Origin of the sequence: Tatumella ptyseos ATCC 33301 (assembly GCF_000735525.1) — a bacterium.
Lineage (GTDB): Bacteria > Pseudomonadota > Gammaproteobacteria > Enterobacterales > Enterobacteriaceae > Tatumella > Tatumella ptyseos.
This window is the reverse complement of record NZ_JMPR01000027.1, coordinates 57,672-154,769: the sequence shown is the minus strand read 5'-3', so window position 1 is coordinate 154,769 and position 97,098 is coordinate 57,672. Positions and strand designations below refer to the sequence as shown.

The window sequence follows — 97,098 nt, the reverse complement described above, 5'->3', positions numbered from 1 at the left end:
AAAAAACCGGAAACCTCAAAAAGTGTCTGGAACTAAAACAGGTCTACTTACACTCCCGCCCCGGGGTCGTATACTGCCACAGGTCACTGCAGGAATAGGACACGGGCAAACCGGTTATTCAGGTTTTAGCCGGATAAAAAAAAGTATACTCTTTACCCTCCGGCCACTGACTGAACAGGATTGATGAGACCAGCACAATGCAGAAATTCTACTTCCGGATCCTGGCTGGCCGTTATCCGGCATTTATAAAAAGGATCGCTTTCCGACTCGCCTTATGGGATGCCTACCGGCGTAAACGCTGATCGTTCACAGTGATATAGCTCCTGAACTTTTATTCAGTAACGAAGCTTGCCAGTAAACAATGACAAAATGGGCGGCACCAAAATCCCCCCTCCCGTGAAGACCGGAGCTGTAGAATGAGAAACCAGACTCGCAGAGTCACCTGCTGCGAAACAGAGTGATCCCTGCCCGCTGACGGGCAGAGATGTCAGGACCATCTTCAGAAACAGATGAGAATAGAAATCTCTGCACACATCCATAACAGGTGCTTCATCAACCCGGCCGTTTTTTCCGCATCTTTTTCCTGACAGACCTGTAGTATTTCCCGATGTTTCATATTTAATTCAATCCGTCCGCTACCGACAGTTATAATCTCAGATAACGTTCTATTTTATCGTGGATAGAGCGGATCATATCTATAATTAATGGCTGCTTATCGGTCTTATGGAATGCGTAATGAACTTCTCCAGGTTTAATTCAGGTGAGCGTTAGAATAATGCCAGGAATTTCTTATTTTAATCTTAACTCAGAAATTATCGGATTCTATCGTTCAACCTGAAATTATTTTATTATTACCGGGCATCATAAAATATATTGATATATGCCTCCTGATAATTATATTTTCAACAGTCGTCATGGAATACCGTTACCTCCTGATATCATTTAATTTTTATTTTTTAAATACAGTAAGTTAAACCAATAACATCAGGGGGTCGGATTAATGAGTCATTCCCGAATGATAGGCGCGTTTTTTATTGGCTTGATTTTGAAAATGCCGGGATAATGAGACTTAAGACAAAAATATTGTTATCGATAAGTTCAGCCTATATTATGGGATTTACTTCGTGAATCTTATCTTTTTTGTGGAGAAGTCATGGCTGACACTCTGGTTGCCAATAACATTAATACCATCGGTAAAAGGATCTCGACCCGGTCAGCTTTTTTTATCGCTGGTTTTGCCATGGGCGCCTGGGCTCCGCTCGTTCCTTATGCTCAGCACCGGCTGGATCTTGACCCTGCCTTACTGGGGTTACTGTTGCTTTGTCTGGGTTGTGGGTCATTGATCACCATGATTTTTTCAGGAAAACTGGCCGGGAAATTTGGGTGCAGAACGATGATCCTTATCGGTGTGGCCAGCATTTGTACCTCACTGCCTCTGCTGGCGACGGTCTCCACATTACCGTTGATGGTCACTGCCTTGTTGTTGTTTGGGGCCGGTGTCGGTCTGACCGATGTCACCGTCAATATTCAGGGCGCATTGGTCGAGCAAAAATCGGATAAACCGCTGATGTCCGGGTTTCATGGACTGTTCAGCGTCGGCGGCATTGCCGGATCAGCGGGCGGGAGTCTGATCTTAAGCTCAGGATTTTCGCCGCTGCAGTTTTCATTGATTTCTATCCTGCTGATTTTGGTCATCATCATAAGCACCGCCAAAGCACTGTTGCCCTTCGCCTCTCACGAAGAACAAACAAATTCACGTTTGAAGGTCAATCTGCGCCTGACCGTCATCGCGGTGATGTGTATGATCTGTTTTCTCGCTGAAGGCTCGATGCTCGACTGGGGAGGGATCTGGCTGACGGCCCACCGGCACGTACAACTGGAACATGCCGGATGGGGCTATGCCGTGTTCGGCACCGCCATGGCCATTATGCGCTTATCCGGTGACTTCATCGTCAAATCGCTGGGCCGGAAAAGAGTACTGATACTGAGCGGCGTATTTGCAATGGCCGGTTTTGCCATTGCCGTTTTTATCCCCGGATGGGTATTTTCGTTGCTTGGCTTTGCATTGATCGGTACCGGTGCGGCGAACGTTGCCCCTGTATTGACCACGCTGGCAGGGAAAGAGACCATTATGCCTTCCAATATGTCAGTCGCTTTTGTTTCCACCGTCGGTTACCTCGGGATCCTGATGGGGCCGGCCCTGATCGGTTTTATGGCCAATTTTACCAGTCTGCAGGTCGCCTTTCTCTGTATGTCCGCCTCGATGCTGTTTATTATCGGCGGTGCGTTCAGGCTCAGATTTTAACACAGGGCGGTATTTTCCCGGCCAGCCACACCGCCCTGAGCACAGAGAAATTCCTGAACAGAATAAGCGCATTGACCGATCCGGTAAGCTGCATAACGATATTGCATCTCAACGCTTTCTGCCACTACAGCGGATCCCGTCCGTAATGTACGCAAATAAAAAAGTGGCTGCCTTAGTCAGGGACCGGAAGCTTTACAACACCATTCTGAAGCCTTTGGTGCATCTTATGAGGAGTGGCGCCGAAGGCAACCACTGCAGTGAAAGTCTTAAAACTCTCACGGCCGCTTATTCACTTTACCGTGCTTACGGATTCACTGAATGGGCAATCGACAAAGATGCCTTGTGTATTGATGGCGTATTTTATGACGAATATCTGATGCAAAAAGACCTGCTCCGGAGAGCTCACTGAGGTGGTTATGCCTCATTGACGGATAACATCAGCGAACAGAATAATCAGCAGGAAGGCCGGTTTCGGGGAGAGGAAGAAAAAAGCCTGCACAGATAACCGGTTATCCGTGCAGGCATGATCGACGATTATTCCAGTATCAGTCGGCTATCTGCTAATACCAGCGGCTGAATCTGATGGGTTACCAGTAAAGTCGTTTTACCCTTCACCAGTGTTTTCAGCGAATTCAGCACCAGCCCGGTATTAGTGGCATCCAGCCCTTCTGTCGGTTCATCTAACAGAATGACAGGTGCCTGAGACAGGAATGCGCGGGCAATAGCAATTCTGCGTGCCTGGCCGCCGGACAGCCTTGCACCCAGTTCACCTACCAGAGTGTCCAGACCGTGCGGGAACGCGCGGATCTCATCTTCCAGTGATGCTTTCGCCAGTGCCTGCCATAACGCATCGTCATCGGCATCCGGAGCCACCAGACGCAGGTTGTCACGAATAGAGGCATTAAACAGATACGTTTTTTGACCCACGACCGAAATCACCTGGCGCAGCACTTCATCAGACAATGCTCTGACTTCATGACCACCAATGGTCACACTGCCTTCACAATCCCAGAACCCCTGAATCAGGTTCAGGATAGTCGTCTTACCGGCGCCACTCGGCCCGAGCAGAGCAAGACAATGCCCTTCAGGGACAGAGAAACTCAGTGAATCCAGTACCGCAGGTTTGTCCGGCCCGTAACGCATTGTGACGCCGGAAAATGCCAGATCAAAGTGCTCAGGGGTGGCACTGGTCTCCGGTAACGTAATTGCCGGTTTGAGTTCTGCCATCGAAAAAATACGGCGGGCAGCTTCACGAGTCACTCCCAGCGCCGCAAAAGCCGCAGGCAACGCGGCTACCGCTTCGGTACTGGCAAGCACGGCGAAAACCAGCATCACAAAGTCATTGCCGGCAATCTTCCCGGCCTGTCCGGCACTCAACAAAAACAGGAAGGTACAGAACATGCCCAGTTGCCCGGCCAGTGCAGATAAGGCACTGCCTAACGCACTAATCCAGGCCTGATGGCGCTGTGCCGAGATCAGTTGTTGTGAGAGATCAGACAGATGGCGGGTCTGACGGCTCACCGCACCCGCAACCTGTAATTCCCCCAGGCCACGGATAAGATCCGTCGAAGCCACCTGCAATGATGCCCGTAAACCGGCCACGTCATTACCGCTTTTTTTGGTGCATGCCACCACGACGACCGGAATGACTACTCCGGCCAGCAGCAGCATAATGACATCAATACCTGCAACACCCGGCGAGAACCAGAACAGGACACACAGAATAGCGATCGAGGAAATTAACCCTGCAATCGCAGGCGCCAGGATACGCAGATAAAAATTATCCAGGCTATCAATATCCGCCCGTAAACGTGCAAGCAGATCACCGTCACGGAAGTCCTGTAATCGCGCCGGCGCAAGTGGCTCAAGATGTTTATAGAACCAGACGCGCAACACCGACAGCAGGCGCAGGGTCGCATCATGTGTGACCAAACGCTCCAGGTAACGTGCGAAGGTTCTCAGTACGGCCAGGCCACGGATAGCGGCTGCCGGAGTGAAAAACTCCAGAGTCAGCTTACCGACGCCTGCCAGTGCCATTGAGGCAATAAACCAGCCGGAGACTGACAGCAGAGTGACATTAGACAGGATAACCACAACAGACAGCGCTATCCCGGCAGCCATACGCAACCGCCATGGCCGCGCCAGCTTTAACAGATGACGTAAGTCGTTCATTCTGTCGCTCCCTTCTGCAAGCGTTCGAGTTCAGCAAACACACCACCGCTTCGCAACAGGTCATCCGGATGACCTGACTCAATCACCCTGCCCTGTGCCAGTACCAATACCCGATCAGCCATCGCCGCCACCGACGTGTCATGGGTGATCACCAGACGGGCGGAGTCCGGTAAGGTGCTGACCAGCGAGGCCATCATCTGCTGCGCCGTTTTACTGTCCAGTGCCGCGGTAGGCTCATCAAGGATAAGAACAGGCGGAGCCGTCAGTACGGCACGCGCCATGGCCACACGCTGGATCTGCCCACCGGACAACCCCTGCCCCCCATCGCCCACCTGAGTCATATACCCTTCAGGCAGGTTTTCGATAAAGGTCGACGCCTGGGCCAGCGTCGCAGCTGCCTGCACTTCATTATCGCTGGCCTGTGGATGTGCCAGACAGATATTGTCTGCAATGGTACCGGCAAACAGTGTCGGTCGCTGAGGTAACCAGCCAATCTGTTTTTGCCATGCCTGAAGGTCCAGCTCAGACAAATCCTGTCCGTCCAGCAAAATTTTACCGGAGGCCGGGCTGATAAATCTCAGCAGCAGCCGTGCCAGTGTTGTTTTACCGGCACCACTCGACCCCACAATCGCCAGCGTTTCTCCGCGGCGCAATGTAAAGGAGATATCGTCAATCCCCCCGCCTTCCGGATGCTGATATCCCAGCCCTTCCACATGGATTTCCTGAGGAGACTGTTCCGGCAATGGTTTGCTATGCCGTTGTTCAGGCGGTTGTGCATTCAGAATGTCCAGCAGCCCTTCGGTGGCACCGATGGCATCCATACGTGCATGATAATGCGCACCGAGATCCCGCAACGGACGGAAAAACTCAGGGGCCAGCAGCAAAGCAAACAAACCAGGAAGAAACGCCAGATCGCCATAATAGAGACGGAAGCCCACATACACTGCCACCATCGCTGTGCTGATCGTTGCGAAGAACTCCAGCACCAGAGAAGACAGGAAGGCAATGCGCAGTACTTTCATCGTCGTCTGACGATAATTATCAGAAATCGCTTCAATGATTTTTGCCTGCCGACGGGCAGCATTCGCCTGACGTAATGTTGTCAGGCCGGAAATGACATCAAAGAAATGAGCACTCATCAGACTGAGCTTACGCCATTGCCTGAGGTTCACTTTCTCTGCACCTTTCCCTACCAGAATCATAAACAGTGGCACCAACGGGGCGGTGAACAGCATGATAAGTCCGGAAATCCAGTCAGCCGGAAATAATGCGACCAAAATAGCCAGGGGAACAACACCGATGATGATTTTCTGGGGGAGGAAGGCGGAAAAATAAGTTTCGATAGCTTCAACACTTTCGCCCAGCGTGCTGGCAATACTGCCGGTTCGCTGCTGCTGGCTCCAGGAAGGACCCAATGCTGAAATTCGTTCGAGTAACGTCGCGCGTAGTGTCTGACGGATACGGGCGGCGCTTTCAAAAGCAAAGCCCTGACGCAGCATGTCCAACCCTGCGCGTAGGATCATGACGACAGGTAATAACCAAATCGCCGGGAAAAGGTCGGCTAATCCTTTGCCGCCAATGACAACCTTATCTATCAGCCATGCCAAAAGCCAGCACTGGGCAATCATCATGATGGCACTTAGCGTGGCCATAGTGACAGACAGGGAAAAGAGCGCACCAGCCTGGCGGCGTTGACCCGAGAGCCAACGTTCCGCCAGGCGAGCTGCCGCTCCGCTAAGGGGGGGGCGAGACGACATAGTGTGTTTAGTGTCCGTAGCCAACCAGTTTGGAGATACGGCCGCGGAATACCCAAATCTGATACCAGTTATACATCAGCATGACCGGTACAAACCCACCCATAGTCAGGGTGAAGGTGATCAGGGAAACCTGCGGGGTAGCACCATTCCAGATGGTCCAGGTGCCTGGCACCAGCCATGGGAACATGGTGATCAGCATACCAAAGCCCAGGATCAGTGCAGCGCCGTTGAACCACAGAATTGCCGCAAAATCTTTATCTTTCAGGGTATCACGACGTACCATTTCGATGCAGATCAGTGCCAGCAGGGCAAAGATACCCCAAATCCAGAAGTGCGGACCAAACCATTTATCACGTGCCCAGTCAAAGTTCGCTGCGCTCCAGATCCAGGTAATGACCACCGCGATAATCGCTAACCAGAAGACCACTGCGGTCCAGCGTGCAGCAATCTGACGCAGAGGTTCTGTTTTCTCGAAGCGGGCACGAACAAACAGCACACCAGAGAATGTCATCGCGATACAGGAAGCAATACCAGTCCAGATGGAGAAAGGGGTAATAAAGTTAAACGCCCCGCCTGCATAGTGCGGTACACCCTGAGCCGGGTTATCCAGTGCAAAACCTTGCAGAATAGCACCGACACAAACACCACCAAAGAAAGTGACCGTCAGGCTGGCAATACCGAAGACACCGTCAGAGAAACGCTGCCAGAACGGAGACGCCAGGTGACGGAACTCCAGTGCCACGGCGCGGGACATAATGCCCCACAGTACCAGTGCCATCGGCACCATCAGATAGCTGAATGCAGAACCGTAGACGAACGGGAAGGTACCAAACATGATACCCCCTGCCACGATAAGCCAGGTCTCGTTGGCATCCCAGGTCCCGGCCATCGCGGTCATGATAGCGCCGCGTTCGTCGTGATCTCTCACAAACAGTGAGAAGATCCCGGCCCCAAGATCTGCACCATCAAGCGCGATGTACAACAGTACGCTGACACCAAAAGCCAGCCACCAGGCAATGATCAAAAAATGCTGAGTATGTGTAAGCATATCCATGATTATCTTCTCCGTATCAAACCGGTCTTATGTATTCGGGATGGTCAGCATGCTCGCCTTCAGGCAGGTCAAGCTGCCCAAGGTGCTCATGACCTTCACCCGGGATGTTGCTGGTTAAATCAGGACCCTGGCGAACCACTTTCGCAAGGAACCAGATCGTACCGACAACGACCGCTGATTCGAAGATTGCAAAACCAATCAGCCAGAAGATAGCCAGACCGGTGGTCATTGCACTCATTCCGTCTTCTGTACGCATCAGTCCGTAAACAATCCACGGCTGACGACCGATTTCACGTGTCCACCAGCCTGCGATAACCGCAAGGTAAGGCAGAACCACCATCGCCACAGCAATCATCAGGAACAGCTTGTTATCTGAGGCTTTTTCCGCAGTCAGACGACGACGAGCCATCAGCCACACACCCCACAGGCTGATCAGCAGGAGTGCACCACCCGCAGCTGCCATGATACGGAAGGTATAGAACGGGATGACAACCGGCGGCTGCTCATCTTTCGGGAAGCTGTTCAGTCCGCGTACCGGGCCATTCCAGGTTTTGGTTTCAATCAGGCTGAGTGCATGAGGGATAGAAATCGACCATGCCAGGCCTGTACCTTCTTTATTTGGCCAGCCGATGATGTTCCAGGCATTGTTAACATTGCCTTGCGCATCATAAGCATCATACTGACCTTCCATCGCTGCCAGCGCTGCAGGCTTGTTCTCAAGGGTATTTTCACCCAGAACATCCCCCATATATACCTGTGCTGCCGCGACAACTGCCAACGCGACCAGACCATATTTAAACGGTTTCAGGAAGATATCCACATGACGGCGCTTCAGTACGAAGAAGGCACAGACTGAGACCACGAAAGTCAGCGACAGCTCAAAGCTCGCCAGCAGCATGTGCGGGAAAGCAGAACGGACGTTGGTATTAAACAGTGCCGCGATCCAGTCAGTGACCTCGAAGATACCATTCTTGTAGACAACACCGGTTGGCGTCTGCATCCAGGAGTTAGCCACCAGGATCCACATTGCCGACAGTGTTGAAGACAGCGCCACGTTGAAGGTTGCAAACAGGTGCATACCGCGACTGATTTTGCCCCAGCCAAAGATCATCAGACCGATGAACCCGGCTTCATACATAAAGGCGGTAATGGTTTCATACCCTAAGACCTGGCCGAAGAACGGACCGGCGGCCTGAGAGAAGCGACCATAAAGGATACCGAAAGCCATCTCCATCGTAACCCCGGTAGCAACACCTGCACCGAAGTTAACAATGAACAGCTTTTCAAAAAAACGCGTGATACGGTACCACTTATCATCTTTTTTCCTGACCCAAATCAGCTCAGAAATGAACAGAAGTAGAGCCAGACCAATGGTTAGCGGTGGATAAATTATATGAATTGATGAGATTAACGCGAAGTCAATACGCGTAATCAGCGATGTGAGATCATTACTTAACATGACTATCTTCTTTTGTATTAAGTGACCATAGTAGCCCGCGACACCCACGTGCCAATTCCCTTACCAGGCAGGTAAAATGATAAGAGCAGAGACAGGGAGAAGTAGAAACAGATGTCGCACCATCCTTTCCTCTAAACGCCAGAGCACTCCGATAGCACATATCCCTGCAAAAAGCCAAAAACACAGGATAAAACTTGCCCGCTCGCCCTTATCTTTACAAACAGGGACGTAAACAATTCTTGCAACGAAACGTTTACAGGCGAAGCTTATTGGATAAGCGCTATGCGGTACCCGACTATAAACAAATTACTGAACTGACTGACGCTGAATTTGCTTATAAGAGATGTACCCAGATTTTAGAGACGCATATATTGTCATAAGAGCACAATAACTGGTTCTGTGTAGTCCGAATGAGGCCCAGTATATTCCTCCACACCCGGATGTTGTCAAGAAAAATGTGGGAAAAACGACTTTTTGTTGCGGAGTGTATTATATTCATTCACATCTAAAAAATTTATTCCGCATTCAATGAACCAATTGTAACCAAAAGAAAATCAATCGGTAATCTCTGATACGTAAAACAACTTTCTGCGCCGTGCTCTGAAATAATTAAAATATAGGAAGTTACTTTTTACTGATTTAAATCATGAGGTTAAAAAATCATACCCGGGGAGGCTTCCGGAAGGAATTACCTCAAATAATATTACGCAATCCTGAAAGAAATATTAATTGCCAATATTTATAATCACTTTCAGTTAATATAATAATATTGGCAGGCAGAAAATATAAGACATTTAATTCACCAAAGGGCATACATAAAATAAACCTGAACCCATAATTAATAACCAATATAACTTATTTATAACAACACCATTGTTGAGAATAAGAATCTTTCTTATTTAATAGCACATATTACGTCCTGAGGGATAGCAGAAATTACCTGCCCACCTAAAGACCGCAATGAGGTTTGATGGTTCCACGGAAGCGGAGAAATCATTCTTCCTTACCAAGAGCACTACCGTTCTGCAGCAAGACTCCGGACGTCTTGCTTCAGACTCTTAACGGGACACGATACCGATACCGTCAGCGCCCTCTCCCCCGCCTGAGCCGGAACGAGGGCAACAGTGTTGTACCTGTGTCATATTATTCATTGCCGTACAGGCTTATTCGCTGTCGCTAAACACGATTAATGATAGTGCTCCTGCAAAACGGTATGCCGGACGGTCAGTGGTTCTGCAAGCGGAGTACTACGCCAGTCTATAAGCGCCCTGCCCCACCGTCCGAATCGCGTACGGTATCAGCAGCGTGCAACAGACTCATGCCACAGAAGGACGGGGCGCGACCCGTCTGGAAAAAGAACAAGCCAGATCAGACTTGGCGTCTGATGCGTTGTCACTGTCAGGGTGACCAATGAAATATCCCCCTGTGGTCTTCGCCGGAAATAAAGAAAGCGGGCAGGATCCTTTGCATCTATAGCCTTTGCAACGTATCCCTTAGCGGCTATTTTCCATCTCTGCAAGAGAAGGTATAAAATAAAAAACGCAGATGATGAACATAAAAATGTAATTTGTGAGGTTCCGTCATCACTATTACCGGAAGATGACGTCAATACACAGCCGTTGCTGAATACCCGATCTTCGGTCTGATGACGATAACCGCTGGCAGAGCGGAAAAACGCATAAGATCGTAGCAGAGACAGAATGTGTCATTGCAGACAGCCGGGCCCCCAATCTGCAGGGAATGACTTCCGCCACTTCCTGCTCTTCCCCGGCGAAAAAATAACAGTCGTCAGGCTAGCGGGATGATCCCGTAATTGCCGGACAACAGCGGCTTACACAGGATCTTATAACTGTCGATATCATAGCCGCCTGAGATCTGCGTCAGTGCCTTAGCCTGTTCCAGAGTATCTGCCTCTCCAAGCCATGCCCAATGGTCAATTACATGATATTTATCGCCTTCCTGTAACGCTATCCGCCCGGGCCACGGCCAGCAAACGACTTTCAGGGTCTGTAATGCTTCAAGTAATTGTGCATTATGCGCTTCGGCGGTAATAACCCCGCAGCAGGCACCGGAACATTTACGTAATGCATGGCGGAAGCAGGCACGACCCGCGGGGATTTTCTCTATCCCCAGCAGACCATAGCAAAGCTGATGGCGATCGGCGATTTCTTTCAGCGCTTCCTGTGCACTGTAGCGGTTCTTAAAGAGTCCGTAGATATTTTCACTGTAGCCGATCTCCTGCTGGCTCAGTGAAACCACGCTGATACCCGCCTCATCCATTTTCAGAGTATGTAACTGTCTGACTCTGCGTAATTTTTTATTAAATAATGGCTTCAGTTGTTTGATCAGTTGAGCCTCCAGCAGGAGTGCACCTATCTCTCCGGAAGTCTGCTGATAGCGAATATAGCGGGTCTGACGCAGCAGTTTCGCTTCATCAGGGTTACGCAAATGTGACAACAGGCGTGAACGGAGATTGACACTCTTGCCAATATAGAGTGGCATCGTGTCGCTTTCACCATAGAAAAAATAGACGCCGGTGACGGAAGGAACGCTTTCTATATTCTCGCGCAGTGCCACAGGGTAGATAAACGGCACTTTTTCTGGCTGCCAGTGATAACTTTTGGCTCTCATTACGTCAGTATTACCTCTCTTTTAGTGACGTTATTTTAGCCGTTGTGCGGTATTTCTGCATAATCTCTTTGAGACACCCGCACCTTTCCGCAGGCTATCCACAGCAAATTCGGACTTTTCCCCGGCGAGGGATCCGGTTATTCTGATAAAACAGCAGTCATTTGTAACAACGGACACACTATGGACACCATGATCTTTTCCATCGTCCAGCCTGAAATGCAGCAACCCTGCCTGCCGGTGACACAGTTTGATGAACAGCTGGCTCAGGACATCGCAACGCTGCAGGAAGCCATGCAAACTCACCAGGAGTCTGCGCTGGCCGCCATTCAGCTGGGTATTCCGAAACAAATCGTCGCCATTGATATCACCGATGAACAGGCTCGCCGTCAGCAATTTGTACTGATTAACCCGGTGATCGTCGGATATTCTGAGAAAACCGCCATTTTCAGGGAACAATGCCCCTCACTACCCGGCGAAACGATAGAAACACCCCGTGCCGTAGCAGTGAATGTGGAGTATCAGGATCCGCAAGGCCGGCATCAGCAACTGGATGCCGGGGGTTACCTGGCCGTGTTTCTGCAGCATACCCTCGACCATCTGCATGGCCGCTCTCCCGCCAGTTATCTGTCGCCCTTAAAAAAACAGCGTGTACTCACCCGACTGAAAAAACAGATAAAAAAATAGTCTGTTCCATACGCGTAATGATATACGACACACGAGGATCTTCTCCGGGAAAGACTGGTCGTTCTGTGATGGAATACCCTGCCATTTGACCCGGAAATATCTCTGCTGAGATTCAGGATCTGTTTCGCCGTCGTCAGATATTCACTCCGGCGATATAACAGAATAAAAAAACTTAAATAATATTAAATAATTTCCCTATAGCAGAAATAGCGTCTCCGGGCCTCTCTTCCTTCTGTAATTACCCTTTGTCCTGTCGTCAGAGTTAATAATGATAATAATTCTTATTATAAATCTATCAATAACCTTTTATCGTTAGCCGAAAAGTCTTCCCGTCGCCCGGGAAGGATTAAAGTTAACCTTTTGTTAAAAAATAACAGGCACTATGATAGAGACCATGCCGTGACTCCGGGATAGCACCTCAGCGCAGTTAACCGGCCAGGACACAGATGTGATGTGCGGCTCCGGAATGATTCACAACCCACGGCGGCATAAGCAGGTACAGTGAGTTAACACAATCAGTATCAATGGACATTCCGGGTCGCCCGGACTGAAACGAGGTAACGGAACGATGTTAAATAAAAACAGGCGTCATTTCTTATACGCAGTCATTACTGTGGCGGTGATCACCGCCTGTGTGATGAGCAGAGCTATTATCGGGGGAGTCTTTGATGAATATCATCTTCCGCTGAACGAATGGCCTGCGGAGCTTATGCTGACCCAATGTATGATGATAGTCATTTATACTGCAGTGTTTACCGGAATTTTCTCCGTCCCGTTATGGTATTTCTTCCTGGGTGAGAGCGATAAACGCGACTAGCCTTCTTTCCTCTGCCATCTCTCAGGTGCCGTCAGCGGCACCCGCTTTGCCGGTACGCTGACGGGCTCATCCCCGACCAGCGGCGAAAACGATGGCTGAAATGACTCAGTGAATTAAAGCCGCAGCATACTGCAATATCTGTCAGGGGGATGCCCTGATAGCGGAGCAACTCAGCAGCCTTTGCCATGCGTTTTTCCATGACATACTGATGTGGCGGCAGTCCGGTGCTTTGGCGGAACATTCTTGAAAAGTGGTATTCACTTAACGCGGCCTCACCGGCCAGCGTGGACAGGGTCAGTGCCCCGCTAAGATGGTGATCAATAAATTCACATACCCGCCTCAGCGTGGCCGGGGCCAGCCCCCCACGGACGGACGGCAATGCCCAGTTCACCCGGCTGTACTGCTGTACCATACAGGTCAGCAGTAGCGTGCTGGCTGTGCTCAGTAACAGGTGGTTCGCCGGTTGCTGCCAGTCATAATTCAGTAAAAACTGGCGGTAGAGCTGAGTGATTTGGCCATCATCTGCGAAAATTTTTTCATCAGGGATCACATCAGACGGGCTGCGATCCCAAATCTTTTCTGCCAGTGCCGATAAATGTTCCGGCGTGCAATAGAGGTGCACAAAAGAAAGCCGGGCACGAATATCCCAGACGGAACCACTACCGGCGGGCATCAGACAAAAACGGTCCGGTCCGCCACCGTTACGCCAGCCGTGGGGCGTTTTATGCCAGGTGTCATAGCCATCTGCAATATACAGGCTCAGCGTATGGTGATTACTCTGGTGGTGCACTCTGTCACACTGATTAAACCAGGAGGCCAGCTGAACCCCGTTGTCCAGGGCAACGCTATTGAGCAGCCTGGCTTTATGCCGTTGCAGAATTTCTATTGTCTGATAATCAGGCATCCCCTTTTCACCCTCTTCGGCTGTCAGACGCACAGTGTATGCTGCCGCTATCTTCGTTCGCCAGCGTTACCTCACTTCACACAAATAAAAGCGCAGAAATAAGCAAACCGGTAGCAGGATGATACAAACAGTCCCTTTTTGTTCCGTTGATACTGAAGGCCGAAAAATAAGGCTGACCGGAGATCAAATGAATATACTGCTCTATTTCGCTGTCGTCCTCATCTGGGGAACCACCTGGATTGCCATTTTTGTACAACAACATAATGCAGCCATTCCGGTCACTGTTGCTGTGTTCTGGCGCTTTGCGCTGGCATCCGTTGTTTTATTGCTGGCGCTAAAGCTAACCGGACGGCTGACCTCATTATCCCGAAAGACACACCTTTATTGTCTGCTTCAGGGTTGTACTATCTTCGGCTTCAATTTCATCTGTTTTTACCATGCCGCACAGTGGATCAACAGCGGGCTGGAATCCGTTATTTTTTCGATGGCGGTTTGCTATAACGCAATTAATAGCTGGATTTTTTTCCGGCAGAAACCACCTGCACGCTTTCTTCCGGCAGTCGTTATCGGGGTCGGGGGGATCGTTATTTTATTCTGGCCGCAGTTATCAGAAAATCATGTATCCCCCGGGCTGCTCTGCGGTATCGGTTTATCAGCACTGGGCACACTCGGCTTTTCTCTGGGCAATATGATCAGTGTTCGCCACAAACAACAGCAACAGGATACGCTGACGACAACCGGCTATGCCATGCTCTACGGCGCGTTAGTGATGGCTTTAGTGAGTCTTCTTATGGGGTATTCGCTCGTCCCGCCCGCGAATATTCGCTGGCTGGGTGCAGTCTGCTACCTGGCTATTATCGGTTCCGTCTGCGGGTTCGGTGCTTATTTTATCTTACTGGGCCGGATAGGCCCGGCCAAAGCCAGCTGGAGTACCCTGTTATTTCCTCTGGTTGCCCTGGCTTTTTCCGCAGAATATGAAGGTTTCGTCTGGCAACCCCATGCCATTATCGGGCTGGCAGGTATCTCCTGCGCTAATCTTTTAATGTTTATCCGTACGCCTCTGCGATGCCGCTATCGCCGCACCTGAGAACCTGCTGGCGGCCGGTTGTCGCCAGTGCTTCCGTTTATTCCCCGAACAATGTCATTCATTCCCTGAAAACTGCACTTCATGCCATTACCCACACAAGAAAGCAGGCATTCATTATGCTCACTGCAGCAGAACACTCGCATGCGGAGCATGATATGAATACAGAATCACCCTTTTCCCCCCTGACCCGCTGGCTGACCCTGGCCGGCACCATTATTACGCAGTTTGCCCTGGGCTCTGTCTATACCTGGAGTCTGTTTAATCAGCCCCTGTCAGAAAAACTCTCAGCCCCCGTCAGCAAAGTTGCACTTTCTTTCGGCTTACTCAGTCTCGGACTGGCGATTGCCTCTTCTCTGGCCGGTAAACTGCAGGAGCGGTTCGGAGTCAGGAAGGTTACCCTTGGTGCCGGAGGGTTACTGGCTATCGGTTTTTTCCTGACCTCTGCAGCCTCATCACTGCCGATGCTGTATCTCAGTGCCGGGGTACTGGTCGGACTGGCCGATGGGGCCGGTTATCTGATGACATTATCTAACTGTGTAAAATGGTTTCCGGAACGTAAAGGGGTGATTTCTGCCTGTGCCATCGGGGCATACGGTCTGGGCAGTCTGGGCTTTAAGTTTATCTGCAGCTACCTGCTGATCCATCAGGGGCTTGAACGCACGTTTATGCTGTGGGGATGTATTGCACTGGTGATGGTGGCTATGGGTGCATCACTGATGAAAGATGCTCCGCGCAGAGGGTCACAGCCCGGCGTGGCTTCCGGCTATGATTTTTCACTGGCTGAATCAATGAAACAACCGCAATACTGGATGCTGGCACTGATGTTTCTTACCGCCTGTATGAGCGGGTTATATGTGATTGGCGTGGCGAAAGATATCGGCCAAAGCATGGTCCACCTGCCTGCGCTAAGTGCAGCCAACGCAGTAACGGTAATAGCAATAGCCAACCTGAGCGGACGCCTGGTGCTGGGAGTATTATCCGATAAACTGCCCCGTATTCGCGTCATCTCGCTGGCGCAGGTGATTTCCCTGGCAGGGATGAGCCTGCTGATGTTTAGTTCACTGAATGAAACGACGTTCTTTATCGCTGTGGCCAGTATCGCGTTCAGCTTCGGCGGAACCATTACCGTTTTCCCCTCTCTGGTCAGTGATTTTTTTGGGCTGAATAATCTGACTAAAAATTATGGCGTAATTTATCTGGGCTTCGGTATTGGCAGTATCCTCGGGTCGCTGGTCGCCTCGTTGTCCGGTGGCTTTACCGTGACTTTTACCCTGATTATGGTTCTGCTGATAGCATCACTGGCTCTCTCTCTGACCATTCGCCCGCCTGGCGCACGTTTTACCGCCACCGCCCCGGTGCTGAATTCCTGACTGAGGGCATCCCGCGGTTCCCCTGCCTGCTCACCGGAGCAGGCAAACGTATTTCCCCGGTGACCTGCTGCCGTATGAACGCAGGTTATTCAGCACTCAGCACCATCATTCGTAACAAATTCACCGACTGAGCCGGCGGTAAGCTAAGGATCGTCTGATAGAAATCGATCGTCATATCACAGAGCGCCTGATGGTTCGGGGAGGTATCTCCGGGTTCGTTCAGTTGTCTGAGCTGGTCACCCCAGCGCGGATATAACGTGCTGACCACTTCTTTCAGGGTTTCAGTCGCCAGCGTTTTATCCAGAGGCTTATCCGGGCCCTGACTGGTCAGCAGCAGCGTTTCCATCGCTTCTGCATCCTCCGTATTCAGCGCTGGCGGAAGCAATTGCATAAGATTAACTCCGCCCTCGACCTGGGGATACAGGAAACGAAAACAGGCATCGGACGAGATTTTATCCAGCGTTTTCATTTCATCCACTGACATCGAGACATAATGGATCACCGCATCATCACTGGCCCGGCCGATACGCTGATTGATGACATCCACCAGCATACCGCGCAACTGTCCCAGGGCGACAGGAACACTGTTACCCTCGCGAACCGACCGCAAAAAAGCCTGTTGTAGCATTCGCCAGAGTCCGGGCTCCTGAATTTTCAGTACCCGGTAACCTGGCAGTGAGGAAATTTGAGCCAGCGCACGTTGTTCCTGTTTTTGTACATCCAGTTCAGGCTTACAGGCATAAAACCAATAGAGGTTTCCGGCAATGACCGGGAGCACCGTCAGAAGAATACCACCGGCCAGCGATAACCGGCTCTTCCTGACAACCAGTGTCCAGAAAAGCCCCAAAATAACCAGGCCGGAAATTGAAGGGATAAGGGTATCGGTCATACTGAAGACGAAGTCTCTCTGGATACATCGACTAATACGGGACAGTGAGCTCTTTCCAGGACCGCCGCGCTGACTGAACTTTTCAGAATACGATTGAAGGCAGAGAGATGGCGCCGTCCCATGATAATCATCGACACATTAAGCCGGTCAGCCTGGTCAACGATCGTCGTCGCCGGGTCACCGCAGCAAATCATCCCGCGGGCAGGAATACCGGCCTCTGCAAACGGATTCAGCGCATAGCGAACTATCTGTTCGGCAGAATTCCGGGAGTCCAGCGCATCCATTGAAAGCGCATTTTTTTCTGCGGTATCAATTTCCATCGGCTGACTGCAGGCGGCATCATCCGGCGCCACACAACATAAAATAATGACCGACGCCTGATGCGCTTTGGCCTGTTCCAGAGTCACGTTAATCACTTTTTCTGCCATGGTGGCCTGACGATCAATCGCCATCAACAGTGTTTTCATTCTATCAAGCTCACTTCCAGTGAAAGGCTGTCACCCGCTCTGACGTCGCATGTTTCACAGAAAACAGGACTGCCTGCTGCAGGTAACACAGTTTAACGAGCAACTACTGTAGCCTTATTCTCTATATTTGTCAGAGCATTGATGCAATCCGCTATAAAAAAGGACTCAGCCCACCTTTTCATACTCCCTGAAGTGTAAAAGGAAGACGTAGCGACAGAAATTGGCTTTTAATATATTTTCAATCCTGCAAGATTTGATGTGGTGAGGTAACCAGCTATTTCCCGGCACCGCTGGCCTGTCGGCCACGAAAAATTGATCAGAATACCTTTTCCGGTGGAATAACCGGACCCGGCACTGGTGCACAAGGTGAGTTTTTTCTATCATACGCCGCAATCCCTGTCGCAATCTGATCTAAGGCCTGCCACGATGTTCCTGCACTTTGATAAACTACTGGCAGTTTTTGATCGGGCTGCCCTGATGCTGATTTGCCTGTTTTTTCTGACACGGGCCGCCCCGTTCCGTCAGTTACTGCAAAAAGATGACTATACGCCGGCAGAAAAGCTGGCCGTCATCCTCATTTTTTCGTTATTTGCGCTGTTCAGTACCTGGACCGGCATTAATGTGGATGGCTCCTTACTGAACGTCCGTATCATAGCCGTCATGTCCGGCGGGATCCTGTTTGGTCCCTGGGTGGGCATTTCTACCGGTGTGATTGCCGGGCTGCATCGCTACCTGATTGATATCCACGGGGTCAGCTCCGTTCCCTGTCTGATCACCAGTATTCTGGCGGGTGTGATCTCAGGAATGATTTACCAGCATGTCGGGAAATCCCGGCGCTGGAGTGCCGGGATCCTCTGCGGTATGTTATGTGAATCCCTGACCATGCTGCTGATTGTTCTCTTTGCCCGTCCTGCCGCACTGGGCATTGAAATAGTCAGTGAAATTGCACTGCCGATGATCCTCGGGTCGATGAGTATCGGTCTGATTGTCCTGCTGGTGCAAAGCGTGGAGGGTGAAAAAGAGGCACAGGCCGCCCGGCAGGCCAAACTGGCTCTCGATATTGCCAACAAAACGTTACCCCTGTTCCGCCATGTGAACAGCGAGTCGTTACGTCAGGTATGTGAAATAATCCGCCATGATATCAACGCAGATGCCGTTGCCCTGACCAATTGCCAGGAAATTCTGGCTTATGTCGGTTACGGAGAGGAGCACTATCAGACAGGGAATATCAGTCTGAGCCCGACCACTACCCTGGCCATTACCAGTGGTAAAATCATTATCCGCAATAATGATGAAGCCTATCGTACCCGGGATATCCACTCTATCCTGGTGATCCCGTTGCGGGAAAAAGGCGCCGTCGCCGGGACATTAAAAATCTATTATCGCCGGGCACATAAAATAACCGGCTCTCTGAAAGAAATGGCTGTCGGTTTGTCACAAATCATATCGACCCAGTTGGAGGTATCCCGTGCAGAGCAGTTACGGGAAATGGCGAATAAAGCCGAACTCCGTGCGCTGCAGAGTAAAATTAACCCGCACTTCCTGTTTAATGCTCTGAACGCTATTTCGTCTTCTATCCGGATGAACCCGGATACCGCACGACAGCTGGTGATCAACCTTTCCCGCTACCTGCGCTATAACCTGGAACTGAGTGATGACGAACCCATAGATATCAAAAAAGAGCTCTACCAGGTTATGGATTATATTGCCATCGAACAGGCGCGTTTTGGCGACAAACTCTCGGTGATTTACGATATTGATGAAGATATTGCCTGCAAAATTCCCAGCCTGTTGATCCAGCCGTTAGTGGAAAATGCCATTGTGCACGGCATACAACGAAGTCAGGGAAAAGGTGTGGTGACCATCAGTGTCAGAAGGACAGACACCGACGGGGATGTCTCTATTTCGGTACGCGATACCGGTGAAGGGATCAGCGAAGACGTTATCCGCCGCGTGGCCGGTAATGAAATGCCCGGCAATAAGATAGGGCTGTTAAATGTTCATCACCGCGTCCGGCTGCTGTACGGAGAGGGGCTGTGCATCAGGCGGCTCTCCCCTGGTACTGAAATCTCCTTCACGGTAACAAAAAACGTGCCACCCAAAGCTTTCGACCAACGACAATTCAGTCCGGAGACTATTACGTGAAGGCCATTATTGTGGAAGATGAGTACCTGGCACAGCAGGAACTCAGCTGGATGATACAGCATCACAGCCATATCAGCATTGAGGCCTGCTTTACCGACGGTGTTGATGTCCTCAAATATCTGCAAAATCATCAGGCAGACGTGATTTTCCTCGATATTAATATCCCGTCACTGGATGGCATGCTGCTGGCAAAAAATATCAGCATGTTCGCCGTACGTCCGCTGATTGTGTTTATTACGGCCTGGAAAGAGCACGCGGTAGAAGCCTTCGAATTAGAAGCCTTTGACTATATTCTGAAGCCCTATCAGGAATCGCGTATTGTCACGATGCTGAATAAGCTGGAAAGCAACTGGCAGGCGCAGCAAAACCCCGTCGTTCCCCGGGCGGCAGAAAAGATCCAGCAGACCATTAATCTGGTGAAGGACGATCGGATTATCGTGACCGATATCCACGATATCTGTTATGCGGAAGCCCATGAGAAGCTGACCATCGTCTATACCCGCCGTGATCAGTTTATTATGTCGATGAGTATCAGTGAGTTTTGCCAGCGGGTTCCGGAAAGTCAGTTTTTCCGCTGTCACCGCTCTTTCTGCGTGAACCTGAACCGGATCCGCGAAATTGAGCCATGGTTTAACAATACCTATATTCTGAAACTCCATGAGCTGGAGTTTCAGATCCCGGTCAGTCGCAGCAAAGTCAAAGCGTTCCGCCAGCTGATGAAGCTGTAACCGTCCGGTCAGTTGGCACGATCACAGCGAGCTATCACAGGGTGCTGTTACAGCACGACCCCCAGATACTGGCGCATATGGGCACCGGCACCTAATAATCCTGGCTGATCGTGGGTGATCAGGTAGACAGGGATATCCTGGACATAAGCACGGAAGCGGCCTTTATCTTCAAAGGCAGCACGGAAACCGGAAGCTTTGAAAAATTCCAGGAAACGCGGCACGATCCCACCGGCAATATAGACACCGCCGAAGGTACCGAGTGTCAGCGCAAGGTTTCCGCCGAACCGGCCCATAATCACACAGAACAGTGACAGCGCACGACGGCAATCGGTGCACTCACCGGAGAGCGCGCGTTCGGTCACATCCTGAGGCTGTAATTTCTCCGGTTCACGGTTATCTGAAATGACAATCGCACGGTAGATATTCACCAGACCTTTACCGGATAACACACGCTCTGCGGAGACACGACCACGTTCTGCACGCAACACGCTCATGATCATATCTTCTTCTTCGGTGCCACAGGTAAAATCGACATGCCCCCCTTCGCCCGGAAGACTGACCCAGCGTTTATCCACATGCACCAGATGGCTGACACCCAGCCCGGTACCTGCTCCATAGATGGCAATCGGCTTACCGTTAACCGGTTCATTCCCGCCAAACTGAATAACATCGTCATCACTCAGACAAGGAATAGCCATTGAGACTGCCGTAAAATCGTTGATCACTTCCAGATGTTCCAGACCAAGATTCTGCTTCATCTCTTCAATAGAGAATGCCCAGTGATGATTGGTCATTTCGATCCAGTCATCTTTCACCGGGCAGGCTATCGCAATACAGGCAGCCCGTACTTCCGGCTGTTCCGAAAGATAGTGACGGATGACATCCTCCAGGCTCTGAAAATCAGAGGTAGAGAAGGTTTTGGTCTGTGAGATATTACCGTTACTCACTTCACACAATGCAAGGCGGGCGTTCGTTCCGCCAACATCGCCGACCAAGGCATAGTTTGTCATTCTTATGCTACTCCGCTTGGGGGTAATTGATGGTGAAGACACAGTGGCATCTTCAAATTATTTCTTCACCGATAAGTCCGGCGAAATCACGTTATAATTTTTACAGTAATCTACCATACCTTGCAGAATAGCCAATGCACATAGGTAAGATGCTGAATAATACCATAGGAAAATTTTTACCCTTGACAGTGACCGCTGCCACTGAGGAAGTTTCCCGCGCCCTTTAATGAAAGTGCTCCGCCATCCGGCGGACTTCATACCGGAGATTTTCAGATTACTACAATAGTCCCGGGACTTCACCTATCAGCAACCCGAGGTTAAGCATTATCACCAGTACAACGATCACCCCTCCGGTGATACGTGTTTTTTTACTGTTGACCAGCTCGCCCATCAGTTGGGAGTTTCCGGTGAAGACCAGTAACGGGATCAGGGCTAATGCAATACCGAAACTCAGTAGCACCTGGCTCAGAACCAGTACCCGCGTCGGATCCATCCCGGCAATGATCACAATAAATGACGGCAACATCGTCACGAGGCGGCGCACCCATAACGGGATGGTAAAATGAATAAACCCCTGCATGACCACCTGGCCGGCCAATGTCCCTACCACCGTAGAGGACAGACCGGCAGTGACCAGACTCAGGCCAAATACCAGTGCCGCAGCATTCCCCAGCAGGGGTTTCAGTGTGACATACGCCTGGTCCAATTCCGTTATACCGGTATGTCCGTTAAAATGGAATACAGCCGCCGCCGTTGCCATCATGGCCAGATTCACAAAACCGGCAATCGTCATCGCGACAGCCACATCCATTTTTGTGGAGCTGTAACGCTGGCTACGGTTACCGCCGGTATCCCGCTGTGTCAGTGCCGAATGAAGATAAATCACATGCGGCATAATGGTGGCACCCAGTACCCCGGCCGCCAGATAAAGAGCGTCCGTTTCCGGCAGCGTAGGTAATACCATACCACGCAGTAAACCTGCAGGATCCGGTTGAGAAAAGAACAGTTCAATAACGTAGGCTACAGCGACAAATAACAGCATCCCGCCAATCACCCATTCCAGGGGCTTTTGCCCGCGGCTTTGCAACATCAGGATCAGGAATGTGGCAATTCCGGTGACGACCGCGCCTTCCAGTAATGAAATGCCGAACAGCAGTTTAAACCCTAACGCCGCGCCAATAAATTCCGCAAGATCTGTCGCCATCGCGATAATTTCTGCCTGTACCCAGTAGAACCAGACAACGCGGCGGGGAAAACGGTCACGGATATGCTCGGCCAGGTTTTTTCCGGTCGCAATCCCCAGTTTCGCAGAGAGCAACTGGATAAGCATCGCCATGATATTGGCCCAGACAACAACCCAGAGCAACTGATAACCATAACTGGCCCCGGCCTGAATATTGGTGGCAAAATTTCCGGGGTCGATATAACCAATCGCTGCAATAAAGGCAGGCCCCATCAATGCCAGCTTTACTTTTCTCTGTTTGTTTGTGCGTTCAGTAGTCTGACTGTCTGGCATCTGGCTTCCCCGGAGATATGGTTGACCCCTACTCTACCCGCAAAGTATCAGGGACGTTAAATCGGTAATAATTATTGCATCAATAGACGATGCTAAAAAGTATAGCACAGGCTATACCATGGCATTTCAAGGTACCTGATAAGCAAAATTTGAGCAAAGGGTTTGTGAACGACTACGGACAGGTTTAATGAGAAATTAACAAAAAAAGACAGATTATTTAATAGTGCGATACATTCCGGACAAAAAGAGGCACTGTTACCGTCGGTTATTCGAAAAAAACAGCGAGATCTTTTGCTTATATTGGGTTTTGGATCTCGTTTTTATGCGACGTGTTACATAGAATACACCACAAAATAAAACTCCCCTCAGAACCGGAGCCCGCATGGCACACATTTTTCACTTTATTCTGGCAATGGTGGTTGTCGCAGCCCTTGCCTTACTGGCAAGTAAAAACAGAAAACAAATTCGTATCCGCTACGTCATCCAGTTACTGGTGATCGAAGTTCTGCTGGCCTGGTTTTTCCTGAATTCAGAAGCCGGACTGGGTTTTGTCAGAGCTTTCGCAGGATTCTTCGATACTCTGCTGAAATACGCTGCCGAAGGAACCAACTTTGTCTTTGGCGGCATGAACGACAAAGGCATGGCTTTCTTCTTCCTGAATGTCCTTTGCCCTATCGTTTTCATCTCTGCACTGATCGGTATTCTTCAGCACTTCCGTGTTCTGCCACTGGTTATCCGCGCCATCGGTACGGTACTCTCCAAAATTAATGGCATGGGTAAACTGGAATCTTTCAACGCCGTCAGCTCGTTAATTCTGGGGCAGTCTGAAAACTTTATCGCTTATAAAGATATCCTCGGGAAAATGTCTCACAACCGTATGTACACCATGGCAGCTACCGCCATGTCTACGGTGTCCATGTCCATCGTCGGTGCCTATATGACCATGCTGCAGCCTAAATATGTGGTCGCAGCCCTGATCCTTAATATGTTCAGCACCTTTATCGTTCTTTCGATTATTAACCCGTACAAAGTCGAACAGGAAGATGACCTGCAACTGAAAAACACTCATGAAGGACAAAGTTTCTTCGAAATGCTGGGTGAATACATCATTGCCGGTTTCCGCGTTGCTATCATCGTGGCGGCCATGCTGATTGGTTTTATTGCCCTGATCTCTGCCATCAATGCGCTGTTTACTACCATTTTCGGTATCAGCTTCCAGGGTGTCCTGGGTTACCTGTTCTACCCGTTTGCCTGGATCATCGGTGTCCCTGCAGACGAAGCGCTGAAAGTTGGCAGTGTTATGGCGACCAAGCTGGTGTCGAATGAGTTTGTTGCCATGATGGATCTGCAGAAGATGGCCAGCCAGCTGACGCCACGCTCTGAAGGGATCCTGTCTGTTTTCCTGGTCTCTTTTGCTAACTTCTCCTCCATCGGTATCGTCGCAGGCGCTATTCGTGGTCTGAATGAAGAGCAGGGAAATATTGTCTCCCGTTTTGGCCTGAAATTACTCTACGGTTCAACACTGGTCAGCCTGTTATCTGCGGCAGTTGCCGGACTGGTTCTTGCCTGATCCGACACTCAGACTGAACAACGGGGCCATCAGGCCCCGTTTTTTTTATAAAAAAAAGCCAATAACTTAACTGGCACGCTCATGCTGATCGGTGTGTTTAAAACGACAGCCTGGCTAATGACTCCTTTTTTAACGGGGATAATATGCAGAGTCAGTTCAGATAATAAATACATCGTCGTAATATAGAAGGTGGTGGAACATCCGGTTGCGTTTCAGCTCTTCTGCTGGTGAGTCTTTTCCGTATTTGTCCATCTGTTCCCGAAAATCTTCACGGTACATTTTACGGCTCAGCGGCAACGCAGGCCCTGCTGACTCCGGAAGCAGGTTGTTCAGGAACGGTAGATATTCGCTCGCCATCGAATGGCTTGCCCGGACTCGTTGTATGGTCAACATCCGGATGGGTGTTTCGGGGAAATACCCTCCGGATATCTTCTGGCGGAAACTCCCGCACAAGCGCCTCCTGCACTTCTTTTGCCTCTATGTTTTCTGTCGATGCACCCATGCCGATAAACCCTTTTCTTTATATGGGTAATATCGTGCCATCATACCCATCCCCCCGGTTTAAAGAAATTCATGCACCTGAAAACCGCCGTGAGATCACGTTTATAAAATGAGTAAAAATGCCCGAAAAATAGCAATAGGAAGGAAAGCAGAATGGCTTTAGTACGGAAAATATCGGGTAATAAAAAACTGTACCTTACTTCATCGGCGGCCCGACGTTTGGGGTACAGTTTATCACTGCGGGTGTTAAGTGATAAATCGCTTAACGGTCCGGGAGAGCACCGGACTTTCTTTTATAACGTTTATTCAGCTTTATCAGCTTGTGTCCGCTGCGCTTTATGACCTTCATGTCCTTCTGCAATAAAACCATCATCAATTTTATCGGTATTAGACTGGTTGTCGCGACCGGACAATAAATTCCAGCAGGCAATAAACAATGCAGCAACCAGCGGTCCGATAACAAACCCGTTCAGACCGAATAATTCCATTCCGCCCAGGGTTGACATAAGCACCAGATAATCCGGCATACGTGTCTCTTTACCCACCAGTAACGGACGAAGCATGTTATCCACCAGCCCGATAACTAAGATGAAGAAGACAACCAGGAAGACACCTTTCCACAGCGGACCGGCGGCCAGGAAATAGATAGCCACCGGTAACCAGATAATGGCTGATCCGACGGCAGGGACCAGTGAAAGAAACGCCATTAACGCTCCCCATAGCACGCTGCCTTCCACGCCCAGGAACCAGAAAGCCAGGCCCCCCAGAGCCCCCTGGACGATTGCCACGACCACAGTCCCTTTTACCGTCGCTTTGGAAACGGCGGCCAGTTTAGTGAACAGATGATGTTTCATATAACGGCTAAGAGGCAATGCATCCAGTACCAGGCCAATCAGATACGCACCATCCTTCAGGAAGAAGAACAGCAGATATAACATAATGATAAAGCCGACCGTAAAGCTGAAGGTACCCTGCCCTATCACCAGCGCGCTGCTGGCCAGTGTATGGCTACCCTGCATCGCCAGGCCGGAAATCTTTTGCTGAAGCGCATCGACATTAGTCAGGTTATAGCGATTCAGAAATTCCTGCACAAAACCCGGCAGATGATGAACTACCGTACTGATAGATGTGGATAAGAAATGGTTATTCTGCTGGAGATTGTTGTAGACCTCATTGCCTTCATAAGCCAGTGAACTCATCACAATCACACAGGGTATAAAGACGATCAGACAGATGATCAGTAATGTCAGTAATGCCGCCAGACCATTTCTGCCCCCCAGCCACGCCCTGACCCGTGTTTTAAGCGGATAAAACAACAGTGCCAGAATGACTCCCCAAAAAATTGACGAATAATATGACTTGAGTACCATGCAAAATGCCAGGGTGCTCAGCAACAAGAGCAGCACAAAAAATCCTTCATTAATGCCTTTAATTCTCATCAGTTATTCTCATTATCATTGAATAAGTTACTGTTAACTGTAGTAAATAAAGGGAAGAATGCAATATTCAGATAGCACTATGCTGAAGAAATAGCCGCTGAAGCCGCCAGAGGTATGATAAAAATGATATTTATCACTTTACGGGGGCATAATGCCCGCGGCACGGCCCCTGACACAGCAACTCCCGCCCAAAAAGCCAACTCACTGATGCGGGGGAATATCATAAATAACGTTACTTTTTGAAAATAACAGCAACTACAGGATAAACCACAGGAAAGCGGACCTCCTTCTGCTCACACCGACTCTCCGGAACTGAAAGATGTATTTCCGGGCACCTGGTCGCGGAAAAGTCACGAAACGGAGTTAATCGCAACACTGTTCAGCCAGCATGCAAACATCGCAGGCAGCCAATAAGGGGTTATCTGCTGACGACGACGAAAATGATGACCATAAAAGAAGATAACTGCTGCCATTGACTGAGCGGGAGCTGATTACAGAGAAGGATATACAGACTTTGCCGTAATGGCGTCACATAGCGTACAGTGAACAGGCTAACACTCTGATTAAAAAGAAATTAAATGATAGAAACGCGGATCTGAAAGAGATGATAAACAGGATGATAGTGAAGAAATAAAACGGATAAGAAAATAAGAAGTGGTGGAGATAAGCGGGATCGAACCGCTGACCTCTTGCATGCCATGCAAGCGCTCTCCCAGCTGAGCTATACCCCCACATCTGGAACATTTTCGGTGCGTTACTTCTGATGAAGTAATGGTGGAGATAAGCGGGATCGAACCGCTGACCTCTTGCATGCCATGCAAGCGCTCTCCCAGCTGAGCTATACCCCCAGACCGAAAATTGTCAGGGCTGACCTGACGGACGGCATAATATGAAACCGGGGCATGGGTGTCAACGGCAAATTTATGATCTGCGCGCAACTGCTGAAAAAGCCACCATATTCATCGGGTAAGACCACTGTCATCCCCTTTAAAATTCCAGGCTTCGGGTGATAGATCACAATAAAAGGTGAATCCGTGCATAGGGATGATGACGAAATCTTTTCTTTTTTTAACGTACAAGTTACCTTTCATTGTAAAATAAAATCGTTACATCAACCAGGAAAGGAAAACAGTGTGAAAAAGGAATGGATGACTCCGGAAGAACTGGCGCTGGAAACAGGGTATAGCCGCCAGACAATCAATAAATGGATCAAGCGAGAAGGCTGGGCTACCCTGCCGAAACCTGGTGTTCAGGGTGGCAAAGCCCGATTGATACACATCGATGAAGAAGTGAAAACATTCCTTGATTCCATCAGGCATGTGTCTGAGCCAAAAGGGAACTATATTGTCGAGAAAGATCCACTGGCCACCCTGCTACTGAGCAGTATAAGTCAGATGACACGCCATGAAAAAGAACAATTAAGCGGATTGTTACTTCGTGAAGGGATCCGCGGAATGCTGCAACGCCTGGATATCCCTGACGGGGAATAATAAAGACCGGAAACCCACAGGTTTCCGGCACATCGACAATGATTACGCCTGTGCTTCGCGCTCAGCGATAAAGCCCAGGGCTTTATGGATACGGGCGATACTCCGTTGCTGGCCAATAGCTGCAACGGTAACATCCAGTCCCGGAGACTGCCCGGCACCGGTCACCGCAACACGTAATGGCATCCCTACTTTACCCATACCCACTTCCAGTTCATCGGCCGTAGACTGAATGGCCTGATGAACATTCTCAGCCGTCCAGTCAGAGATCGCCGCCAGTTTCTCAGCCACACGCTCTAATGGCTGACGCGCGACCGGACGCAGATGTTTTTTCGCAGCATCTGCATCAAATGCATCAAAATCCTCATAGAAGTAACGGCAGCTTTCCGCCATTTCTTTCAGTGTCTTACAACGGTCACCCAGCAGTTTAACCAGTGCAGGCAATTCCGGCCCGACAGCGGTATTGATGTTCTGCTGTTCAATATGCCATTGCAGTTGGGTCGCCACATATTCTGCCGGCAGCGTATTAATGTAGTGATGGTTCAGCCACAACAGCTTTTCTGTATTGAAAGCACTCGCAGATTTACTGACAGCATCCAGACGGAACAGCTCTGTCATTTCAGCGACAGAGAAAATCTCCTGATCACCGTGCGCCCAGCCCATACGAACCAGATAATTCAGTAACGCTTCCGGTAAAAATCCATCATCACGGTACTGCATCACACCGACGGCACCATGGCGCTTAGACAGTTTCTTACCGTCATCACCCAGGATCATAGAAACGTGTGCATAGAGCGGAACCTGTGCACCGATAGCTTTCAGGATGTTGATCTGGCGCGGGGTATTATTGATATGGTCTTCACCGCGGATCACGTGGGTGATTTCCATATCCCAGTCATCGATCACCACACAGAAGTTATAGGTCGGTGAACCGTCTGTACGGCGAATGATCAGATCATCCAGCTCCTGGTTACTGAATTCAATCGGGCCACGGATCTGATCATCAAAGATCACCGAACCTTCCTGCGGGTTACGGAATCGAACCACACATGGCTCATCATCACTGTGATGCTCATGGCTGTCACGGCAACGCCCGTCATAACGTGGTTTTTCACCGTTTTCCATCTGCGTTTCACGCAGTGCTTCCAGACGTTCCTTAGAGCAGTAGCATTTATACGCGGTTCCGGCAGCCAGCATTTCATCAATGACCTGGTTGTAGCGGTCAAAGCGCTTGGTCTGGTAATAAGGACCTTCATCCCAGTCCAGGTTCAGCCAGTTCATACCATCCATAATGGCTTCGATGGCTTCCGGTGTGGAGCGTTCAAGATCGGTGTCTTCTATACGCAGAACGAACTCACCTTTATTGTGGCGGGCGTATAACCAGGAATAAAGAGCAGTACGGGCACCACCCACATGTAAGTAGCCGGTAGGACTTGGCGCAAAACGAGTCTTAATTTTCATTAAACATTGCCTTAGGACGCGGTTTTATCATCACTGACGACAAAAACCAGAAATAAATGCGGAATTCAGTCGCTTCATTTTAACACCTGGCAGTGAATCCTCAATCATTGCTCGCCCTCTGAAACTGTTTAATCTGCGTTTTGCGATAAAAAAAACACCGTTTTGTTTAAAACCCCCGCAGGGTGGCTATTTTTAAAACGAACGAACATTTTATTCAGAAAAAGCGTTGACTCATATTCAACTATCCCTATAATGCGACTCCACACAGCGGGGGTGATTAGCTCAGTTGGTAGAGCACCTCCCTTACAAGGAGGGGGTCGGCGGTTCGAACCCGTCATCACCCACCACTACTTAGGTAGGTAACCCGCTGGAACAGGTAAAGAATTTGAATTTGGGTGATTAGCTCAGTTGGTAGAGCACCTCCCTTACAAGGAGGGGGTCGGCGGTTCGAACCCGTCATCACCCACCAAATTCAACAAAGCCCTGTAAATTATTTCGGGTGATTAGCTCAGTTGGTAGAGCACCTCCCTTACAAGGAGGGGGTCGGCGGTTCGAACCCGTCATCACCCACCAAACGGGTCGTTAGCTCAGTTGGTAGAGCAGTTGACTTTTAATCAATTGGTCGCAGGTTCGAATCCTGCACGACCCACCAATTCAGAAAAAAGCTCCCTCAGGGAGCTTTTTTCGTTTCTGCTCACTGGTAAGTTTGCGCAGTGTCAGTCCGGTTCCGGAAAGTTTTCATCTGCGCCCGCCCGGGGTTCCGGGGCATTGTCTTTTCTGCTGGCGTTAAAGTGACCCGTAAAGCACCGTTTCTGCCGGGTTACCTGCCGCTTCCCCCGTCATTTCTTAGTGTGCTGCCAGCACCTTAAAGTAATGCGGGTCGTCCTGAATGGTCGCCAGAACCTTCGCGGCCAGTCCGGTCGGATTACGCCGTTTCTGCTCCCAGCTTTTCACCGTATCAAGACTGGTACCCAGAGCAGCCGCCAGCTCGGCCTGCGAAACGTTCAGTTTCGCCCGGATAGCTTTAACATCCGCCACGTTATAACGGGTTACCCGTGCCGGTAACGTGTCACCCTTTTTGATGGCGACGGCTTCTTCGAGAGAGGTTTTCAGTTCGTTAAAAATGTTCACGCTATACCTCACCTTTGAGTTGTCGGGTCAGTTTTTTCAGCACCGCTTTTTCTGCCGCGCTCAGACTGTCCTTAGTGTTTTTCGGATAGGCCATCACCAGCCAGATAACCTCGTCTGTGGCCAGAAAGTAAATGACTCTGGCACTGCCGCTTTTGCCCTGATGACCGGTCGCCATTCTGACTTTTCTCAGTCCGCCGGTTCCCTGAATTAAGTCGCCCTTAGCCGGGGACTCAATCAGTTCACACTGCAATGCTTTCAGTTCATCATCCGTGGCAATCAACCGGATTTGCCGGATAAAAAGCGACGTCCCGATAAATTCAATCGAATGATCCATAAAGGACTCCTTTCCAGGGTGAAATTGTACTCCTTTATCTGTACTTTACCAGTCCGGTGTAATTACTCCTTCCCTGGCATCGGTACGAATGGTGAAGTAGCATTTTTCGGCCCGGGTCCTGTCCCCGGCTTAGGTATTACCGATAGCACAGCTACCCTGTCAGCTTATATTCACGGGTTGTCGTCCCGGCCCCGGCACATATCCCCTTAGCGTTCAGGGATAAAGTCCCGGTGGCTGCTCAGATAATCCGCCTGTTCACAGACCAGTTGCCAGATAGCCTCTGCCGCCGGACTCAGCGACCGGTTTTTTCGCCGGATAAGCATCAGTGTGCGGTGATATTCAGGGTAGATCCGTCTGACAGCCAACTGACTACCGGAGGGCAGTGGCAATGCCAGTGCCGGCAGAATACTAATACCAATCCCGGCTTCTGCCATCGGATAGAGTGTCACAGGGTGGCCGACCTGCTGGATCACGCGGGGCGATATTTTTTGCTCGCGGAAAATGTTATCAATCAGTGCACGACTGCCGGATGCATAATCCTGCAATACCAGCTCACGATCCCGGAGATCCTCCCAACACACCACCGGCGGAACACTTAGCGGATCGTCTGAACGGTACAACAGCAGAAAAGGATCATTCAGAATCGGCTGGATCTCAAATTCATCGCTGTTCAAGGGATCGATGACAATACCGAAATCTACCGTGGCATTCAGTACACTCTGTAAAACTGACTGCTGAACACTGTCCTGTAACAACAGCCGTACCTCCGGATAGCGTTGCCGCGCCTGCGCCAGGCAGGCGGGCATTAGCCGTGCAGATATCGTCTGACTGGCGGCCAGCCTCACCGTGCCGCTGCGCTGACCACCGTAACGTCGTAACTCCAGTAACGTCGTATTCAGCTCTTCCAGCTGTACACTCAGTTTCGATGCCAGTTGCTGGCCGGCATGGGTCAGCTGCACTTCCCGGGTCGTCCGGTCCAGTAATTTGACACCAATCTCAGCTTCCAGCGCTTTAATACTGTGGCTGACCGCAGACTGGCTCAACCCCACCCTCTGCCCTGCCAGACTGAAACTGCCTTCGGTGGCAACTGCCACAAATACTTTCAACTGCCTGAGGGTATAATTCATGTATTTCATTCATATATAGGTTCGATAAATTAATTTTATTTCTAAGCTTTGTTACCGCACAATATTTTTTATTTCAGTTCGGAAAATAACGATGGGATTTCTACGCCTTGACCCGATGATGATCAAACTCATCATTACTGTATTACTGGCCACTTTTCTGCCGGCAAAAGGCGGTTTCGTCCCGTTTTTTGAATGGCTCACCACTGCGGCAATTGCATTACTGTTTTTTATGCATGGGGCAAAGTTATCCCGGGAAAAAATAGTTGCCGGCAGCAGCCATTGGCGGCTCCATCTGTGGATCATGTTCAGTACTTTTATTATGTTCCCGATCCTCGGTCTGCTTTTTGCCTGGTGGCATCCACTGAACATCTCTGCGGATCTCTATAACGGATTCCTCTACCTCTGCATATTACCTGCGACCGTGCAGTCCTCCATTGCCTTTACGTCCCTTGCCGGAGGCAATGTCGCGGCTGCCGTGTGCAGTGCCTCGGCATCCAGCTTACTGGGAATTTTTGTGTCTCCGCTGCTGGTCGGGCTGGTTATGCATGTTCACAGTAATGCACCTGGCAACGGTCTGGAACAGATCGGGAAAATCATGCTGCAATTACTGGTTCCGTTCCTGCTGGGACATTTTTCCCGTCGCTGGATAGGCAGTTGGGTAGAAAAACACCGCTCGCTGATTGGTAAGACGGATCAGACGTCTATTTTACTGGTGGTCTACTCCGCGTTCAGCGAAGCCGTGGTTAACGGTATTTGGCATCAGGTGAGCCTCGCAACCATGCTGTGGATCATCGTCGGTTGTCTGGGATTATTATCCGTCGTGCTGCTTATTAACGTGATTGCAGCCCGCAGCTTCGGGTTTAATCGTCAGGACGAAATCACCATTCTGTTTTGTGGTTCGAAGAAAAGTCTGGCCAACGGTGTGCCGATGGCAAACATCCTGTTTCCTGCCAGTACTATCGGTATCATTGTGTTACCACTGATGATTTTTCATCAGGTTCAGCTGATGGCCTGTTCATTTATTGCCCGTCATTACCGAAAACTTAACGATAAGGCCGCTGAGCAGGAACAAATTCCCGCCGCCTCCTCCGGTAAGTGATCCCGGCACAGCGCAGAAACCATCAGGTCCTGCGCTGCATCTGATAATGTGCGCTGCCCCGGCACCGTTATTTTCGGTTTTTCCCGCTATTGATTTTTCTGTTATCTCTGTCAATGATTAGTGCTGTGCTATTACGGCAAATCAGTCCGTTGAGTCAGCCTCACCACCTCAGTGACAATAATAAACTGAACTAAAAGCGTTTCAGAGCTTCACTTTTCACTTTTTAAAGGCAAAAGCAGATATGAACGAACAGACGCATGATGAGAGCGCGGGAAAGAACGCTGCCACCCCGTCATCTCAGGGTAACCAGCAAAAGAAAGAGAATTCACCGCCTGAGGATGAGCGAAAACGCCCCGGTAAAAAACCCCTGGTCATCCTGGCGATTATTGTGGTTGTGGTGATTATCGCAGCGGTTGTCTACTGGCTGATGAACCGTGGTATCGAAACGACAGATGATGCATTTACCGACGGTAACGCGGTGATCGTTTCTCCGCGGGTCTCCGGCTATGTGACTCAGTTACTGGTGAAAGATAATCAGAAGGTCAATAAAGGGGACTTGCTGGCCGTTATTGACCCGCGTGATGCCATCGCTCAGCGTGACCAGGCTCAGGCTCAACTGGCACTGGCGAATGCACAACTTCAACAGGCCGAAGCTCAGTTAGCTCTTGCCAAAGTTCAGTATCCGGCGCAGAAAGAACAGGCTATCGCAAGCCAGGCCAGAGCCCGTGCTGAACTGAACAATGCCACCGCTGCCTATCGCCGTCAGCACGGTGTTGACCCGAAAGCCACCTCGCAGACTAACATTGACAGTGCCACGGCCCAATGGCGCTCTGCACAGGCGGAATATCAGAATGCCACGGCGCAGGTTGCGGTGGCCTCGCAGGTCGCACTGCAGATCCGCCAACAGGAAACGAATGTTGAAGCCCGCAGACAGCAAGTCACTCAGGCGAAAGCTCAGCTGGAAACCGCTGAACTCAACCTCTCTTATACCCGCGTGACTGCCCCTTATACCGGTTTTGTGACTAAACGTAATGTCGATCAGGGTAGCCTGGTTCAGGCTGGCAGCAGTATGTTCTCACTGGTTTCCCCGGACATCTGGATCACCGCCAACTTCAAAGAAACCCAGCTGCAATCCATGAAACCCGGCGACCATGTCGATATCAGTATCGATGCCTGGCCCTCTCTGAAACTGCAGGGCCATGTTGACAGTATCCAGATGGGTTCCGGTTCGCGGTTTTCTTCCTTCCCGGCTGAAAATGCCACGGGTAACTTCGTGAAAATCGTTCAGCGCGTGCCGGTCAAAATTATTATTGATAAAGGACTGGATCCTAACCATCCGCTACCGCTGGGCTTATCTGCAGAACCTGAGGTAACCGTAAAATGAGTGGTGCCGCGGAGTGGCGTCCGTCTGCTAACCCCTGGCTGGTCGCCTTAACGGTAACGCTGGCGGTATTTATGGAGGTACTGGATACCACCATCGTTAATGTCGCCCTGCCCCATGTGGCAGGGTCGCTCTCATCGAGTTACGATGAATCAACCTGGGTGCTGACGTCATACTTAGTGGCTAACGGTATTGTCCTGCCTATTTCAGCCTTCCTGAGCCGGTACTTCGGCAGAAAACACTACTTCCTGTTATGTATCGTCATGTTTACGCTGTGCTCGTTCCTGTGTGGCATGGCTACCGAACTCTGGCAGTTGATTCTGTTCCGCATCCTGCAGGGGTTCTTCGGGGGCGGTTTACAGCCGGTTCAGCAGTCTGTGTTACTGGACTATTTCAGTAAAAAAGACCGGGGAAAGGCATTCGGTTTATCCTCAATTGCCATCATTGTCGCTCCGGTTATCGGACCGACGCTGGGGGGATGGATCACCGATAACTTCAGCTGGCGCTGGATTTTCTTTATTAATATTCCGGTCGGGGTCATGACTGCACTGGCGATTTATCAGCTGCTGGAAGATCCGCCCTGGGAGAAAAAAGCGGCTAAAGGCACTCTGAGTATCGATTACATCGGTATCGGGCTCATTACCCTTGGACTGGGATGCTTACAGGTTTTTCTCGATCGCGGAGAAGATGAAGACTGGTTTTCATCGAACTTTATTATTCTGTTTGCCACCCTGGCGGTCATCGGGATCACTGGCGCGGTTTACTGGCTGATGTATACCCGCAAACCGGTCGTCGACATTCTGGTGATGCGGGACCGTAATTTCCGGGTTTCTGGCTTACTGATGGCTGGCATGGCGTTTATCCTTTATGGCAGTTCGGTCGTTATCCCGCAACTGGCGCAACAGGAGCTGAGCTACACCGCAACCCTCGCCGGTCTGGTACTCACACCAGGTGCCATTTGTGTCATCCTGACCATCCCTGTTGTGCTGAAACTGATGCCGATAGTGCAGACCCGCTACATTATTATGTTTGGTTTTGCCTGCCTGGCTCTTTCGTTTCTGTACTCGGGAATGATGCTGACGCCTGACCTCGATTTTACCTCACTGGTGATTATGCGTAGCATGCAATCCGTCGGCCTGGGATTCCTGTTTGTACCGTTAACGACCATTGCATTTATCTCGATCCCCCAAAAGCTTAACGGCGATGCCTCGGCGCTGTTCACCATGTTCCGTAACGTGGCAGGCTCTATCGGGATTTCACTGTCCACGGCAGCCATTACCGAACGGTCACAAACGCATTCCGCCTACCTCTCGGCCAATATGACCCCTCTGAACCAGCAATTTAATCAGGCGGTGTCCCAGATGGCACAGGCGATACAGAACTTTTCAAACGCCGTCGGGAATGCGACCTCCCTGGCCACAGGTCAACTCTATCAGCAGATGATAAGTCAGGCCCGTTTTCTCGCCTATGTGGACGTCTTTTTCGGCCTCTGTATTATCGGCCTGATCCTGTTACCGTTTTGTTTATTGCTGGCACCGGTCAAAAGCGAAGGCAGTGCCGGAGGCCATTAAAATGAAGGAAATTACTATGCGATCTGTCAGTTATCGCTTAAGTGCCGTTTTTGTCAGTCTGTTACTGGCAGGATGCAGCGTGGGCCCGGATTTTCATGCCCCGGAAAATCAGTTACCGGCTAACTGGCACAATCTTAGCTCAACTCAGCAATCCCGTCCGGAAACGGCCGATACATCTGTCAGCTGGTGGAAGAACTTTAATGATCCGCAACTGGACAGTCTGATCCGGCGGGCGATTGCCGGTAACCTGACCCTGCAACAGACGGTACTGCGGATCGCCGGCGCCCGTGAACAGGTTAACGAGGCGACCGGAGGCTTTTTCCCGACACTCAGTGCGCAGGCCAGCTATGCCCGCCAGCAGGAAGGTCTGAAAGGGCTGCTTAAATCACACGGTGTCTACGACAATCTGAACGAGGAAAGCAGTCAGCTGGTCAATTCAGCGACCGGCAGTGTGAACTTTTATCAGGGCGGATTTGATACCCGCTGGGAGCTGGATCTCTGGGGAAAAGTGCGCCGACAGAGAGAAATGGCGCAGGCCGAACAGCTGTCAGCTATCGAACAACGTAATGATGCGTTAGTCTCACTGGAAGCCGAAGTCGCCCGTACCTATCTGCAGTTACGTGCGGCTCAGGCAATGACGCAGGTTACCGAAGAGCAGGTCACCATTGCCCGCCAGACACAGCAACTGACCGAAAGTCAGATGCAGAACGGCCTGGCCCCGGCCACCGATCTGCAAAGCGCCACTGCCCAGGTGACGTCACTTGAAGCGCAGCTACCACAATATCAGGCGCAAATCAGTCAGGCCATGAACGGACTGGCGGTGCTGCTGGGCAAAGCCCCGGGCACGCTGGATAACGAACTACAGCAAGTGAAGCCGTTACCTGCCCTGCCCGCGATGATTTCCGTCGGCGTCCCGGCGGAGCTCGCCCGGCGGCGACCGGATATTCAGGAGGCAGAAGCCACACTGCATGCCCGTACCGCAGATATCGGAGTTTCGGTTGCACAGCTCTTTCCGGATATTTCACTGACAGGCCAGTTGGGCGTCAGGAATACTGATGCCAGCTATCTTGATGACTGGAGCAGTCATTTTTATAGCATTGGCCCCGGGATCTCACTGCCTATCTTCCAGGGAGGGCAATTGGTGTCTCAGGTCAGGCTTGCCCGGGCGTCTCAGGCGAGTGCCGCTCTGGACTACAGAAATACCGTGCTAAAAGCCTTACAGGAAGTAGAAAACGGACTGGTGAGTTACCGTGCAGATCAGCAACAACTGACCTCGTTACAAGCCTCTGCGGATGCCCTGCAACAGGCATTTTCATTGGCCAAAGAAAGCTATTCAAAAGGTCTCAGCAGCTATATCAATGCACTGGATGCTCAACGCCAGCTGGCACAAACACAGTTACAGTTGATCAGTGTCCGTGCACAGACAGCCACCGACCTGGTCGCATTGTACAAAGCGCTGGGCGGTGGCTGGGAAAACTATCAGGCCGTATCACTGCCGGATTATCCGGTGTTCGGAGCCACCCCGAAAACCGGCGTCACCGCACAGTAACTGCCAGGCACAGGGTACTCAGTACCCTGTGCCTTTCCGTAGCGGATCCACCAGCCCCTGCAACCCTTCTGTCTTAATCACCAGCGCCAGCTGCATTAATTCCCCAAGATGGCCTGCGGGAAAAACCTCTTTGCGGGCAAACCACAACAGGTACTCTTCAGGCAGGTCAATCAGCAGCCGTCCCTGATATTTTCCGAAGGGCATACGGGTATTGGCCAGTGCAATAAGATCCTGCTTGTCCAGAATCAGCCTCCCAACAGATCAATCATTTGCTGTTCATCAATGACCTGAATGCCCAGTGCATTGGCTTTTTCCAGCTTAGATCCTGCCGCTTCACCGGCAATCACCAAATCGGTTTTCTTCGAGACACTGCCACTCACTTTCGCCCCCAGCGCGATCAGCCGGTCTTTGGCTTCATCACGGGTCATCTGGCTCAGCGAACCGGTCAGCACCACGGTTTTACCGGCAAACGGGTTGTCGTCTGCCGGCGTTGTAGCTCCGCGCCCCGGTGCCGGCCAGCGGATGCCGGTATCTTCCACCAGTTGGCGGATCACTTCACGGTTACTCTCTTCATCCATGAAATGGCGTATGTGGCTGGCCACCACCGGTCCCACATCCGGGACTTCCGTCAGAGCCTCCAGAGGTGCGTCCATCAGTGCCGGTAATTCGCCGAAGTGTAACGCCAGGCTCAGAGCCGTTGCTTCACCAACCTCGCGGATCCCCAATGCAAACAGAAAACGGGGGAGCGTGGTATCCTTCGATTTTTCCAGCGCATCCACGACATTTTGTGCCGAACGTGGTCCCATCCGATCAAGTCCGGTCAGTTTCCCGGCCGTCAGACGGAACAAATCCGCCGGCGTATGAACATATTCTTTCTCGACCAATTGGTCGATGATCTTGTCTCCCATCCCGTCCACATCCATCGCTCTGCGCGAAACAAAATGCTTCAGGGCTTCTTTACGCTGAGCGCCGCAAATCAGGCCGCCGGTACAACGGGTCACGGCTTCACCTTCGGTACGCTCCACGTCCGAACCACACACCGGACAATGGGAAGGGAAGATAATTTCCTGCGTGACATCCGGGCGTTCAGAGAGCACCACATTCACAATCTGCGGAATAACATCCCCGGCACGACGGATAACGACATTATCTCCGATGCGGATCCCCAGACGTTCTATCTCATCAGCGTTATGCAACGTGGCATTACTGACCATGACACCGGCGACCTGCACCGGTTCAAGACGCGCCACCGGCGTAATTGCCCCTGTCCGTCCGACCTGGAATTCCACATCACGAACCGTGGTGACCTGCTCCTGAGCGGGGAATTTAAAGGCAGTCGCCCAGCGCGGGGCCCGGGCAACAAACCCAAGCTGCGTCTGTAATGCCAGAGAATTGACTTTAATGACGACCCCGTCAATATCAAAGCCCAGCTTAGGACGCTGCTCACCGATATGGTGGTAAAACGCCAATACACTTTCCGGTGTATCACAGACCCGGACGTGATTATTGACCGGTAACCCCCAGCTTTTCAGTTGCTGCAGGCGTTGCCAGTGCGTATCTGCCAGCTCTCCCCCTTCGGAGACCCCAATCCCGTAGCAACAAAATGTCAGCGGACGCTTTTCGGTAATTTTCGGATCAAGCTGACGCAGGGAACCGGCAGCCGCATTTCGAGGGTTGGCGAACACTTTTGCACCGCTTTTTCGTGCGCTTTCATTCAGTTTTTCAAACCCTTTCTGGTTCATAAAAACTTCGCCGCGCACTTCCAGTCGCTCGGGAATACCGTCACCGGTTAACCGTAAAGGGATTGCACGGATAGTTCGGACGTTAGTGGTAATATTTTCGCCAGTCGTCCCGTCACCCCGGGTGGCCGCCTGTACCAGTTCCCCCTGTTCATACAACAGGCTGACGGCCAGACCATCAAGTTTCAGTTCGCAGCAATACTCCACGGGGTCCTTACTTTTCAGCCGCTCCGAGACACGCTTATTAAATGCCAGAAAGCTCTGGTCATCGAAGACGTTATCCAGAGACAGCATCGGAACTTCATGGCGGATAGATTCAAACCCCGCCAGCGGAGCTGCCCCGACACGCTGGGTCGGGGAGTCACGGGTGATCAGTTCGGGATGCTGTTCTTCAAGTGCTTTCAGCGCCTGCATCAGTTTATCGTATTCGGCATCAGGGATTTCCGGTGCATCCAGCACATGATAAAGATATTCGTGATGTCGCAACTGTGCGCGCAGCTGGTTCAGCTGTTGGCGGATGTTATTCATACAACCCCATAAGATAAAAAACCCCCGACTAGCGGGGGTTTATTGAGACAAATTAACGATTAAGCGATTTCAGTAACTTCCCGGATACGTGCTTTGTACACTTCCAGTTTCTGTGGAGTGATCATCCTGCGTTCATCATCAAGGACCACCGCGCCCACATCATCCGCAATACGCTGTGCGGACTGTAACATCAGCTTGAAGTTCTGATGTGCATCCCCGTAAGAAGGAACCATCATGAAAATCGAAACGCCCGGCGTGGTAAAGTCACCCATCTGTTCCGGGTCAAAAGAGCCGGGCTTCATCATATTCGCCAGACTGAACAGTACCGGGCCGCTGCCGGACGGATTCAGATGCCGGTGGAAAATGTTCATTTCACCAAACTGGAAACCGGCCTGCAGGATAGCCTGTAATAAAGGCTCGCCATTCAGCTCTCCGCCGGTATGGGCAGAAACATGCAGTACCAGTACCGCTTCTTTGGCCCTTTCCTGGTTTTCCGCCGCGGGTGCGTCGGCACTTTCCGGTACTGAGGGGTCAGCCTCAGAAGGCGTACCTTCCGTTGCAGACTCTTCAGCGACTTCAGCCTCATACTCATACGCAGGTTCAGACTGCGGTGTACGTTTCTCTTCCCGTGGTGCAGAAACACTCTCCTGCGCGGGCGTTTTCGGTACACTGCTGATGCCCGGTGCTGCATAGGCATTATCCGCCACAGACTCCGTATGCTCCGGACTGACTGATGGCTGATGGGTTTCGGCCTTCAACTCCGGTTGCGCGGCTTCATAGTCTGTTCTGGCATCCATCAATGGATCGGCTGAAGGTTCAGGCCGGTCACGCAGTGATTTCTTCAGCGCAGGCTTAACCTCAGGCGCGCGGGTGGCACGTTTCTCAGCCGGAGCCGGCTCCTCCTCATATTCACGACTGGCGCGAAAATCAGAGACACCTTCTTCTTCCTCTAAGCTGAGATCATCATCGTTACGTTGTTTCAGACGTTTGTGCGGGCGATCGCGAAATACAGAAGACCGCTCCTTACGATTGGTCCACAGACCATGCAGGAGAAGTGCAACGATGGCAACCGCACCAACAACGATTAATATCAGACGCAAATCCTGCATCATTGTATTCTCTGTTGTTCCAATACTTTGCCTAAAAAAGGCACCTTTACCTTTAAATGTATTTGCAGGGCCGGACAAGTGCAAGTCTGCATAGTACTTTCTGACAAATAATATGCTATCTGTCGTGCAACCGCTGACTTTTTAACCAATATTTACTTACCCGTCCGCGAAACAACGCTATGATATGCCTCAGTTACATCAGGAGAATAATTGAATGCAGGAAGGAAAAACAAAAATAGCGGTCAATGGTGTTGACTACTTTCGTCAGGGGTGGCACCTGGCGACGCTGCCGGGCATCCGCCGCTATGTTATCGTGCCGTTACTGGTCAATGTGCTGTTAATGGGCTCTGCATTTATCTGGTTATTTAAACGACTGAACGTCTGGATCCCGGAATTATCAGGACACATTCCGCACTGGCTGCAATGGCTGGATTACCTTATCTGGCCACTGGCGGTTGTCTCGCTGCTGCTTGTTTTTGGCTATTTTTTCTCGACCCTTGCCAACTGGATTGCCGCCCCTTTTTGCGGACTGCTGGCTGAACAGCTCGAAAACAAACTCACCGGCAACCCTCTTCCGGAGACAAGCTGGGCCGGACTGATCAAGGATTTGCCCCGCATTATGTGGCGCGAGTGGCTTAAGCTTAAATATTACCTGCCCCGGGCCATAGCCCTGCTACTGGTCCATTTTATCCCGGGTATCGGGCAGACTCTCGCTCCCCTGCTCTGGTTTCTTTTCGGGGCATGGATGATGGCCATTCAATACTGTGACTATCCCTTTGATAACCACCGCGTTCCGTTTCTGACCATGCGCCAGGCGCTGGGCTCTCACCGGAGTGCGCACTTACAATTTGGCGCACTGGTCAGCGTGTTTACCCTGATCCCGGTGATTAATCTGGTCATTATGCCCGTCGCAGTTTGCGGTGCGACAGCCATGTGGGTTGATCAGTACCGGGGCCTGTCGGCAACACTTGCCGCAGAGGGTCGGCGCAACGTGAAAAGCCGGTAAGCAGACCCGTCTTTATTGCCCTCTGAAATAAGGATATACGATTTCTTTCCTTCACTGTCTCAAAAGAAAGCGTATTCTCATGTCGTGCTCCACATTTCAAAGAGTTAAGGACAAGCTATGAGTAAGATTTACGAAGATAATTCTTTAACCATTGGCCATACTCCGTTGGTCAGGCTAAACCGTATTGGTAACGGGCGTATTCTGGCAAAGGTTGAATCGCGTAATCCAAGCTTTAGCGTTAAATGCCGTATCGGCGCCAATATGATTTGGGATGCGGAGAAACGCGGTATCCTGAAACCCGGAGTGGAACTGGTTGAACCCACCAGCGGCAATACCGGTATCGCTCTGGCCTATGTGGCGGCGGCGCGTGGTTATAAACTGACACTGACCATGCCGGAAACCATGTCCGTTGAGCGTCGTAAATTACTCAAGGCCCTCGGTGCCAACCTGGAACTGACGCCAGGGGCCCAGGGGATGAAAGGCGCCATTGCTAAAGCCGAAGAAATCGTCGCCAGTAACCCGGCGAAATATGTTCTGCTGCAGCAATTCAGTAATCCTGCCAACCCGGAGATCCATGAAAAAACCACCGGTCCTGAAATCTGGGAAGATACTGACGGTGATGTGGATGTCTTTATTGCCGGTGTCGGCACCGGAGGAACGCTGACCGGCGTCAGCCGTTACCTGAAAAATACCCGGGGTAAAAAATCACTGGTGAGTGTTGCGGTTGAACCGACAGACTCTCCGGTGATCGCTCAGGCACTGGCAGGTGAAGAAATTAAACCCGGCCCGCACAAAATTCAGGGGATCGGTGCCGGTTTTATCCCGGAAAACCTGGATTTATCACTGGTTGACCGCGTCGTCGCTATCACCAATGAAGAAGCTATCTCCACCGCACGCCAGTTGATGGAATCCGAAGGTATTCTTGCCGGGATCTCCTCCGGGGCAGCCGTTGCCGCGGCGCTGAAGCTGCAACAGGAACCGGAATTCGCCGATAAAAATATTGTCGTCATTCTGCCTTCTTCCGGAGAACGCTACCTCAGTACTGCATTATTTGCTGACCTGTTCACTGAAAAGGAACTTGGCTAATAATCAGCAGCTTACGCTGGCCGATCCTCTGCCTGAAAAAGCACCTACGGGTGCTTTTTTTGTGTCCCCGATCTCATTTTCACCCTAAATCGTATTGCTTTTTGGTACCGGGGTTTGCTATCAACGCTGATATTTATTTAGAAGCCCGAAATAAATAGTCATTGTTATGAAGCGGATCAAAACCCGCACAATAACAGATAGGGCATAATCCGCATTAGCGGCATAATGATCGGGTCCGGTGTGCGGGTTCACTGCAATCCATGAGCACGCAAAACCGCCTCTGCTCACTGAGATTGTCCGTACTGATGAGCCCTGTCGCCGGGATCCATAGGGACGTATTCCGGCTCCGGTGCCAGCAATAAACTCTGATAACGTTGGGGAAATAAAATGTTTCAGCAAGAAGTAACTATCACAGCTCCTAACGGTTTACATACCCGTCCTGCAGCGCAGTTTGTCAAAGAAGCTAAGGCTTTCCAGTCTGAAATTACTGTTACCTCAAATGGCAAGTCCGCCAGCGCCAAAAGTCTGTTCAAATTACAGACGCTGGGTCTGACACAAGGGACGGTCATCACCCTCTCTGCTGAAGGTGAAGATGAGCAGCAGGCTGTTGAACATCTGGTCAGTCTGATGGCTGAACTTGAGTAATGTTGTCATTCAACAGAAACAGTGTAGATTTATTTAAGATTATGCAACTGTCTTGATCGCGGACAACATGTCCGCGTTATTGCTTCCGTAGATTACACTGATTACGGAAAATGGCATACCGTCATTCTTTTTGGCCATCGTACTTAAAGGTAAGGTTATGATTTCAGGCATTCTCGCATCACCCGGTATCGCTTTCGGTAAAGCTCTGCTGCTGAAAGAAGATGAGATCGTCATCAATCAGAAAAAAATTGCCGATGATCAGGTTGAATCAGAAGTTGCTCGTTTCCTTGAAGGCCGCAGTAAAGCCGCTACGCAGCTGGCGGCCATTAAAATAAAGGCTGGCGAGACGTTCGGCCCTGAAAAAGAAGCGATCTTCGAAGGTCATATCATGCTGCTGGAAGATGAAGAGCTTGAGCAGGAAATTATTGACCTTATTAAGAAAGACCATCAGTCAGCCGATGCGGCTGTGCAGGCGGTGATTGAAGACCAGGCCACTGCGCTGGAAGAACTTGATGATGAGTATCTGAAAGAGCGAGCGGCTGATGTGCGTGATATCGGTAAACGGCTGCTGCAAAATATTCTCGGCTTAACGATTGTCGACCTCAGTGCTATCAGTGAAGAATCTATTCTGGTCGCCAAAGACCTGACCCCTTCAGAAACAGCTCAGTTGAACCTGCAAAAAGTGCTCGGTTTTATCACTGACCTGGGCGGACGGACCTCCCATACCTCCATTATGGCTCGCTCTCTGGAGCTTCCTGCCATTGTCGGGACAGGCAGTATCACCCGCGAGGTGAATAACGGCGATTATCTGATCCTGGATGGTGTCAGCAACCAGGTGTATATCAATCCGACGGCTGAAGTTATTGCCGAACTGCGCGATGTACAGGAGCAATATCTCAGTGAAAAAGCCGAAATGGCGAAGCTGAAAGATTTGCCCGCCATTACTCTTGATGGTCATCAGGTGGAAGTTTGTGCCAACATCGGTACGGTGCGGGATGTGGCCGGTGCTGAGCGTAACGGCGCAGAAGGTGTCGGACTTTACCGTACCGAGTTCCTGTTTATGGATCGTGAATCTCTGCCCACAGAAGAGGAACAATTTGCGGCCTATAAAGCCGTCGCGGAAGCGATGGGACAACAAGCTGTGATTGTACGTACCATGGATATCGGTGGTGATAAAGACCTGCCTTATATGAACCTGCCGAAAGAAGATAACCCGTTCCTCGGCTGGCGTGCTATCCGTATTGCGATGGATCGTAAAGAGATATTGCATGCTCAATTACGCGCCATTTTACGTGCATCCGATTTCGGTAAACTGCGTATCATGTTCCCGATGATTATCTCGGTGGAAGAAGTCCGGTTTCTTAAAAACGAAATTGAACTGCTGAAAACACAATTACGTGACGAAGGTAAAAGTTTCGACGAAAATATAGAAATCGGAATTATGGTAGAAACGCCGGCATCTGCCGTGATTGCGCGCCATCTGGCGAAAGAAGTCGACTTCTTCAGTATCGGCACCAACGATCTGACCCAGTATACTCTGGCGGTGGATCGTGGTAATGATAGAATTTCTCACCTGTACAATCCGATGAGCCCTTCTGTTCTGGGCCTTATCAGGCAGGTTATCGATGCATCCCATGCTGAAGGTAAATGGACAGGGATGTGTGGTGAACTGGCCGGTGATGAACGTGCTACACTATTATTACTGGGAATGGGGCTGGACGAATTCAGTATGAGTGCCATTTCAATTCCACGTATCAAAAAAATTATTCGCAATACTAATTTTGAGGATGCGAAAGCATTAGCAGAACAGGCACTGGAACAGCCGACCGCGGACGATTTGATGACACTGGTTGACCAGTTCATCAAAGAAAAGACACTCTGCTAATCAGCCATACGCGGGCCCAAAATTACTGCTCAGGAGAAGATCATGGGATTGTTTTCTAAATTATTCGGCGAGAAATCTGAGAGTACCTCCGGTACTATCGATATAGTCGCTCCACTGTCCGGCGAAATTGTAAACATCGAAGATGTTCCTGATGTGGTGTTTGCAGAGAAAATTGTCGGTGACGGTGTGGCCATTCGGCCGAACGGAAGCACAATTGTTGCCCCGGTAGATGGCACTATCGGTAAAATTTTTGAAACAAACCATGCTTTTTCTATCGAGTCCGATAACGGTATTGAACTGTTTGTCCACTTTGGTATCGACACCGTCGAGCTCAAAGGTGAAGGGTTTACACGCATTGCTTCAGAAGGGCAGAAAGTTAAGAAAGGCGATATCGTGCTCGAATTCGATTTGCCTTTTCTCGAAGAAAAGGCCAAATCAACACTGACTCCGGTGGTGATTTCTAATATGGATGAGATCCGTGAACTGGTGAAACTGTCCGGTCAGGTCGTTGCCGGTGAGACCCCTGTCATCCGTATCAGAAAATAATCTCTCCGGGTCAGTCACAGACGCCAGTCAGGGAGTATCCCTGCTGGCGTTTTTTTTAGTCTGTTACAGAGGGCCTTTACAACCCCACACACTTTCTCAATCTTAATGAAACAATTTTAATTGGAAAGGTATTCCCTCCCCTCCACGGTAATAACGGTAATAGTTAACACTTTGTTTTTTCTGAAGCTCGCCGAAAATACTCTCCGAGAGTTTTTCGTTATTAACTATAATGTAATGATACAACCTGAAATAATTATCAAAAAAGGTCATATAAACCAGTAAAAATAAAAACAGAGTTCATCTCCAGCACGTTTTCATCCCATCGGCAACGCAGCTCTTCTTAGATAACAATAAATTAATTTACTCCTAATCAGTATCCTCAGGGCAAAGGACAGAGCTATTAAAGGCTCAGAAAATTACAGTAACGTCTTTCACTAGCCCTCAGCACTATCACTTTGTGGGTAAGATGACGCATTGCGAAATCATGCATCGTAATAAATTCATCAGCGGCTAACGTAATCTGTATTTTTCTTACTTCACAACGTCCCCGTGCACATTTGAAAAAGAGCAGTCGCTCGCGGCGTATCTTTCGGAATACGCCGCAAGCTTACTGCACATGAGTTAACGGGGTTATGGAGTCCGTCAGATGCCGGTCAGCCCGCACGCCCCCCGGGAAGTATGAGAGTCACCCTCTGTGACTACGGTTAATGGCTTACGAACAGATACAGTTATAAAAAAGTATGAGAAATTATGTCCTCTTTCCCTGAGACTGAAACTATTTCCTTATGCTGCCGGGAATTTGCTAGACCAAAGAATAAAACCTGCAAGTCTTATAATGTGTTTTTTTATCAGTTGTTATCATTCGTTTAATTTCACCTTAAGTTTTTTATGCTTGTTTATGTTTTATTAAACATTCTCCGACCAGACAACTTTAAGAAAATTTAATGATTATACTTTCATGAAATAATTTAAATATATATTCTGTTTAACCGGAACTTTTCCTCTGTATAATTCTCTTAACCTGAGTAAAATACACGGGGAATTACTCTGTATTTCGTTGAACCATCATACATATCTGTTCAGGAACTATTTCTTTCAGGCATGACTGCTCGCTTAGCTTGCTATGTGCCCTTTTATTAAAGAAATACGTCGCCCTGCTGACCGGTTCATATTTTAATACCAGGACACTTTATGACTGATTTTATTCCTTTTTCACGTCCTTCTCTGGATGAACAGGATATCGATGCTATTCGTGAGGTACTCCGGTCCGGATGGATAACTACCGGCCCGAAAAATCAGGAGCTTGAAGCAGAGTTCAGCCGGCTTACGGGAACAAAACATGCTATTGCCGTCAGTTCAGCGACTGGCGGAATGCATATCACTCTGATGGCGGCGAATATTGGTCCGGGTGACGAAGTGATTACACCTTCGCTGACCTGGGTTTCTACTGCCAATATGATCTCATTAGTGGGGGCAACACCGGTGATGGTGGATATCGATCCCGATACCCTCATGGTCACGGCCGCTGCGATAGAAGCCGCTATCACCCCACAGACCCGGGCGATTATCCCGGTTCATTATGCAGGTGCTCCTGTTGACTCTGATGCCATCTATGAAGTGGCGCGCCGGCATGATCTGCTGGTTATCGAAGATGCTGCACATGCCACCGGATGTTACTACAAAGGCCATCATACCGGTCACCATGCTACCGCTATTTTCTCATTCCATGCGATTAAAAATGTGACCTGTGCGGAAGGCGGCATGGTGGTTACCGACGATGATGCACTGGCAGCCCGCATACGAACGCTGAAATTCCATGGCCTGGGCGTCGATGCCTTTGACAGGGAAACCCTGGGGCGCAAACCGCAAGCTGAAGTCATTACCCCGGGTTTTAAATACAACCTGACCGATATTCAGGCCGCAATTGCCCTGAACCAGCTGAGTAAACTTTCCGCTATCAATAACCGCAGGGCGGAAATTGCTGCCTGTTATCGTGAAGCCTTCACAGATGCCCCTGTATTACCTTTGGCCCTGCCCGCCTGGCCTCACCAGCACGCCTGGCATTTATTTGTATTGCGGGTTGATGAAGCCCGCTGCGGAGTGACTCGTGATCAGTTTATGCAACAACTGAAGGACCGGAATATCGGTACCGGTATGCATTTCCGCGCTGTTCACACACAGAAATATTACCGTGAAAAATTCCCTGACCTGCATTTGCCGGCGACCGAATGGAATAGCGATCGTATTTGCTCCATTCCTCTGTTTCCGGACATGACCGATGGTGATTGCCATCGGGTGATTACTGCCATTAAAGAAATTACCGGGATGTAAGATGCGAACACCAACCCCTGTGAATAAAGTTTCTGTCGTGATACCTGTTTATAATGAGCAGGAGAGTCTGCCTGACCTGATTTCCCGGACCACCGCTGCCTGCCGGCAGCTGAACACCGGGTATGAGATCCTGCTTATTGATGACGGTAGCAGCGATAACTCAGCACAACAGATTATTGACGCTGCGGAAGCGGTTGACAGTCACATCGTTGCCATCCTGCTGAATCGTAACTACGGGCAACACTCCGCCATTATGGCAGGCTTCAGCTATGTTACCGGTGACCTGATTGTCACACTGGATGCTGACCTGCAGAATCCGCCGGAAGAGATCCCCGCCCTGGTCGACGCCGCACGGCAGGGCTATGACGTCGTCGGGACAGTTCGGCAAAACCGTCAGGATAGCCCGTTCAGAAAAATTGCCTCACGGATGATCAACCGGCTTATTCAAAGTACCACCGGTAAAGCGATGGGGGATTATGGTTGCATGCTGCGGGCCTACCGGCGTCCTATCGTGGAAGCCATGCTGCATTGTCAGGAGCGCAGTACCTTTATCCCCATTCTGGCTAATACCTTCGCCCGTCACACCACCGAGATCCCGGTTCATCATGCGGAACGTGAACACGGCACCTCAAAATATAGCTTTATGCGCCTGATAAACCTGATGTATGACCTGGTGACCTGTCTTACGACCACGCCACTGCGAATGCTCAGTGTGGTTGGAGCACTTATCGCCTGTTCAGGCTTCCTGTTCGCATTTCTGCTGGTGGTACTGAGACTGATTTTTGGTGCTCACTGGGCCGCTGAAGGGGTTTTCACGCTGTTCGCCGTGTTATTCATTTTTATCGGCGCACAATTTATTGGTATGGGATTGCTGGGTGAATATATCGGCAGGATCTACAGCGATGTCCGTGCCCGCCCGCGTTATTTCGTACAGCGTGTCGTTAATCACGCAACTTCGTCAACTAATGAGGATCAATTATAATGAAAGCTGTCGTCTTTGCTTATCATGACATGGGATGTGTGGGCGTCGAAGCGCTGATTGAAGCCGGGTTCGATATTACAGCCATCTTTACACACCTGGATAATCCGTCCGAAAATCATTTTTACGGTTCTGTTGCACACCTTGCGGCTGAACATAACATCCCTGTGTTCTCACCTGACAACGTGAATCATCCGTTATGGGTGGAAAGGCTTCGCGAAAGCGCCCCGGACATTATCTTTTCTTTCTATTACCGGGATTTGCTCTCAGAGGAGATCCTGAGTATACCTCCGGCAGGTGCCTATAATCTGCATGGCTCCCTGCTGCCCCGTTACCGCGGACGCGCGCCACTGAACTGGGTGCTGGTCAATGGTGAAACAGAAACCGGTGTGACATTACATAAAATGGTGAAACGTGCGGATGCCGGCGGTATTGTCTCTCAGCAAAGGGTCGCGATTGCCGACAGTGATGATGCACTGCGACTGCATAAAAAACTGACACAAGCCGCTCGTGAGCTGCTTCAGGCGACTCTGCCCGCCATCAGCCAGGGGAATGTCACGCTATCCCCCCAGGATGAACACCAGGCAACTTACGTTGGCCGCAGGACACCGGAAGATGGTCGTCTTGACTGGACTCAGCCCGCGACGGTCTTACATAATCTGGTACGAGCCGTCAGTGAGCCCTGGCCGGGGGCGTTCAGTTATGTCGGCAATACTAAATTTATCGTCTGGAAATCACGGGTACATACCGATTTACCTGCGGCGAGGCCGGGCCAGGTGTTGTCCGTCTCTCCGCTGGTGATTGCCTGTGGTCAGGGCGCGCTGGAGATAGTGACCGGTCAGACCGAACAAAGCGTCTATATGCAGGGCCGCGAACTCGTACGTCCATTAGGCCTGACCGAGGGCTCGCTGATCAGTACTCAGCCGGTCGTGGCACAGAAAAAACGCACCCGGGTACTTATCCTGGGTGTTAACGGCTTTATCGGTAATCATCTGACCGAGCGCCTGCTGAAAGATGACAACTATGAAGTCTTTGGCATGGACATCGGCTCAGATGCGGTCAGCCGTTTTCTTGGTAATGAGCGTTTCCATTTTGTCGAAGGTGATATTACGATCCACACCGAATGGATCGACTATCACATCAAAAAATGTGATGTCATTCTGCCACTGGTGGCCATTGCCACGCCGGTCGAATATACGCGTAACCCTTTACGGGTATTTGAACTGGATTTCGAAGAGAACCTCAAAATTATCCGTGGCTGTGTGAAATATAAAAAACGGATCATTTTCCCATCCACTTCCGAAGTCTATGGCATGTGCACGGATGAAACGTTCGACGAAGACAGCTCTAATCTGGTGGTCGGCCCCATCAATAAACAGCGCTGGATTTATTCGGTCTCAAAACAACTGCTGGATCGGGTTATCTGGGCCTATGGCGAAAAAGAAGGACTGCGCTTTACGTTGTTCCGTCCGTTTAACTGGATGGGTCCGCGCCTCGACAGCCTCAACTCAGCAAGGATCGGGAGTTCCCGTGCCATCACTCAGTTGATACTGAATCTGGTGGAAGGCTCACCGATTAAACTGGTTGATGGCGGACGCCAGAAACGCTGCTTCACCGACATCGCTGACGGTATTGAAGCCCTGTTCCGCATTATCGAAAATAAACAGGGTAACTGCGACGGTCAGATCATTAACATCGGTAACCCGGAAAATGAAGCCAGCATCCGCGAACTGGCCGAAATGCTTTACCGCTGCTTTGAACGTCACCCGCTGCGTAAACAATTCCCGCCGTTTGCCGGATACCGTGATATCGAAAGCAGCAGCTACTACGGTAAAGGTTATCAGGACGTTGAGCACAGAAAACCGAATATCCGTAACGCCCAACGGCTGCTTAGCTGGACACCCGCCATCGGAATGGAGAAGACGGTTGAAGAGACGCTCGACTTCTTCCTCAATACGGTCACAACACCGGAAAAGACCCGATGAAAAAAGTCGGTCTGCGCATTGATGTTGACACCTGGCGGGGCACCCGCCAGGGGGTTCCCGCGCTGCTGGATATGCTGGCCGCGGAAGATATCCGTGCATCATTCTTCTTTTCTGTCGGACCGGACAATATGGGGCGCCATCTGTGGCGCCTGATTAAACCGGCTTTTTTCCTGAAAATGCTGCGTTCAGGTGCCCCTTCCCTGTATGGCTGGGATATTTTGCTGGCCGGAACGGCCTGGCCGGGCCGGAAGATAGGCACCGGCAATGCCGGCATTATCCGCAGGGCCGCGGGGGAACATGAAACCGGGCTGCATGCCTGGGATCATCATGCCTGGCAAACCTGGGCTGGCGTCTGGAAAGCGACAGAGCTCACTGAACAGATCCGACGGGGGAAAGAAGCCCTGGAAGCGATTACCGGTACGGAGGTGACCTGTTCTGCCGTCGCCGGGTGGCGGGCTGACCAGCGGGTAGTCAAAGCCAAACAACCTTTCGGCTTTCGCTATAACAGTGATTGCCGGGGGACTGGCCCGTTTCTTCCCGAACTGAACGAAAGTACCCGGGGTACGGTGCAAATCCCGGTCACTTTACCTACCTGGGATGAAGTTGTCGGCCGGGATATCCGTCCTGAGGGGTTCAATCGCTTTATCCTGGATGCGATGCATAACGACGAAGGTACCCCTGTCTATACGATCCATGCCGAAGTCGAAGGAATTGCATACCGGGAAGATTTTGCCCGCCTGCTGGCTGCTGCCCGTAAGGAAGGTATCCGGTTCGTACCGCTCAGTGAATTGCTTCCTGAAACTGATGCATCGCTGCCCGTCGGCAAAATAGTCCGCGGCCATGTGCCTGGCCGTGAAGGCTGGCTGGGCTGTCAGTCACTTCAACGATAATATTTATATGATGAAAGCCACTAAATACGGAGTATGCCTGCTACTGCTGTATGCTCTTTTTTATCTGTTTCCACTGCAAACTCGTGCGCTCTGGCAGCCTGATGAGTCACGTTATGCTGAAATCAGCCGTGAAATGCTGGTCACACATCACTGGGCAGATCCGCATTTTCTGGGATTACGGTATTTTGAGAAGCCAGTCATGGGGTACTGGGTCAATAATGTCAGCCAGATGATCTTTGGTCATAACAATTTTGCGGTGCGTTTCGGCTCCGTCTTCTCGGTATCGCTGTGCGCTTTACTGGCGGGCTGGCTGGCCTGGCTGATGTGGCGGGATAAAAAACTGGCCCTTATTTCAGGCGGAATTTATCTGACCTGTCTGCTGGTCAATGGCATCGGGACTTACGCAGTCCTTGACCCGATGATAGCGCTCTGCCTGACGGCTTCGATGGTCAGCTTCTGGCGGGCTGCAACCGCGACGACGACCGGGGGCCGGGCTGCCTGGTACCTGGTGCTGGGGGTAACCTGTGGTCTGGGCGTTATGACCAAAGGCTTCCTTGCCCTGGCCGTACCGGTGATCAGTATTATTCCGTGGGTCATGACGACACGACGCTGGCGCGAGGTGCTGATATTTGGGCCGCTGGCCGTACTGAGTTGCCTGCTCATTACTCTGCCCTGGGCACTGACCATCAATGCCAGAGAGCCTGACTTCTGGCACTACTTCTTCTGGATTGAACATATTCAGCGGTTTGCCGAACCGGATGCTCAGCATAAAGCCCCGGTCTGGTACTATCTGCCTGTTCTTCTGGGCGGCTGTCTGCCCTGGCTTGGTTATCTGCCAGCGGCACTGAAAAATGGCTGGCAGGGCCGCCATACTCACCCGGGCACCATTTACCTGCTTGGATGGGTGATTATGCCATTGATCTTCTTTAGCATCGCGAAAGGGAAATTACCGACCTATATCCTGCCCTGCTTTGCTCCGCTGGCCATTCTGCTGGGAAAAGCTCTGCTGAATGCCTCCCGGAGAACCATTAACGCGAATGGCTGGATCAATCTCATTTTCGGTGCGACCGGGATCCTTCTGCTGGTGGTGAGCTGGCATATGCCGTCACATCCGTTCTATCGCCCACAGGAAGGTACCCGTTTCCTGCTGGCACTGGCTATTTTTCTGAGCTGGGCACTGTTCGGCGGTCTCTCACTACTGCGTCATGGCAAGCTCCGACTGGCTGCCGCGCTGTGCCCTTTAGGACTCGCATTGCTGGTGGGATATGTGATCCCGACGTCTATCAGGGACAGCAAACAGCCTCAGCATTTTCTTGATCAGATGACCCCGCACCTGACGACAAGCCGCTATATCCTGTCTAACCGGGTGGGGATTGCCTCCGGGATAGCCTGGCACCTGAAGCGTTCGGATATTGACCTCTATGATGAAAAAGGCGAGCTTACCTATGGCCTGAGTTATGCGGATGCCAAAGGCCGCTTTATTACCCGCGAAGCGTTTCCGGCCTGGCTGGCTGACCATCGCAACCAGGGTGTCTCAATGGTTCTGCAAACCAATAAAGGTGAAAGTCTTTCCGGGATGCAGCTTCCTGCGCCTGACTTCAGCTACCAGCAGGGTCGTCTGCTCTATGTAGAATACGGGCCACAAAAATGACCGTCCTCGTCCTGTTGTTCTCCAGTGTGCTGAGCTGTCTGGGACAGTTATGCCAGAAACAGGCAGCCTCCGGAACAACGGGGCGACCAGTGCTACGCCATCTCTGCCTGTGGCTCGGCCTGGCGATGCTTTGCCTCGGGTGTGCGATGCTGCTCTGGCTTCAGGTACTTCGTACCCTGCCCGTCGGCCTGGCCTATCCGATGCTAAGTATGAATTTTATCTGGATAACGCTGGCCGCACGCTGGCTGTGGCATGAACCTGTCAGCCGGCGTCACTGGCTGGGTATAGCCTGTATTATCGGCGGTATTTTGTTACTCAGCCGGGGGATCTGATGGGATATTTCTGGGCGATACTCAGCGTATTACTGGTAAGCAGCGCACAACTGGCCATGAAAGAGGCCATGACATCGCTCCCGCCTGCGGGTGATTTGATGGCGCTTCTTCTTTTCATGCTGCATCATCCGATGATCACCGGGCTGCTGCTGGCGGGGCTCCTCGGCTATGCTCTCTCGATGGGGTGCTGGTTTATGGCCCTGAAACGGCTGGCGCTCAGTAAAGCTTATGCCTTACTGAGCCTGAGCTATATTCTGGTCTGGGGGGTAGCCCTCTGGCTCGGATTGCACGGTGAACACTTTTCACTGTCCGCACTGGCGGGTATCGGGCTTATCATCACCGGGGTGATCCTGGTCTGCCTGCCGTCACAGCCGTCACGCTGATCCGGCCTGACGGTATCAGCGTGACGACCCACCGGCACCCCAGTGTGGCAGACGCAGCATAATTTCCAGGCCTCCCTGAGGCCGGTTCTGTGCTCTGACAGAACCATGATGGGCCAGAATGATTTTACGCACAATCGCCAGCCCAAGTCCGTAACCTTTTCCGGATTGTGCTGACTTTACACGGACAAACGGGTCAAAAATGCTGGAAAGTTTATCCTGTTCTACCCCCGGCCCCTGGTCCCTGATAAACAGCGTCAGCCATTCCGGTGCGGAAGATAACTGAATATCAATGCACTGTCCTGCGGTGGAAAAACGCAATGCATTTCTCAATACATTTTCAATACACCGGCGGATCATCTCTGCGTTCCCCTGCACCATATAATCGGCTCGGGTGTCATAACTGACAGCAATTTTCACCTGCGGGATCTGCGCTTCAAACCGGGCATCAGCAACCACTACGTCCAGCAGACTGGTCAGGTCAAAGTATTGATCAGCATCTGGCGAGTCATGCTCTGCCCTTGATAACGTCAGTAATTCACCGATCATTTTATCGAGCTTATGCGCTTCGTTATCGATCCGCTCCAGCGAATTTTCCACATTTTCCGGCGTCTGACGGGCCAGCGCCGTTGCCAGTTGCAGCCTTGCCAGCGGTGTACGCAGTTCATGGGAGATATCGTGCAACAGCTCTTCTCTGGCTTTCACCAGCACATCCAGTCGTTCCACCATGGCATCAAAGTCACGTGCCACCGCCGACAATTCATCATGGCGACGCTGCATTTTGTGATACAGCCTGACCGATAAGTCACCGGTAGACACTTGTCTGAACCCCTCGCGGAATTGTCGCATCGGGCGGGTAAGGTTCCATGCCAGCAACAGGCTCATCATCAGCCCCATAGGAACAAACATGATCACCATAGGCATCGGAATATGCAGGAAACGCTGAATGATCGAATGGTCGTACGATTGCTGATGCCGGAAAGCTCGCAGGTTGAACCAGAGGTCATACACCACGCCATGCGGGCCGGTCACCTGACGATAAATTTGTCCGGAGGACATATACAGGGGGGAAGAGACTGTTTGCGGAACACTGTCCGGACGGTGCATAAGCGCCTGCGGAAGCCCCCCCTGCCCGCCAGTCGCCGGCAGATGGGTAAGAGGTAGCAGCCGCCCGGGCTGTTGCGGACTGACGCTGACCCTGAACACCTGCTTCATATTCTCCGGCCAGCCCGCAGTGAGTGTCGCAATACCCTCAGGTCCGGCGGCCTGTACCGCCGATACAGCAGATTCCAGTTGCAGGTTCAGCATCCGCCGGGCTTCTTTCTGGCTCGGAGGTTCAAAATTACCGAACATGCTGAATCCCAGCCACAGGAACTGGCTGATGATCAGAAACACCAGCCAGAAAAGTAACAGCATTTTCCAGAACAACCGTCCCGGGTAATCGGTATTCATCGTATCCGGTAACCAATGCTGCGCACGGTTTCGATGTTCACCTGATCATCGGTCAGCTTACTCAGTTTCTGACGGATATTACTCACATGAACATCGACGCTGCGATCATAGGCTTCACGCTGTCGCCCCAGCGCTTTTTCTGATAATTCGTCTTTCGATACCACACGATCGCTGGCTGCCATCAGAAGTTCGAGCAGATTAAACTCAGAGGCGGTCAGATCAAAGTTTTCGCCACGCCAGGCGGAGGTACGGGTAGAAGAATTCAGCGTCAGCTCACCGCAGGTAAGTAACTCTTTTTTCTCCGGCACCACTGCATGTTCGTCAATACGTCGCATCACCGAACGTAAGCGGGCCACCAGTTCACGGGGGTAGCAGGGTTTGGGCATATAATCATCCGCACCCATTTCCAGACCGATCACCCGATCAATATTATCGCCTTTCGCGGTCAGCATAATCACCGGTAAACGTCCCTGCTGGCGGATCTGCCGCAACACATCAATCCCGCTCATGTCGGGTAACATAATATCCAGAATTACTGCATTGAACTGACCCGAAGCCGCCTGACTGATCGCCTCTTTGCCGGTCATCACCAGCTCAGTCGCAAAGCCTTCGCCTTCCAGGTACTGACTCAGCATCGTCCCCAGCTCGTGATCATCATCAACCAGTAATATTTTCATGTCACACTCTCTGTCTCTGTATTCAGTATATTCTGACCGGTTATTCCGTTACTGACCGCAGAATTTACGCGATCCTTACAACATTTTATGGCCAGGGATGCGCTAAACGCCTTGTTCAAAATACGTCATAGATCCCGGTAGAAAGATAGCGATCGCCGCGATCGCAAATAATCGCCACCACCTTCGCCCCGGGCGTTTCTTTCGCAATCGTTAATGCACCAGCCACAGCCCCCCCGGAACTCATACCACAGAATATCCCCTCGCAACGGGCCAGCTGCCGCATGGTCTCTGTGGCCAGCGTTTGTGACATATCGATTGTCCGGTCAACCCATTCAGCGCTGAAAATACCCGGCCGGTAAGCGTCTGACCAGCGGCGGATGCCGGGAATTTGAGAGCCTTCTTCAGGCTGTAAGCCTATCACCTGCACCGCAGGATCCTGTTGTTTCAGATAACGTCCGACCCCGGTGATCGTTCCGGTCGTCCCCATGCTGGAGACAAAATGTGTCAGTCTGCCTGCCGTTTGTTGCCAGATTTCGGGCCCCGTGGTCCGGTAATGGGCCAGCGGATTATCCGGATTATTGAACTGATCAAGCACTTTCCCTTGCCCGTCGGCTGCCATCTGCAGTGCCAGGTCACGGGCCCCTTCAATGCCCCCCTGCTCCCGGCTGACCAGTATCAATGTTGCTCCGTAAGCCTTCATTGCTGCCTGACGCTCAAGGCTCATATTATCCGGCATCAGTAATACCATCCGGTAACCTTTCATCGCAGCAATCATTGCCAGAGCAATGCCGGTATTACCGCTGGTGGCTTCGATCAGAGTATCGCCGGGAGTGATCTCCTGACGAGATTCGGCCTGATGGATCATCGAGTAAGCCGCTCTGTCTTTGACCGAGCCGGCCGGATTATTCCCTTCGAGTTTTACCCAGACTTCGCTGCCATTATCCGGAGCCAGCCGTTGCAAACGAATAAGGGGGGTATTACCGATAGTATTTTCCAGAGTTATCACGGCGAGTTACCTGCACAGAGAAACGAAAACAGCCTGGTCACGATAAGCACCAGGCTGTTTTACAGACAATGAAATGAAAATATCAGGCGCTTTTCGCAAAGGCAACAGGTTGTAACCTCTGCTCCCCCCGATAGACACGTGCGTTCTGAACACCGATATACAGCGTCTGACCGCGGACCGGAGGGGCAGATGACTGCTCACTCACCAGGGTCAGAGGTTCACCCGTCCAGCCCAGCGGTTCGGCGATGATTTGCCAGTAGTGCCCGCGCGGGCTGGCTTCCAGCACTTTAACTGCCAATGGTGTGCCGACGGAAGGCTCATGACGAATTTCCGCTTCCCAGGGACGCAAAAATAGCTCCACCTCCCCTTCAACACCGGACGTGTCATTCAGCGGCCAGGACTGCCCGGCGACCTGTAAGGCACCGCCTGTGATGTGGCCGTCAAAACGGTTCACTTCACCGAGAAATTCGAGCACAAACCGGGACTCAGGCTGCTGCCATACCTGCTCCGGCGTCCCGGTTTGTTCAATATTGCCCTGACTCATCACCACTATCCTGTCCGCCACTTCCATGGCTTCTTCCTGGTCATGGGTCACGAAGACGCTGGTAAACTGCAACTCTTCGTGTAACTGACGCAACCAACGGCGCAGTTCTTTACGTACCCGGGCATCCAGTGCGCCAAAAGGTTCATCGAGTAACAGAATTTGTGGATCAACCGCCAGCGCACGGGCCAGTGCAACACGCTGTTTCTGCCCGCCGGAAAGCTGTGCCGGATAGCGGTTAGCCAGGTGCGAAAGCTGTACCATTTCCAGCAGGTTGCTGACTTTCTTTCGGATGTCAGCCGCCGCGGGACGTTCGCGGCGTGGCAAGACGGTCAGCCCGAAAGCAATATTGTCGGAGACCGTCATATGGCGGAAAAGCGCATAGTGCTGAAACATAAATCCGACATGGCGATCCCGCGCATGCAGGTGACTGACATCCCGCCCGTGAAACGAAATTGCCCCGCTGTTCTGGTGCTCCAGCCCCGCAATAATGCGTAGCAGAGTCGTCTTACCCGAACCGGACGGCCCCAGCAGAGCTACCATTTCACCGGAAGCAATATCCAGCGATACATCGTTCAGTACCGATGTTTTGCCAAAAGATTTATTAATTTTCTCAATATTAATGCTCATAATTGCCGTCCTGTTGCTGGCGCTGGTGCTGACGTTCCAGTCGCCATTGCAGTGCGCTTTTCAGAAAAAGTGTAACGATAGCCATTAAAGCCAGTAACGCGGCGGCCGTGAAAGCACCGACGGTATTGTAATCCTGGTGGAGTAATTCCACCTGCAGAGGCAGGGTGTAGGTTTCACCGCGTATGGAGCCGGACACCACGGACACGGCCCCGAACTCTCCCAGCGCACGGGCATTGGTCAGCACCAGACCATACAACAGGGCCCAGCGGATATTCGGTAATGTCACCCTGAAGAACATCTGCCAGCCATTGGCTCCCAGTAATACTGCCGCTTCATCTTCCTGGTTCCCCTGACTTAGCATGACCGGAACCAGTTCACGGATAACAAACGGGCAGCTGATGAAAATACTGACCAGCACCATGCCAGGCCATGCAAACATGACCTGGATATTATGGGCATCCAGCCAGTGCCCCGCGGGACCATTAATCCCCCAGAACAGCAGATACAGCAGTCCCACCACGACCGGGGACATGGCAAACGGAATGTCATACAACGTCAGCAATAACTGCCGGCCAGGGAAATTAAAGCGGCTCACCAGCCAGGCCAGCAACGTACCGAAGACCAGATTCACCGGTACAGTGATCAATGCAATCATCACGGAAAGCCAGATAGCGTGCAGCATGTCCGGGTCTTCCAGATTATGCAGCGAGGCCAGAACCCCCTTTCCCAGCGCCTCCCATAAAATGGAGATCAGCGGGATCACCAGGATCAGCACAGACAACAGGACGCCCACGGTGATCAGCAGATATTTCCCCCACGGGAGTGATTTTTTAAAGGCAACAGACCCTGTCGTGATATCGCTCATCAGTGACCTCCGATACGACGACCATAACGGCTCTGCAGCACGTTAATGGCAAAAAGTAACAGTAATGATGCCGCCATAATAACGGAGGCAATCGCACTGGAGGCCGGGAAGTCAAACTCCTGCTGACGAATAAAAATCATCAGTGAAATCACTTCGGTTTTCCAGGCAATATTACCGGCAATAAAGATCACCGCGCCGAATTCTCCCAGGCTGCGGGTAAAAGAGAGCGCAGTCCCTGCCATCAGAGCCGGTGCCACTTCCGGCAGGATCACCCGTAAAAACGTCTGCCAGGGTCTCGCCCCCAGCGTTTCAGCCGCTTCTTCATATTCCGGCCCCAGCTCTTCCAGTACCGGCTGTACCGTTCGGATCACAAACGGCAGACTGGTGAAGGCCATCGCCACAGAAATCCCAAGCCAGGTGTAGGCGACTTTAATGCCATGCTCAGCCAGCCAGTGCCCGTACCAGCCGGACGGGGCCAGTAATCCGGCCAGGGTCAGACCCGCCACCGCCGTCGGTAGGGCAAAAGGCAGATCCATCAGACCATCAAGAAACGTTCTGCCGGGGAACCGATAACGGGTTAAAATCCAGGCCATCAGCATGCCAAAAAAGGCGTTAAATATCGCCGCCACCGCCGCCGACTGCAGGGTGACTTTATAAGCCACCACCAGTTCCGGGTCGGTGATCACATGCCAGTACTCTGACCAGGTCATCTTTGATAACTGAATGAGTAATGCACTTATCGGTAATAACAGGATCAGACAGGTAAAAAACAAGCTGGTCCCTAAACTTAATCCAAATCCCGGTAATACCCGCTTATGACGCTTTCGTATCATTACTTATGTCCTGCTGACTGCAATTGATCAAACTCTCCGCCGGTAGCGAATTGTGTTTTCATCACCTGCTCCCAGCCACCAAACTGCTCCTCAACACGGAACAGGGTGACTTCAGGGAAGCGGGCTTTATTCTCCGACATTAACTGTGGATTATTGACCCGGTAGTAAAAACGGGTCAGCACTTTCTGAGCGGCCGGGCTGTAAAGAAAATTGAGATACGCTTTCGCGGCCGCCGTATGGCCCTGCTCAGCCACATTTTTATCGATCCAGGTCACGGGAAACTCCGCCAGAATATTGGTCCGCGGCACAATCACTTCATAACCGGCGTCAGGGTACTGCTGACGAATGGTGTTGATCTCGGATTCAAAACTTATCAGCACATCCCCGATGCCGCGTTCAGCAAAGGTGGTGGTGGCACCGCGTCCGCCGGTATCTAATACCGCGACATTGCGGATAAACCGGGTCATAAACGCCCGGGGCTTTGCCGGATCGTTACTGTCAGCTTTTTCGGCCGCCCCGAGGGCAGCCAGCCAGGTATAACGCCCGTTACCGGAAGTTTTAGGATTAGGAAAGACAAGGCTCACCCCGGGCTGCGTTAAATCCGCCCACTGATGGATATGCTTCGGGTTTCCTTTACGGACTAAAAAAGCCATGGTGGAATAAAAAGGTGAGCTGTTATCCGGCAAGCGCTGCTGCCAGTCCGCCGGGATCAGATGGCCTTTATCATGGAGGATTTGCACATCCGGGACCTGATTATAGGTCACGACATCTGCGCGCAGCCCCTGCAGGATGGTCAGCGCCTGACGGGAAGAGCCGCCATGTGACTGGCGGAGGATCAGAGGGTCATCCGGATGTGCCTGATCCCATTGTTTTTCAAACAACGGGTTCAGCGCACTGAATAACTCCCGGGAAACATCATAAGAACAGTTCAGCAGAGTCGTCGCCTGAACAGTGCTGACGAACGCCAGCGACAATAACGCCGCACCGGCCCATTTTTTTCCTGAGAGATCCATTAAATTACCCCTGAGTACCCACGCGACACCCGATAGCCGCATAATCAGTGTATTTATTTCTCAGGGGAAAGCTGTAGCAGTTTTATATACTTTTTATTGCTTTCAAAGTCTAAAATTGCATAAGGATAGCCGGAGGATGGCAAACAGCGCGCGGAAAGAGTGTGCCCCGCCTGCCATGCACCGGCCATCGCCAATAAGCACGGGCAGGCAGATGCACGAAAGCCCGCCAGTAGCGTCAGAGCGCGTCAAGCTGTGCCAGCGACGGGGCGTAATAATAGCTCCCGGTCACCGGTTTGGAAAAACGCAGTAATCCGTCAAACTTGCCATCGGTCTCCCCGAACATACTCAGCAACTGCTGTTCAATATTGTGCAGGCGAGCACAATAGGCAATAAAATAAAGCCCGTGAACACCGCTGACGCTGCCGTAAGGAAGACTCTGACGCAAAATTTTCAGGCCCTTACCTGCTTCTTTCAAATCCACCCGGCTCACATGGGATGTGACAGGACGTTCATCAGCAGGCAGTTCTTCGCTGGTGTCTTTGGTACGGCCGATAATGGCTTCCTGACGGTTGACCGGCAATTTATTCCACTGCCCGAGATTGTGCTGCCAGCGCTGAGTGAAGACGTAACTGCCTCCGGCATCTTCACCGTTTTCAATAATTGCCACCTGACGGCGGCCATCCCCCTGCGGGTTTTCGGTACCATCAATAAAACCACTGAGGTCACGATCCTCGATCCAACGGAAACCTTGTGTTTCCTCGTTGATGTCCAGCAGCCCGGCAAACAGTTCACAGGCAATCTGACCGAGAGCGAAGTTTACATCGTGGCGTAAAGACTGAATATGAATCAACAGGTCACGCTGGGTCGCAGGTGCCATCCCTTTCCCCAGCGGGGTAAAGTCTTTCAGTTCAGGGGCAGAAGTGGCTGAAGGATGCAGGTCACGCCACAACCCCGGTCCGAAGGCAATCACCGAACTGAGCACCGCATCAGGAAATTTTTGCTGTAATTCCTGTTGTCGGGCGAGAAACTGCCGGATGTTCGGCCCTAATTGCGTCAGGTCTCCGCTGACACTGGCTTCAAGCCAGATAGCAGCACGGCAATGTTCCGGCAGAATGCCGGTCTGAAAATGCGTCACGTTATAATCTCCGGTATGACCAAACAGTCTGTATTTTGGGATTATGATACCGGAAAAACAAAATAATAACCTGTCACAGAGCAGGGATATGCTCAGTCATCCCTGCTCTGCAGAGCCGGCTATTGCTGCCAGATAATTTTAGTCAGGGTCCAGTTTTTCAGCGTCGCATCGGCAGGCATAATGCCTTCCGGACCATGTCCTTCTCCCCGGAAGATATACTGTATATTTCCGGCAACAGGAGAGCGGCACTGAACACTGTCACCGTTATCCGCTGACTGACAGTGACCAAAGGCCTGGCTGAAAATGGCAGAGAACGGGCTGCCAATATGTACACCGTCAGCAGTAACGATCGCCGGGTCGGTGACGGTGATCCTGGAAATCGTGCTCTGTCCCTGAATCTCCAGCATAACCTGTCCCTGCTTCAGCGCCTGCCAGAAAGTCACAATATCTCCGTTTTCTGTCCCCATCCCCTGACGGAGGTGATAATCGCTCCCCAGCGCCTGATGAATAGCTGATCCGTCCATCGGCGTCAGGCTGTTCAGTCCGCCAACCCCCTGCGCGGTGACTTTCATCGTGCTGCCAAACCAGTGCCACGGCAGCACCGATGACCAGGAGTAGGTCAACGGGTTCCACCAGTGAACGCTGCTTTCTGTGACTGTGCTCTGGCCGGAGCCGGCACAACCGGCAAGTAACATCGCACTGGTCAGCAGTGCGGTTTTTAACAATTTCATCGAAGTTTCTGTTCCTTACGCATTCAGCTAATGGCTGATTGGAGTCATAAAACATCAGAAAGTTTATTCGCCGGAAACATTCTCCGCACGGAAGCAGTCACGCAGACGGCGATCGGTCACTAGCCAGATCGCGGATAACAGATCAAAAATCAGCAAAATTAACGGGACCGGTGACTGTTGCAATAACGTATAACTGAACTGCAGAAGTTGCCAGCCGAAAGTGAAGAGTGCTGCAGCGACTAAGGCCCAGCGCCAGGCAGCCCAGAAGCGGGGGAATTGCTGACGGCGACCGGACAGCAGAAACGCCACCGCAGCCACCAGGCCAAATGCCAGCCCCGGATAGAACCCCTGTTGATCGGGGTAGAACAGCGTCAGCAGTTCATTACCCTGTTGCCGGGAGGCGCCCGCCAGGACCAGAACTATCCAGGTTCTTGCCTGTAAAATCAGAACCAGCCAGAACAGGACAGGCAAGCGAAGTTGCCCTTTGCTGTCATAATTTTCAGGTGAATAATGAATCAAGGGTAATCTGTGGCCTCGTTCTGTGCCTGCGGTGGGCAGACAGATCAGTATTCCCGGTCTTCAATCAGGCGTTTACCCAGTACTACCGAGTCACCGATTTCATATTCCAGCTTTTCGTAAAACCCGAGAACCACATCGTTCTCTTCACGCACCATCAGATTGATTTTCGGACAACCTCTGGCCACCAGTTTTTTTTCTAACCGGGTCATCATGGCATTGGCAAAACCACGACCGCGATAGTCAGGATCCACCCCCAGATAATACACGGAGCCGCGATGACCGTCATAGCCGCCCATGACCGTGGCGACAATCTCACCGCCCAGCACAGCGACCAGGAAAAGATCAGGATCATGGCTCATTTTACGTTCGATATCCATTTCCGGATCATTCCATGGGCGCAATAAATCACAACGTTCCCAAAGCGTAATAACTTCGTCAAAATCTTCCTGGCGAAATACCCGTATTTCCATCGCCGATGCCCCTTTACATAACAAATATCCGCTGATTATGGCGTTTTCCGCCTTCACTGCAAGCCTCAGGCATGAAACAAAGCCGAAAATTCTGATATTTGTAAAGAACAGAACTGCAATACTCCGTAAAAGGCTGAAATATTTGCTTTGTCGCAAAAGTGTGGTTGTTACGATATAACACCATGGTATTAACTAAATAATTACCAGGATGGAACTGCAGATGAAAAAATTGTCCCCGATGAAACAACTGGTGAACCGCCGCCAGCTACTCTTTTCCGGTCTGGCATTGGCAGTGCTGTCACCCAAGGCGGTACTCGCCAAAGAGCCTGATCTCAGAGCGCAGGCAGCCCATACGCCACAGCCCCATAAGCCGGCTAAAAACGGTAAGTTTATCGTGATGCTGGACCCGGGCCATGGCGGGATCGACTCCGGTGCCGTCGGTGAAGAAGGCTCCATGGAAAAACATGTGGTGCTGGAAATTGCCGGGAACGTTCGTCAGATGCTGAATAATCACCCGTATATTGAAGCGCGGATGACCCGTGACACCGACCACTTTATCCCGCTGTATCAGCGTGTGGAAATCGCCAGCCAGCACGGGGCTGACCTGTTTATGTCTATCCATGCTGACGGCTATACCAGCCCCGAAGCTCATGGTGCCTCTGTCTTTGCTCTCTCTAACCGCGGAGCAACCAGTGCAATGGCCCGCTATCTTTCAGACCGTGAAAACTCTGCCGATAAAGTCGCCGGGATCAAAGTGGAGGAAAAAGACCATTATCTGCAGCAGATCCTGTTTGACCTGGTCCAGACCAATACCATTAAAAACAGCCTGACGCTGGGTAAACACGTGATTGAGCGTATCCGTCCGGTTCATCATCTGCACAGTCAGGTCACTGAGCAGGCCGCTTTCGCCGTGCTGAAATCACCGTCTATTCCTTCTGTGCTGGTGGAAACCTCGTTTATTACCAACCCTTCAGAGGAAAAGCTGCTGGGAACGACGGTCTTCCGGCGCAAAATTGCCGGGGCAATTACGGAAGGGATCGTGAACTATTATAATGAGTCAGTAGTCCACAATCGCCGGGTAAGTTAGGTATAATCCCCGCAAATCCCTTAACAAATGAAGTGATATGAACGCTCCCGACAAGATCCAGGTAAAAGAATTCCTGCTGTCATTGCAGGATAAAATCTGTCAGCAACTGGCTGATGCTGATGGTAAAACAGGCTTCAGCGAAGATGTCTGGCAGCGTGAAGGCGGCGGCGGCGGACGTTCACGGGTCTTGCGTGAAGGGGCTGTCTTTGAGCAGGCAGGCGTTAACTTTTCTCATGTTTCCGGGACTCACCTGCCGGCATCGGCCACGGCACACCGGCCTGAACTGACAGGTCGCAGTTTTGAAGCGATGGGGGTTTCGCTGGTTATCCATCCGCATAACCCCTATGTCCCTACCAGCCATGCCAATGTCCGCTTTTTTATTGCTGAAAAACCCGGCGCTGACCCTATCTGGTGGTTCGGCGGTGGCTTTGATCTCACGCCTTATTACGGTTTTACAGAAGATGCCGTGCATTGGCACCAGACCGCGCGGGATATTTGCCAGCCGTTTGGTGACGACGTCTATCCCCGCTATAAAAAATGGTGTGATGACTACTTTTACCTGCGCCACCGCGATGAACAGCGCGGCATTGGCGGATTATTCTTTGATGACCTGAACAGCCCGGATTTTGACCACTGCTTCGCCTTTATGCAGGCGGTCGGGCTCGGCTTTACAGAAGCCTATTTGCCGGTTGTCGAACGTCGTAAGTCTCTGAGCTGGGGCGAGCGTGAACGTCAGTTCCAGTTGTACCGCCGCGGACGTTACGTAGAATTTAACCTGGTCTGGGATCGCGGTACCCTGTTCGGTTTGCAGACCGGCGGACGAACTGAATCCATCCTGATGTCAATGCCGCCGCAGGTACGCTGGGAATATAACTACCAGCCGGAAGCGGGCAGCCCTGAAGCGGAATTGTATGAAAAATTCCTACCGGTAAAAGACTGGCTCTGATCCCCGCGCCTTTTTCTGACGGGAGATAACGCTTTATCTCCCGCTTTCCCGCCTTCTTTAATTTCCCCTGTTGCTACTATCGGAGAAAACGTATTTTCTTCCCGGAAAAACTACGGCACAGTGTTAAATTACTGTTACGAGTCTTTCCGCTTTTCGCCGGGAGGCTCGCTTCTGAAGGACGAGAACCGGGCTATGAATTCGCTTGACGCATTAACAGAGTTTACGACGTTGGTCGCTGACAGTGGCGATATGACCTCTGTGACTGAGTATCAGCCTCAGGACGCCACAACCAACCCTTCCCTGATCCTCAGGGCAGCCGCATTACCCGACTACCAGCCACTGATCGCCGAGGCGCTCCAATATGCGAACCTGCAGGGGGGGAACCGGGAAACCCGTATTATGAACGCCAGTGATCGGGTCGCAGTAAACGCCGGTGTCGAAATCCTGAAATATATTCCGGGACGGGTCTCCACCGAAATCGATGCCCGCCTCTCATTTAACCGCGGACTGTGCGTTTCCCGCGCAGAAAAACTGGTCAAAATGTATGAAGATCAGGGCGTGGATCGCTCCCGATTGCTGATTAAACTGGCCGCGACCTGGGAGGGGATCAAAGCAGCAGAAACACTGGAGCAGAACGGTATTCAGTGCAACCTGACTCTGCTGTTCTCCTTCGCCCAGGCCCGGGCCTGTGCTGAAGCCGGTGTTTATCTGATCTCCCCGTTTGTCGGGCGTATTTACGACTGGTATCAGAGTCGTTCCCCTGACTCCTCTTATGTTGCAGAAAACGATCCCGGCGTGAAATCAGTACGGGAAATTTACGACTATTATAAGAAACATCGTTATATGACGATCGTGATGGGTGCCAGCTTCCGTAAACCGGAACAAATCCTTGCCCTGGCCGGTTGTGACCGGTTAACGGTATCACCGGAATTACTTCGGGCGCTGAAAGACTCAGAGGTCAGCGTTGAACGTCAACTGGTCCCCTCTGTAGAGGCGTTCCATCAGCCAGCCCCGCTGGCCGAAGATGAATTTCGCTGGCTGCATAATCAGGATGCGATGGCCGTCGAAAAACTGGCTGAAGGTATCCGTCAGTTCGCTATCGACCAGCAAAAACTGGAAGATATGCTGGCAGCCCGGCTATAGTTTTTGTATCCATTAACTTTTTATTAACCAACTGGAATGCACTATGCCCTCTCATAAAGAACTCGCGAATGCTATCCGTGCCCTCAGTATGGATGCCGTACAAAAAGCCAAATCCGGTCACCCGGGTGCCCCGATGGGCATGGCTGATATTGCCGAAGTGTTATGGCGTGATTTCCTGAACCATAACCCGCAGAACCCGTCCTGGGCCGATCGTGACCGTTTTATTCTGTCTAACGGCCACGGTTCCATGCTGATTTACAGCCTGCTGCACCTTACCGGGTATGATCTGCCGATTCAGGAACTGGAAAACTTCCGCCAGCTCCATTCCCGTACCCCGGGCCACCCGGAATACGGTTACACCCCGGGCGTGGAAACCACCACCGGGCCGCTGGGACAGGGCATCGCCAATGCGGTCGGTTTTGCCATTGCTGAGCGCACACTGGCTGCCCAGTTTAACCGTCCGGGCCACGATATCGTCGACCACTACACCTACGCGTTTATGGGTGATGGCTGCATGATGGAAGGGATCTCTCACGAGGCCTGTTCACTGGCCGGTACCCTGAAACTGGGTAAACTGATCGCTTTCTACGACGACAACGGTATTTCCATCGATGGTCACACCGATGGCTGGTTTACCGACGACACCGGTACACGTTTTGAAGCCTATCACTGGCATGTGATCCGCGGTATCGACGGCCACGACCATGACGCTATCCGCCGTGCGGTGGAAGAAGCACGCAGCGTAACCGACAAACCGTCACTGCTGATTTGCAAAACAACGATCGGTTTCGGTTCGCCGAACAAAGCCGGTACCCACGATGCCCACGGCGCCCCGCTGGGTGACGAGGAAATTGCACTGACCCGGAAACAACTGGGCTGGAACTACGCACCGTTTGAAATCCCTGACGATATTTATGCGGCCTGGGATGCCAAAAATGCCGGTTCTGAGAAAGAGCAGGCGTGGGATAAAAAATTTGCTGCCTACCAGCAGGCTTTCCCGGAGCTGGCTCAGGAATTTGTCCGTCGTACCCGTGACAAACTGCCGGAAAACTGGCAGGAAGAGTCACAGAAATATATCGAACAGCTGCAGGCAAACCCGGCGAACATCGCCAGCCGTAAAGCCTCACAGAATGCCATTGAAGCGTTCGGTAAACTGCTGCCGGAATACCTGGGCGGTTCAGCGGACCTGGCCCCGAGCAACCTGACAATGTGGTCCGGCTCTAAACCGATTAACGAGGATGCCGCAGGTAACTATATCCATTACGGTGTGCGTGAGTTCGGAATGACCGCGGTGGCGAACGGTATCTCCCTGCATGGCGGCTTCCTGCCTTACACCGCAACCTTCCTGATGTTTGTGGAATATGCACGTAATGCCACGCGTATGGCAGCCCTGATGAAAATCCGTCAGGTGCTGGTCTATACCCATGACTCTATCGGTCTGGGTGAAGACGGTCCGACTCACCAGCCGGTCGAGCAGCTGGCCAGCCTGCGTACGACTCCGAACATGAGCACCTGGCGTCCGTGTGACCAGGTGGAATCCGCGGTGGCCTGGAAATACGCTATCGAACGTCAGGACGGCCCGACCGCACTGATCTTCTCCCGTCAGAACCTGGCGCAGCAACCACGCAGTGCAGAGCAGCTGGCGAACGTGGCCCGCGGCGGATATGTACTGAAAGACTGTGACGGCCAGCCGGAACTGATCCTGATTGCCACCGGTTCAGAAGTCTCTCTGGCCGTCGCGGCGGCAGAGCAGCTGAGCGGACAGGGCCGTAAAGTCCGTGTTGTTTCGATGCCGTCAACGGATGCCTTTGATAAGCAGGATGCGGCTTACCGTGAATCGGTACTGCCGGCGGCAGTCACCGCCCGTGTGGCTATCGAGGCAGCTATCGCTGACTTCTGGTACAAATATACCGGCCTGAACGGTGCAATTGTCGGTATGACCAGCTTCGGTGAGTCAGCGCCGGCGGATCTGCTGTTTAAAGAGTTCGGCTTCACCGTAGAAAACGTGGTGGCGAAAGCTAACGCGCTTCTGTAACTCTCCCGCTCCCCCTTTTCGTCACAGGAAGGGGGAGATTTTTAAAAAGCGTAACGATCCTCATATCAGGATACATAAAATCCCTGATTATCCTCTTTCCGCCAGCGTTAAACCCTTTAAACTATCCCTTTCCCGTTATCCACTGATTTTCCACGGACATTATCGATTGAAAAAGCACGCATCACTTATACTGGCGCTGGCTGGCTCACTTTATTCATTATGCAGCCAGGCACAAGCCAACCCGTCACCGGAACTGACGTCTCAGATTACCGACCGTTATGCAAATCAGATTTTTCATGGTACCCGGGCCGCCGGTATGGCTGTCATGGTTATCGATGGCAATCAGCGGGTCTTTAGCAGCCTGGGAGAAACCCGTCCGGGAAATCGTATCCGTCCGAAGAAAGATTCACTGGTCAGGATAGCGTCCCTGAGCAAACTGATGACGACCGATGTACTGGTTCATCTCGCCGAATCCGGTCGGGTTCACTTTAATGATCCGCTGAGCCGCTATGCGCCAAAAGGTGTGGTCGTCCCGTCCTGGCATGGTAACAGCATCCGGTTAATCAACCTGGCGACCCACAGTGCCGGTCTTCCCCGTGAAATGCCGGGCGGCAGACCGAACCGTCCGGTCTTTGTCTGGCCGGTACGCAGCCAGCGCTGGGCGTGGCTTGCCCATGCCAGACTGCGATACTCACCAGGGACTGAAGTGTCCTATTCCAACCTCGGTTTTGACTTCCTGGCCGATGCCCTTTCACGGGCTGCCGGTAAGCCTTACCCTCAGTTACTTCGTACACTGGTCACCCGTCCGCTGGGTATGAAAGATACCACGTTCACCCCATCACCGGACCAGTGTAAAAGGCTGATGATCCCGGATGAGAACGCCAGTCCGTGTGATAATACGCTGGCCGCCATCGGTAGCGGAGGCGTCTATTCCACTCCTGAAGATATGGGACGCTGGATGCAGCAGTTCCTGAGCGCTGCCGGTCATCCGCGTTCACCGTTAGCGCCGGACCTGCAGAAAATGATTTATCCGCGTTCTTCGCTGCTGCGTGTCAACGGGATGGATGTCGCAGGCCGGGCCGATGCCATCGGTATGGGATGGCTGCATATGCCTGCGGAAGGCGCGAGACCTGCACTGCTGGAAAAAACCGGCGGAGGGGGCGGATTTATGACCTATATCGCCATGTCACCTGAACATAATGTGGGGGTATTTATCGTGGTCGCCCGCACCGGTGCCAGCCATTTTATGCCGATGAGTGATGGCGTAAACGAACTGATCACCGCACTGGTCCGTAATCACCGCCGCTAGATTCCGGCGTCTGCGGGCAGAGTTCTGTCCGCAGACAGTGATGACCATAATACCGGCCAGTCGCTGGCGGTGTGCCAGTGGTCACAACCGCTTTCACTGCTGAATTTCTCCAGTACAAATTTCTGCCCGTCGTAATGCCAGTGGCTGGCCGTTCCGCAATCTCCCAATGCCCTGCCCCATAACAATGTTGTCAGCTCACGGTTTTGCGGATCATAACGAACATTGGTCAGGTCAAAACCTTGCGGATAATTAAACGGCAGACGAAATCCCAATCGGCGGGCAATCAGCGGAGCCTGGCGACTGATTTTATACGCCTGGTAGAAGGTATTGTACGCCGCACTTTCACAACTGATCAGCATCAGGGCCTGGGTGTTACTCAGCGCTGCGAGCTTAATCTGCCGGAAAACCGGGGCCAGCGGACAACTGTCCACATCTATCTGTGAAATCGCATAATCTGCAAAATCTCTGCTTTCCGACGCGGTCAGTGGCGTGACCGGTGCGGGCTGACTGCCTTCCACGGTCAGTGTCGGGGGTGTTTCCGGCAAAGCAGGTGTTGGCGGCACGGCTGACTGGATTTTGTCAGCTTCGGCGATGACTGCTGCCAGAGCGGTCAGAGATATCCCGCTTCCGTCAGGCTGGCTGGCGGTCAGCCGGTTTCCATGGATCAGTGCCGTCAGTGTCTGCTGCGCGGCCTCAGGATCATCAATCAGCAAAGCCTGACGGCTCTCCTGCGACGGAACCGGCGCCAGAGGCTGGTTATCTATCTTCAGTCGTTGTATCAACGGAGTGTCTGTCGCAGACAGCGCGCTGTGCGGATGCAGTTCAACGTGCAGCCAGCTTACCGGTACCCGGGAAGAGGTCCGGTAAAAACTGATCATTAATCCGCCATCATTGTTCAGATTCCGTCCCTGACAGACCGCAAAATTATCACAGGTTAATTCCCATCCCGAGATAATTGTCTGAACCGGTTGTACCGCATGGCTGGCACCTGCCGGGAACAATAACGATAACAAAAGAATTTTATAGAGTTGCATAACACTTTACCGGGGAAGGAGGCCGGACTGAATCTTCCGGTACCGACGAACCAAACAGGAATGATCCGGAATGCTCTGGTGCGTCTCAATAAGAATCATCGGACTCTTAGCAGGATCGGGCTGTGACTATTTTAATCATCTCCTGACTGTTACCGATAAAAAAACCTGCCAGTGGCAGGTTTTTCGTCTCAGGAGGTTCCCGGGATCAGAGCTTATCTTGCGGCGCGCTCTGCAGATGATCATGCTGTTGTGCGGCAATCGCATGAACGCGTTTGCGAACGCCGAACCAGCCGGCAATCAGGATAATCATAATCAGCGGAATCGAGGCAATAGTATAGGTCCCGTTAGGGTAGTCAAAAGCCATCAACACCAGCACCGCAAACAGGAACAGTAACGTCAGCCAGGAGGTAAACGGAGCCCCCGGCAGCTTAAAGTTAATGTCTTCCGCTTTACCTTCCTTAATCGCCTTACGCAGCTTCAGCTGACACAACACGATAAAGCCCCAGGAAGAGATAATGCCCAGTGACGCCACATTAAGGACAATTTCAAACACCTGGGAAGGTACCAGATAGTTAAGCAGCACCCCGAAAATATACACCCCGATGGTGACCAGAATGCCCGCGTAAGGGACCTGCTGACGGTTCATGCGGGACATAAACTTCGGCGCAGAGCCGCCCATCGACATGGAGCGCAGAATACGGCCGGTCGAATACAGGCCGGAGTTCAGGCTGGAGAGTGCAGCACTGAGTACGACGATGTTCATAATGCTGCCGATATACGGGATACCCAGTTTTGAGAAGAACGTTACAAACGGACTCTCCCCGGACTGATAGGCATTCCAGGGCAGTAACAGCACCAGCAGGACCACGGAGCCGACATAAAACAGTCCGATACGCCAGATAACACTATTGATCGCTTTGGGTACCATGATTTTCGGGTTTTTACACTCGCCTGCGGCAGTACCTACCAGCTCAATCGAGGCAAAAGCGAACACGACGCCCTGTACCAGCACCAGTGCCGGTAACAGACCATGCGGGAAGAAGCCTCCGTTATCCGTGATCAGATGGAACCCTGGCTGGCCTCCCGCCAGTGGCTTACCACTGCCGAGAAAAACAACACCGACAATCAGGAACACGACGATGGCGATGACTTTAATCAGCGCAAACCAGAATTCCATTTCGGCGAACCACTTAACACCCACCATGTTCATGGTGCCGACCACGGCTAAGGCACCCAGCGCAATCACCCATTGCGGTACATCGCCGAACGCGCCCCAGTAGTGCATATACAGCGCCACCGCGGTGATATCGACAATCCCGGTCATTGCCCAGTTAACAAAATACATCCAGCCGGCCACGTAAGAGGCTTTTTCTCCCATGAACTCACGGGCATAAGAGACAAAACTTCCGCTCGACGGGCGATGCAATACCAGTTCACCCAGAGCACGGAGGATGAAAAAAGAAAAAATACCACAGACCAGGTAGACCAGGGCCAGTGCAGGCCCGGCGGCCTGTAAGCGAGCGCCAGCCCCCAGAAACAGTCCGGTACCAATCGCACCACCAATCGCTATCATCTGCACCTGTCGGTTACCCATTTCTTTACGGTAACCGGCATCGTGTGAATTAAGCCATTTACGCTTTGCCGCTCGTAATTCTTCGGCTGTTTTTTTTGTATGTTTCATAGTTATCCTGTTTGTCCTGACCATCTGCCACACAACAGTAATCGTTTGCGTTCTGCTAAAAACGGACTGAGTACAATGTCCCACGCAACATCATAAAATTCTGTCATAAGAAAAAAATGGGGCGTCGCATCCTACCCGTTAAATACATCCTCCGTAAAGACCCCTGAATCGTATGAGATCACACTCTTTCTTCAACCTTCGGGGAAAATTAATATAATTTATTGTTATATTGGGTGTTTCTTATCAATAAAACTGCGTTTCACCGCCTGTTTTCGAAAAATGTAAGACAATGTTCTGCAGCACTCTGTACCCGGCCCCGGGACTGAATGCAGGAATAGCCGCTGTATAGCCCCGATATGGCAGCAGGATCAATGCCGGTCTTCTTTCAGCACAGTTTTATCTGCTAAAAAAACCGTCTCCGTCACCCGATCCGCCAGGGCCTCCGCCATGAGCGCAGGGTAGATTAAACGGCTCTGATACGGCATTATCACGGGCAGATATAATAAACGCTTTATCAGACCCGCTCTCCGGTGTGGCTGGCAGCACTTTTAATAACAGGTTGTTCCCCTGAATGATAAATAATGAAACCACCCCCGAGCTGACCCTGTACGGCATTAAAAACTGCGATACGGTGCGTAAAGCACGGCGCTTTCTGGAAGAGCAGGGCATCGCTTTCCGATTCCATGATTACCGTGCGGACGGAATCGACAGTTGCCGGTTATCGGCATTTGTTGGCGCGCTAGGCTATGAAACACTGCTGAATAAGCGAGGTACGACCTGGCGAAAACTCCCTGAAGACATCCGTGACTCTGTTCAGGACAGTGCCAGTGCTGTCAGGGTGATGCTGGAACACCCGGCCGTGATCAAACGGCCGCTGTTGTGTGCGACGAACGGTAAACTGCTCGCCGGTTTTTCACCTTCCACTTACCTGACGTTTATTCAGGAGAATACATAATGTTTTGCCCCGTTATTGAACTTGCACAGCAACTGATCCGTTGTCCTTCGGTAAGCCCGGAGGATGCCGGCTGTCAGTCGCTGTTAATCGACCGCCTGAAAGCGATCGGTTTCCGGATTGAACCGATGAATTTTGGAGATACCAAAAACTTCTGGGCGACCCGGGGCGAAGGCGAAACACTGGCCTTTGCAGGCCATACCGATGTCGTCCCGCCGGGAGAGAGCCGCCACTGGATTAACCCGCCCTTTGAGCCGACCATCCGCGACGGTATGTTATTTGGCCGTGGCGCTGCCGATATGAAAGGATCACTGGCTGCCATGGTGGTGGCCGCTGAACGCTTTGTGACCATGAATCCGAACCATCGTGGTCGTCTGGCATTCCTGATCACTTCAGATGAAGAAGCGAGCGGGATCAACGGCACGGTCAAAGTGGTCGAGGCTCTGATGGCCCGCCAGGAGCGAATGGACTACTGCCTGGTCGGTGAGCCATCCAGCACCGAAGTCGTCGGTGATGTGGTAAAAAATGGCCGTCGGGGTTCCATTACGGCGAATCTGACAGTACATGGTGTGCAGGGGCATGTGGCTTACCCGCACCTTGCTGATAACCCGGTACATCGGGCACTGCCTGCACTGAATGAACTGGTCGCTACCCGCTGGGATGAAGGCAATGAGTTCTTCCCGCCAACCAGCATGCAGGTCGCAAATATTCAGGCCGGTACCGGCAGCAACAATGTGATCCCGGGCGATCTCTTTGTACAATTCAACTTCCGTTTCAGTACGGAACTGACCGATACCCTGATCCGGGAACAGGTTGAAGCCCTGCTGACGCGCCATCAGCTTCGCTACACGCTGGAATGGAATCTGTCCGGTCAGCCTTTCCTTACCCCGAAAGGTAAACTGGTCGATGCGGTAGTCAATGCAGTTCAGCACTATAATGAGATCAAGCCACAACTGCTGACTAACGGCGGTACCTCTGACGGACGTTTTATCGCACGGATGGGAACGCAGGTCGTGGAACTGGGGCCGGTCAATGCTACCATCCATAAAATTAATGAATGTGTAAAAGCATCTGATCTGCAAACTCTCAGCCGGATGTACCAAAGGATTATGGACCAGCTGATTGCCTGATGACTGAAGGAGTCACGTCATGGAATGGTTAAAAGAGTATTGGTGGGTTTTTATTATTGTGTTTATGGTCGGCATTCTGGTGAATGTCTATAAAGACCTGAAACGCGTCGACACGAAAAAGTATCTGGATAATAAACCTGAACTCCCGCCACATCGTGACTTCAACGATAAGTGGGACGACGATGACGACTGGCCAAAGAAAAAGTGATCGGCCATCACACGGATATCCCCTGCGGATATCCGTGTTTCTCTCCTGCCTTTACTGTGCGGTGTTCGCCACCGGAAGTTTGCCACGGCTGCAGACCGGAATCCCCCTGCCGGGCGCTGTCGATGATTTTCTGACATCGCTGTTTATGGCCTGTTTTGTTCACTCTCGTTCGTTTTTTCCGGTCCGGCTACACAGGGTTTCCTGTCGATCAGACGTTTTGCAAAGCCTCCAGTTGTCCGGCAAACTGCCTGGCCCTGTGCTCATTAAGCTCCGATAACACCTGAGCGACGTCCTGGCGCAGCAGACGTAACCAGGCCTTTCGGCCTCCTGCCGCCACGACCGACTGCTGTTCGCTGATATCCCCGGCCTCTGCCGCAAGCGCAAACAGACCGGGAGGAGGCTGTGAAATACCGGCCTTCAGGCGCATCAGTGCAGGGAAAGCCGATTCAAACGGCCGCCTTCCCCAGGCGAAAGCCGCCAGCTCCTGCCAGTCCTCATCACTGAATTCATTATCACTGCATTCCTCAGCGACAGGAAAATCCGGGTCAGATAACCCGCGCTTTCGCATATACGGCCCGTCACGGGACATCCGCTGCTCCGCCGCGATCACCAATTGACCGGCCGCCGCCGTCCGGGGAAGGATTGCCATGGCCGCAAAGCAACCGCTACTGGCTTCACGCTGTGTCCCCAGCCTGACCAGACGAAATCCGCATGACTGCCAGAAATGCCATAGCTCCCTGGTATAGCCAAAACTGACCGACAGATAATCATAGCCCTCCGCCGCGGCAATCGCTGCCATGACCAGCGCCTGACCTCTTCCCTGACGCCGCACCTGTGGGTGAACGGCAATGCGGCTGATACGTAAAGAGCGCATACTGGCCGCCTGTGAGAAACCGGCGTGAGCCGCCAGAGACTGCGCAACCAGACTTCCTTTCGGACGCCGAAATCCGGCCCGGATGGCCTCACTGAGCGGCTGTGAGAGCCCACCTTCTTCCACCAGCCATAAGGCTCCCCGCAATCCGCTTTCCGTCTCATCGACCAGCAATGTCATTCCGGGAGCATCCATCATCCGCCGTAAATCAAGCGGGGAGGTCCGGTAATGGGCAGCCGTCAGCAGACGGTATACGGCCTGTGCTTTCGCGGGTTCATATAACCAGGCCGCAGAGGGCAGACACCGGATCCCGGTTCCCTTTCCGGCCGGGGGATCGGTTCTGTCATCAAACAGAAACAGTGCATCTATAAAACGTTCCAGAGGGTCACCGGCTGCCCAGCGCAGGGGCTCAGAAAGACTGTACTGAACCACCTCCGGTAATCCGGCACAAAACTTCAGTAAAAAGCCGCGCCCTGTCCCCTCGTAACCTTGTACCGTGGTGCAGAGCAACACTCGCCTGAACCGGCTCACCATCTGTTGCAACAGCGGTGCGGGGATGGCAGCGGCTTCGTCGACAATCAGCCAGCCCTCTCCCCTCTTATCTTCAGCGACCAGGGCATCCGGCGCGATAAACCTGAAATGTTCACCGGCAAATTGCTGTAAAACTTCGGTGGAGACTTTCGCGGGGGCGGAGATCAATGCGCCCGGGTTATCCCGGGCCAGCATCCCCGCCAGCGCAGATTTCCCGCGGCCACGGGGAGCGGTGACTACCGCCACACCCCGCTGCAAGGCATTTAACTGCTGAAGTAGCTCTGTTTGCTGCGCCGGGGCGCAGCATTGCCACGCCTGATAGTCGGGAAGCGGCGGGACATTGCCCGGCTGGTGCTGCTCCAGGTAACTGACGTCCGGTGACGAGGCCAGTACCGAGTGCAGATGCCACATAAACCCCGGCACGTCGATAGCCTCCGGGGTATCGGCCCAGCGCAGGCTGTCCTGATCCTGCCAATGCGGCCATTGCTCCCGGGGAGGCAGCAGCAGCAGCAACCAACTGCCGGCCAGCAAGGTCCCGGCCAGTGTTGCCAGCGCTTCCGCATGAAAGCCGGATCGGGCATCAAAAATCGCATGACGAAATTCGCGGCCCAGACATTGCCTAACCGCTGCCGGGGGGATACAGGGGGAAAGCGTTTCAGGCGCCGTACTGACGGTCAGCCAGTCACCCGCCAGCCCCTGTCTCAGCGTCTGTGCTGACCGGCAAACCCAGTCGGGGTCACCACTGATAATACAAAGGCGGCGAACCCCGGTTCGCCGCATGTGTTCACTTTCAGAGAACAGTGCTGTCATTGGGTCGCAAAGGTGTTGCACTGTGCAGGATCTCCGCTGTCAAAACCACGTTTGAACCAGCTGTATCGCTGTTGTGAGGTTCCGTGAGTGAAGCTGTCCGGCACCACCCTTCCCTGACTCTGCTGTTGCAGTTTATCGTCGCCAATGGCCTGTGCGGCATTCAGCGCTTCCTGCACGTCTCCGGTTTCCAGGACATTCTGTTGCTGCATATAATGTCCCCATACCCCGGCGAAGCAATCGGCCTGCAACTCCAGCTTCACCGATAAACGGTTGGCTTCCGTTCTGCTGCTCTGTTGCTGCTGTTGCCTGACCTTTTCTTCAATCCCTAATAATTTCTGTACATGGTGACCGACTTCATGGGCAATGACGTAGCCATCAGCAAAGTCTCCTCCGGCCCCCAGTTTATTTTTCAGCTCATCATAAAAGGAGAGATCAATATAAACCGTCTGGTCTGCCGGACAATAAAAAGGCCCCATGACCGACTGCCCGGTACCGCACCCGGTGGTGGTCTGTCCCCGGTACATCACCAGCTTTGGATCCACATAATGCCGGCCCATTTTCTGAAAAATCTGCCCCCAGACATCTTCTGTCGAGGCGAGGATCACCGAAGTAAACTTCGCCGCCTGGTCATCAGCCGCCGTATGGGGCTGTGGTTTACCGGCGGTCTGTGAAGTGGTGGTGACCTGACTATGAGGACTTCCGCCACCGAGCAACGGCGTCAGGTCATAACCGTAATAGCCGGCCACCACAACCACAATCAGTATCACAATACCGCTTTTACCCCGCGGGATACGGATACCGCCACCCCCGGTGCCACTGTTGTCTGCAGAGGACTGATCGCGTCTGTCCTCTACGTTGTCACTTTCCCGTCGCCCTTGCCAACGCATCTGTTACCTCTGTTATTTTTTATTACATCTGGCTGATTTTAGTGGGTGAACAGAAGGATGACCAGTATCGGAACCCATGCAATGACAAGAGACAGAAAAATAGCCGGCGGGGAACACATAAAAGAGAAAACGCCGGTTGCACCTGACAGTGCAATACCGGCGTTTCAGCGTACGGCGGTGCGGAAATTAATCGAGCGGCACGCCTAAACGATGAGCCACTTCTTCATAGGCTTCAACCACTCCGCCCAGGCTCTGACGGAAACGATCTTTATCCATTTTAGCCATCGTCGATTTATCCCATAGACGTGCCCCGTCCGGTGAAAATTCATCACCCAGCACAACTTCACCACAGAACAGACCAAATTCCAGTTTGAAGTCCACCAGAATCAGCCCGGCGTCATCAAAAAGCTGACTCAATACCGTGTTTGCCTGCAGGGTCAGTTCACGCATCCGCGCCAGATGCGGCTGACTTACCCAGCCGAAGGTTTCGCAATAAGATTCATTGATCATCGGATCATGATGAGCATCGTCTTTCAGGAAAAGATCAAACAGCGGCGGATTCAGAGGGATACCCTCTTCCACACCCAGTCTTTTCACCAGGGAACCGGCGGCACGGTTACGCACCACACACTCTACCGGAACCATATCGAGCTTTTTCACCAATGCTTCAGTGTCAGAAAGCAATCTTTCCATCTGAGTCGGAATGCCGGCCTGTTGCAGCTTTTGCATAATAAAATAGTTAAACTTGTTGTTAACCATTCCTTTGCGGTCAAACTGCTCGATTCTTGCCCCGTCTCCTGCTGATGTATCATTGCGGAATTCCAGGATCAGTAAGTCAGGATCCTGAGTACTGAACACTGTTTTAGCTTTGCCGCGATACAACTCAGCTTGCTTTTGCATCTTATTAACTCCAAACATGAAAGAACTTACGCACGGTTGCTGATTTACTCGGAATCTTCACGCCACGCAATCGTTTACCTTGCGGAATATTACTATGCTAAAACAAAAATAAAAAGGCCGGAGAAGCTCCGGCCTTAAAGACTTATTTATTTAACGCGGCCTGTAACACAGGAACCAGCGCATCATTCTGCGACTGGGTCAGCACATGCCCTTTCGGGTCGATGAACTGCAGGCTACTGCGGTTATCCAAATCACCTAACTGTAATTTGTAATCACCATTGACCAGGCCCGGATCTTTCGCGCCTAACGCATTCCAGGTACTGCTACCCGGTGCGCTGTAACTCACTTTCAGGCTACCTTCGGAACGATCTTTATCGGACACTTTCATACCGACACGCAGCAATGCTGCAGGTAAACGTTCCCAGGCGGTATTGAAAGGCGCACGGATAATCAGATCCGGTAATCCGGTATCATCGGCACCGCTCTGCACATCAATGCTGCCGGTGAGATTACCGGAGGCATTGGCACGCGCCGTCGCAATCGCATTCAGTCCGGAAGAAATCGTGTTCAGCAGTTGTGTGCTATAACGCTGAATTTCCTCCGGACTAGTCACAGCCACACCCTTCTGCTGCAGTTCCAGCGAACGGACAGTGATCACCGTCTGATAGCTTTGCTTGTCGACGGTTATCTGGTAACGGCCACGGTACTGATGGTCTTCATCAGGACGATCCCAGTTAATCCATTCTGTGGTTAATTGCTGCGTCGCGTCATCACGCTGTGCGATCCCCCACTTCTGTACCTGCACAATACTGACAACCTGATCCCAGGTATCCGACTGCGGATTTTCAATAATAAGTACTGCACTGTTGCCGGAAAGCTGCGTCCGGCTGCCATTCAGTAATGCCAGCGGTTGGGCCGGCGGACGGATATCCAGCTGTGTACCCGTAGCCCCTTTAATGGTTCCCGCAGGGACCTGATACTGGCCACTCTCCAGAGGTAAAATCATCCCTGAAGGGGTATTGAGATCCTGCAATCCTGTCGCTTTCAGGTAATCCAGGTTGCCGTTAATTTCCCGCTTATAATGCTGATCATGAGAACAGGCAGTCAGTAATAAAACCACTGACAAACCGGCAACTCTGGCGACTGCCGAACTCTTAACTGAATAAGCCATTGAAACTCCCTAAATTATCGCAGACCTGCTTCACGCATTGCCCGGGTGATGACAGGCTCTGCTGTTGCAGTCAACGGCGTCATCGGCAAACGTAAAGTGTCTTTCGCGATCAATCCCAGCTGCCTGGCTGCCCACTTAACGGGGATAGGATTGGGTTCACAAAATAACGTGTGATGCAGATCCATCAGACGTTGATTCAGGTGCCGGGCTTCTGTAAAACGACCTTGCTGAGCAAGCGTACAGACTTCCGCCATTTCACGGGCAGCAATATTTGCTGTGACAGAAATGACACCCGAGCCTCCCAGTTGCATAAAGTCTAACGCGCTGGCGTCATCGCCGCTCAGCAAAATAAACTTTTCATCAACCAGCTCTTGGATCTGACTCACACGTGATAAGTTCCCTGTTGCCTCTTTAATTCCGATAATATTTTTGATTTCGGCTAAGCGGGCAACAGTATCGGGTAACATATCGCACCCGGTACGGGACGGCACATTATACAGCATTTGCGGTAAATCGGTGCTTTCGGCGATCGCTTTGAAATGCTGATACATCCCTTCCTGAGTCGGACGGTTGTAATAAGGAACGACAGTCAGACACCCCACCACTCCGCTGTTTTCAAAATGGCGGGTCAGTGCAATACCTTCAGCCGTCGCGTTGGTGCCGGTGCCGGCAATGACCGGAATACGTCCGTCGGCCAGTTCTACCGTGGCTTTTACGACTTCCACATGTTCTTCATGGCTGAGTGTTGCCGACTCTCCCGTCGTACCGACGGACACGATGGCAGACGTTCCGCTATCAACATGATAATCAATAAGTGTTTTCAGACTTTCACGACAAAGATGGCCGTTATCATCCATCGGCGTGATTAGCGCAACAATACTTCCGGTAAACATTAGCGATCCCCTCAACCCACAATTGGTTCATGGTACGGTTTACCTCAGGTGAAAAGCAAGCAAGCCGGACGCTTCATATGCTTGTCAGCAGTTTTTTTTATGTTTACCTTAAGGTTATTAGTAAAAGAACAGGAAAGCCTACTTTGTCGCCATCACAACAACACCATTTAGTCATTACCGCTCTGGGGGCTGACCGACCGGGGATAGTCAATACCATCACCCGTCATGTCAGCCGCTGCGGTTGCAATATTGATGACAGCCGACTGGCGCTGTTAGGGGACGAGTTCACCTTTATTATGCTGCTGTCCGGAAGCTGGGACGCTATCGGCCGAATAGAGTCTACACTGCCAATGAAAGGGGCTGAACTTGAGTTACTGATTGTGATGAAAAGGACCGAAGTTGAAGCTCATCCGCCGCGGCCGGAAACCGTGCGGATTGAAGTTGAAGTGGCCGACTCACCCAGCATTATCGAACGCTTTACCGACCTGATGGATAAGCACCGCATGAATATTGCCGAGCTGGTCTCGCGCACCCATCCGGTCAGCGCAGGTCAGTCCCCGACGTTATATATTCAGATAACTGCCCACAGTACCGGTCAGAATGAACGGCATATTTTTGAACAGGCGTTTCATCAGCTCTGTACAGAACTCCATGCGCAGGGCAGTATACGGCTGTTTAGCATACTCGACAGTGACGCGTCAGAAACATTTCCCGGCCGGTGAAAGTACCTGCCCGGAAGTTACCTGCCCCGGGGAAAATTGCGCATTTTACGCACTTGTGCCGTAGCGACTTTTTTCCGAAGGTAGGTTAGCAGATATCTTAATACCCACGGGCTGACACAGCCCAGAGATAAGTTCGGAGAGTTGTGATGAATCCACTGAAAGCCGGTGATAAAGCACCTTTGTTCAGCTTGCCTGATCAGGACGGGGAACAGGTTAACCTGACCGACTTCCAGGGTGAGCGGGTACTTATATACTTTTACCCTAAAGCGATGACCCCGGGATGTACGGTACAAGCCTGTGGCTTGCGGGACAATATGGCCGCCCTGAACAGCGCGGGGGTGCAGGTACTGGGGATCAGCACCGATAAACCGGAAAAGCTGTCCCGTTTTGCGGAAAAAGAATTACTGAATTTCACCCTGTTGTCCGACGAAGACCACCAGGTCTGTGAGCAGTTCGGAATTTGGGGTGAGAAGAAATTTATGGGGAAAACCTATGATGGTATTCATCGTACCAGTTTTCTGATTGCAGCTGACGGGACAGTGGAAAAAGTCTTTGATGATTTTAAAACCTCTAATCATCACGACATTATCCTGAACTACCTGCAATCCTGATCCCCCGGTGTGATACCGCAGGCATCATTCTGCGCCGGTATCACACCTTCTGATTACGGGACTCACACCCGTACAGTCGCTCTGTTATACTCCCGCTTAATGACGCCCCCCTCTGACATCGTTTGCCGACACCGCAGATTCAGATATGAGCCGTTGCGAAACTGGCGAACCTGTCTCAGTATCCGGGTATTGTTCCACTGCTGATGAACAGGGATGGAGAATGACGTTCTCGTTAAGAAATACGCTGGTAACCCTGATACTGATGGCCTCTGCCGGGGGATCCCTACCGGCAGCCTGTGCCGCCGATGTGACGGATACCTTGCCGGATATCGGTACCACCGCCGGTGCCACACTGTCGATTAATGAAGAACTGCAGATGGGCGACTTCTACGTTCGTGAATTACGCCACAGTGCACCGCTAATCTATGACCCGCTGCTGGATAATTACATCAACACACTGGGCCAGCGCCTGGTGGCCCATGCTTATTCGGTCAAAACCCCGTTCCACTTTTACCTGATCCAAAATGATGAGCTGAATGCGTTTGCCTTCTTTGGCGGTAATGTGGTGCTGCATTCTGCCCTGTTTCGTTATACCGATAACGAAAGCCAGCTGGCTTCGGTCATGGCCCATGAAATATCGCATGTGACTCAACGCCACCTGGCCCGGGCCATGGAAGAACAAAAACGCAGCGCGCCTCTCACCTGGGTCGGAGCGCTGGGTTCCATTCTGCTTGCCATGGCGAATCCGCAGGCCGGGATGGCTGCGCTCACCGGAACACTGGCCGGGACACAGCAAGGGATCATTAGTTTTACCCAGCAAAACGAAAAAGAAGCGGATCGTATTGGTATTCAGGTACTGGAACGTGCCGGGTTTGATCCGCAGGCGATGCCGGATTTTATGCAGAAACTGGCAGATTTATCCCGTTATGATTCCAAACCCCCGGAAATTCTGCTGACCCACCCGTTACCGGATAGCCGGCTGGCCGATGCCCGAAACCGTGCAAATCAGATGCCCGCGGTCGTCGTACATTCGTCACAGGACTTCTTCTTTGCCAAAGTCCGGATGTTAGGGATGTATGGCCCGGCCGGGGGACAACGCAACGGACTACTGGATGATCTGCTCGACCAGTATGCGAAAGGCAATCAGCGTCAGCAACTGGCCGCCCGGTACGGAAAAGCCGTATTATTTCTGCAGGCAAAAAAATACCGTGATGCCGGAAACATCATCCGGCCCCTGCTACAGCAGCATCCGGACAACCTGTGGTTTCTGGATATCATGAGCGATATCGACATCGGTCTGAAACAGCCGGCCGCCGCCGTGAAATTACTGACATCGGTGAATAGTCAGCAACAGAATAACCCCGTCATTCAGCTGAATCTGGCCAATGCCCGTCTGGAAGCCGGCCAGCCCGGTGAGGCCCGCACCCTGCTGAATCGCTATACCTGGAGTTATCCGGATGACCCGAATGGCTGGGATCTCCTGACGCAGGCAAATGCTGCATTGGGCGACAGTGACGAAGTGTTATTTGCTCAGGCGCAGGGGCTGGCACTGAACGGACAACTGGAACAGGCAATCCGCGCACTGGTCAGTGCCAGTGCACAGGTCCCCGTTGGCAGCCTGAAACAGGCACGTTATGATGCCCGTATCGATCAGTTGCGTCAGTTACAGCAACGTTTCCGTCAGTATCAGAAAGGTTAATGCCCTATGACTATCCAGATTTATCACAACCCCCGTTGTTCCAAAAGCAGAGAGACCCTCGGTCTGCTGCAACAACGGGGGATCGAGCCGGAAATTATTCTCTACCTTGAATCCCCTCCGTCACCGGAAACACTGAAACAACTGTTAGCCGCGGCCGGATTCAGTGAACCCCGCCAGCTGATGCGGCGTAATGAAGAAATCTATAAAACTCTGGGGCTGGCCGATAAGACATTGACGGAGGATCAGTTACTGGCAGCGATGGCAAGCCATCCGAAACTGATTGAGCGGCCACTGGTAGTCAACGGTGACCGGGCCCGTCTGGGCCGGCCTCCTGAGCAGGTTCTTGAAATCCTGGATTGCTAAAGACTGAGCGTTTCCTTCACGAAAGGGATCGTCAGTTTACGCTGGGCAGTAATAGAGGCATGATCTAACCTGTCCAGCGTTTCAAACAACGTGCGCATTTCCCGGTCGAGGCGTTTGAGCAGAAAACGGCCGACATCTTCCGGCAGTTCAAACCCTCTTAACCCTGCACGTAACTGCATGGCCTGTAATTTTTCATCGTCTGACAAAGGCTGCAAACGGTAGATCTGGCCCCAGTCGAGACGGGATGCCAAATCGGCTAATTTCAGGTTCAGCTGCCTCGGTGGCCGATCACCGGTGATCAGTAAGCGGGTTTTCCCGGTTTCCAGGATCCGGTTATAGAGATCGAAAATGGCCATCTCCCAGTCTTCATCACCGGCAATACATTCGATATTATCGATGCAGACCAGCGCCAGATGCTCCATCCCTTCCAGAACCTCCGGGACAAACCAGGTCCGTTTATCAAGCGGCACATAACCTACCGCTTCATCCCGTGAGGATATCTCGGCACAGGCTGCATGCAGTAAATGGCTCCGTCCCCCGCCTTCACGTGACCAGAAATAGAGATAGCCGCCATGTTGCTGTGTTAACGCTCCTTTGAGCGCAGCGAGTAGCGACGAGTTGGCCCCTGGCCAGAAACTGGCAAAGGTTTCATCGTCAGGCAGGTAAAGCGGCAAAGACAATTGCGCCGGCGTGTTCAGGTGCACCTCAGCATAAATGGCAAAAAACGCGCTCAGTCTATCACAAGTTTCCCGCGGAGATGAACCGGACAACCCGCAGGGCTGTCCGATGACAGATTAACGGATCAACTTGTCCCGACGGCATCGTCCTTTTCAGGGCGCAGCACATCGATAAGATGGAAAATAACACTCAGGATCACCCCGACAATCGTTGCCAGCGCCATGCCTTTCAGTTCGACAGCACCCACCTGTATTTTCGCACCGCTGACCCCGATGATCAGGATAATCGCGGTCAGCATCAGGTTTTTTGCATTGCTGTAATCGACTTTGGCATCGATCAGCACACGAACCCCGGACGCAGCAATCACTCCGTATAACAGCAGCGACACTCCCCCCATCACCGGGACCGGGATCGCCTGGATCAGCGCCGCAAGTTTACCGACACAGGACAGACAGATGGCGATAATCGCGGCCCCGCCAATCACCCAGGTACTGTAAACCCGGGTGATCGCCATCACACCGATATTCTCACCGTAAGTGGTATTGGGTGTGGAACCAAAAAAGCCGGAGATGACCGTTGACAGGCCGTTGGCGAACATCGAACGGTGCAGGCCCGGGTCCTTTATCAGGTCGCGTTTCACAATATTCGCCGTGACCACCAGGTGACCGACATGCTCAGCAATCACCACCAGCGCCGCCGGCAGGATAGTCAGCATCGCAGCCCATTCAAAACGCGGTTTATAGAACGTCGGTAATGCCAGCCAGGGGGCTTGCTCTACCGCAGACCAGTTCACCATGCCCAGGAACGAAGCCAATACATAGCCGGCGACGACGCCAATCAGGATCGGGATAATTGCCAGGAAGCCCCGGAACAGAATTGAGCCGAACACCGTGACACCGAGTGTGACCAGCGAAACCAGCACCGTTTTATTATCCATCAGCGCGCCGTTCGCCGGTAATAAACCGGCCATACCGGCAGCAACACTGGCCAGTTCTAAACCGATAATGGCAATAATCGCCCCCATGGCAGCGGGAGGAAACATCACATTCAGCCAGCCCGTCCCGGCTTTTTTGACGATTAACGCCACCAGACAAAATAAGACCCCGCACAGAATAAAGCCGCCCAGCGCCAGGTCATATCCCTGAGGCAGCAGCAGTAAAACGGGGGAAATAAACGCAAAGCTGGACCCCAGATATGCCGGGATTTTTCCTTTACAGATGAACAGATACAGTAAGGTACCCAGCCCATTGAATAATAAAATAGTCGCCGGGTTCACGTGAAACAATATCGGTACCAGCACCGTCGCCCCGAACATGGCAAACAAATGCTGCAGACTCAGCGGAATCGTCTGCAGTAGCGGTGGTCTTTCATTCACTTCTATCGTACGCCGTGTCATTTCTTCATCCCCTTAATTTTTATTTTTACCGGACATAAAAAAACCGACATCACGTCGGTCAGAACAAATAAACTTTTACCGGCAGCTTCCGGCGAAAAAAAAGATGCAGCCACTGCGGGCCAGAGGCGCCGAAGTGCCCCCCCGATACTATACCGGCCCCGTCCCGTTCATCAGAACCCGACGGTGCCCGCCCCTTCCGGGGGCAGAAAGCGTTACCCTGCCCATGCCCCGCACTCCCGGACTTACTTCGTCCCGAAGATTTTATCGCCTGCATCGCCGAGTCCCGGAATAATGTATCCGTGTTCATTCAGGCCCTGATCGATGGACGCGGTATACAGCTCAACATCCGGATGCGCTTTTTCCAATGCCTCAATCCCTTCAGGAGCTGCCACCAGCACCAGAACTTTAATGGATTCACAGCCAGACTGCTTCAGCAGATCGATAGTGGCAATCATGGAACCCCCGGTCGCCAGCATCGGATCAACCACCAGCGCCATACGTTCTTCGATATTGGACACCAGCTTCTGGAAGTAAGGCACAGGCTCAAGGGTTTTTTCGTCACGATAAACCCCTACCACACTGATCCTGGCACTCGGGATATGTTCCAGCACCCCGTCCATCATTCCCAGCCCTGCCCGCAGGATAGGAACCACCGTAATTTTTTTACCTTTAATCTGGTCAATCTCTACCGGGCCATTCCAGCCTTCAATCGTCACGACCTCCGTTTCCAGCCCCGCCGTCGCTTCATAGGTCAGCAGACTTGCGACTTCAGAGGCTAATTCACGAAAACGTTTAGTGCTGACATCATGTTCACGCATCAGGCCTAACTTATGTCTGACCAGGGGGTGTCTGACTTCCACGATCTTCATTATTCTTCTCCCGGAACGCATTGAGCTAAAAAAAAATCGTCGGATTATATCGTTTTTTACGAAAATCGGATACTGACTTAATCAAAATCTGAGTCACAGATTTTTAAAAAAAATAAAATCACCGATCGGTTTTACGAACAGAGAGGAGAGGTGAACAACAGACTCGCAAACGTTTGCCTGCACTGCTAGAATAGCCGCGCTCTATTAAAACCACCAACCGCAATTCGCGTGGGGAATCTGCAGTGACCGACAAAACGACTCTCAGTTATAAAGATGCCGGTGTTGATATTGATGCCGGTAATACTCTGGTTGACCGAATTAAAGGGGTTGTAAAAAAAACCCGCCGCCCGGAAGTGATGGGAGGCCTCGGAGGCTTTGGTGCACTTTGTGCTTTACCGCAAAAATACCGCGAGCCAATCCTGGTTTCAGGTACTGATGGTGTAGGAACGAAATTGCGTCTGGCAATGGACCTGAAACGTCATGACCATATCGGGGTTGACCTGGTCGCCATGTGTGTCAACGACCTGGTGGTTCAGGGGGCTGAGCCCTTATTTTTCCTGGATTACTACGCCACCGGTAAGCTGGATGTCGATACTGCTGCTGCCGTGATCACCGGCATCGCCGAGGGTTGTTCGCAGTCAGGATGTGCACTCGTCGGCGGTGAAACCGCTGAAATGCCGGGCATGTACCACGGTGAAGATTACGATGTCGCTGGTTTCTGTGTCGGAGTGGTGGAAAAGTCAGAAATCATTGATGGCAGTAAAGTCAGTGAAGGTGATGTATTACTGGCCCTGGGGTCAAGCGGTCCGCACTCAAACGGATATTCTCTGGTCCGTAAAATTCTGGAAGTCAGCCAGACCGACCCGGTTGTGCAACAACTGGAAGGTAAATCTCTGGCCGATCATCTGCTGGAACCGACCCGCATTTACGTCAAAAATATTCTCAGCCTGATTGAACAGGTTGACGTGCATGCGATAGCCCACCTGACCGGCGGCGGATTCTGGGAAAATATCCCACGTGTATTGCCTGAAAATACCTGTGCTGTAATTGATGAATCCAGCTGGCAATGGCCGGCCGTATTTACCTGGTTACAGCAGGCCGGTAATGTCAGTCGCCATGAAATGTATCGCACCTTTAACTGTGGTGTCGGTATGGTTATCGCGTTGAGCCCGGCGAATGCCGATAAAGCACTGCAACTCCTGCAGGATGCCGGTGAGAACGCGTGGAAGATCGGGGTGATTGAATCCGCGGAGTCTTCTGCTGAGCAGGTCATTATCAAGTGATGAAAAAGCTGGTTATCCTGATCTCAGGAACCGGCAGTAACCTGCAGGCAATTATTCATGCCTGCAGGTCAGGTCTGCTGGCGGCAGAGATTTCCGCCGTCGTCAGTAACAAGGCCAGCGCAGGCGGCCTTGATTATGCCCGCCAGGCCGGTATCCCAGCCCTGTCACTTGACCCGTCCGCTTTTGCTGACCGTCAGCAATTTGATCGACAGATGATGGCCGAAATTGATAACTTTCATCCGGATCTGGTCGTACTGGCCGGTTATATGCGCATTTTAAGTCCGGAGTTTGTTGCACGTTATGCCGGACGGATGATTAACGTCCACCCTTCTCTTCTGCCGGCGTATCCCGGGTTACATACCCATCGCCAGGTACTGGAGAACGGTGACAGCGAACATGGGTCTTCTGTGCATTTTGTCACCGAGGAACTGGATGGCGGACCGGTTATCCTGCAATCAAGGATCCCCGTTTCAGGGGATGAAACGGAACAACAGTTACAGGCCCGGGTCAAAGCCGAAGAGCACACCCTGTATCCGCGGGTGATCCGCTGGTTCCTTGAGGGCCGTCTGGCACTGCGTGATAATCAGGCCTGGCTGGATAATACCCCTCTTCCGCCCGGCGGTTACTGTCCGGAACACGCCTATCGTTAATCTCTCTGCGCTGCCTTCCGGCAGCGTAATTCTTTTAATCTCCCGGCAAACCTCTGACCGTCCCCGAAGGAAACTGACCACTATTGGACATTTCTGCCATATTCTCGCCATAATGTGACGAGACACTGGGGCCGGAGTTCTGTCAGAGTGATACGGAGTCGTAATGGGTCAGGAAAAACTGTACATAGAGAAAGAATTAAGCTGGTTATCCTTTAATGAACGGGTACTGCAGGAAGCGGCGGATAAACTGAACCCGTTAATTGAGCGTATGCGCTTTCTGGGGATTTATTCCAGCAATCTGGATGAGTTTTATAAAGTCCGCTTTGCTGATCTTAAACGCCGTATTCTGATTGGTGAGGAACAAGGTTCCGTCACTGTGCCGCGCCATTTGCTGAAAAAAATTCAGCAGCGGGTTTTGAAAGCCGATCAGGAGTTCGACCATCTTTATAATGAATTACTGCTGGAAATGGCCCGCAACCAGATTTTCCTGATCAACGAGCGGCAGCTTTCCCCGAATCAGCAAATCTGGCTGCGGAATTATTTCCGCCAGCACCTGCGCCCGCATGTCACCCCTATCCTGATTAACAGCGATACCGATCTCACTCAGTTTCTGAAAGATGACTATACCTATCTGGCGGTGGAACTGATCCGTGGCAGCCGTAAACGCTATGCGCTGCTGGAGATCCCGTCAGATAAAGTACCGCGCTTCATCAATCTGCCGGCCGAACCACCGCGCAGACGGAAGCCGATGATCCTGCTGGATAATATTCTGCGTTACTGTCTGAACGAAATCTTTAAAGGCTTTTTCGATTACGACGAACTGAATGCCTACTCCATGAAGATGACGCGTGATGCGGAGTATGACCTGGTGACCGAAATGGAATCCAGCCTGCTTGAGCTGATGTCATCCAGCCTGAAACAGCGTCTGACGGCCGAGCCGGTACGTTTTGTCTACCAGCGTGATATGCCGGCAGAAATGGTGGAACTGCTGTGCGAAAAACTCTCCGTCTCCAACCAGGACTCTATTCTGGCGGGCGGCCGATATCATAATTTTAAAGATTTTATCCAGTTCCCGAATGTCGGCCAGCGTAATCTGGAAAATAAGCCCTTGCCGCCTATTCGTCATCGGGGGTTTAACGGATTCCGCAACGGTTTTGATGCTGTACGCGCGCGGGACATCCTGCTCTATTACCCCTACCACACGTTTGAGCATGTGCTGGAGTTCCTGCGTCAGGCGTCTTTTGACCCGGCGGTCTTATCTATCAAAATCAATATTTACCGTGTTGCCAAAAATTCACGGATCATGGAGGCCATGATCCATGCGGCACACAACGGTAAAAAAGTGACGGTCGTGGTCGAACTGCAGGCTCGTTTTGACGAGGCCGCCAATATTTATTGGGCAAAACGCCTGACCGAAGCCGGAGTGCATGTCATTTTCTCTGCGCCTGGCTTAAAAATCCACGCCAAACTGTTTCTGATTTCCCGCCGCGAAGGGGAAGACGTTATCCGTTATGCCCATATCGGTACCGGTAACTTTAACGAAAAGACAGCCCGCCTTTATACGGATTACTCGCTGTTAACCTCTGATGCCCGCATCACCAATGAAGTACGGCGGGTGTTTAACTTTATTGAGAACCCTTACCGCCCCGTCTCTTTCGATTACCTGATGGTGTCGCCGCAAAACTCACGGCGTATGCTTTATAAGCTGGTCGATCAGGAAATCGTTAATGCACAGGCAGGTAAACCTGCAGGGATCACCCTGAAGATTAATAACCTGGTGGATAAAGGTCTGGTAGACCGCCTGTATGCAGCCTCCGGTGCCGGCGTAAAAGTAAATTTACTGGTCCGCGGAATGTGTTCGCTGATCCCGGATTTACCGGGCATCAGTACCAACATCCGTGTGATCAGTATCGTGGATCGCTATCTTGAGCATGACCGGGTGTACGTTTTCGAGAATGACGGCGATAAAAAAGTCTATCTCTCGTCGGCAGACTGGATGACGCGTAATATTGATTACCGTATAGAAGTGGCCGTCATTATTCTTGACCCGCAAATTAAACAACGCATTCTTGATATTATCGGTATTCTGTTCAGTGATACCGTGAAGGCAAGGATCATCGACAAAGAGCTGAGTAATCGTTATGTGCCCAGAGGCAACCGACGTAAAGTCCGCGGACAACTGGCCATCTATGACTACATCAAAAATCTGGAACAACCTGAATAATATTTATGCCAAAAACAGATAAAAAAATCGCGAAGCCTCAGGAATTCGCGGCGATTGACCTCGGCTCTAACAGTTTTCATATGGTGATCGCCCGGGTTGTCGATGGTGCGTTGCAGGTACTTAGCCGCCTTAAACAGCGAGTCCATCTGGCCGATGCTATTGATGCCGATAATCGTCTGAGTGAGGAAGGGATCAACCGGGGTCTGTCCTGCCTGGCATTATTTGCCGAGCGTCTGCAAGGGTTTGACCCTGCCAATGTCTCCATTGTCGGGACGCATACCCTGCGGGTCGTCACCAATGCGGAAGAGTTTTTACGACGCGCCGCAGAGGTGATCCCCTACCCGATTGAGATTATTGCCGGTAACGAAGAAGCCCGGTTAATTTTTATGGGGGTGGAGCACACACAACCGGAAAAAGGCCGTAAGCTGGTGATCGATATCGGTGGCGGTTCAACGGAACTGGTTATCGGCGAAGATTTCGAACCGCAACTGGTGGAAAGCCGTCGCATGGGGTGTGTCAGTTTCTCGAATAGCTACTTCCCGGGGGGTGTGATCTCTGCCGATAATTTCCGGCGTGCGCGTCTGGCGGCAGTACAAAAACTGGAAACCCTGTCCTGGCAATTCCGGCTGCATGGCTGGAAGTATGCTCTGGGTGCGTCGGGCACGATCAAAGCAGCCTGTGAAGTGCTCTCTGCCCTGGAAGGAAAAGAAAAAACCCTCACCCCGGAAACACTCGACCGTCTTTACGATGAAGTGATCAGGTATAAATCCTTTGATGCCCTGAGTCTGCCCGGACTGTCTGAAGAACGGAAAGCCGTCTTTGTGCCGGGCCTTGCCATTCTGCGCGGTGTGTTTGATTCGCTCGGGATCCGGGAACTGTTGTTTTCTGACGGTGCGCTGCGTGAAGGCGTTCTCTATGAAATGGAAGGCCGGTTCCGCCATCAGGATATCCGCACCCGGACCGCACAAAGCCTGGCGAATCATTATGCTATTGATAACGAACAGGCTGCCCGGGTGCTGGAAACCGTTCAGCATTTACATACCCGGTGGGCTGAGCAGAACCCTAAGCTGGCTAACCCGCAACTGACCGCATTACTGCAATGGGCGGCAATGCTGCATGAAGTCGGTTTATCCATTAATCACAGCGGTATGCAGCGCCACTCTTCTTATATTCTGCAGAACTCCAATATGCCGGGCTTCAGTCAGTCCCAGCAGTTATTACTGGCAACACTGGTCCGTTATCACCGTAAAGGGATTAAACCGGATGAGTTTCCACGCTTTCTCTCTTTCAAGAAGAAGCAGTATTTACCGCTGATTTTCATCCTGCGACTGGCGACCCTGCTGAGTAATCAGAGACAGGCAACAACCCGCCCTGAATCGCTTGAACTGACCACTGATGATGGCCACTGGACACTGACCTTTCCGAAAGGTTTTTTCGACCAGAATACCCTGGTCCAGCTGGACCTGGAGCGTGAGCAAAGCTACTGGAAAGAAGTGACCGGATGGCAGCTCAGGCTGGCTGAAGAAGAATAAACGGAGGAATACCCATGGACGAAAAATCTGTCGATACCGGCCGCTTTGCAGACGATTACTTTGCAAAGAAGTATCAGCTTTCCCTGCCACACTCTGAACTCTGTGCCGCACTCCCGCACCTTTCAGCAGGACGCGCGCTGGATATCGGCTGTGGTCGTGGCCGGAACACGCTTTATCTGAATAGTCATGGATTTGATGTTACCGGCTGGGACAGTAACACTGCCAGCCTGGCGCAGCTTCAGCAGATTATTGACCAGGAACAGCTGACCGGTATTGACTGTCTGCCGGTTGATTTAAACCAGCATCGCTTTAATGGCAGTTATCAGCTGGTAATGTCGACGGTAGTCATGATGTTTCTGCAACCGAAAACGATCCCCCGTCTGATTGCCGATATGCAGGCGGCAACAGCAAAGGAAGGATTTAACCTGATTGTCTCAGCCATGGACACGGCGGATACGCCCTGCCCGCTGGACTTTCCGTTTACGTTCAAATCCGGTGAGCTCAGCCATTACTACCGTAACTGGCATATCCTGAAATACAACGAACATCACGGCGAATTGCATAAACGGGATGAGTCAGGGCAGCGTATCCGCATGCGTTTTGCCACGCTGCTGGCACAAAAAACGTCCATCAAGTAAATCCTGCCTGTCGCCTGTCTGCCGGAAAACGGTGGACAAGCACGCTATCCGTCTCCGGTAGTCCCCGCACCGCATCCGTCCCTGAAGACCGCTATCCCTTTGCCGCATGAGCGATTTTCACAGTAAAGACTACAATTGTTACTTCTGATTTATGAACAAAGGATGTTTTATGTCCGCATTACATGCCCAGACATTGCAGCAAAAACGCCACCTGATCATCAGTACGCTACTGAATGAACCTTCACTCATCTCAGCCCTGCTGAAAGGTTTTCCGGATAATCCCCGTTTAGCTGCGGATGCTCATCTGAGCGCAAAATGCCAGTTACTGGATGCTGTATCCGGTAACCTTCATGCGGCAGATATGGCCGATATCCTGGAATCATTACCGGAAGATGCCCGTCAGGCGCTCTGGCAACGGGTGCCCGTGGAGCGGCGCGGCCAGATCCTGGTCGAGGCGGCAGACAATATCCGTGAAAGCCTGACCAGTGGCATGAGCGATAAGGCGCTGTTACGGGCCATTGAGCCGCTGGATCTTGATGACCAGGCCTGGCTGGCCCGGTTTTTATCCCGGGATCTGACCGGGCGTCTGTTAACCACCCTGAAACCGCGTCAGCGTGCCGACCTGTTAAACATCATCAGAAACGATGTCGATGGCGTGGCGCGGGTGATGGACTTTAATTTTATTACCGTCCGCGGGGATATCCGTCTCGGGGTCGTCCAACGCTTTCTGCGACGTAAAGGAAAAATCCCGGCAGGGACCGATAAACTGTTTGTCACCGATGATAAAAACACCCTGCAGGGTGAACTGATGCTGACCGATATTTTACTCCATAGCCCGGAACACCGGGTCAGTGAGGTCATGAACAAAGACCCGGTGACGTTCCGGCTGGAAGATAAAGGGGAAGATGCCGCCAGTGCGTTTGAGCGTTATAACCTGATTTCAGCGGCGGTGACCGGTGAAGAGCAGCAGTTGATTGGTCGTATTGCTATCGAAGATATTATCGACCTGGTCAATCAGAAAAACGAAAACAATATCCGAAATATGGGGGGCGTCAGTCAGGAAGAAGATGTCTTCGCGCCGGTCACTAAAGCTGTACGTAACCGTTGTGCCTGGCTGGCACTGAATTTATGTACCGCCTTTGTCGCATCCCGCGTGATTGGTCTGTTTGAAAATACCATCGCTCATCTGGTGGCGCTGGCAACGCTGATGCCGATTGTCGCCGGTATCGGAGGAAACACAGGAAACCAGACGATCACCATGATAGTCAGGGCACTGGCACTGCGTCAGGTCGAGCCCGGGAATTTCTCATTTCTGTTTCTGCGTGAATTAGGGGTCGCCCTGATCAATGGGGTTTTATGGGGCGGGATTATGGGGGGGATCACCTGGCTGATGTACCATGATATTGCGATGGGCGGCGTCATGATGCTGGCCATGATCCTGAACTTACTGCTGGCGGCCTTTATGGGCGTGATGATCCCTCTGATGATGACCAAACTGAAGCGTGACCCGGCGGTCGGGTCCAGTGTGCTGATCACGGCCATGACAGATACCGGCGGATTTTTTATTTTTCTGGGGCTGGCGACACTCTTTCTGCTGCATTAAAAAAGCCCCCGCGTGGCGGGGGCTGATAGCTGACGTCAGTTACTTACCGTCGAGAGAGTACGCGATGACGTAATCTCCGCGATCAGGTGACTGACGGGCCCCGCCGGCAGAGATAAGAATATATTGTCTGCCGGTTTTCGGAGAAATATAACTCATCGGCCCCCCCTGGCTCCCTACCGGTAAACGGGCTTTCCACACTTCTTTCCCGGTTGAACTGTCAAACGCCCTCAGGTAGTAATCCTGGGTCCCGGCGATAAAGACCAGCCCGCCTTGTGTCGCCAGCGTCCCGCCCAGGGTAGGCATACCGACAGGCATCTTCATCTTCATTTTAATGCCGAAAGGACCGGTATCCTGTACCGTACCCACCGGCACCTGCCAGACGATTTTCTGTGTATTCATATCAATCGCACTCAGCGTACCGAATGGAGGTGCCTGGCACGGAATACCCAGCGGAGACATAAAGCGGTTCTTATTCACCGAATAAGGGGCCCCTTTCATCGGTACCGCACCCATCCCGGTATTCACCGCCTCACCTCCGGTATTAACACCGGTCTGTGCTTTCGGATCCGCTTTAATCAACTGTTGCCACAGCCCCAGACGCATATCATTCACGAAAATATAGTGGTTTACCGG

Annotated in this window: 85 protein-coding genes and 6 tRNA genes (1 of these 91 cut by a window edge); 48 read left to right on the top strand and 43 right to left on the bottom strand. The window is 51.8% G+C overall.

The window, feature by feature from the left end:
• The first annotated feature begins 1,153 nt into the window (after positions 1 to 1,153).
• Together GTPT_RS07715 and GTPT_RS07710 are read left to right on the top strand one after the other, a co-directional pair.
• The gene (locus GTPT_RS07715; RefSeq protein WP_029991445.1) at positions 1,154 to 2,305 is read left to right on the top strand and encodes an MFS transporter; all 1,152 of its coding nucleotides are present in this window, start codon (positions 1,154 to 1,156) and stop codon (positions 2,303 to 2,305) included.
• A 145-nt stretch (positions 2,306 to 2,450) separates the two neighbouring features.
• Positions 2,451 to 2,714 carry a GNAT family N-acetyltransferase gene (locus tag GTPT_RS07710; protein ID WP_029991447.1) on the top strand — a complete coding sequence of 88 codons (264 nt, stop codon included), beginning with the start codon at positions 2,451 to 2,453 and terminating at the stop codon, positions 2,712 to 2,714.
• A gap of 125 nt (positions 2,715 to 2,839) precedes the next feature.
• Here the strand turns inward: GTPT_RS07710 and cydC are convergent, their stop codons facing one another.
• The 5 genes from cydC to cho form a co-directional block, all read right to left on the bottom strand.
• Entirely contained in the window at positions 2,840 to 4,477 is a 1,638-nt protein-coding gene (gene cydC / locus GTPT_RS07705) for a thiol reductant ABC exporter subunit CydC (protein WP_029991449.1), read from the bottom strand.
• A complete protein-coding gene (gene cydD, locus GTPT_RS07700; protein ID WP_029991451.1) occupies positions 4,474 to 6,234 on the bottom strand; it encodes a thiol reductant ABC exporter subunit CydD in 1,761 nt (586 codons plus the stop codon). Before cydD ends, cydC begins: the two co-directional genes overlap by 4 nt.
• 7 nt (positions 6,235 to 6,241) lie before the next feature.
• Positions 6,242 to 7,288, bottom strand: coding sequence for a cytochrome d ubiquinol oxidase subunit II (locus GTPT_RS07695; RefSeq protein ID WP_025903552.1), 1,047 nt, complete (start codon positions 7,286 to 7,288; stop codon positions 6,242 to 6,244).
• Positions 7,289 to 7,304: 16 nt separating this feature from the next.
• Positions 7,305 to 8,747 carry a cytochrome ubiquinol oxidase subunit I gene (locus GTPT_RS07690; protein WP_025903553.1) on the bottom strand — a complete coding sequence of 481 codons (1,443 nt, stop codon included), beginning with the start codon at positions 8,745 to 8,747 and terminating at the stop codon, positions 7,305 to 7,307.
• Positions 8,748 to 10,535: 1,788 nt separating this feature from the next.
• The gene (cho, locus tag GTPT_RS07685) at positions 10,536 to 11,378 is read right to left on the bottom strand and encodes an excinuclease Cho (RefSeq protein ID WP_025903554.1); all 843 of its coding nucleotides are present in this window, start codon (positions 11,376 to 11,378) and stop codon (positions 10,536 to 10,538) included.
• Positions 11,379 to 11,558: 180 nt separating this feature from the next.
• On the opposite strand from cho, the gene def reads away from it, so the two are divergent.
• Entirely contained in the window at positions 11,559 to 12,062 is a 504-nt protein-coding gene (gene def, locus GTPT_RS07680; protein WP_025903555.1) for a peptide deformylase, read from the top strand.
• A gap of 568 nt (positions 12,063 to 12,630) precedes the next feature.
• Complete coding sequence (locus GTPT_RS07675) at positions 12,631 to 12,879, top strand: DUF2534 family protein (protein ID WP_025903556.1); 249 nt, start codon at positions 12,631 to 12,633, stop codon at positions 12,877 to 12,879.
• A 31-nt stretch (positions 12,880 to 12,910) separates the two neighbouring features.
• On the opposite strand, the gene GTPT_RS07670 is transcribed toward GTPT_RS07675, so the two are convergent.
• Entirely contained in the window at positions 12,911 to 13,783 is an 873-nt protein-coding gene (locus GTPT_RS07670) for a helix-turn-helix transcriptional regulator (protein ID WP_029990947.1), read from the bottom strand.
• 187 nt (positions 13,784 to 13,970) lie between these two features.
• On the opposite strand from GTPT_RS07670, the gene GTPT_RS07665 reads away from it, so the two are divergent.
• Positions 13,971 to 14,870, top strand: a complete 900-nt coding sequence (locus GTPT_RS07665; protein WP_025903558.1) for a DMT family transporter — start codon at positions 13,971 to 13,973, stop codon at positions 14,868 to 14,870.
• Positions 14,871 to 15,025: 155 nt separating this feature from the next.
• Positions 15,026 to 16,240 (top strand): L-lactate MFS transporter, encoded by a 1,215-nt coding sequence (locus GTPT_RS07660; protein ID WP_025903559.1) that lies wholly within the window; start codon positions 15,026 to 15,028, stop codon positions 16,238 to 16,240.
• Positions 16,241 to 16,325: 85 nt separating this feature from the next.
• Here the strand turns inward: GTPT_RS07660 and GTPT_RS07655 are convergent, their stop codons facing one another.
• Positions 16,326 to 17,129: a hypothetical protein gene (locus GTPT_RS07655; protein ID WP_025903560.1), complete on the bottom strand. Its 804-nt coding sequence runs from the start codon at positions 17,127 to 17,129 to the stop codon at positions 16,326 to 16,328.
• The gene (locus GTPT_RS07650) at positions 17,126 to 17,596 is read right to left on the bottom strand and encodes a universal stress protein (RefSeq protein ID WP_025903561.1); all 471 of its coding nucleotides are present in this window, start codon (positions 17,594 to 17,596) and stop codon (positions 17,126 to 17,128) included. Before GTPT_RS07650 ends, GTPT_RS07655 begins: the two co-directional genes overlap by 4 nt.
• A gap of 426 nt (positions 17,597 to 18,022) precedes the next feature.
• On the opposite strand from GTPT_RS07650, the gene GTPT_RS07645 reads away from it, so the two are divergent.
• Together GTPT_RS07645 and GTPT_RS07640 are read left to right on the top strand one after the other, a co-directional pair.
• Positions 18,023 to 19,741, top strand: a complete 1,719-nt coding sequence (locus GTPT_RS07645) for a sensor histidine kinase (RefSeq protein ID WP_025903562.1) — start codon at positions 18,023 to 18,025, stop codon at positions 19,739 to 19,741.
• Positions 19,738 to 20,469 carry a LytR/AlgR family response regulator transcription factor gene (locus GTPT_RS07640; protein WP_025903563.1) on the top strand — a complete coding sequence of 244 codons (732 nt, stop codon included), beginning with the start codon at positions 19,738 to 19,740 and terminating at the stop codon, positions 20,467 to 20,469. The genes GTPT_RS07645 and GTPT_RS07640 overlap by 4 nt, the downstream gene beginning before the upstream one ends.
• Positions 20,470 to 20,516: 47 nt before the next feature.
• Here the strand turns inward: GTPT_RS07640 and glk are convergent, their stop codons facing one another.
• Entirely contained in the window at positions 20,517 to 21,479 is a 963-nt protein-coding gene (glk, locus tag GTPT_RS07635; RefSeq protein WP_025903564.1) for a glucokinase, read from the bottom strand.
• 277 nt (positions 21,480 to 21,756) lie between these two features.
• A complete protein-coding gene (locus GTPT_RS07630) occupies positions 21,757 to 22,995 on the bottom strand; it encodes an Nramp family divalent metal transporter (RefSeq protein WP_025903565.1) in 1,239 nt (412 codons plus the stop codon).
• 382 nt (positions 22,996 to 23,377) lie between these two features.
• On the opposite strand from GTPT_RS07630, the gene GTPT_RS07625 reads away from it, so the two are divergent.
• The gene (locus GTPT_RS07625; RefSeq protein WP_025903566.1) at positions 23,378 to 24,565 is read left to right on the top strand and encodes a NupC/NupG family nucleoside CNT transporter; all 1,188 of its coding nucleotides are present in this window, start codon (positions 23,378 to 23,380) and stop codon (positions 24,563 to 24,565) included.
• A 156-nt stretch (positions 24,566 to 24,721) separates the two neighbouring features.
• Here GTPT_RS07625 and GTPT_RS07620 read toward each other — a convergent pair whose 3' ends face one another.
• From GTPT_RS07620 to GTPT_RS07605, 4 genes are all read right to left on the bottom strand, one after another.
• The gene (locus GTPT_RS07620; RefSeq protein ID WP_029990944.1) at positions 24,722 to 24,922 is read right to left on the bottom strand and encodes a hypothetical protein; all 201 of its coding nucleotides are present in this window, start codon (positions 24,920 to 24,922) and stop codon (positions 24,722 to 24,724) included.
• Positions 24,923 to 25,368: 446 nt separating this feature from the next.
• Complete coding sequence (locus GTPT_RS07615) at positions 25,369 to 26,505, bottom strand: AI-2E family transporter (RefSeq protein ID WP_029990942.1); 1,137 nt, start codon at positions 26,503 to 26,505, stop codon at positions 25,369 to 25,371.
• Positions 26,506 to 27,160: 655 nt separating this feature from the next.
• Positions 27,161 to 27,236, bottom strand: a tRNA-Ala gene (locus tag GTPT_RS07610).
• A gap of 41 nt (positions 27,237 to 27,277) precedes the next feature.
• Positions 27,278 to 27,353 (bottom strand) — tRNA-Ala (locus tag GTPT_RS07605).
• A 285-nt stretch (positions 27,354 to 27,638) separates the two neighbouring features.
• On the opposite strand from GTPT_RS07605, the gene GTPT_RS07600 reads away from it, so the two are divergent.
• Entirely contained in the window at positions 27,639 to 27,995 is a 357-nt protein-coding gene (locus GTPT_RS07600; RefSeq protein ID WP_025903569.1) for a YfeC-like transcriptional regulator, read from the top strand.
• A 42-nt stretch (positions 27,996 to 28,037) separates the two neighbouring features.
• Here the strand turns inward: GTPT_RS07600 and gltX are convergent, their stop codons facing one another.
• Positions 28,038 to 29,453, bottom strand: coding sequence for a glutamate--tRNA ligase (gltX, locus tag GTPT_RS07595; protein WP_025903570.1), 1,416 nt, complete (start codon positions 29,451 to 29,453; stop codon positions 28,038 to 28,040).
• Positions 29,454 to 29,724: 271 nt separating this feature from the next.
• Here gltX and GTPT_RS07590 point away from each other — a divergent pair.
• The 4 genes from GTPT_RS07590 (at position 29,725) to GTPT_RS07575 (ending at position 30,105) form a co-directional block, all read left to right on the top strand.
• Positions 29,725 to 29,800, top strand: a tRNA-Val gene (locus GTPT_RS07590).
• A gap of 46 nt (positions 29,801 to 29,846) precedes the next feature.
• A tRNA-Val gene (locus GTPT_RS07585) sits at positions 29,847 to 29,922 on the top strand.
• Between the two features lie 28 nt (positions 29,923 to 29,950).
• Positions 29,951 to 30,026, top strand: a tRNA-Val gene (locus tag GTPT_RS07580).
• A gap of 3 nt (positions 30,027 to 30,029) precedes the next feature.
• Positions 30,030 to 30,105: transfer RNA gene (locus tag GTPT_RS07575), tRNA-Lys, on the top strand.
• A 194-nt stretch (positions 30,106 to 30,299) separates the two neighbouring features.
• Here GTPT_RS07575 and nadS read toward each other — a convergent pair.
• The 3 genes from nadS to GTPT_RS07560 all read right to left on the bottom strand — a co-directional run bounded on the left by nadS (position 30,300) and on the right by GTPT_RS07560 (position 32,045).
• On the bottom strand, positions 30,300 to 30,584 hold the full coding sequence (gene nadS / locus GTPT_RS07570; RefSeq protein WP_025903571.1) for a NadS family protein: 285 nt from the start codon (positions 30,582 to 30,584) through the stop codon (positions 30,300 to 30,302).
• A gap of 1 nt (position 30,585) precedes the next feature.
• Positions 30,586 to 30,918 carry a type II toxin-antitoxin system RelE/ParE family toxin gene (locus tag GTPT_RS07565; protein ID WP_029990941.1) on the bottom strand — a complete coding sequence of 111 codons (333 nt, stop codon included), beginning with the start codon at positions 30,916 to 30,918 and terminating at the stop codon, positions 30,586 to 30,588.
• A gap of 206 nt (positions 30,919 to 31,124) precedes the next feature.
• Positions 31,125 to 32,045: a LysR family transcriptional regulator gene (locus GTPT_RS07560; protein ID WP_029990939.1), complete on the bottom strand. Its 921-nt coding sequence runs from the start codon at positions 32,043 to 32,045 to the stop codon at positions 31,125 to 31,127.
• Between the two features lie 91 nt (positions 32,046 to 32,136).
• Between GTPT_RS07560 and GTPT_RS07555 the strand changes: the two genes are divergently transcribed.
• The 4 genes from GTPT_RS07555 to GTPT_RS07540 all read left to right on the top strand — a co-directional run bounded on the left by GTPT_RS07555 (position 32,137) and on the right by GTPT_RS07540 (position 37,645).
• Positions 32,137 to 33,144 carry a bile acid:sodium symporter family protein gene (locus tag GTPT_RS07555; protein ID WP_025903574.1) on the top strand — a complete coding sequence of 336 codons (1,008 nt, stop codon included), beginning with the start codon at positions 32,137 to 32,139 and terminating at the stop codon, positions 33,142 to 33,144.
• Between the two features lie 241 nt (positions 33,145 to 33,385).
• Positions 33,386 to 34,528, top strand: a complete 1,143-nt coding sequence (locus tag GTPT_RS07550) for an HlyD family secretion protein (RefSeq protein WP_029990937.1) — start codon at positions 33,386 to 33,388, stop codon at positions 34,526 to 34,528.
• The gene (locus GTPT_RS07545) at positions 34,525 to 36,096 is read left to right on the top strand and encodes a DHA2 family efflux MFS transporter permease subunit (RefSeq protein WP_029990935.1); all 1,572 of its coding nucleotides are present in this window, start codon (positions 34,525 to 34,527) and stop codon (positions 36,094 to 36,096) included. Before GTPT_RS07550 ends, GTPT_RS07545 begins: the two co-directional genes overlap by 4 nt.
• A gap of 16 nt (positions 36,097 to 36,112) precedes the next feature.
• Positions 36,113 to 37,645, top strand: coding sequence for an efflux transporter outer membrane subunit (locus GTPT_RS07540; protein ID WP_038011170.1), 1,533 nt, complete (start codon positions 36,113 to 36,115; stop codon positions 37,643 to 37,645).
• A gap of 18 nt (positions 37,646 to 37,663) precedes the next feature.
• On the opposite strand, the gene GTPT_RS07535 is transcribed toward GTPT_RS07540, so the two are convergent.
• The 3 genes from GTPT_RS07535 to zipA are packed head-to-tail and all read right to left on the bottom strand — an operon-like array spanning position 37,664 to position 41,024.
• Entirely contained in the window at positions 37,664 to 37,888 is a 225-nt protein-coding gene (locus GTPT_RS07535; RefSeq protein WP_025903578.1) for a DUF3820 family protein, read from the bottom strand.
• Between the two features lie 2 nt (positions 37,889 to 37,890).
• A complete protein-coding gene (gene ligA, locus GTPT_RS07530; RefSeq protein WP_029990933.1) occupies positions 37,891 to 39,912 on the bottom strand; it encodes an NAD-dependent DNA ligase LigA in 2,022 nt (673 codons plus the stop codon).
• 59 nt (positions 39,913 to 39,971) lie between these two features.
• Positions 39,972 to 41,024 (bottom strand): cell division protein ZipA, encoded by a 1,053-nt coding sequence (gene zipA, locus GTPT_RS07525; protein ID WP_029990932.1) that lies wholly within the window; start codon positions 41,022 to 41,024, stop codon positions 39,972 to 39,974.
• Positions 41,025 to 41,235: 211 nt separating this feature from the next.
• On the opposite strand from zipA, the gene cysZ reads away from it, so the two are divergent.
• From cysZ to arnF, 12 genes are all read left to right on the top strand, one after another.
• Positions 41,236 to 42,027, top strand: coding sequence for a sulfate transporter CysZ (gene cysZ, locus GTPT_RS07520; protein WP_025903581.1), 792 nt, complete (start codon positions 41,236 to 41,238; stop codon positions 42,025 to 42,027).
• A gap of 117 nt (positions 42,028 to 42,144) precedes the next feature.
• Positions 42,145 to 43,113, top strand: coding sequence for a cysteine synthase A (gene cysK, locus GTPT_RS07515; protein WP_025903582.1), 969 nt, complete (start codon positions 42,145 to 42,147; stop codon positions 43,111 to 43,113).
• Between the two features lie 387 nt (positions 43,114 to 43,500).
• Entirely contained in the window at positions 43,501 to 43,758 is a 258-nt protein-coding gene (ptsH, locus tag GTPT_RS07510) for a phosphocarrier protein Hpr (protein WP_025903583.1), read from the top strand.
• 157 nt (positions 43,759 to 43,915) lie between these two features.
• Positions 43,916 to 45,643 carry a phosphoenolpyruvate-protein phosphotransferase PtsI gene (ptsI, locus tag GTPT_RS07505; RefSeq protein ID WP_025903584.1) on the top strand — a complete coding sequence of 576 codons (1,728 nt, stop codon included), beginning with the start codon at positions 43,916 to 43,918 and terminating at the stop codon, positions 45,641 to 45,643.
• Between the two features lie 42 nt (positions 45,644 to 45,685).
• Entirely contained in the window at positions 45,686 to 46,189 is a 504-nt protein-coding gene (crr, locus tag GTPT_RS07500) for a PTS glucose transporter subunit IIA (protein ID WP_025903585.1), read from the top strand.
• A 1,191-nt stretch (positions 46,190 to 47,380) separates the two neighbouring features.
• Positions 47,381 to 48,520 (top strand): UDP-4-amino-4-deoxy-L-arabinose aminotransferase, encoded by a 1,140-nt coding sequence (arnB, locus tag GTPT_RS07495; RefSeq protein ID WP_025903586.1) that lies wholly within the window; start codon positions 47,381 to 47,383, stop codon positions 48,518 to 48,520.
• A 1-nt stretch (position 48,521) separates the two neighbouring features.
• Positions 48,522 to 49,502 (top strand): undecaprenyl-phosphate 4-deoxy-4-formamido-L-arabinose transferase, encoded by a 981-nt coding sequence (arnC, locus tag GTPT_RS07490; protein WP_025903587.1) that lies wholly within the window; start codon positions 48,522 to 48,524, stop codon positions 49,500 to 49,502.
• On the top strand, positions 49,502 to 51,484 hold the full coding sequence (arnA, locus tag GTPT_RS07485; RefSeq protein ID WP_029990930.1) for a bifunctional UDP-4-amino-4-deoxy-L-arabinose formyltransferase/UDP-glucuronic acid oxidase ArnA: 1,983 nt from the start codon (positions 49,502 to 49,504) through the stop codon (positions 51,482 to 51,484). Before arnC ends, arnA begins: the two co-directional genes overlap by 1 nt.
• Positions 51,481 to 52,374 carry a 4-deoxy-4-formamido-L-arabinose-phosphoundecaprenol deformylase gene (gene arnD / locus GTPT_RS07480; protein ID WP_025903589.1) on the top strand — a complete coding sequence of 298 codons (894 nt, stop codon included), beginning with the start codon at positions 51,481 to 51,483 and terminating at the stop codon, positions 52,372 to 52,374. Before arnA ends, arnD begins: the two co-directional genes overlap by 4 nt.
• 10 nt (positions 52,375 to 52,384) lie before the next feature.
• On the top strand, positions 52,385 to 54,025 hold the full coding sequence (gene arnT / locus GTPT_RS07475) for a lipid IV(A) 4-amino-4-deoxy-L-arabinosyltransferase (RefSeq protein ID WP_029990928.1): 1,641 nt from the start codon (positions 52,385 to 52,387) through the stop codon (positions 54,023 to 54,025).
• On the top strand, positions 54,022 to 54,357 hold the full coding sequence (gene arnE / locus GTPT_RS07470; RefSeq protein WP_025903591.1) for a 4-amino-4-deoxy-L-arabinose-phosphoundecaprenol flippase subunit ArnE: 336 nt from the start codon (positions 54,022 to 54,024) through the stop codon (positions 54,355 to 54,357). The genes arnT and arnE overlap by 4 nt, the downstream gene beginning before the upstream one ends.
• Positions 54,357 to 54,740, top strand: coding sequence for a 4-amino-4-deoxy-L-arabinose-phosphoundecaprenol flippase subunit ArnF (arnF, locus tag GTPT_RS07465; RefSeq protein WP_371190695.1), 384 nt, complete (start codon positions 54,357 to 54,359; stop codon positions 54,738 to 54,740). The genes arnE and arnF overlap by 1 nt, the downstream gene beginning before the upstream one ends.
• A gap of 15 nt (positions 54,741 to 54,755) precedes the next feature.
• On the opposite strand, the gene GTPT_RS07460 is transcribed toward arnF, so the two are convergent.
• The 11 genes from GTPT_RS07460 to GTPT_RS07410 all read right to left on the bottom strand — a co-directional run bounded on the left by GTPT_RS07460 (position 54,756) and on the right by GTPT_RS07410 (position 64,609).
• Positions 54,756 to 56,189: an ATP-binding protein gene (locus tag GTPT_RS07460; RefSeq protein ID WP_029990927.1), complete on the bottom strand. Its 1,434-nt coding sequence runs from the start codon at positions 56,187 to 56,189 to the stop codon at positions 54,756 to 54,758.
• Positions 56,186 to 56,866 (bottom strand): response regulator transcription factor, encoded by a 681-nt coding sequence (locus GTPT_RS07455; RefSeq protein ID WP_025903594.1) that lies wholly within the window; start codon positions 56,864 to 56,866, stop codon positions 56,186 to 56,188. The genes GTPT_RS07460 and GTPT_RS07455 overlap by 4 nt, the downstream gene beginning before the upstream one ends.
• A gap of 115 nt (positions 56,867 to 56,981) precedes the next feature.
• Positions 56,982 to 57,872 carry a cysteine synthase CysM gene (gene cysM / locus GTPT_RS07450; protein ID WP_029990926.1) on the bottom strand — a complete coding sequence of 297 codons (891 nt, stop codon included), beginning with the start codon at positions 57,870 to 57,872 and terminating at the stop codon, positions 56,982 to 56,984.
• 82 nt (positions 57,873 to 57,954) lie between these two features.
• The gene (gene cysA / locus GTPT_RS07445; protein WP_029990925.1) at positions 57,955 to 59,043 is read right to left on the bottom strand and encodes a sulfate/thiosulfate ABC transporter ATP-binding protein CysA; all 1,089 of its coding nucleotides are present in this window, start codon (positions 59,041 to 59,043) and stop codon (positions 57,955 to 57,957) included.
• Positions 59,033 to 59,908: a sulfate/thiosulfate ABC transporter permease CysW gene (cysW, locus tag GTPT_RS07440; protein WP_029990923.1), complete on the bottom strand. Its 876-nt coding sequence runs from the start codon at positions 59,906 to 59,908 to the stop codon at positions 59,033 to 59,035. The genes cysA and cysW overlap by 11 nt, the downstream gene beginning before the upstream one ends.
• Positions 59,908 to 60,741, bottom strand: a complete 834-nt coding sequence (cysT, locus tag GTPT_RS07435) for a sulfate/thiosulfate ABC transporter permease CysT (RefSeq protein ID WP_025903598.1) — start codon at positions 60,739 to 60,741, stop codon at positions 59,908 to 59,910. The genes cysW and cysT overlap by 1 nt, the downstream gene beginning before the upstream one ends.
• Complete coding sequence (cysP, locus tag GTPT_RS07430; RefSeq protein WP_029990921.1) at positions 60,741 to 61,754, bottom strand: thiosulfate ABC transporter substrate-binding protein CysP; 1,014 nt, start codon at positions 61,752 to 61,754, stop codon at positions 60,741 to 60,743. The genes cysT and cysP overlap by 1 nt, the downstream gene beginning before the upstream one ends.
• Before the next feature lie 235 nt (positions 61,755 to 61,989).
• The gene (locus GTPT_RS07425) at positions 61,990 to 62,889 is read right to left on the bottom strand and encodes a Dyp-type peroxidase (protein ID WP_025903600.1); all 900 of its coding nucleotides are present in this window, start codon (positions 62,887 to 62,889) and stop codon (positions 61,990 to 61,992) included.
• Positions 62,890 to 63,008: 119 nt separating this feature from the next.
• Entirely contained in the window at positions 63,009 to 63,620 is a 612-nt protein-coding gene (locus tag GTPT_RS07420) for an RpoE-regulated lipoprotein (protein ID WP_025903601.1), read from the bottom strand.
• 63 nt (positions 63,621 to 63,683) lie between these two features.
• Positions 63,684 to 64,139, bottom strand: coding sequence for a DUF2919 domain-containing protein (locus GTPT_RS07415; RefSeq protein ID WP_029990919.1), 456 nt, complete (start codon positions 64,137 to 64,139; stop codon positions 63,684 to 63,686).
• Between the two features lie 44 nt (positions 64,140 to 64,183).
• Positions 64,184 to 64,609, bottom strand: a complete 426-nt coding sequence (locus tag GTPT_RS07410; protein WP_025903603.1) for a GNAT family acetyltransferase — start codon at positions 64,607 to 64,609, stop codon at positions 64,184 to 64,186.
• 220 nt (positions 64,610 to 64,829) lie between these two features.
• Between GTPT_RS07410 and amiA the strand changes: the two genes are divergently transcribed.
• The 5 genes from amiA to ampH all read left to right on the top strand — a co-directional run bounded on the left by amiA (position 64,830) and on the right by ampH (position 71,129).
• Positions 64,830 to 65,696 carry an N-acetylmuramoyl-L-alanine amidase AmiA gene (amiA, locus tag GTPT_RS07405; protein WP_038011145.1) on the top strand — a complete coding sequence of 289 codons (867 nt, stop codon included), beginning with the start codon at positions 64,830 to 64,832 and terminating at the stop codon, positions 65,694 to 65,696.
• Positions 65,697 to 65,733: 37 nt separating this feature from the next.
• Complete coding sequence (hemF, locus tag GTPT_RS07400) at positions 65,734 to 66,642, top strand: oxygen-dependent coproporphyrinogen oxidase (protein ID WP_029990918.1); 909 nt, start codon at positions 65,734 to 65,736, stop codon at positions 66,640 to 66,642.
• A gap of 192 nt (positions 66,643 to 66,834) precedes the next feature.
• Positions 66,835 to 67,785 (top strand): transaldolase, encoded by a 951-nt coding sequence (gene tal / locus GTPT_RS07395; RefSeq protein WP_029990917.1) that lies wholly within the window; start codon positions 66,835 to 66,837, stop codon positions 67,783 to 67,785.
• Between the two features lie 43 nt (positions 67,786 to 67,828).
• Positions 67,829 to 69,820, top strand: coding sequence for a transketolase (gene tkt, locus GTPT_RS07390; protein ID WP_038011141.1), 1,992 nt, complete (start codon positions 67,829 to 67,831; stop codon positions 69,818 to 69,820).
• Between the two features lie 166 nt (positions 69,821 to 69,986).
• Complete coding sequence (gene ampH / locus GTPT_RS07385) at positions 69,987 to 71,129, top strand: D-alanyl-D-alanine-carboxypeptidase/endopeptidase AmpH (RefSeq protein ID WP_029990915.1); 1,143 nt, start codon at positions 69,987 to 69,989, stop codon at positions 71,127 to 71,129.
• Here the strand turns inward: ampH and GTPT_RS07380 are convergent.
• Together GTPT_RS07380 and ansP are read right to left on the bottom strand one after the other, a co-directional pair.
• Positions 71,126 to 72,163, bottom strand: a complete 1,038-nt coding sequence (locus tag GTPT_RS07380; protein WP_029990914.1) for a DUF1176 domain-containing protein — start codon at positions 72,161 to 72,163, stop codon at positions 71,126 to 71,128. The two genes, ampH and GTPT_RS07380, sit on opposite strands and share 4 nt — an antisense overlap.
• Before the next feature lie 205 nt (positions 72,164 to 72,368).
• Entirely contained in the window at positions 72,369 to 73,844 is a 1,476-nt protein-coding gene (gene ansP, locus GTPT_RS07375) for an L-asparagine permease (protein WP_029990913.1), read from the bottom strand.
• A 571-nt stretch (positions 73,845 to 74,415) separates the two neighbouring features.
• Here ansP and GTPT_RS07370 point away from each other — a divergent pair.
• Genes GTPT_RS07370 through GTPT_RS07360 form a run of 3 tightly spaced genes read left to right on the top strand, consistent with a single transcriptional unit; the run spans position 74,416 to position 76,134 of the window.
• Complete coding sequence (locus GTPT_RS07370) at positions 74,416 to 74,799, top strand: ArsC family reductase (protein WP_029990912.1); 384 nt, start codon at positions 74,416 to 74,418, stop codon at positions 74,797 to 74,799.
• Entirely contained in the window at positions 74,799 to 75,926 is a 1,128-nt protein-coding gene (gene dapE, locus GTPT_RS07365) for a succinyl-diaminopimelate desuccinylase (RefSeq protein WP_025903612.1), read from the top strand. Before GTPT_RS07370 ends, dapE begins: the two co-directional genes overlap by 1 nt.
• 19 nt (positions 75,927 to 75,945) lie before the next feature.
• Positions 75,946 to 76,134, top strand: coding sequence for a YpfN family protein (locus GTPT_RS07360; protein WP_025903613.1), 189 nt, complete (start codon positions 75,946 to 75,948; stop codon positions 76,132 to 76,134).
• 208 nt (positions 76,135 to 76,342) lie between these two features.
• On the opposite strand, the gene GTPT_RS07355 is transcribed toward GTPT_RS07360, so the two are convergent.
• The 5 genes from GTPT_RS07355 to dapA all read right to left on the bottom strand — a co-directional run bounded on the left by GTPT_RS07355 (position 76,343) and on the right by dapA (position 82,197).
• Entirely contained in the window at positions 76,343 to 78,367 is a 2,025-nt protein-coding gene (locus tag GTPT_RS07355) for a tRNA(Met) cytidine acetyltransferase TmcA (protein WP_235501140.1), read from the bottom strand.
• Complete coding sequence (gene ypfJ / locus GTPT_RS07350) at positions 78,343 to 79,233, bottom strand: KPN_02809 family neutral zinc metallopeptidase (RefSeq protein ID WP_025903615.1); 891 nt, start codon at positions 79,231 to 79,233, stop codon at positions 78,343 to 78,345. Before ypfJ ends, GTPT_RS07355 begins: the two co-directional genes overlap by 25 nt.
• 186 nt (positions 79,234 to 79,419) lie before the next feature.
• On the bottom strand, positions 79,420 to 80,133 hold the full coding sequence (gene purC / locus GTPT_RS07345; RefSeq protein WP_029990908.1) for a phosphoribosylaminoimidazolesuccinocarboxamide synthase: 714 nt from the start codon (positions 80,131 to 80,133) through the stop codon (positions 79,420 to 79,422).
• Positions 80,134 to 80,275: 142 nt separating this feature from the next.
• On the bottom strand, positions 80,276 to 81,304 hold the full coding sequence (bamC, locus tag GTPT_RS07340) for an outer membrane protein assembly factor BamC (protein ID WP_029990907.1): 1,029 nt from the start codon (positions 81,302 to 81,304) through the stop codon (positions 80,276 to 80,278).
• Between the two features lie 14 nt (positions 81,305 to 81,318).
• A complete protein-coding gene (dapA, locus tag GTPT_RS07335) occupies positions 81,319 to 82,197 on the bottom strand; it encodes a 4-hydroxy-tetrahydrodipicolinate synthase (protein ID WP_025903618.1) in 879 nt (292 codons plus the stop codon).
• A gap of 143 nt (positions 82,198 to 82,340) precedes the next feature.
• On the opposite strand from dapA, the gene GTPT_RS07330 reads away from it, so the two are divergent.
• From GTPT_RS07330 to arsC, 4 genes are all read left to right on the top strand, one after another.
• Complete coding sequence (locus tag GTPT_RS07330) at positions 82,341 to 82,919, top strand: glycine cleavage system transcriptional repressor (protein ID WP_025903619.1); 579 nt, start codon at positions 82,341 to 82,343, stop codon at positions 82,917 to 82,919.
• Positions 82,920 to 83,065: 146 nt separating this feature from the next.
• The gene (gene bcp, locus GTPT_RS07325; protein ID WP_025903620.1) at positions 83,066 to 83,530 is read left to right on the top strand and encodes a thioredoxin-dependent thiol peroxidase; all 465 of its coding nucleotides are present in this window, start codon (positions 83,066 to 83,068) and stop codon (positions 83,528 to 83,530) included.
• A 220-nt stretch (positions 83,531 to 83,750) separates the two neighbouring features.
• On the top strand, positions 83,751 to 85,229 hold the full coding sequence (bepA, locus tag GTPT_RS07320) for a beta-barrel assembly-enhancing protease (RefSeq protein WP_029990904.1): 1,479 nt from the start codon (positions 83,751 to 83,753) through the stop codon (positions 85,227 to 85,229).
• A gap of 6 nt (positions 85,230 to 85,235) precedes the next feature.
• Positions 85,236 to 85,592 carry an arsenate reductase (glutaredoxin) gene (gene arsC, locus GTPT_RS07315; RefSeq protein ID WP_025903622.1) on the top strand — a complete coding sequence of 119 codons (357 nt, stop codon included), beginning with the start codon at positions 85,236 to 85,238 and terminating at the stop codon, positions 85,590 to 85,592.
• On the opposite strand, the gene hda is transcribed toward arsC, so the two are convergent.
• From hda to upp, 3 genes are all read right to left on the bottom strand, one after another.
• Positions 85,589 to 86,290: a DnaA inactivator Hda gene (gene hda, locus GTPT_RS07310; protein ID WP_212713451.1), complete on the bottom strand. Its 702-nt coding sequence runs from the start codon at positions 86,288 to 86,290 to the stop codon at positions 85,589 to 85,591. The two genes, arsC and hda, sit on opposite strands and share 4 nt — an antisense overlap.
• A gap of 104 nt (positions 86,291 to 86,394) precedes the next feature.
• A complete protein-coding gene (uraA, locus tag GTPT_RS07305; RefSeq protein ID WP_025903624.1) occupies positions 86,395 to 87,666 on the bottom strand; it encodes a uracil permease in 1,272 nt (423 codons plus the stop codon).
• 242 nt (positions 87,667 to 87,908) lie between these two features.
• Positions 87,909 to 88,535, bottom strand: coding sequence for a uracil phosphoribosyltransferase (gene upp / locus GTPT_RS07300; RefSeq protein WP_025903626.1), 627 nt, complete (start codon positions 88,533 to 88,535; stop codon positions 87,909 to 87,911).
• 242 nt (positions 88,536 to 88,777) lie between these two features.
• Here upp and purM point away from each other — a divergent pair, with 242 nt between their 5' ends.
• The 6 genes from purM (at position 88,778) to GTPT_RS07270 (ending at position 96,465) form a co-directional block, all read left to right on the top strand.
• Positions 88,778 to 89,818 (top strand): phosphoribosylformylglycinamidine cyclo-ligase, encoded by a 1,041-nt coding sequence (gene purM / locus GTPT_RS07295; protein WP_025903627.1) that lies wholly within the window; start codon positions 88,778 to 88,780, stop codon positions 89,816 to 89,818.
• A complete protein-coding gene (gene purN / locus GTPT_RS07290) occupies positions 89,818 to 90,468 on the top strand; it encodes a phosphoribosylglycinamide formyltransferase (RefSeq protein WP_025903628.1) in 651 nt (216 codons plus the stop codon). The genes purM and purN overlap by 1 nt, the downstream gene beginning before the upstream one ends.
• A gap of 163 nt (positions 90,469 to 90,631) precedes the next feature.
• Positions 90,632 to 92,692 carry a polyphosphate kinase 1 gene (gene ppk1 / locus GTPT_RS07285; protein WP_029990902.1) on the top strand — a complete coding sequence of 687 codons (2,061 nt, stop codon included), beginning with the start codon at positions 90,632 to 90,634 and terminating at the stop codon, positions 92,690 to 92,692.
• Between the two features lie 5 nt (positions 92,693 to 92,697).
• Positions 92,698 to 94,224 carry an exopolyphosphatase gene (ppx, locus tag GTPT_RS07280; protein ID WP_029990900.1) on the top strand — a complete coding sequence of 509 codons (1,527 nt, stop codon included), beginning with the start codon at positions 92,698 to 92,700 and terminating at the stop codon, positions 94,222 to 94,224.
• 14 nt (positions 94,225 to 94,238) lie between these two features.
• Positions 94,239 to 94,862, top strand: coding sequence for a tellurite resistance methyltransferase TehB (tehB, locus tag GTPT_RS07275; protein ID WP_025903631.1), 624 nt, complete (start codon positions 94,239 to 94,241; stop codon positions 94,860 to 94,862).
• Positions 94,863 to 95,031: 169 nt separating this feature from the next.
• The gene (locus tag GTPT_RS07270; protein WP_025903632.1) at positions 95,032 to 96,465 is read left to right on the top strand and encodes a magnesium transporter; all 1,434 of its coding nucleotides are present in this window, start codon (positions 95,032 to 95,034) and stop codon (positions 96,463 to 96,465) included.
• A 39-nt stretch (positions 96,466 to 96,504) separates the two neighbouring features.
• Here GTPT_RS07270 and GTPT_RS07265 read toward each other — a convergent pair whose 3' ends face one another.
• Positions 96,505 to 97,098 carry the 3' portion of a glucose/quinate/shikimate family membrane-bound PQQ-dependent dehydrogenase gene (locus GTPT_RS07265; RefSeq protein WP_029990896.1) on the bottom strand. The gene runs 1,845 nt beyond the window's last position, so only the last 594 of its 2,439 coding nucleotides appear in the window; the start codon falls outside the window, past its right edge; it ends in the stop codon at positions 96,505 to 96,507.

Coding starts and splice junctions, on each gene's coding strand:
- GTPT_RS07715 (WP_029991445.1), top strand. CDS start 1,154: ATGGCTGACACTCTGGTTGCCAATAACATTAATACCATCGGTAAAAGG.
- GTPT_RS07710 (WP_029991447.1), top strand. CDS start 2,451: ATGTACGCAAATAAAAAAGTGGCTGCCTTAGTCAGGGACCGGAAGCTT.
- cydC (WP_029991449.1), bottom strand. CDS start 4,477: ATGAACGACTTACGTCATCTGTTAAAGCTGGCGCGGCCATGGCGGTTG.
- cydD (WP_029991451.1), bottom strand. CDS start 6,234: ATGTCGTCTCGCCCCCCCCTTAGCGGAGCGGCAGCTCGCCTGGCGGAA.
- GTPT_RS07695 (WP_025903552.1), bottom strand. CDS start 7,288: ATGGATATGCTTACACATACTCAGCATTTTTTGATCATTGCCTGGTGG.
- GTPT_RS07690 (WP_025903553.1), bottom strand. CDS start 8,747: ATGTTAAGTAATGATCTCACATCGCTGATTACGCGTATTGACTTCGCG.
- cho (WP_025903554.1), bottom strand. CDS start 11,378: ATGAGAGCCAAAAGTTATCACTGGCAGCCAGAAAAAGTGCCGTTTATC.
- def (WP_025903555.1), top strand. CDS start 11,559: ATGGACACCATGATCTTTTCCATCGTCCAGCCTGAAATGCAGCAACCC.
- GTPT_RS07675 (WP_025903556.1), top strand. CDS start 12,631: ATGTTAAATAAAAACAGGCGTCATTTCTTATACGCAGTCATTACTGTG.
- GTPT_RS07670 (WP_029990947.1), bottom strand. CDS start 13,783: ATGCCTGATTATCAGACAATAGAAATTCTGCAACGGCATAAAGCCAGG.
- GTPT_RS07665 (WP_025903558.1), top strand. CDS start 13,971: ATGAATATACTGCTCTATTTCGCTGTCGTCCTCATCTGGGGAACCACC.
- GTPT_RS07660 (WP_025903559.1), top strand. CDS start 15,026: ATGAATACAGAATCACCCTTTTCCCCCCTGACCCGCTGGCTGACCCTG.
- GTPT_RS07655 (WP_025903560.1), bottom strand. CDS start 17,129: ATGACCGATACCCTTATCCCTTCAATTTCCGGCCTGGTTATTTTGGGG.
- GTPT_RS07650 (WP_025903561.1), bottom strand. CDS start 17,596: ATGAAAACACTGTTGATGGCGATTGATCGTCAGGCCACCATGGCAGAA.
- GTPT_RS07645 (WP_025903562.1), top strand. CDS start 18,023: ATGTTCCTGCACTTTGATAAACTACTGGCAGTTTTTGATCGGGCTGCC.
- glk (WP_025903564.1), bottom strand. CDS start 21,479: ATGACAAACTATGCCTTGGTCGGCGATGTTGGCGGAACGAACGCCCGC.
- GTPT_RS07630 (WP_025903565.1), bottom strand. CDS start 22,995: ATGCCAGACAGTCAGACTACTGAACGCACAAACAAACAGAGAAAAGTA.
- GTPT_RS07625 (WP_025903566.1), top strand. CDS start 23,378: ATGGCACACATTTTTCACTTTATTCTGGCAATGGTGGTTGTCGCAGCC.
- GTPT_RS07620 (WP_029990944.1), bottom strand. CDS start 24,922: ATGGCGAGCGAATATCTACCGTTCCTGAACAACCTGCTTCCGGAGTCA.
- GTPT_RS07615 (WP_029990942.1), bottom strand. CDS start 26,505: ATGAGAATTAAAGGCATTAATGAAGGATTTTTTGTGCTGCTCTTGTTG.
- gltX (WP_025903570.1), bottom strand. CDS start 29,453: ATGAAAATTAAGACTCGTTTTGCGCCAAGTCCTACCGGCTACTTACAT.
- GTPT_RS07565 (WP_029990941.1), bottom strand. CDS start 30,918: ATGGATCATTCGATTGAATTTATCGGGACGTCGCTTTTTATCCGGCAA.
- GTPT_RS07560 (WP_029990939.1), bottom strand. CDS start 32,045: ATGAATTATACCCTCAGGCAGTTGAAAGTATTTGTGGCAGTTGCCACC.
- GTPT_RS07555 (WP_025903574.1), top strand. CDS start 32,137: ATGGGATTTCTACGCCTTGACCCGATGATGATCAAACTCATCATTACT.
- GTPT_RS07550 (WP_029990937.1), top strand. CDS start 33,386: ATGAACGAACAGACGCATGATGAGAGCGCGGGAAAGAACGCTGCCACC.
- GTPT_RS07545 (WP_029990935.1), top strand. CDS start 34,525: ATGAGTGGTGCCGCGGAGTGGCGTCCGTCTGCTAACCCCTGGCTGGTC.
- GTPT_RS07540 (WP_038011170.1), top strand. CDS start 36,113: ATGCGATCTGTCAGTTATCGCTTAAGTGCCGTTTTTGTCAGTCTGTTA.
- ligA (WP_029990933.1), bottom strand. CDS start 39,912: ATGAATAACATCCGCCAACAGCTGAACCAGCTGCGCGCACAGTTGCGA.
- zipA (WP_029990932.1), bottom strand. CDS start 41,024: ATGATGCAGGATTTGCGTCTGATATTAATCGTTGTTGGTGCGGTTGCC.
- cysZ (WP_025903581.1), top strand. CDS start 41,236: ATGCAGGAAGGAAAAACAAAAATAGCGGTCAATGGTGTTGACTACTTT.
- cysK (WP_025903582.1), top strand. CDS start 42,145: ATGAGTAAGATTTACGAAGATAATTCTTTAACCATTGGCCATACTCCG.
- ptsH (WP_025903583.1), top strand. CDS start 43,501: ATGTTTCAGCAAGAAGTAACTATCACAGCTCCTAACGGTTTACATACC.
- ptsI (WP_025903584.1), top strand. CDS start 43,916: ATGATTTCAGGCATTCTCGCATCACCCGGTATCGCTTTCGGTAAAGCT.
- crr (WP_025903585.1), top strand. CDS start 45,686: ATGGGATTGTTTTCTAAATTATTCGGCGAGAAATCTGAGAGTACCTCC.
- arnB (WP_025903586.1), top strand. CDS start 47,381: ATGACTGATTTTATTCCTTTTTCACGTCCTTCTCTGGATGAACAGGAT.
- arnC (WP_025903587.1), top strand. CDS start 48,522: ATGCGAACACCAACCCCTGTGAATAAAGTTTCTGTCGTGATACCTGTT.
- arnA (WP_029990930.1), top strand. CDS start 49,502: ATGAAAGCTGTCGTCTTTGCTTATCATGACATGGGATGTGTGGGCGTC.
- arnD (WP_025903589.1), top strand. CDS start 51,481: ATGAAAAAAGTCGGTCTGCGCATTGATGTTGACACCTGGCGGGGCACC.
- arnT (WP_029990928.1), top strand. CDS start 52,385: ATGAAAGCCACTAAATACGGAGTATGCCTGCTACTGCTGTATGCTCTT.
- arnE (WP_025903591.1), top strand. CDS start 54,022: ATGACCGTCCTCGTCCTGTTGTTCTCCAGTGTGCTGAGCTGTCTGGGA.
- arnF (WP_371190695.1), top strand. CDS start 54,357: ATGGGATATTTCTGGGCGATACTCAGCGTATTACTGGTAAGCAGCGCA.
- GTPT_RS07460 (WP_029990927.1), bottom strand. CDS start 56,189: ATGAATACCGATTACCCGGGACGGTTGTTCTGGAAAATGCTGTTACTT.
- GTPT_RS07455 (WP_025903594.1), bottom strand. CDS start 56,866: ATGAAAATATTACTGGTTGATGATGATCACGAGCTGGGGACGATGCTG.
- cysA (WP_029990925.1), bottom strand. CDS start 59,043: ATGAGCATTAATATTGAGAAAATTAATAAATCTTTTGGCAAAACATCG.
- cysW (WP_029990923.1), bottom strand. CDS start 59,908: ATGAGCGATATCACGACAGGGTCTGTTGCCTTTAAAAAATCACTCCCG.
- cysT (WP_025903598.1), bottom strand. CDS start 60,741: ATGATACGAAAGCGTCATAAGCGGGTATTACCGGGATTTGGATTAAGT.
- cysP (WP_029990921.1), bottom strand. CDS start 61,754: ATGGATCTCTCAGGAAAAAAATGGGCCGGTGCGGCGTTATTGTCGCTG.
- GTPT_RS07420 (WP_025903601.1), bottom strand. CDS start 63,620: ATGAAATTGTTAAAAACCGCACTGCTGACCAGTGCGATGTTACTTGCC.
- GTPT_RS07410 (WP_025903603.1), bottom strand. CDS start 64,609: ATGGAAATACGGGTATTTCGCCAGGAAGATTTTGACGAAGTTATTACG.
- amiA (WP_038011145.1), top strand. CDS start 64,830: ATGAAAAAATTGTCCCCGATGAAACAACTGGTGAACCGCCGCCAGCTA.
- hemF (WP_029990918.1), top strand. CDS start 65,734: ATGAACGCTCCCGACAAGATCCAGGTAAAAGAATTCCTGCTGTCATTG.
- tal (WP_029990917.1), top strand. CDS start 66,835: ATGAATTCGCTTGACGCATTAACAGAGTTTACGACGTTGGTCGCTGAC.
- tkt (WP_038011141.1), top strand. CDS start 67,829: ATGCCCTCTCATAAAGAACTCGCGAATGCTATCCGTGCCCTCAGTATG.
- GTPT_RS07380 (WP_029990914.1), bottom strand. CDS start 72,163: ATGCAACTCTATAAAATTCTTTTGTTATCGTTATTGTTCCCGGCAGGT.
- ansP (WP_029990913.1), bottom strand. CDS start 73,844: ATGAAACATACAAAAAAAACAGCCGAAGAATTACGAGCGGCAAAGCGT.
- GTPT_RS07370 (WP_029990912.1), top strand. CDS start 74,416: ATGATAAATAATGAAACCACCCCCGAGCTGACCCTGTACGGCATTAAA.
- dapE (WP_025903612.1), top strand. CDS start 74,799: ATGTTTTGCCCCGTTATTGAACTTGCACAGCAACTGATCCGTTGTCCT.
- GTPT_RS07360 (WP_025903613.1), top strand. CDS start 75,946: ATGGAATGGTTAAAAGAGTATTGGTGGGTTTTTATTATTGTGTTTATG.
- ypfJ (WP_025903615.1), bottom strand. CDS start 79,233: ATGCGTTGGCAAGGGCGACGGGAAAGTGACAACGTAGAGGACAGACGC.
- purC (WP_029990908.1), bottom strand. CDS start 80,133: ATGCAAAAGCAAGCTGAGTTGTATCGCGGCAAAGCTAAAACAGTGTTC.
- bamC (WP_029990907.1), bottom strand. CDS start 81,304: ATGGCTTATTCAGTTAAGAGTTCGGCAGTCGCCAGAGTTGCCGGTTTG.
- dapA (WP_025903618.1), bottom strand. CDS start 82,197: ATGTTTACCGGAAGTATTGTTGCGCTAATCACGCCGATGGATGATAAC.
- bcp (WP_025903620.1), top strand. CDS start 83,066: ATGAATCCACTGAAAGCCGGTGATAAAGCACCTTTGTTCAGCTTGCCT.
- bepA (WP_029990904.1), top strand. CDS start 83,751: ATGACGTTCTCGTTAAGAAATACGCTGGTAACCCTGATACTGATGGCC.
- arsC (WP_025903622.1), top strand. CDS start 85,236: ATGACTATCCAGATTTATCACAACCCCCGTTGTTCCAAAAGCAGAGAG.
- uraA (WP_025903624.1), bottom strand. CDS start 87,666: ATGACACGGCGTACGATAGAAGTGAATGAAAGACCACCGCTACTGCAG.
- upp (WP_025903626.1), bottom strand. CDS start 88,535: ATGAAGATCGTGGAAGTCAGACACCCCCTGGTCAGACATAAGTTAGGC.
- purN (WP_025903628.1), top strand. CDS start 89,818: ATGAAAAAGCTGGTTATCCTGATCTCAGGAACCGGCAGTAACCTGCAG.
- ppk1 (WP_029990902.1), top strand. CDS start 90,632: ATGGGTCAGGAAAAACTGTACATAGAGAAAGAATTAAGCTGGTTATCC.
- ppx (WP_029990900.1), top strand. CDS start 92,698: ATGCCAAAAACAGATAAAAAAATCGCGAAGCCTCAGGAATTCGCGGCG.
- tehB (WP_025903631.1), top strand. CDS start 94,239: ATGGACGAAAAATCTGTCGATACCGGCCGCTTTGCAGACGATTACTTT.
- GTPT_RS07270 (WP_025903632.1), top strand. CDS start 95,032: ATGTCCGCATTACATGCCCAGACATTGCAGCAAAAACGCCACCTGATC.